The organism is Aurantimicrobium photophilum, assembly GCF_003194085.1.
GTDB lineage: Bacteria > Actinomycetota > Actinomycetes > Actinomycetales > Microbacteriaceae > Aurantimicrobium > Aurantimicrobium photophilum.
The window spans coordinates 112,990-226,031 of sequence record NZ_CP023994.1 but is presented as its reverse complement, the minus strand read 5'-3'; the positions used below and the strand labels follow the sequence as shown (position 1 = coordinate 226,031).

121 protein-coding genes, 1 tRNA gene and 1 pseudogene (2 of these 123 only partly in view) are annotated in these 113,042 nt (G+C 55.3%); 28 read left to right on the top strand and 95 right to left on the bottom strand.

Features of this window, described 5'->3' with window-relative positions; genetic code table 11:
* The 6 genes in view from guaB to guaA are tightly spaced (at most 26 nt apart) and all read left to right on the top strand, a layout consistent with a single transcriptional unit that may run on beyond the window.
* Positions 1–377 carry the end of an IMP dehydrogenase gene (gene guaB / locus AURMO_RS01200; protein ID WP_110232772.1) on the top strand. The gene continues 1,126 nt to the left of window position 1, outside the view, so 377 of the gene's 1,503 nt are visible here — the last part of the coding sequence; the start codon falls outside the window, past its left edge; it ends in the stop codon at positions 375–377.
* A 26-nt stretch (positions 378–403) separates the two neighbouring features.
* Positions 404–1,567 carry a GuaB3 family IMP dehydrogenase-related protein gene (locus AURMO_RS01195; RefSeq protein WP_110232771.1) on the top strand — a complete coding sequence of 388 codons (1,164 nt, stop codon included), beginning with the start codon at positions 404–406 and terminating at the stop codon, positions 1,565–1,567.
* Between the two features lie 2 nt (positions 1,568–1,569).
* On the top strand, positions 1,570–3,324 hold the full coding sequence (locus AURMO_RS01190; RefSeq protein ID WP_110232770.1) for a glycerol-3-phosphate dehydrogenase/oxidase: 1,755 nt from the start codon (positions 1,570–1,572) through the stop codon (positions 3,322–3,324).
* On the top strand, positions 3,324–4,082 hold the full coding sequence (locus tag AURMO_RS01185; protein ID WP_110232769.1) for an SURF1 family protein: 759 nt from the start codon (positions 3,324–3,326) through the stop codon (positions 4,080–4,082). Before AURMO_RS01190 ends, AURMO_RS01185 begins: the two co-directional genes overlap by 1 nt.
* Positions 4,083–4,091: 9 nt before the next feature.
* Entirely contained in the window at positions 4,092–4,622 is a 531-nt protein-coding gene (locus AURMO_RS01180) for a DUF3817 domain-containing protein (RefSeq protein ID WP_110232768.1), read from the top strand.
* Entirely contained in the window at positions 4,619–6,184 is a 1,566-nt protein-coding gene (gene guaA, locus AURMO_RS01175) for a glutamine-hydrolyzing GMP synthase (protein WP_110232767.1), read from the top strand. Before AURMO_RS01180 ends, guaA begins: the two co-directional genes overlap by 4 nt.
* 8 nt (positions 6,185–6,192) lie before the next feature.
* Here guaA and AURMO_RS01170 read toward each other — a convergent pair whose 3' ends face one another.
* From AURMO_RS01170 to groES, 7 genes are all read right to left on the bottom strand, one after another.
* A complete protein-coding gene (locus tag AURMO_RS01170; protein WP_110232766.1) occupies positions 6,193–6,561 on the bottom strand; it encodes a helix-turn-helix domain-containing protein in 369 nt (122 codons plus the stop codon).
* Positions 6,545–7,045 (bottom strand): hypothetical protein, encoded by a 501-nt coding sequence (locus AURMO_RS01165; protein ID WP_162532627.1) that lies wholly within the window; start codon positions 7,043–7,045, stop codon positions 6,545–6,547. Before AURMO_RS01165 ends, AURMO_RS01170 begins: the two co-directional genes overlap by 17 nt.
* A gap of 162 nt (positions 7,046–7,207) precedes the next feature.
* Entirely contained in the window at positions 7,208–8,518 is a 1,311-nt protein-coding gene (locus tag AURMO_RS01160) for an ABC transporter substrate-binding protein (protein ID WP_110232764.1), read from the bottom strand.
* A gap of 197 nt (positions 8,519–8,715) precedes the next feature.
* Positions 8,716–9,519 (bottom strand): ABC transporter substrate-binding protein, encoded by an 804-nt coding sequence (locus AURMO_RS01155; protein ID WP_162532626.1) that lies wholly within the window; start codon positions 9,517–9,519, stop codon positions 8,716–8,718.
* A 78-nt stretch (positions 9,520–9,597) separates the two neighbouring features.
* Positions 9,598–10,548 (bottom strand): EamA family transporter RarD, encoded by a 951-nt coding sequence (gene rarD, locus AURMO_RS01150; protein WP_110232762.1) that lies wholly within the window; start codon positions 10,546–10,548, stop codon positions 9,598–9,600.
* Positions 10,549–10,715: 167 nt separating this feature from the next.
* Complete coding sequence (locus AURMO_RS08870; RefSeq protein ID WP_162532625.1) at positions 10,716–10,961, bottom strand: hypothetical protein; 246 nt, start codon at positions 10,959–10,961, stop codon at positions 10,716–10,718.
* Between the two features lie 414 nt (positions 10,962–11,375).
* Complete coding sequence (gene groES, locus AURMO_RS01140) at positions 11,376–11,672, bottom strand: co-chaperone GroES (RefSeq protein WP_110232760.1); 297 nt, start codon at positions 11,670–11,672, stop codon at positions 11,376–11,378.
* Positions 11,673–11,802: 130 nt separating this feature from the next.
* Between groES and AURMO_RS01135 the strand changes: the two genes are divergently transcribed.
* A complete protein-coding gene (locus tag AURMO_RS01135; protein ID WP_110232759.1) occupies positions 11,803–12,990 on the top strand; it encodes a class I SAM-dependent methyltransferase in 1,188 nt (395 codons plus the stop codon).
* Here AURMO_RS01135 and AURMO_RS01130 read toward each other — a convergent pair.
* The 10 genes from AURMO_RS01130 to glmS all read right to left on the bottom strand — a co-directional run bounded on the left by AURMO_RS01130 (position 12,987) and on the right by glmS (position 22,543).
* A complete protein-coding gene (locus tag AURMO_RS01130) occupies positions 12,987–13,229 on the bottom strand; it encodes a DUF4190 domain-containing protein (protein ID WP_110232758.1) in 243 nt (80 codons plus the stop codon). The two genes, AURMO_RS01135 and AURMO_RS01130, sit on opposite strands and share 4 nt — an antisense overlap.
* Positions 13,230–13,238: 9 nt before the next feature.
* On the bottom strand, positions 13,239–16,091 hold the full coding sequence (locus AURMO_RS01125; protein WP_110232757.1) for an aminotransferase: 2,853 nt from the start codon (positions 16,089–16,091) through the stop codon (positions 13,239–13,241).
* Between the two features lie 100 nt (positions 16,092–16,191).
* On the bottom strand, positions 16,192–16,542 hold the full coding sequence (locus AURMO_RS01120) for a DUF4190 domain-containing protein (protein WP_110232756.1): 351 nt from the start codon (positions 16,540–16,542) through the stop codon (positions 16,192–16,194).
* 9 nt (positions 16,543–16,551) lie between these two features.
* Positions 16,552–17,607, bottom strand: coding sequence for a tRNA (adenosine(37)-N6)-threonylcarbamoyltransferase complex transferase subunit TsaD (gene tsaD, locus AURMO_RS01115; RefSeq protein ID WP_110232755.1), 1,056 nt, complete (start codon positions 17,605–17,607; stop codon positions 16,552–16,554).
* Positions 17,604–18,089 carry a ribosomal protein S18-alanine N-acetyltransferase gene (gene rimI, locus AURMO_RS01110; RefSeq protein ID WP_110232754.1) on the bottom strand — a complete coding sequence of 162 codons (486 nt, stop codon included), beginning with the start codon at positions 18,087–18,089 and terminating at the stop codon, positions 17,604–17,606. Before rimI ends, tsaD begins: the two co-directional genes overlap by 4 nt.
* The gene (gene tsaB, locus AURMO_RS01105; protein ID WP_110232753.1) at positions 18,086–18,733 is read right to left on the bottom strand and encodes a tRNA (adenosine(37)-N6)-threonylcarbamoyltransferase complex dimerization subunit type 1 TsaB; all 648 of its coding nucleotides are present in this window, start codon (positions 18,731–18,733) and stop codon (positions 18,086–18,088) included. The genes rimI and tsaB overlap by 4 nt, the downstream gene beginning before the upstream one ends.
* The gene (gene tsaE, locus AURMO_RS01100; RefSeq protein WP_204163628.1) at positions 18,733–19,203 is read right to left on the bottom strand and encodes a tRNA (adenosine(37)-N6)-threonylcarbamoyltransferase complex ATPase subunit type 1 TsaE; all 471 of its coding nucleotides are present in this window, start codon (positions 19,201–19,203) and stop codon (positions 18,733–18,735) included. The genes tsaB and tsaE overlap by 1 nt, the downstream gene beginning before the upstream one ends.
* Positions 19,203–20,330: an alanine racemase gene (alr, locus tag AURMO_RS01095; RefSeq protein ID WP_110232752.1), complete on the bottom strand. Its 1,128-nt coding sequence runs from the start codon at positions 20,328–20,330 to the stop codon at positions 19,203–19,205. The genes tsaE and alr overlap by 1 nt, the downstream gene beginning before the upstream one ends.
* Positions 20,327–20,686, bottom strand: a complete 360-nt coding sequence (locus AURMO_RS01090; RefSeq protein WP_110232751.1) for a holo-ACP synthase — start codon at positions 20,684–20,686, stop codon at positions 20,327–20,329. Before AURMO_RS01090 ends, alr begins: the two co-directional genes overlap by 4 nt.
* A gap of 6 nt (positions 20,687–20,692) precedes the next feature.
* Positions 20,693–22,543 (bottom strand): glutamine--fructose-6-phosphate transaminase (isomerizing), encoded by a 1,851-nt coding sequence (glmS, locus tag AURMO_RS01085; protein WP_110232750.1) that lies wholly within the window; start codon positions 22,541–22,543, stop codon positions 20,693–20,695.
* Between the two features lie 57 nt (positions 22,544–22,600).
* On the opposite strand from glmS, the gene coaA reads away from it, so the two are divergent.
* On the top strand, positions 22,601–23,554 hold the full coding sequence (gene coaA, locus AURMO_RS01080) for a type I pantothenate kinase (RefSeq protein WP_110232749.1): 954 nt from the start codon (positions 22,601–22,603) through the stop codon (positions 23,552–23,554).
* A gap of 12 nt (positions 23,555–23,566) precedes the next feature.
* On the opposite strand, the gene glmM is transcribed toward coaA, so the two are convergent.
* From glmM to rplM, 3 genes are read right to left on the bottom strand one after another with little or no spacing between them, the layout of a single operon-like run.
* Positions 23,567–24,928 carry a phosphoglucosamine mutase gene (glmM, locus tag AURMO_RS01075; protein ID WP_110232748.1) on the bottom strand — a complete coding sequence of 454 codons (1,362 nt, stop codon included), beginning with the start codon at positions 24,926–24,928 and terminating at the stop codon, positions 23,567–23,569.
* Between the two features lie 31 nt (positions 24,929–24,959).
* Positions 24,960–25,451, bottom strand: a complete 492-nt coding sequence (gene rpsI, locus AURMO_RS01070) for a 30S ribosomal protein S9 (RefSeq protein WP_110232747.1) — start codon at positions 25,449–25,451, stop codon at positions 24,960–24,962.
* 34 nt (positions 25,452–25,485) lie between these two features.
* A complete protein-coding gene (gene rplM / locus AURMO_RS01065; RefSeq protein WP_110232746.1) occupies positions 25,486–25,932 on the bottom strand; it encodes a 50S ribosomal protein L13 in 447 nt (148 codons plus the stop codon).
* A 327-nt stretch (positions 25,933–26,259) separates the two neighbouring features.
* Between rplM and AURMO_RS09085 the strand changes: the two genes are divergently transcribed.
* Positions 26,260–26,493: a helix-turn-helix domain-containing protein gene (locus AURMO_RS09085; protein WP_110232745.1), complete on the top strand. Its 234-nt coding sequence runs from the start codon at positions 26,260–26,262 to the stop codon at positions 26,491–26,493.
* The gene (locus tag AURMO_RS01055; RefSeq protein WP_110232744.1) at positions 26,490–27,662 is read left to right on the top strand and encodes a type II toxin-antitoxin system HipA family toxin; all 1,173 of its coding nucleotides are present in this window, start codon (positions 26,490–26,492) and stop codon (positions 27,660–27,662) included. The genes AURMO_RS09085 and AURMO_RS01055 overlap by 4 nt, the downstream gene beginning before the upstream one ends.
* On the opposite strand, the gene AURMO_RS01050 is transcribed toward AURMO_RS01055, so the two are convergent.
* The 41 genes from AURMO_RS01050 to rpoB all read right to left on the bottom strand — a co-directional run bounded on the left by AURMO_RS01050 (position 27,659) and on the right by rpoB (position 62,205).
* Positions 27,659–28,648, bottom strand: a complete 990-nt coding sequence (locus AURMO_RS01050) for a tRNA pseudouridine synthase A (protein WP_338021093.1) — start codon at positions 28,646–28,648, stop codon at positions 27,659–27,661. The two genes, AURMO_RS01055 and AURMO_RS01050, sit on opposite strands and share 4 nt — an antisense overlap.
* 99 nt (positions 28,649–28,747) lie before the next feature.
* Positions 28,748–29,332, bottom strand: a complete 585-nt coding sequence (gene rplQ, locus AURMO_RS01045; RefSeq protein WP_110232743.1) for a 50S ribosomal protein L17 — start codon at positions 29,330–29,332, stop codon at positions 28,748–28,750.
* A 46-nt stretch (positions 29,333–29,378) separates the two neighbouring features.
* Positions 29,379–30,371: a DNA-directed RNA polymerase subunit alpha gene (locus AURMO_RS01040; protein WP_110232742.1), complete on the bottom strand. Its 993-nt coding sequence runs from the start codon at positions 30,369–30,371 to the stop codon at positions 29,379–29,381.
* 80 nt (positions 30,372–30,451) lie between these two features.
* Positions 30,452–30,850, bottom strand: a complete 399-nt coding sequence (gene rpsK, locus AURMO_RS01035; protein WP_110232741.1) for a 30S ribosomal protein S11 — start codon at positions 30,848–30,850, stop codon at positions 30,452–30,454.
* 45 nt (positions 30,851–30,895) lie between these two features.
* Positions 30,896–31,270 carry a 30S ribosomal protein S13 gene (gene rpsM, locus AURMO_RS01030; RefSeq protein WP_110232740.1) on the bottom strand — a complete coding sequence of 125 codons (375 nt, stop codon included), beginning with the start codon at positions 31,268–31,270 and terminating at the stop codon, positions 30,896–30,898.
* 165 nt (positions 31,271–31,435) lie between these two features.
* On the bottom strand, positions 31,436–31,549 hold the full coding sequence (gene rpmJ, locus AURMO_RS01025; RefSeq protein WP_047561540.1) for a 50S ribosomal protein L36: 114 nt from the start codon (positions 31,547–31,549) through the stop codon (positions 31,436–31,438).
* A 71-nt stretch (positions 31,550–31,620) separates the two neighbouring features.
* Positions 31,621–31,842 carry a translation initiation factor IF-1 gene (gene infA, locus AURMO_RS01020; RefSeq protein ID WP_110232739.1) on the bottom strand — a complete coding sequence of 74 codons (222 nt, stop codon included), beginning with the start codon at positions 31,840–31,842 and terminating at the stop codon, positions 31,621–31,623.
* Positions 31,843–32,002: 160 nt separating this feature from the next.
* Positions 32,003–33,523, bottom strand: coding sequence for an RCC1 domain-containing protein (locus AURMO_RS01015; RefSeq protein WP_476692372.1), 1,521 nt, complete (start codon positions 33,521–33,523; stop codon positions 32,003–32,005).
* A gap of 210 nt (positions 33,524–33,733) precedes the next feature.
* Entirely contained in the window at positions 33,734–34,579 is an 846-nt protein-coding gene (gene map, locus AURMO_RS01010; RefSeq protein ID WP_110232737.1) for a type I methionyl aminopeptidase, read from the bottom strand.
* A gap of 11 nt (positions 34,580–34,590) precedes the next feature.
* Positions 34,591–35,178, bottom strand: a complete 588-nt coding sequence (locus AURMO_RS01005) for an adenylate kinase (protein WP_204163627.1) — start codon at positions 35,176–35,178, stop codon at positions 34,591–34,593.
* Complete coding sequence (secY, locus tag AURMO_RS01000) at positions 35,178–36,500, bottom strand: preprotein translocase subunit SecY (RefSeq protein WP_110232736.1); 1,323 nt, start codon at positions 36,498–36,500, stop codon at positions 35,178–35,180. The genes AURMO_RS01005 and secY overlap by 1 nt, the downstream gene beginning before the upstream one ends.
* A gap of 87 nt (positions 36,501–36,587) precedes the next feature.
* Positions 36,588–37,307 (bottom strand): 50S ribosomal protein L15, encoded by a 720-nt coding sequence (gene rplO, locus AURMO_RS00995; protein ID WP_110232735.1) that lies wholly within the window; start codon positions 37,305–37,307, stop codon positions 36,588–36,590.
* Positions 37,307–37,492 (bottom strand): 50S ribosomal protein L30, encoded by a 186-nt coding sequence (gene rpmD, locus AURMO_RS00990; protein WP_096382516.1) that lies wholly within the window; start codon positions 37,490–37,492, stop codon positions 37,307–37,309. Before rpmD ends, rplO begins: the two co-directional genes overlap by 1 nt.
* A complete protein-coding gene (rpsE, locus tag AURMO_RS00985) occupies positions 37,492–38,172 on the bottom strand; it encodes a 30S ribosomal protein S5 (RefSeq protein WP_420807773.1) in 681 nt (226 codons plus the stop codon). Before rpsE ends, rpmD begins: the two co-directional genes overlap by 1 nt.
* Positions 38,169–38,540 (bottom strand): 50S ribosomal protein L18, encoded by a 372-nt coding sequence (gene rplR / locus AURMO_RS00980; protein ID WP_110232734.1) that lies wholly within the window; start codon positions 38,538–38,540, stop codon positions 38,169–38,171. The genes rpsE and rplR overlap by 4 nt, the downstream gene beginning before the upstream one ends.
* Before the next feature lie 2 nt (positions 38,541–38,542).
* Positions 38,543–39,079 (bottom strand): 50S ribosomal protein L6, encoded by a 537-nt coding sequence (rplF, locus tag AURMO_RS00975; protein WP_110232733.1) that lies wholly within the window; start codon positions 39,077–39,079, stop codon positions 38,543–38,545.
* A 6-nt stretch (positions 39,080–39,085) separates the two neighbouring features.
* Positions 39,086–39,484: a 30S ribosomal protein S8 gene (rpsH, locus tag AURMO_RS00970; protein ID WP_110232732.1), complete on the bottom strand. Its 399-nt coding sequence runs from the start codon at positions 39,482–39,484 to the stop codon at positions 39,086–39,088.
* A 61-nt stretch (positions 39,485–39,545) separates the two neighbouring features.
* Positions 39,546–40,133 (bottom strand): 50S ribosomal protein L5, encoded by a 588-nt coding sequence (gene rplE / locus AURMO_RS00965; RefSeq protein ID WP_110232731.1) that lies wholly within the window; start codon positions 40,131–40,133, stop codon positions 39,546–39,548.
* Positions 40,133–40,492, bottom strand: a complete 360-nt coding sequence (gene rplX, locus AURMO_RS00960) for a 50S ribosomal protein L24 (protein ID WP_110232730.1) — start codon at positions 40,490–40,492, stop codon at positions 40,133–40,135. Before rplX ends, rplE begins: the two co-directional genes overlap by 1 nt.
* A 2-nt stretch (positions 40,493–40,494) precedes the next feature.
* Positions 40,495–40,863 (bottom strand): 50S ribosomal protein L14, encoded by a 369-nt coding sequence (gene rplN, locus AURMO_RS00955; protein ID WP_110232729.1) that lies wholly within the window; start codon positions 40,861–40,863, stop codon positions 40,495–40,497.
* A 31-nt stretch (positions 40,864–40,894) separates the two neighbouring features.
* On the bottom strand, positions 40,895–41,191 hold the full coding sequence (gene rpsQ / locus AURMO_RS00950; RefSeq protein WP_096382535.1) for a 30S ribosomal protein S17: 297 nt from the start codon (positions 41,189–41,191) through the stop codon (positions 40,895–40,897).
* The gene (rpmC, locus tag AURMO_RS00945) at positions 41,191–41,493 is read right to left on the bottom strand and encodes a 50S ribosomal protein L29 (protein ID WP_110232728.1); all 303 of its coding nucleotides are present in this window, start codon (positions 41,491–41,493) and stop codon (positions 41,191–41,193) included. Before rpmC ends, rpsQ begins: the two co-directional genes overlap by 1 nt.
* A complete protein-coding gene (rplP, locus tag AURMO_RS00940; protein WP_096382539.1) occupies positions 41,493–41,912 on the bottom strand; it encodes a 50S ribosomal protein L16 in 420 nt (139 codons plus the stop codon). Before rplP ends, rpmC begins: the two co-directional genes overlap by 1 nt.
* Positions 41,913–41,914: 2 nt before the next feature.
* Positions 41,915–42,670, bottom strand: a complete 756-nt coding sequence (gene rpsC / locus AURMO_RS00935) for a 30S ribosomal protein S3 (protein WP_110232727.1) — start codon at positions 42,668–42,670, stop codon at positions 41,915–41,917.
* Positions 42,670–43,065: a 50S ribosomal protein L22 gene (gene rplV, locus AURMO_RS00930; protein WP_110232726.1), complete on the bottom strand. Its 396-nt coding sequence runs from the start codon at positions 43,063–43,065 to the stop codon at positions 42,670–42,672. Before rplV ends, rpsC begins: the two co-directional genes overlap by 1 nt.
* 26 nt (positions 43,066–43,091) lie before the next feature.
* Positions 43,092–43,373, bottom strand: coding sequence for a 30S ribosomal protein S19 (gene rpsS / locus AURMO_RS00925; RefSeq protein ID WP_096382546.1), 282 nt, complete (start codon positions 43,371–43,373; stop codon positions 43,092–43,094).
* A 15-nt stretch (positions 43,374–43,388) separates the two neighbouring features.
* Positions 43,389–44,225 carry a 50S ribosomal protein L2 gene (gene rplB / locus AURMO_RS00920; RefSeq protein WP_110232725.1) on the bottom strand — a complete coding sequence of 279 codons (837 nt, stop codon included), beginning with the start codon at positions 44,223–44,225 and terminating at the stop codon, positions 43,389–43,391.
* A gap of 25 nt (positions 44,226–44,250) precedes the next feature.
* On the bottom strand, positions 44,251–44,556 hold the full coding sequence (rplW, locus tag AURMO_RS00915) for a 50S ribosomal protein L23 (RefSeq protein WP_110232724.1): 306 nt from the start codon (positions 44,554–44,556) through the stop codon (positions 44,251–44,253).
* Positions 44,556–45,203 carry a 50S ribosomal protein L4 gene (rplD, locus tag AURMO_RS00910; RefSeq protein WP_110232723.1) on the bottom strand — a complete coding sequence of 216 codons (648 nt, stop codon included), beginning with the start codon at positions 45,201–45,203 and terminating at the stop codon, positions 44,556–44,558. Before rplD ends, rplW begins: the two co-directional genes overlap by 1 nt.
* Before the next feature lie 3 nt (positions 45,204–45,206).
* Entirely contained in the window at positions 45,207–45,863 is a 657-nt protein-coding gene (gene rplC / locus AURMO_RS00905; protein WP_110232722.1) for a 50S ribosomal protein L3, read from the bottom strand.
* A gap of 8 nt (positions 45,864–45,871) precedes the next feature.
* On the bottom strand, positions 45,872–46,180 hold the full coding sequence (gene rpsJ / locus AURMO_RS00900; RefSeq protein ID WP_030147986.1) for a 30S ribosomal protein S10: 309 nt from the start codon (positions 46,178–46,180) through the stop codon (positions 45,872–45,874).
* Between the two features lie 362 nt (positions 46,181–46,542).
* Positions 46,543–48,210, bottom strand: coding sequence for a SulP family inorganic anion transporter (locus tag AURMO_RS00895; RefSeq protein ID WP_110232721.1), 1,668 nt, complete (start codon positions 48,208–48,210; stop codon positions 46,543–46,545).
* 65 nt (positions 48,211–48,275) lie between these two features.
* The gene (locus AURMO_RS00890) at positions 48,276–49,181 is read right to left on the bottom strand and encodes a cytochrome b/b6 domain-containing protein (protein WP_204163626.1); all 906 of its coding nucleotides are present in this window, start codon (positions 49,179–49,181) and stop codon (positions 48,276–48,278) included.
* A gap of 24 nt (positions 49,182–49,205) precedes the next feature.
* Positions 49,206–49,487 (bottom strand): hypothetical protein, encoded by a 282-nt coding sequence (locus AURMO_RS00885; protein WP_162532623.1) that lies wholly within the window; start codon positions 49,485–49,487, stop codon positions 49,206–49,208.
* A gap of 84 nt (positions 49,488–49,571) precedes the next feature.
* Positions 49,572–50,765 carry an elongation factor Tu gene (tuf, locus tag AURMO_RS00880; protein ID WP_110232718.1) on the bottom strand — a complete coding sequence of 398 codons (1,194 nt, stop codon included), beginning with the start codon at positions 50,763–50,765 and terminating at the stop codon, positions 49,572–49,574.
* A gap of 83 nt (positions 50,766–50,848) precedes the next feature.
* The gene (gene fusA, locus AURMO_RS00875; RefSeq protein ID WP_110232717.1) at positions 50,849–52,966 is read right to left on the bottom strand and encodes an elongation factor G; all 2,118 of its coding nucleotides are present in this window, start codon (positions 52,964–52,966) and stop codon (positions 50,849–50,851) included.
* Positions 52,967–53,009: 43 nt separating this feature from the next.
* The gene (gene rpsG, locus AURMO_RS00870; protein WP_096382567.1) at positions 53,010–53,480 is read right to left on the bottom strand and encodes a 30S ribosomal protein S7; all 471 of its coding nucleotides are present in this window, start codon (positions 53,478–53,480) and stop codon (positions 53,010–53,012) included.
* Positions 53,480–53,854, bottom strand: a complete 375-nt coding sequence (gene rpsL / locus AURMO_RS00865; protein WP_110232716.1) for a 30S ribosomal protein S12 — start codon at positions 53,852–53,854, stop codon at positions 53,480–53,482. The genes rpsG and rpsL overlap by 1 nt, the downstream gene beginning before the upstream one ends.
* A 216-nt stretch (positions 53,855–54,070) precedes the next feature.
* The gene (locus AURMO_RS00860; protein WP_110232715.1) at positions 54,071–54,709 is read right to left on the bottom strand and encodes a hypothetical protein; all 639 of its coding nucleotides are present in this window, start codon (positions 54,707–54,709) and stop codon (positions 54,071–54,073) included.
* 86 nt (positions 54,710–54,795) lie between these two features.
* A complete protein-coding gene (gene rpoC, locus AURMO_RS00855) occupies positions 54,796–58,671 on the bottom strand; it encodes a DNA-directed RNA polymerase subunit beta' (RefSeq protein WP_110232714.1) in 3,876 nt (1,291 codons plus the stop codon).
* Positions 58,672–58,710: 39 nt separating this feature from the next.
* On the bottom strand, positions 58,711–62,205 hold the full coding sequence (gene rpoB / locus AURMO_RS00850; RefSeq protein WP_110232713.1) for a DNA-directed RNA polymerase subunit beta: 3,495 nt from the start codon (positions 62,203–62,205) through the stop codon (positions 58,711–58,713).
* A 232-nt stretch (positions 62,206–62,437) separates the two neighbouring features.
* On the opposite strand from rpoB, the gene AURMO_RS00845 reads away from it, so the two are divergent.
* From AURMO_RS00845 to AURMO_RS00835, 3 genes are read left to right on the top strand one after another with little or no spacing between them, the layout of a single operon-like run.
* Positions 62,438–63,298: a spermidine synthase gene (locus AURMO_RS00845; RefSeq protein ID WP_110232712.1), complete on the top strand. Its 861-nt coding sequence runs from the start codon at positions 62,438–62,440 to the stop codon at positions 63,296–63,298.
* A gap of 3 nt (positions 63,299–63,301) precedes the next feature.
* Positions 63,302–63,760 carry a SprT-like domain-containing protein gene (locus AURMO_RS00840; protein ID WP_110232711.1) on the top strand — a complete coding sequence of 153 codons (459 nt, stop codon included), beginning with the start codon at positions 63,302–63,304 and terminating at the stop codon, positions 63,758–63,760.
* A 46-nt stretch (positions 63,761–63,806) separates the two neighbouring features.
* Complete coding sequence (locus AURMO_RS00835; RefSeq protein WP_110232710.1) at positions 63,807–64,277, top strand: hypothetical protein; 471 nt, start codon at positions 63,807–63,809, stop codon at positions 64,275–64,277.
* 6 nt (positions 64,278–64,283) lie between these two features.
* Here AURMO_RS00835 and AURMO_RS00830 read toward each other — a convergent pair whose 3' ends face one another.
* The 5 genes from AURMO_RS00830 to AURMO_RS00810 form a co-directional block, all read right to left on the bottom strand.
* On the bottom strand, positions 64,284–65,342 hold the full coding sequence (locus AURMO_RS00830; RefSeq protein WP_110232709.1) for a coiled-coil domain-containing protein: 1,059 nt from the start codon (positions 65,340–65,342) through the stop codon (positions 64,284–64,286).
* 9 nt (positions 65,343–65,351) lie between these two features.
* Positions 65,352–66,497 (bottom strand): coiled-coil domain-containing protein, encoded by a 1,146-nt coding sequence (locus tag AURMO_RS00825; protein WP_110232708.1) that lies wholly within the window; start codon positions 66,495–66,497, stop codon positions 65,352–65,354.
* A 119-nt stretch (positions 66,498–66,616) separates the two neighbouring features.
* Positions 66,617–67,156, bottom strand: a complete 540-nt coding sequence (locus AURMO_RS00820) for an NUDIX hydrolase family protein (protein WP_110232707.1) — start codon at positions 67,154–67,156, stop codon at positions 66,617–66,619.
* Positions 67,157–67,226: 70 nt separating this feature from the next.
* The gene (locus AURMO_RS00815) at positions 67,227–67,457 is read right to left on the bottom strand and encodes a hypothetical protein (RefSeq protein ID WP_110232706.1); all 231 of its coding nucleotides are present in this window, start codon (positions 67,455–67,457) and stop codon (positions 67,227–67,229) included.
* Positions 67,458–67,466: 9 nt separating this feature from the next.
* Entirely contained in the window at positions 67,467–67,802 is a 336-nt protein-coding gene (locus AURMO_RS00810; RefSeq protein WP_204163625.1) for a DUF2834 domain-containing protein, read from the bottom strand.
* 126 nt (positions 67,803–67,928) lie between these two features.
* Here AURMO_RS00810 and AURMO_RS00805 point away from each other — a divergent pair, with 126 nt between their 5' ends.
* Both AURMO_RS00805 and AURMO_RS00800 read left to right on the top strand, forming a co-directional pair.
* Complete coding sequence (locus AURMO_RS00805; protein WP_162532622.1) at positions 67,929–68,507, top strand: ArsR family transcriptional regulator; 579 nt, start codon at positions 67,929–67,931, stop codon at positions 68,505–68,507.
* A gap of 9 nt (positions 68,508–68,516) precedes the next feature.
* Positions 68,517–68,990, top strand: a complete 474-nt coding sequence (locus AURMO_RS00800) for a hypothetical protein (RefSeq protein ID WP_110232704.1) — start codon at positions 68,517–68,519, stop codon at positions 68,988–68,990.
* Between the two features lie 16 nt (positions 68,991–69,006).
* Here the strand turns inward: AURMO_RS00800 and AURMO_RS00795 are convergent, their stop codons facing one another.
* A complete protein-coding gene (locus tag AURMO_RS00795) occupies positions 69,007–70,908 on the bottom strand; it encodes a DEAD/DEAH box helicase (protein WP_110232703.1) in 1,902 nt (633 codons plus the stop codon).
* Positions 70,909–71,072: 164 nt separating this feature from the next.
* Between AURMO_RS00795 and AURMO_RS00790 the strand changes: the two genes are divergently transcribed.
* On the top strand, positions 71,073–71,348 hold the full coding sequence (locus AURMO_RS00790) for an AbrB/MazE/SpoVT family DNA-binding domain-containing protein (protein ID WP_110232702.1): 276 nt from the start codon (positions 71,073–71,075) through the stop codon (positions 71,346–71,348).
* A 590-nt stretch (positions 71,349–71,938) separates the two neighbouring features.
* Here the strand turns inward: AURMO_RS00790 and AURMO_RS00780 are convergent.
* The 3 genes from AURMO_RS00780 to AURMO_RS00770 all read right to left on the bottom strand — a co-directional run bounded on the left by AURMO_RS00780 (position 71,939) and on the right by AURMO_RS00770 (position 77,407).
* Entirely contained in the window at positions 71,939–74,935 is a 2,997-nt protein-coding gene (locus tag AURMO_RS00780) for a BspA family leucine-rich repeat surface protein (RefSeq protein WP_110232700.1), read from the bottom strand.
* Between the two features lie 64 nt (positions 74,936–74,999).
* Positions 75,000–76,760, bottom strand: coding sequence for a sensor histidine kinase (locus AURMO_RS00775; RefSeq protein WP_110232699.1), 1,761 nt, complete (start codon positions 76,758–76,760; stop codon positions 75,000–75,002).
* A complete protein-coding gene (locus tag AURMO_RS00770) occupies positions 76,757–77,407 on the bottom strand; it encodes a response regulator transcription factor (RefSeq protein ID WP_110232698.1) in 651 nt (216 codons plus the stop codon). Before AURMO_RS00770 ends, AURMO_RS00775 begins: the two co-directional genes overlap by 4 nt.
* Positions 77,408–78,690: 1,283 nt before the next feature.
* Between AURMO_RS00770 and AURMO_RS00765 the strand changes: the two genes are divergently transcribed.
* Positions 78,691–79,341, top strand: a complete 651-nt coding sequence (locus tag AURMO_RS00765) for a response regulator transcription factor (protein ID WP_162532621.1) — start codon at positions 78,691–78,693, stop codon at positions 79,339–79,341.
* The gene (locus AURMO_RS00760; protein ID WP_110232696.1) at positions 79,338–81,053 is read left to right on the top strand and encodes an ATP-binding protein; all 1,716 of its coding nucleotides are present in this window, start codon (positions 79,338–79,340) and stop codon (positions 81,051–81,053) included. The genes AURMO_RS00765 and AURMO_RS00760 overlap by 4 nt, the downstream gene beginning before the upstream one ends.
* A gap of 70 nt (positions 81,054–81,123) precedes the next feature.
* Here the strand turns inward: AURMO_RS00760 and AURMO_RS08865 are convergent, their stop codons facing one another.
* From AURMO_RS08865 to AURMO_RS00740, 3 genes are all read right to left on the bottom strand, one after another.
* Positions 81,124–82,167 carry an InlB B-repeat-containing protein gene (locus AURMO_RS08865; protein ID WP_162532620.1) on the bottom strand — a complete coding sequence of 348 codons (1,044 nt, stop codon included), beginning with the start codon at positions 82,165–82,167 and terminating at the stop codon, positions 81,124–81,126.
* A 1,387-nt stretch (positions 82,168–83,554) separates the two neighbouring features.
* Positions 83,555–84,868, bottom strand: coding sequence for an ABC transporter permease (locus AURMO_RS00745; protein WP_110232695.1), 1,314 nt, complete (start codon positions 84,866–84,868; stop codon positions 83,555–83,557).
* Complete coding sequence (locus tag AURMO_RS00740) at positions 84,865–85,560, bottom strand: ABC transporter ATP-binding protein (protein ID WP_110232694.1); 696 nt, start codon at positions 85,558–85,560, stop codon at positions 84,865–84,867. The genes AURMO_RS00745 and AURMO_RS00740 overlap by 4 nt, the downstream gene beginning before the upstream one ends.
* Positions 85,561–85,729: 169 nt before the next feature.
* Here AURMO_RS00740 and AURMO_RS00735 point away from each other — a divergent pair, with 169 nt between their 5' ends.
* A complete protein-coding gene (locus AURMO_RS00735; protein ID WP_110232693.1) occupies positions 85,730–86,878 on the top strand; it encodes a sensor histidine kinase in 1,149 nt (382 codons plus the stop codon).
* Entirely contained in the window at positions 86,875–87,558 is a 684-nt protein-coding gene (locus AURMO_RS00730; protein ID WP_110232692.1) for a response regulator transcription factor, read from the top strand. Before AURMO_RS00735 ends, AURMO_RS00730 begins: the two co-directional genes overlap by 4 nt.
* 33 nt (positions 87,559–87,591) lie before the next feature.
* On the opposite strand, the gene AURMO_RS00725 is transcribed toward AURMO_RS00730, so the two are convergent.
* A tRNA-Ser gene (locus tag AURMO_RS00725) sits at positions 87,592–87,681 on the bottom strand.
* 73 nt (positions 87,682–87,754) lie between these two features.
* Here AURMO_RS00725 and radA point away from each other — a divergent pair.
* From radA to AURMO_RS09075, 3 genes are all read left to right on the top strand, one after another.
* Positions 87,755–89,119 carry a DNA repair protein RadA gene (gene radA, locus AURMO_RS00720; protein ID WP_110232691.1) on the top strand — a complete coding sequence of 455 codons (1,365 nt, stop codon included), beginning with the start codon at positions 87,755–87,757 and terminating at the stop codon, positions 89,117–89,119.
* A 61-nt stretch (positions 89,120–89,180) separates the two neighbouring features.
* Entirely contained in the window at positions 89,181–89,369 is a 189-nt protein-coding gene (locus tag AURMO_RS00715; protein WP_110232690.1) for an antitoxin VbhA family protein, read from the top strand.
* Positions 89,360–89,998, top strand: a complete 639-nt coding sequence (locus tag AURMO_RS09075; RefSeq protein WP_204163642.1) for a Fic/DOC family protein — start codon at positions 89,360–89,362, stop codon at positions 89,996–89,998. The genes AURMO_RS00715 and AURMO_RS09075 overlap by 10 nt, the downstream gene beginning before the upstream one ends.
* A gap of 4 nt (positions 89,999–90,002) precedes the next feature.
* On the opposite strand, the gene AURMO_RS00705 is transcribed toward AURMO_RS09075, so the two are convergent.
* The 6 genes from AURMO_RS00705 to AURMO_RS00680 all read right to left on the bottom strand — a co-directional run bounded on the left by AURMO_RS00705 (position 90,003) and on the right by AURMO_RS00680 (position 97,088).
* Complete coding sequence (locus tag AURMO_RS00705; protein WP_110232688.1) at positions 90,003–90,395, bottom strand: DUF779 domain-containing protein; 393 nt, start codon at positions 90,393–90,395, stop codon at positions 90,003–90,005.
* A 44-nt stretch (positions 90,396–90,439) separates the two neighbouring features.
* Positions 90,440–91,963: an acetaldehyde dehydrogenase ExaC gene (gene exaC, locus AURMO_RS00700; RefSeq protein WP_110232687.1), complete on the bottom strand. Its 1,524-nt coding sequence runs from the start codon at positions 91,961–91,963 to the stop codon at positions 90,440–90,442.
* Between the two features lie 95 nt (positions 91,964–92,058).
* Entirely contained in the window at positions 92,059–93,339 is a 1,281-nt protein-coding gene (locus AURMO_RS00695; protein WP_110234818.1) for a helix-turn-helix domain-containing protein, read from the bottom strand.
* A gap of 39 nt (positions 93,340–93,378) precedes the next feature.
* Positions 93,379–94,020 carry a hypothetical protein gene (locus tag AURMO_RS00690; protein ID WP_162532619.1) on the bottom strand — a complete coding sequence of 214 codons (642 nt, stop codon included), beginning with the start codon at positions 94,018–94,020 and terminating at the stop codon, positions 93,379–93,381.
* A gap of 13 nt (positions 94,021–94,033) precedes the next feature.
* Positions 94,034–94,543, bottom strand: a complete 510-nt coding sequence (locus AURMO_RS00685) for an amino-acid N-acetyltransferase (RefSeq protein WP_110232685.1) — start codon at positions 94,541–94,543, stop codon at positions 94,034–94,036.
* A 25-nt stretch (positions 94,544–94,568) separates the two neighbouring features.
* Complete coding sequence (locus AURMO_RS00680) at positions 94,569–97,088, bottom strand: ATP-dependent Clp protease ATP-binding subunit (RefSeq protein WP_110232684.1); 2,520 nt, start codon at positions 97,086–97,088, stop codon at positions 94,569–94,571.
* A 176-nt stretch (positions 97,089–97,264) separates the two neighbouring features.
* Here AURMO_RS00680 and AURMO_RS00675 point away from each other — a divergent pair, with 176 nt between their 5' ends.
* Genes AURMO_RS00675 through AURMO_RS00660 form a run of 4 tightly spaced genes read left to right on the top strand, consistent with a single transcriptional unit; the run spans position 97,265 to position 99,364 of the window.
* Positions 97,265–98,197: a pirin family protein gene (locus AURMO_RS00675; RefSeq protein ID WP_110232683.1), complete on the top strand. Its 933-nt coding sequence runs from the start codon at positions 97,265–97,267 to the stop codon at positions 98,195–98,197.
* Positions 98,194–98,541 (top strand): carboxymuconolactone decarboxylase family protein, encoded by a 348-nt coding sequence (locus tag AURMO_RS00670; RefSeq protein WP_110232682.1) that lies wholly within the window; start codon positions 98,194–98,196, stop codon positions 98,539–98,541. Before AURMO_RS00675 ends, AURMO_RS00670 begins: the two co-directional genes overlap by 4 nt.
* 1 nt (position 98,542) lies before the next feature.
* Complete coding sequence (locus AURMO_RS00665; RefSeq protein WP_110232681.1) at positions 98,543–98,866, top strand: TfoX/Sxy family protein; 324 nt, start codon at positions 98,543–98,545, stop codon at positions 98,864–98,866.
* Positions 98,867–98,881: 15 nt separating this feature from the next.
* Positions 98,882–99,364, top strand: a complete 483-nt coding sequence (locus AURMO_RS00660; protein WP_110232680.1) for a YbaK/EbsC family protein — start codon at positions 98,882–98,884, stop codon at positions 99,362–99,364.
* Here the strand turns inward: AURMO_RS00660 and AURMO_RS00655 are convergent, their stop codons facing one another.
* From AURMO_RS00655 to tilS, 14 genes are all read right to left on the bottom strand, one after another.
* The gene (locus AURMO_RS00655) at positions 99,365–100,387 is read right to left on the bottom strand and encodes an aldo/keto reductase (RefSeq protein ID WP_110232679.1); all 1,023 of its coding nucleotides are present in this window, start codon (positions 100,385–100,387) and stop codon (positions 99,365–99,367) included.
* A gap of 13 nt (positions 100,388–100,400) precedes the next feature.
* Complete coding sequence (cls, locus tag AURMO_RS00650; protein ID WP_110232678.1) at positions 100,401–101,864, bottom strand: cardiolipin synthase; 1,464 nt, start codon at positions 101,862–101,864, stop codon at positions 100,401–100,403.
* Positions 101,861–102,040 carry a hypothetical protein gene (locus AURMO_RS00645; RefSeq protein ID WP_110232677.1) on the bottom strand — a complete coding sequence of 60 codons (180 nt, stop codon included), beginning with the start codon at positions 102,038–102,040 and terminating at the stop codon, positions 101,861–101,863. Before AURMO_RS00645 ends, cls begins: the two co-directional genes overlap by 4 nt.
* A 27-nt stretch (positions 102,041–102,067) precedes the next feature.
* Positions 102,068–103,570 carry a lysine--tRNA ligase gene (gene lysS / locus AURMO_RS00640; RefSeq protein WP_110232676.1) on the bottom strand — a complete coding sequence of 501 codons (1,503 nt, stop codon included), beginning with the start codon at positions 103,568–103,570 and terminating at the stop codon, positions 102,068–102,070.
* Positions 103,567–104,436, bottom strand: coding sequence for a pantoate--beta-alanine ligase (gene panC / locus AURMO_RS00635; protein ID WP_110232675.1), 870 nt, complete (start codon positions 104,434–104,436; stop codon positions 103,567–103,569). Before panC ends, lysS begins: the two co-directional genes overlap by 4 nt.
* Positions 104,437–104,438: 2 nt before the next feature.
* Positions 104,439–105,161 carry a Rossmann-like and DUF2520 domain-containing protein gene (locus AURMO_RS00630; protein WP_239406843.1) on the bottom strand — a complete coding sequence of 241 codons (723 nt, stop codon included), beginning with the start codon at positions 105,159–105,161 and terminating at the stop codon, positions 104,439–104,441.
* Positions 105,145–105,627: a DUF3180 domain-containing protein gene (locus AURMO_RS00625; protein WP_110232673.1), complete on the bottom strand. Its 483-nt coding sequence runs from the start codon at positions 105,625–105,627 to the stop codon at positions 105,145–105,147. Before AURMO_RS00625 ends, AURMO_RS00630 begins: the two co-directional genes overlap by 17 nt.
* A complete protein-coding gene (gene folK, locus AURMO_RS00620; protein WP_110232672.1) occupies positions 105,624–106,133 on the bottom strand; it encodes a 2-amino-4-hydroxy-6-hydroxymethyldihydropteridine diphosphokinase in 510 nt (169 codons plus the stop codon). The genes AURMO_RS00625 and folK overlap by 4 nt, the downstream gene beginning before the upstream one ends.
* Positions 106,133–106,495, bottom strand: a complete 363-nt coding sequence (folB, locus tag AURMO_RS00615; RefSeq protein WP_420807772.1) for a dihydroneopterin aldolase — start codon at positions 106,493–106,495, stop codon at positions 106,133–106,135. The genes folK and folB overlap by 1 nt, the downstream gene beginning before the upstream one ends.
* On the bottom strand, positions 106,488–107,303 hold the full coding sequence (folP, locus tag AURMO_RS00610) for a dihydropteroate synthase (RefSeq protein WP_239406841.1): 816 nt from the start codon (positions 107,301–107,303) through the stop codon (positions 106,488–106,490). The genes folB and folP overlap by 8 nt, the downstream gene beginning before the upstream one ends.
* Positions 107,296–107,880, bottom strand: a complete 585-nt coding sequence (gene folE, locus AURMO_RS00605; protein ID WP_110232670.1) for a GTP cyclohydrolase I FolE — start codon at positions 107,878–107,880, stop codon at positions 107,296–107,298. Before folE ends, folP begins: the two co-directional genes overlap by 8 nt.
* Before the next feature lie 2 nt (positions 107,881–107,882).
* Complete coding sequence (gene ftsH / locus AURMO_RS00600) at positions 107,883–109,901, bottom strand: ATP-dependent zinc metalloprotease FtsH (protein ID WP_110232669.1); 2,019 nt, start codon at positions 109,899–109,901, stop codon at positions 107,883–107,885.
* Positions 109,902–109,979: 78 nt separating this feature from the next.
* Positions 109,980–110,549 carry a hypoxanthine phosphoribosyltransferase gene (gene hpt / locus AURMO_RS00595; RefSeq protein WP_110232668.1) on the bottom strand — a complete coding sequence of 190 codons (570 nt, stop codon included), beginning with the start codon at positions 110,547–110,549 and terminating at the stop codon, positions 109,980–109,982.
* 27 nt (positions 110,550–110,576) lie between these two features.
* The gene (gene tilS, locus AURMO_RS00590) at positions 110,577–111,602 is read right to left on the bottom strand and encodes a tRNA lysidine(34) synthetase TilS (protein ID WP_110232667.1); all 1,026 of its coding nucleotides are present in this window, start codon (positions 111,600–111,602) and stop codon (positions 110,577–110,579) included.
* Positions 111,603–111,648: 46 nt separating this feature from the next.
* Between tilS and AURMO_RS00585 the strand changes: the two genes are divergently transcribed.
* Positions 111,649–112,140, top strand: a complete 492-nt coding sequence (locus AURMO_RS00585) for an inorganic diphosphatase (RefSeq protein ID WP_110232666.1) — start codon at positions 111,649–111,651, stop codon at positions 112,138–112,140.
* A 69-nt stretch (positions 112,141–112,209) separates the two neighbouring features.
* Here the strand turns inward: AURMO_RS00585 and AURMO_RS08960 are convergent.
* Positions 112,210–113,042: pseudogene (locus AURMO_RS08960) on the bottom strand (IS3 family transposase); its annotated part runs 361 nt beyond the window's last position; the annotation flags it as partial.

The window sequence follows — 113,042 nt, the reverse complement described above, 5'->3', positions numbered from 1 at the left end:
AAAGCCCCGGCGACCTCGTCTTCGACAACGGCAAGCAGTACAAGAGCTACCGCGGTATGGGTTCCTTGGGTGCCCTGCAGACCCGCGGCGAGCGCACCTCCTATTCAAAGGACCGCTACTTCCAGTCTGACGTTCCTAGCGATGACAAGCTCATTGCTGAAGGTATTGAAGGCCGCGTGGCCTACCGTGGACCTCTCTCTGCCGTGGCACACCAACTGGTGGGTGGTTTGCGCCAGTCCATGTTCTATGTGGGTGCCCGCACTATTGCGGAGCTACGCTCGAACGGCAAGTTCGTGCGCATTACCGCTGCTGGTTTGAAAGAGTCCCACCCACACGACATCCAGATGGTTGTCGAAGCACCGAACTACCGTAAGTAACGAACAAACGAGTCTGGGGAACTACCGTGACTGAAATTGAGATCGGGCGCTCAAAGCGTGCTCGCCGCGCTTTTGCCTTCGATGACATCGCTGTTGTCCCGAGTCGTCGCACCCGTGACCCTCAGGATGTCTCGGTCAGCTGGGGTATTGATGCCTACCAGTTCGAGATTCCAATCCTCGCTGCCCCCATGGACTCGGTGGTCTCCCCCGAGACCGCTATTGCCATGGGCAAGCTCGGTGGTGTGGGTGTTCTGAACCTCGAGGGTTTGTGGACTCGCTATGAGAACCCGCTTCCTGTTCTTTCTGAGATTCGTTCTCTCCCTGCAGCAACCGCAACCAAGCGCATGCAGGAGCTCTATGCCGAGCCCATCAAGGCTGAGCTCATCACAGCGCGTCTGGCCGAGGTTCGCGCCTCTGGCGTGACCGTGGCCGCTGCGCTGTCTCCACAGCGCACCCAGGAGTTCTACCAGACCGTAGTCAGCGCTGGTGTTGACCTCTTTGTGATCCGTGGCACCACGGTTTCAGCTGAGCACGTCTCCAAGGAGACCGAAGCTCTGAACCTCAAGAAGTTCATTTATGAACTCGACGTTCCTGTCATTGTTGGTGGCGCAGCCACCTACACCGCAGCCCTGCACTTGATGCGCACCGGTGCTGCCGGTGTTCTGGTCGGCTTCGGTGGCGGTGCTGCCTCGACCACACGTGCTTCTTTGGGTATTCACGCACCGATGGCAACCGCAATTGCGGATATTGCCGGTGCACGTCGCGACTACATGGACGAGTCCGGTGGACGCTATGTCCACGTCATCGCAGATGGTGGCCTCGGCACCTCTGGTGACGTGGTGAAAGCCATTGCCTGTGGTGCTGACGCCGTCATGCTCGGTTCTGCGCTTGCTCGTGCCACCGATGCTCCTGGTGGTGGCTGGCACTGGGGCCACGAAGCACACCACGGTGAGCTTCCTCGCGGTAACCGCGTGCACGTGGGCCAGGTTGCCCCGCTCGAACAGCTTCTCTACGGTCCTGCTGCTGTGGCAGATGGCACCGCCAACATTGTCGGCGCCCTGCGCCGCTCGATGGCGACTACCGGTTACTCCGACCTCAAGGAGTTCCAGCGCGTGGAGGTTGTTGTTGCCCCTTACAGCGCAGCAGGCAGTGCTGCTACCACTGCTCCTTCTGCTGACGTGTCACTCTAGTCATGACGGACACCGCTTCATCTCAGGCCTCAGGCCAAGGAGTGCTCAATGCGCAGTCCCGTGCTGAAGCGCTGGCTGCCATGGCAGCAGAAGAGCTCGACATTCTCATCATTGGTGGCGGCATTGTGGGCGCTGGCTGTGCTCTGGATGCGGCTACCCGTGGACTGAACGTCGGTGTGGTCGAAGCACAGGACTGGGCTGCCGGAACCTCGAGCCGTTCCTCCAAGCTGGTTCACGGCGGTATTCGCTACCTCGAGCAGCTCGACTTCCACTTGGTGCAGGAAGCGCTCACCGAGCGTGGGTTGCTGCTGCAGCAGTTGGCTCCCCACTTGGTCAAGCCAATTCGTTTTCTCTACCCCGTGGAGCACCCCATCTGGGAACGTGCCTATGTGGGTGCAGGCATGCTGCTCTATGACATCTTTTCTTATGCCGGTGGCCGTCGCCCCGGCGTCGGACACCACCGTCACCTGAGTAAGCGCCAGATTGGTCTGGCAGCCCCCAGCCTCAAGTCCTCCGGGATCATCGGTGGCATGAGCTACTACGACGGTCGCGTCGATGATGCCCGCTATGTCGTGAATCTGGTTCGCACGGCGGTCGCCAACGGCGCTCACGCGGCGAACCGCACCGAGGTCATTGGCTTCCTGCAGAAGAAGGGTCAGGTCGTCGGGGTTACCGTGCGCGATCTGGAGACTGGCGCCGAATTCCCTATCCGCGCCAAACAGGTCATTAACTCCACCGGCGTGTGGACCGGAACCACCCAAGAGCTTGTCCACGATGGCGGCACGCTGCGCGTGCGGGCATCGAAGGGAATCCACATTGTGGTTCCGCGTGATCGCTTCAAGTCGGTCATGGGACTCCTGCTGCGCACCGAGAAGTCTGTGCTGTTTGTTATTCCCTGGGGCCGCCACTGGATCATTGGCACTACCGACACGGACTGGCACTACGACAAGGCACATCCTTCTGCCACCGCCACAGATATTCAATACGTGCTCGATCACGTGAACGCAGTACTCGATGACCCCATTACGCACGACGATATCGAGGGCGTGTATGTGGGTCTGCGTCCCTTGCTGGCCGGTGACTCTGAATCCACCACGAAGCTCAGCCGTGAACACGTCGTGGTTAAGCCCAAGCCTGGGCTGGTACTCATTGCCGGCGGTAAGTGGACCACCTACCGCGTGATGGCCAACGACGCCGTGGATGCGGCCGTGGAAGAACTCAACACCCTGGCTGGTGAAGGTTCTATCCCTGCCAGTGTGACCGCATCGGTTCCCCTGCTGGGTGCTGCGGGTTACAAGGCCTCCTGGAATCGTCGCACGCGCACCGCTGCGCGTGCGGGTCTGCCGAAGTCTGTGGTGGAGCACCTGCTCAACCGCTACGGCTCTATGGCAGAAGATCTGCTCGCTATCATTGCGTCTGATCCCACGCAGGCTGAGTCACTGCCTGGCAACCCTGACTACCTTTTGGCTGAGGTCACCTATGCCGTGACTCACGAGGGTGCTCTGCACATCGAAGACGTGCTGTCCCGTCGCACGCGTTTCACCATTGAAACGCGGGATCGGGGCATTGAAGCTGCTGTCGTGGTGGGCAAGATCATGGGCACACTGCTCGGGTGGAGCGCAGCTCACGAAAAGAAGGAAGTAAAGAACTTCCGTCTCGGCATCGAAGCAGAGTTTGCTGCCGAGCAGCAAACTACTGATGAAGCAGCCAACGCTATTCGCACGGCCGTGCCCTCGATTACCGAGATGCCTGCCTGATGCTGCGTACTGCTCTGAAAGTTCGCTGGATTGCGTTCCTGCTCCTGGTGATGGGAGCTGCTGCCGCTTTTGCGTGGCTGGGTCAATGGCAGCTCGAACGAGCCATCATTGCCTCGCAGCCCATTGATGCTGAATCCGAGACCATCATTCCCTTGGTGGAGTTACAGGTGCCCGGAATCGCACCCTCCGAGGTTGCCAGTGGTCATATGACTGAAGTCACCGGTGTGCTCGTTCCTGATTCCTACACCGTGCTCACTGGCCGACTCAACTACGGTGAGGCAGGGTATTGGCTCGTGGGTCGCTTCCTCGCTGAAGAAGGCTCGCTGCCCATTGCTCTGGGCTGGGCTGCGGACGAAGTTACGGTGCTGGCCGTGGAAGACGAGCTCAATGCCGCTGCTGAGGTTGAACCTGCCGTGGTGACGGGACGTTTCATGCCCACCGAGGCACCAGTGGTCCCCGAAGGTGACCAAGGGCCTTTTGTGGAGAGCACGCTCTCCGTGGCGTCGCTGGTGAACCTCTGGCCCGACTTCACCGGCCCGGTCTATGAGGGTTATCTCGTGGCCGATGTTGCCCCTTCGGGTTTGGACGTTATTGAATCCATTCCGCCCATGAATGAGGGCTCCGTGAACTGGCTGAACATCTTCTATGCCGTGGAGTGGATTGTTTTCGCTGGCTTCGCATTCTTCATCTGGTGGCGCCTGGTCAAGGACGCCTATGAGCGTGAACTCGAAGAAAAAGCTCAGCTCGAGGCGAAGTAAACTAGAGCCATGCCTTTAGCCCCGCGCACCGTTGATATCCCTCGGATTCCGAAGGCACTGAAGTTCTACAAGGTGATGTCTTACATCACCGGTACGTTCCTTCTTCTTCTCGTTGCCGAGATGATTCTGAAGTACTGCATCGACTACCGCACGAATGCTTTCGTTGCCCCCAACGGCATGGTTGATCCTGCTACTGGTGACTTCATCTTCCTTGAGCCTGGCTATGAGATTGAACTCTTTGGCCCTCAGGGTTTCCTGGCTCTTGTTCCCAACGACACCGTTGAAGCTATCAACCTCTCTATTGGCATCTTGGTCATCCACGGCTGGCTCTATGTGGTTTATCTCTTTGCCGGTTTCCGTATCTGGTCCATGATGCGCTGGAGCTTTGGCAAGCTGCTCATCATTGCCCTCGGTGGCATCATCCCTGGTTTGTCCTTCGTTGTTGAGCACTTCTATGCCAAGAAGGTTGTGGCATTCCTGGCAACCCAAGACCCCTCTGTTCTCCAATCCCCCACCCCAGCAAAAGGAGAGGCCGCGTGACGCAGCCCCAGCCCGTACTCGTCGTTGACTTCGGCGCCCAGTACGCACAACTCATTGCCCGTCGCGTTCGCGAAGCGGGCGTGTATTCCGAGATTGTTCCCCACTCGATTACCGCTGCTGAGGTCTCAGCCAAGAACCCCGTGGGTATTGTGCTCTCCGGTGGCCCCTCCAGCGTCTATGAGCCAGGCTCTCCTTCACTCGACCCTGCCATCCTCGAACTCGGCATTCCCGTCTTTGGTATTTGCTACGGCTTCCAGGTGATGGCTCAGGCCCTTGGCGGAGCCGTTGCCCAGACGGGGGGACGCGAATACGGCGCAACCGACATGGCTGTTAAGGCAGACCACGCTCTCGTGGGCGGACAGCCCACGACTCAGACAGTGTGGATGAGCCACGGTGACCAGGTCGCCACCGCACCGGCAGGATTCACCGTCGTTGCCTCGACGGACGCAACTCCTGTTGCGGCCTTCGCCAACGACGAACGCCGTCTCTACGGCGTTCAGTGGCACCCTGAGGTCAAGCACTCTGAGTGTGGTCAGGATCTACTGGAGAACTTCCTGCACAAGTGTGCTGGGCTTCCTGCGGACTGGAACAGCGAGAACGTCATTGAGACGCAGGTTGCTGCTATCCGCGCTCAGGTGGGCACCAGCCGCGTGATCTGCGGTCTATCTGGCGGTGTTGACTCCGCTGTGGCAGCGGCCATTGTTCACAAGGCTGTGGGCGACCAGCTGGTCTGTGTCTTTGTGGACCACGGTCTGCTCCGTCAGGACGAGCGCCGCCAGGTTGAAGAAGACTACGTCAAGGCCACCGGCATTCGCCTGGTGACTGTGGACGTGCGCGAGCAGTTCTTGAACGCCCTCGCAGGTGTCAGCGACCCTGAGACTAAGCGCAAGATTATTGGCCGCGAATTCATTCGCACCTTCGAGCAGGCAGAACGCGACCTCATGGCCGAAGCTGCTGCCGATGGCGAACCCATCAAGTTCTTGGTTCAAGGAACCCTCTACCCCGACGTGGTGGAATCTGGTGGTGGCAGTGGAACTGCCAACATCAAGAGCCACCACAACGTGGGTGGTCTTCCTGATGACCTGCAGTTCGAGCTGGTGGAGCCACTTCGTGCCCTGTTCAAGGACGAAGTCCGCGCCATTGGTCGCGAACTCGGTCTTCCCCACGAAATCGTGGGGCGCCAGCCTTTCCCTGGTCCCGGCCTCGGTATTCGCATCGTCGGTGAGATCACTCAGGAGCGTCTGGACCTACTCCGCGAAGCAGACGCCATCGTGCGTCACGAGCTGACCGCTGCAGGTCTCGACGACCAGATCTGGCAGTGCCCTGTTGTTCTTCTGGCTGATGTGCGTTCCGTGGGCGTCATGGGAGATGGCCGCACCTATGGTCACCCCATCGTCTTGCGTCCCGTGTCTTCAGAAGACGCGATGACTGCAGACTGGACTCGTCTTCCCTACGACCTCCTGGCCAAGATCTCGAACCGCATTACCAACGAGGTTGCTGGCGTGAACCGCGTCGTGCTGGATGTCACCAGCAAGCCACCAGGAACTATTGAGTGGGAGTAATTCAACCCCTAAGGGTTGATGACTTTCCTCTGGCTTGAGGTGATCGCTGGTTTTCTGCGTTCACGGGTTAGTTCAGGACTAGTGCGTTCCACAGGTGTGACGTTGAACGTGACGGCGTAACCCAAAGCTCTCATGTATCTGGCAAAGGTAGTGAGTTTGAGATTGCCATCACCATTCACAACTTGGGAAACACGACTTTCGCCAATGCCCAATATTTCTGCCAGTTGTTTCTGAGTGACACCTGTACTCGACAACGCTGTCTGAAGAAGAACAAGCGCATCATTTGTAAGTTGAGACGCGGCAAGTTCACGAGCACCCAGAGGAGAGGTGCCAAGGTCATCAAACACCGTAAGTGCTGCCTTAGCTTGCTTTGTCATAATCAATGTCCTCTTTTCTAGTAAGGAGTGCCAGATTAATATCTTCCTGAGACGTTTTCGCTGATTGTTTGACGAAACTGTGCCCTAATCTCAAAATCGGATAGAACTGATCTTCAAGGAAACTCTTGCGTTGGTGACCGTGGAAATTCCCCGCTCCATCAGTGTCATAAAAGGTGATGCGAATCGTTTCTCTTTTTAGTTCCCATACGCCCTCTGTGAGGTAATTCAGAGCACCTGACCGAGGCAGGTACCCATCTGCGATTTCCTTGATGAAAATCATCAGATCGGTTAGAAACAATGGTTGAGCAGTATCCGGTGGTGGAAAATCTGGAATCTCCACCCGGGCCTGCGCAAGCTGATTCAGCATCCTCATGGCAGGCGAAGTGCCATCCTTTCGAATGGCACATTCAATTGCAAAATGTGTTCCCACATAAATCAGCGTACGGGAAACTTTACTTAAATGTAAAGTTGTTTTTTCACTCATCTGCGCAGATTAACTGTCAGCAGGATCTGTAAATGCTGCGCCGATCTAGATGTGGACAAATTCAGAGATGGCAAGATCTGGTGGAACAAGTACAAACCGAGTTAAAAGAGGTCACCCCCTGGGCCAAGGCCCAGGGGGTGACAACTTCAGTGCATTTACTGTTTAGGACTTACCCTCAACAGCGGATGCCCATACTGGAACGTTTACATCGTTGTACTTGTAGATACCGATGAACGCGGAGGATGGGTCATTCTTAGCGTTGAAAGGACCAACCGAAGATGGACCCTGGTACTGAATGTCCTTACCATCCTTGATGAGAGCTACACAGTCAGCGTAAGTAGTGCACTTTTCGCCACCGTTAGCACCCGATACAGCAGCCAGGTTTTCCTGGATTGCTGCAGGAGTGGTTGCGCCACCCTTGGTTGCAGCAAGTGCTGCAAGAACGGTTGCGTCGTAGAACTCGGCAGCGTAGCTGAAGTCAGTGAGCTCTTCGCCCTGAACGTCAGACCAGTACTTGCCGAGGAGTGCCTTCAGCTCGTCCGAAGGAGCTGCACCAGGAATGGTTCCCTGAGCACCTTCGAGGGTACCTGCTTCAAAGTCCTTCTCGAAGGATCCGGTGTTTCCATCGGTGAAGTAGGTGTTAGCCATGTCCCAACCCTGAGCTACGAGCTCGGGGATGATTGCCTTGGTCTCGTCGAATGCGATAACTACGAGTGCGTCAGGCTGAGTAGCCAGAGCAGCAGTTACCTCAGAAGAGAAGGTGGTCTGAGCAGGAGGGAACTCCTGGCCAGCGCCCTTGGCACCGTATACAACGGAGCCACCAGCTTCAACGATGGAAGCCTCGGTCGAGTCACGAAGACCGGTTCCGTAGGAGTCGTTGAATACGAGGAATGCAATCTTCGAGTTTCCGTCACCGGTGATCAGCTGACCGAGAGCAGAGCCCTGTACGGTGTCTGGTGGTGCGGTGCGGAAGTAGAAGGGGCTGTAGCCGGAAAGGGCTGCAGAGGTGTCAGCAGAGATCTCCACGATGCCAGCCTCGGTGAACGAGTCAACAACGTTGAGAGATACGGAGGAAGAAGCTGCACCAAGTACAACCGATACCTTCTGCTTGATGAGGTCTTCTGCCGAAGCGGTAGAAACAGACATATCGCTCGAGTCACCGGAGTCGGTGCTGTAGAGGCAAGCGTCGGTTCCGTTAACGCCACCAGCTGCGTTGATGTCTGCTACTGCAAGACCAACACCAGCGATTTCGGGTGGGCCGAGGAAGGCAAGGTTACCGGTGATGGGCAGGAGGGTTCCTACCTTGAAGGTGTTGTCGCTAGTGCTGTCAGCTGCACAGTCAGCTGCCTTGTAGGCAGAGTCTGATGAGCCACCGTCGGTTGATCCGCTTGCACAGCTAGCCAGCACGAGTGCTGAGGTTACTGCGAGAGCAAGACCACCGAGTGCACGAGTGCGGAGAGAAATTTCTCGCATGGTACTCCTTGGTGATTTATGTAATCAGAGCGCAACGATGCGCACTGTTGTATTACCAAAATAGGCGAGAGATGTTTCCCCAGACAACATTTGCGGGTTACAACTAGGTAACAAACTGTTTGATACCGAAAGAAAGCGTCACAAAAGCAGGCGAAAACGCCTATCTGGTGCTTAAAACGGAGAAATTGTGCGTGTGACTACTTCTTGGCCACGTCGATGGTCTTGCCGAAGTAGGCAACACCGGTGGTGGGGTCGTAGTTGATCTGGCCTGCAGGGCCGGTGTAGTTGATGGCTTGCTTGTCGCCGACAGCCGAGACACACATGCCGTAGCTGGTGCAGGGGAAGCCGGTCTGCAGGGTAACGGCGATCAGGCCCTGAGTAATGGATGCGCCGCCGTCATCCTTGCTGACGGTGGCAGCCAGGATGGATGCAATGGCAAGGTCATACGCTTCAGCGCCGTAACCGAGCTCCGACAGGCTGGGGTCTGACGCCTTGAGGCGCTTGCTCAGTGTCTCATCTGGAGTGATCGCGGCAACGGTTGCTCCCTTAGGAGCAGTCTTTTTGTTGGCAATGGAGACGATGGCCACATTGCTGTCGTTCTTCGCTACGAGTTCTTCCAGAGTGGCAACCACTGTTGCCGAAGCAGGAGCAATAATGACGTCCACGCCACGCGAGACGAGATCGTTGAAGCTAGCTTCGGTAGCAGCAGGGTCACCATCGCCTGCGTTGCGGTGGAGCACCTCAACGGGAACCTTGTTGTAACCACCCTGCTCATTGACTTCCTGAGCAGCGAGGTCAACACCGGCAGCCTGTGCTGCCGAATACGCAGCAAGGTCACCCGAGACCGGGGTCATGTCACCGATGCGCAAGATGCCATCACCGGAAGGCTTTACAGCAGTCGGGGTCACGGTGGGAGTAACGGCGGAACCGCCCGAGCAGGCAGCCATTCCGAGAACTACTGCACCAGCAACGAACACGGTGGCAATTTTGTTGAAACCCACGGTAACCCTTTTCATCAAAGCGAACTTACCGCTCAACAGTACCGACCAGATTCCCAGTTCGTGCTGATGGCACGCGCTCTATTCGATAGTGAGCTCTTCTGCTGCGCGAGCGAGTCTGTTTGCTTTGCCATTGCGCAGCATGTCTGTGGTGAGCACGATCAGTGCCACCCAAATGATGAAGAAGCCCACCCAGCGAACCGGTGGCATGGGTTCGTGCAAGACGAAGACAGCCATACAGAACGAGAAGACGGGTGTGGAGTACTGGATCAAACCGATGGCGGTCAACGGTAGACGCCTGGCTCCAGCACCAAACATGATTAAGGGCACTGCCGTGGCAACACCGGCAGAAGCTAAAAGCAAGGTGTGGGGAATGCCATAGCCAAAGAAGGTCAGGCCCACCAGGTTGGACACAATGATCAACTGGATGATCGCCACCGGCGTCATCCAGATGGTCTCAATGGTGAGGCCGCTAATGGCGTCGACGACGCCACCGGTGCGCTTCTTGATTAAGCCATAGAGACCAAAGGACGCCGCCAAGGTCAGCGAGATCCAGGGGATGGTGCCATAGCTCACAGTGAGAACAATGACGGCGACAAAGCTGATACCGACGGCAACCCACTGCAGGGGACGAAGCTTCTCGCGCAGCACCAACACACCCAACACCACCGTGACGATGGGGTTGATGAAGTAGCCCAGTGAGGACTCCACAATATGGTTACTCAACACCGCGATGATGAAGACCTGCCAGTTGATATAGATCAGAACCGCTGCAACACCGAGAGTAAGCATGAGCTTGCGCTGCGCCATGATGGCGAACAGCTTCTTCCAGTTCCTGGTGACCGCAATCAAGAAGGCACAGAAGATCAGAGAGAACAGGATGCGGTAGCCAACAACTTCAAAGGGGGTAGCCGGCTCCAACATGAGGAAGTACAGCGGGAACAATCCCCATAGGCCATAAGCGCCAAAAGCGTAGAGCAAGCCGGAACGAGAGAGCTTCTCGGGCACAGCAGATGCACCGGGAGAAGACATGGTTCGAGCCTACTCCTGAGCAACCTCTGACTATCCTTTGCAACCAATGAAGTGCTAACAGTGACTAGAAATTTTCATCCAGCTCGCGTATCATTAGAGCAGTGGCGGGCAGTAGCCCTTAGAGCTTGGCAGTGTTCCGGACGGTTCGCGAGCCAGGCTCACACTTTTTAAGTGAGATAAATTACTTCGTCCACAATGGGGCTACTCCTTCTGAGCCAGTCACCACCGCTGTTGAATGACCACGCAACAGCATCGCTCACCCACAGCAGTGGATGTTCGTGAGGACCAACAAGCGAATATTGCAGTGAGGTTTCCTGCGCTAGGAGTATTCCGGCAATCACTCGCCGATCAGCTTGCACGATGGACTCATCACGCTCAATGACTAACGAGAAGATTTCCGAATCTACCGCCATACCAATTAGAGCCTTAAGGCATAAGGCTCGAGCCTCTTTTTCAGAAAGCCCCTGGCAAACAAATACGGTCACACTCAAATCCAATCTGGACATTACAGACAGAATTTCGCGTCTACGGCTGTCGCTCTCACTTTTGAAGTGAAGGCGTCGTTGGCCAGTTTTTAGCAGTTTCCTCAGAGCCTTATCTGAATCTCGGAGTGTGTTGATTTCTGAACTTGTAGCTACCAGAAAATAGCCACGTTCTTTCGATTCATCTACAAAAACTTTGTCTGCCCGCTTGAATGCCATGGCCAGAATTTAGCTCCAACCACTGACACCCATAAGAGTCGTTAAGGGCCTTGTGGATAGTTCAGAAGGTCGCTTAAACAACTGTGGCTCCGGATAAACCGGAGCCACAGTGAGTGCTAAACGAATTTAGCGAACAACAATTGCGAGAACGTCGCGAGCCGAGAGAACGAGGAATTCCTCGCCTGCGTACTTCACTTCGGTTCCGCCGTACTTGGAGTAGATAACCTTGTCACCTTCGGCGATGTCCAGAGGAACACGGTTACCGTTGTCGTCAATGCGGCCGGGGCCTACTGCAACGACAACGCCCTCCTGGGGCTTTTCCTTGGCAGTGTCAGGAATAACGAGACCGGAAGCAGTGGTCTGCTCGGCTTCTACCTGCTTGATAACAATGCGATCTTCGAGCGGCTTGATGGCGACCGACACGGTTGACCTCTTTCTTGAACTAAGTATGGGATTAGCACCCGAACGTATCGAGTGCTAACTACGAGTGTACGGCGTGAACTAGCACTCGCGCAATGTGAGTGCCAGCTCAAGGATTGGTAGGTTTACAACCATGGAGAGCGCTGAACTACGCGAATTACTCACCCCCGAAGGGGTAGCGTTGCTGGACTCTCTGCCTCCCTACACTTCCAGCACAGACGTGCTGAAGATTGTTGCCGGCTTACGCAAAGACGGATATTCCGCGTCATTAGTGGCCACTGTGCTCACCCAAGCCAAGCTGCGCGGCAAAGCTGTGGCCAAGTTCGGGGACTTTGCCCAGCGCATGCTCTTTACCGAAGCAGGGCTCGAGCAGGCCACACGCTTGCCCGTTGCTGCCCTGCATGCCGGCCGTTATGTTCGCGCAGGGCTCACAAGCGTGGCCGACCTTGGCTGTGGAATTGGGGCAGATGCCCTGGCCTTCGCCGGGGCAGGTCTGCAGGTTCATGCCGTGGATGCAGACGAGGTCACCGCCGCCATCACCACCTACAACCTCTCCCCCTTTCCCGAAGCCAGGGTTAGTCATGGCAAAGCAGAAGACACAGATCTCTCTGACGTGAAGTCGGTCTATCTCGACCCCGCCCGTCGTACCTCCGGCCACACCAACACCAACCGCCTAGCCAACGCAGAGGATTACTCCCCCTCGCTCGACTTCGCATTCGGCCTGGCAGAGAAACTCCCCACCGGCATCAAGCTCGGCCCCGGCTTTGACCGCGACCTTATTCCTGACACCTGCGAAGCGCAGTGGATCTCAGTTAACGGTGACGTGGTTGAGGTGGGCCTCTGGTTTGGCCCGTTGAAGCGCGACGGCATTACCCGAGCTGCCCTGGTGATGAATGCGGAGGGACTCCACGAACTCACCGCTGCTACCGACTCGACAGATGCCGAAGTGGGCGAACTGGGACTGTTTCTTTATGAGCCAGACGGTGCTGTTATTCGTGCACGTCTCATTGGCGACCTCGCCAGAAGTATTGGTGCTCACATGCTGGACGAGCACATCGCCTATATGAGCAGTGACGTGGCTGTGAGCACACCCTTTGCTTCCACCTTTGAAGTGGTGCACGAGTTTGCACTGGATGTAAAGGTGCTGGCTAAGGAACTCAAGTCACGAGGCATTGGCACACTCGAGATCAAGAAGCGCGGTGTGGATATCGACCCTGCCGAGTTCCGCAAACGCCTGAGCCTCTCAGGTAAGAACAGCGCAACGCTGTTCTTGACCCGCCTTGGCGAGCGCCGCGTGGCAATTCTTGCTCAGCGCCTCTAATACGTAATTGCCAAGATGGCGGTGAGCACAATCACGCCCGAGACAATCTCGACATAGCCCAGCACAACCGCCCACTGAGCGAGCTTCAATCCCCGCTGGTTGCTCTTCTTGATTTCATTGAGTGCCTTGTTTCCGAAGAACACGGCAAGCACTCCCACAAGAAGCAGCAGCACGCAGGCCATTGCGACTATGGCCCAGGGATTCCAGCTGGCTAAACGTTCCTGGCGTGGTGTGGTCATAGTTCTAATTTAGTAGCCGGTCTTCAGGACATGCTCCAGCATGTCCACGAAGTAGTCGGCAGACTCTTGAGTAATCACCAGTGGCGGTTTGATCTTGAGCACGTTTTGGTAATCCCCCGTGGGTTGCATGATCACACCGAGCTCAAGCAGGCGATTACAAATAGCTTCCGTTTCTTCGGTTGCTGGCTCGAGGGTCTCCGTGTCCCTAATGAACTCCAGACCGAGGTAGAGACCAGAGCCGTGAACCCTGCCCACGATGGGGTAGTTCTCCGACAGTGCCTGCAGGCGCTGCTTGAGATGGCTGCCCACCTTCAATGCGTTTTCTTGGAGGCCTTCATCTTTGATGATGCCCAAGATGGCTTTGCCAATCTCGCTGGAGACGGGTGATCCGCCCGTAGAAGAGAAGAAGTAGCCCTGAGTGCGATAGCGGTTCGCAATCTCACGGCTGGTGATCACGGCCCCAATGGGGTGACCGCCACCAATGGACTTTGCCACGGCCACGATGTCAGGGATCACACCTTGCTGGTGGAATCCCCAGAACCATTCACCCAGGCGGCCGAAGCCAACCTGGACTTCGTCCGCAATGGCGAGGCCGCCCTGGGCACGCACAGCGGCATAGACCTGCTTGAGATACCCATCGGGGAGAGCAACACCGCCAGCGTTGCCGAAGTAGGACTCACTGATGAAACCGGCAAGGGGCTTGCCAATACCCTCAATCACCTTGACGGCCTCGGGGCCATACTTCACTGCATCCACGCCGCGGTGAATACCGCGGTAGGAGTTGGCCGCATCCACGGTGTGGATCCAGTCAGGGCGAGTACTCAACGCATTGGGATTATCTGCAATCGAGGTGGACACCGCATCGCTGGCATAGGTCCAGCCGTGATACGACTCCCGCATGCAGACAATGTCGGGTCGGCTTGTGTAGGCCATGGCCAGGCGCAGGGCGAGGTCTACTGCTTCCGAACCCGAGTTCACGAAGAAGACGGTGTCCAGCTCAGGTGGCAGGGTCTCTGTAATCATCTCGGCGTATTCGGTAATCGCGTGGTAGTTGAAACGTGAGTTTGTGTTGAGCAGGCGCATTTGGTTCGCCGCTGCCTTCACCACGCGAGGGTGAGCGTGACCCACTGAAGAGACGTTGTTCACCATGTCGAGATAAACCCGACCGTTGGTGTCCATGAGGTACTCGCGCCAACCGCGTTCCATCTGTGGTGGGTGCTGGTAGTAGTGCTCCTGCACTTCAGCCAGAACATGTTCGCGGCGCTCGAGAAGTAGCTCAGGGTCTGCCACATGACCCATCTCGATACCGAGTGCCTCGGTGGGATCTCCCAGCAGGCTGCGCCAACCAATAGCCAGTTCTGCCGTAACCCTGTCTGGAACGTCGAGGCTCTCGTGGACAGTCGAAACGGTAATCGCTTGACGAGCAGGAAGAGTGGATCCGCTGATTCCCTCAGCGGAGAAAGAAACACTGTGGCCATCCACCGTCACGGTGAGAACACCAGGCTGTGATTCAACTGCACCCGGTGAAGAAACCTCTGTGGCCTGTGCCAGCCAGATCGTGGCGTGGGTGGGGATGACATCGGGTGAGCTCTGTGTGCGAGAAGGTGCACCGGTGAGAACCGGTAACCACGCAGGCAGCACAGCAAGCTCTGATCCGTTGTCGAGAGCAGCAAGTGCTGCCTTCTCCAGAGTGTCTGCAGAAAGCCAGGCACCTTCATCGTTGAGTGTGGAAGTGGTGCTCGCATCCAGGATCTCGGCCTTGGTCACCGAAGAAAGCACATTGCCTCCGGTCCACTGAGCTGAGGAAATGCTGAGCCCCAGGCTGTGGCGAATGGTGGCGGCCATGACGGCAGGTGGAACAGAGAGTGCCTGCACCAGAATGCGCATCTCCCGATCGAGCGCACTCGTGGCGTAGTCATTGTGTTCGTCGATGCGACTTTGTTGACGTCCACTCAAGACCAAGACAGCACCACGTTGAATGACCAATGGCCACAACGCCTCAATCTCGTCCACGCTCAAGGGACGAAGTGAATGGAACGCTTTGATCGCCGGAAGAACACTGACCGGTGAAACACCGTCATGGTGAAGCATGCAGGACACCGTGGTGGCAATCTCGCCCACAGCCCATGACTTCGCCACGTCACCGAAGTCGAGCACTGCGTCAGGAACCGAGTGCTTATCTGGACACATGATGTTGTCATCGGTGATGTCGAAGTGACCCATCTGCTGAGGCAGGCTGGGACCAACAGTTGCCATGATCGGCGCTGTGACATCTACCGCGCGCTGAACGAGAGAGACCACGTCGGCATCAGGCTCTTCGGAGAGGAGTTGATCAATCACTTTTTCCGCATAGCGGAGGTCCCACTGCAGCACACGACCGCTGGCGGGGTGAGAGAAATCTGCCAGGCCCGTGCTGACCAGTCCTGCAATCTCACCCATGCGCGCGATGGCATGTGGGGAGAGGTAATCCGAGCCCATGAAGTTGGTGCCGGGGATGAACTTGATCACGCGTGCGTGAATATGTCCCTGCGATGTTTCCCACATCGCCGACATCGCACCCTGTTCACCTTCCACAATCGAGGGAATGCGCAGGTCAATCTTGCCTGCCAGATGGGCAGCTGCCTCGTCTTGCATCTGGATTTCAGCCTCCGAGAAGGCAGGGTTACTCAGCTTGAGAACTCCCAGGACATCCCCTGAGTGAGCCAGGCGCAGAACGAAGTTCTGATCCTGCTGGCTGCCGAGGGAGGAAGCAGTGGTGGCAACACCGAAATACTTGTGAACCAGCTCCACTACTTCCGAATCGGGAAGGGTTGGTGAGGGGAGCTCAGTCTGAGTGAAGTAGTTGAAGATCTCGGTAGCCATAGCTTTTCTATTCTTGTGCTCAATGCCCGTTGTTACTAGTTGCGCTTAACCACTCACGCCACCAACCGCGAACGGTTGGTGGCGTGAAAGGAAATAGTTGTTAGTAGTCGTAGTAGCCGTTCATGCCAGAAGCAATCACGATGCCGAAGAAGGCAATGAGGAGAACAGCGACGAGAACACCAAGGCCTAGGCCGATGTAACCGGTGATGAGACCGGCGAGTGCCAGGCCTTCACCCTGCTCGCCGGTGCGACGAACTTCCTTGCGTGCCATGTGTCCGGTCACCACAGCAACAATGCTGGAAACAAAGGGGATCACGGTCAGACCCGCGATACCGGCAACGAGGGCAACAATGGCCAACACGTTGGTCTTGGCAACGGGAACTGCCTCAGGGGTCACCACAGTGACAGGCTTTGTTGCTTTGGGGGTCTTGGGTGCAGCTTTTTCAGTCATAGTTCAATTTTAGTGAACATGGATGTCTGTAACTGGGAGAGTGCTGTCAGCTCCAAAGTTCAGCGAGGAAGGTTCTGCGCCTTCCATAATCAGCTCTGAAGCCAGTGCGGCAATCATGGCGCCGTTGTCTGTGCACAGGGAGAAGGCAGGAATACGAAGTTCCACACCGGCCGACGTAGCACGCTGCTGCGCGACTTCGCGCAGGCGTGCATTGGCCACCACACCACCGCCGAGCAACAGCCTAGGAACGCCATAGTCTTTGCAGGCGGCAATAGCTTTGCTGGTGAGAACATCAATGACAGCTTCACGGAAGCTGGCGGCCACATCGGCGATGGGGATTTCTTCGCCGGCATCCCTGCGCACCTCAACCCAGCGGGCAACCGCTGTCTTGAGTCCCGAGAAGGAAAAGTCGTAGCGGTGCTTCTCCATGTCTTTAGGCAGGGTCAGTCCGCGAGGAAAACGAATAGCTTTGGGGTCACCATCTGCGGCAACGCGGTCGATGTGGGGACCACCGGGATAGGGCAGACCAAGTATTCTGGCCACCTTGTCAAAGGCTTCACCGGCAGCGTCGTCGATGGTCTCCCCCAGCAACTCCACGTCACTGGTGAGATCACGAACCAGGAGCAGTGAGGTGTGACCACCAGAAACCAACAGCGCAATGGTGGGGTATTCGAGGGGGCCTTCGTCGCCGAGCACATCTGCACCGACGTGACCAACCAGGTGGTTCACGGCATAGAGCGGCTTATTCAGTGACAGTGCCAATGCTTTCGCTGCACCCACGCCGACCATCAGTGCGCCGGACAACCCAGGCCCGCTGGTCACAGCGACAGCATCAAGCTCATCGAGCGTGATGCCCGCTGTGGCAACAGCTTCGGTCAAGGCTGGGCGCAGTGCTTCGAGGTGTGCACGGGCAGCAACCTCAGGAACCACACCGCCATAGCGTGCGTGTTCATCCATCGAGGAAGCAATGACGTTCGCAAGGAGTTCGCGTCCGCGAACAATACCGATGCCGGTCTCATCACAGCTGGTTTCAATACCCAGAACTAAGGGGGCGTCACGGTTCATGACAGATCCGCTCCCTTCTTCATGATGACGGCGTCCACACCTTCGGGCTGGTAATACCCGGGGCGCACGGCGATCTCCTCAAAGCCGAGGGAGGCATAGAGGGCAATGGCATGTGGGTTATCGGCACGGACTTCTAGGAAAACCCGAGTGGCATTACGTGCTTCTGCTTCATCCAGCAGCGCCGTCATGAGACGGCGTCCGAGACCGGAGCTGCGGAACTCGGGCAGCACGGCAATGGTTTGAATATCGCCATCACCTGAGCCTCGGGGAGCCAACAGTCCGGCATAACCAACCACAGTGGGCTCACCGCCCAAGGCATCCGTGTGTGCTTCGGCGACAAGATAGAAACAGTTCCTATCTCCCACGTCACGGGCCATGGCTTCGAAAGACCATGCTTCACCGGCAAAGACAGGAGTCTCAATGTCCATGATGGCGGGCACGTCATCAGTGGTGGCCTGGCGCAAGACGATGCTGTCGATCATTTCTTGTCACCTCGCATCTCCTGCACAACCCTCTTGGGTCCGTTGCTCATGGTGACGTCCGGCGAGCGCAGATACAGCGCCTCGAAGGGAAGGAATGATCTACCAGAATCCAGCATGCGCTCAGCGAGGACACCCAACCAGGTTGCCGGCACTTCGGTGGCCTGAACGTAGGCGCTCTCGGTCGCATCGAACTCGCCGGGCTTCTGGATGGCTGGGCCGTGAGCACGAATAGGGCATCCCTGCTCATCGAGTCCGTTATAGAAACTCACATACTCTTCCTTGCGGCGAGCATCGGTGGTGACCACCAGGTTGTTGGTGGGATCTGAATCCAAGGATTCCACGGCAATGGCATCGTGGCTGTTCATGGGCAGCAGGATTGCCCCGCTGCCGAATGCGAACGCATCGGCAGCAGCAATCCCGACCCGCAGACCCGTGAAGGGTCCAGGCCCCATGCCCGCAGCAACGTGGGTCACGTCGCTGGAGGAGAGTCCCGCCTCCGTGAGCACCTCATTGATAAAGCTGCCGATGATTTCGGCGTGACGCATGGTGTCCGGGGTGGAGCGAGAAGAAAGAACTGTACCGTCCTTCACTAGCGCGATGCTGGTGCCGGCAGAGGTGTCGATGGCGAGGATGACATTACTCATCAGGAGTTCCACCTCTCGCCATGGCCGGTGAGGGTGACGGTGCGGGGCTCGATGAGTTCCTCACCGAGCTCGCCCGCATTGGCGCCCTCAGGACGTTCAATGACGACGTCAAGCCACGAGTCCACGATGCCATCGAGCATCCCTGCACCCCACTCGACCACCACAACGGAGTGAGCAAAGTCGATATCGAGATCATCGAGTTCGACGGCACTGTTCAGGCGATAGGCATCCACGTGAACCAGGGGTGGACCGTCGACCAAGCTGGGGTGAGTTCTGGCTAGGACGAAGGTGGGGCTCGTCACCGGGCCACGAACACCCAAGCCTTCACCGATGCCACGGGTCAACGTGGTCTTTCCAGCACCGAGTGGACCGGTGAGGACGAGGACATCACCAGCACGCAGTGCCTTGCCCAGCTCGAGGCCAAGTTCGTGCATCTGGTCCGGATTCTCAATACTTCGAGTTCCGAGCATTACGCGTTACCTACGTACTCATATTCGAGTCGGGTGCCAATTAGGCGCGTGACGATTTCATAGGCAATCGAGTTCGCAGCTGCTGCCCAGTCATGTACGGACGGGTGGCCCTGAGCGGGATCACCGAAGAGCACCACGTGGTCACCCACAGCAACGGGGTCATCGCCCACGTTGACCAAGAACTGATCCATCGCGATACGCCCGGCAACGGGATAGGTTTCTCCGTTGATTAAGACGGGACCATTCATGGATGCGTCACGGTTGATGCCATCGCCATAACCCAAGGGGATCAGTGCCAGTGTTGATTCGTGTGGTGTGCGGTGAAGGTAGCCATAGCTCACACCCGTGTTCTCGGGAACCTTGCGAACAGCCACCACGCGAGTTTCCAGCGTCATGGCAGGAGTGAGTCCGAACTGTTCTGGACGCAGTTCTTCCGTGGGAGCAATGCCATAGGCAGCTATGCCGGAACGAACCATGTTGAAGCGGGTCTCGGGAAGAGTCAGCGCAGCCAGTGAAGCAGCGAGGTGAACAAACTTGGGCTCTAGGCCGGCGTCCTTCAATTCTGAAAGTCCCACCTTAAAGACCTTGAGCTGTTCGAGGTCGTCAGCATCGGAGGTGTTGGAGAGGTGACTCATCACACCCTCCACATCCAGGTCTCCGGATGCGTGGAGTTCAGCTGCCGTGCGCATGAAGTCTGCCCACTGCTCAGGGCTAGCGCCATTACGGCTCAGGCCCGTGTCGAGCTTGAGATGAACACGTGGTGTCGCCTTATTGCGGTGACCAGCAGCTGCAATCGCGTTCAGCTGCGCAACTGAGACAGCACCCAAGGTGATGTCGGCAGCAACCGCTTCGTCGAAGGTTTCATCGGGTGCATGGATCCAACACAGCACGGGAGCAGTGATGCCAGCCTTACGTAGAGTGAGAGCCTCGGCAATATCTGCCGTCCCCAGCCAGGTTGCTCCGCCGGCAAGGGCAGCCTTTGCGGCCGGAACCATGCCGTGGCCATAGGCATTGGCCTTGACCACGATGAGGACGTCGTCCACGCCGGTGATCTCACGAATACGCTTCACGTTGCCGGCGATGGCATCCGTGTTGACCTTGGCAATGCGGAAAGGGGTGTGGCTCATGCGGCACTTCCTTCCGCAACGACGAACGCCACAGCGGCGTTGGCATCGTGAGAAATAGAGAGGTGCACGCTGTCGATGCCCTTGCTGCTGGCCATCTCGGCAGCAGCACCGCTCAGATCAAAAGAGGGTTTACCCAGTTCATCCTTGACCACGACCATGTCGTGGAAGGTCATCGAACCCGAACCCCCGAAAGCCTTGATCAATGCTTCTTTCGCAGCGAAGCGACCAGCCAGAGAGTTCGCAGGGAGCTCACGCTCAGCATCCGTGAAGAGACGCTCCCCCAGCTTGGGCGTGCGTTCTAACGCCCGCGTGAAGCGAGCGATGTCGACAATGTCGACCCCCACTCCCAGAATCATGAGTGGCTATTCGACCGTGACCGACTTGGCCAGGTTACGTGGCTGGTCAACATCCAAGCCCTTGGCGTCTGCGAGCTCCATGGCGAAGATCTGCAGAGGAACCACAGCGAGGATGGGCTCGAACATGGGGTCTGCCAGAGGAATCTGGATGACCTCATCTGCATAAGGAAGAACAGCTGCATCGCCCTGCTCGGCAATGGCAATCACGCGAGCACCACGGGCACGGATCTCTTGGATGTTAGAGACAACCTTGGAGTGGATCAGTGCAGAACCACGGGGGCTAGGAACAATGACGAACACGGGCTGACCGTGATCAATCAGAGCAATAGGACCGTGCTTGAGCTCGCCTGCGGCGAAGCCTTCAGCGTGGATGTAAGCAAGCTCCTTGAGCTTGAGGGCGCCCTCAAGAGCGATGGGGTATCCCACGTGGCGACCCAGGAACAAGACGGATGGAGTGTCACTCATCCACTTGGCCAGCTGCGCAATCTTTTCGCCAGTCTCCAAAACCTTGGTGACCTTGGCAGGCAACGCCTGGAGGTCAGTAGCGAGACGGCGGAGTTCCTTCTCGTCCACCGTCTTCTTGGAGTGGGCGATGTGTAGACCGATCAAGTAGAGCGCGGTAATCTGTGCAACGAAAGCTTTGGTGGAGGCAACAGCAACCTCAGGACCTGCGTGGGTGTAGACCACAGCGTCAGATTCACGAGGGATGGTTGCACCCTGGGTGTTACACACCGAGATGGTGCGTGCACCCTGCTCTCGGGCATACTTAACCGCCATCAGAGTGTCCATGGTTTCACCGGACTGGCTGATCGAGATGACCAGGGTCTCAGGGGTGATCACGGGGTCGCGGTAACGGAACTCGTGGGAGAGCTGGACCTCAACCGGAATGCGGGCCCACTGCTCAATGGCGTAGGCGCCGACCATGCCGGCATAGGACGCGGTGCCACAGGCAACCAAGATGATGCGGTTGATGCCGTTCAAGACATCGTCACCGAGTTCGGTCAGTTCAGGAACCTGAACGAGCCCATCCACGACGCGTCCGCGAACAGTGTTCGCCACAGCGTCGGGGTTCTCAGTGATTTCCTTCGCCATGAAGGAAGACCAGCCACCCTTGTCGGAGGCGGAGGCATCCCAGGCGATTTCATACTCTTCAATGGAGACAGGTGTTCCATCGAAGCCAATGACCTCGACCGAGTTAGGAGTGATAGCCACAACCTGGTTCTGACCCACAGCAGCAGCGCGCTTGGTGTATTCGACGAAGGCAGCAACGTCCGAGCCAAGGAAGTTTTCGCCGTCGCCCAAACCAATCACCAACGGTGAGTTGTGGCGAGCAGCAACGATGAGGTGAGGGGCATCGGTGTGCACCGCGAGCAAGGTGAATGCACCCTCGAGGCGGTTGACCACCAGGCGCATTGCTTCGCGCAGGTCACCGACTTCGCGGTAAACATCACCGAGTAGAACTGCAGCCACAGCAGTGTCTGTCTCCGACTCGAACTCGTAGCCTTTGGCTAGGAGCTCGACCTTGATCTCAGCAAAGTTTTCAATAATGCCGTTGTGAATGAGAGCGAGCTTGCCCTCATCACCCAAGTGAGGGTGTGCGTTCACGTCGGTGGGGCCACCGTGGGTGGCCCAGCGAGTGTGGCCAATACCGGTGTGACCGGGAACGAGTGGCTGTGCCTGAAGCAGGTCTACCAAAGCCTGGAGCTTGCCGGCCTTCTTTGCTGTTTCGAGCATTCCACCATCGGTCAGGATTGCAACACCCGCCGAATCATATCCGCGGTACTCCTGACGCTTCAGACCGCCCAAAAGAACGGCAAGAGTGTCTTGCTGACCGACGTAACCCACGATTCCACACATAAGGGTTCCAGTTTAGTTCACGAGCGGCATATCGCCTGCGTAGGGCAGAATAGGCAGGTGAGGCTTGAGCAGACCGGTGCCATCAACGTGCACACCACCCCCTTCGTGGAAATCTCCCGCGATGAGTGGGCTGAGCTGGCACCCACTACCAAATCTCCTCTCACTGAGGCAGATATTGAGAGCCTGCGGGGCCTTGGGGACCGACTTAACCTGCAAGAAGTAGAAGATGTCTATCTCCCGTTGAGCAGGTTGCTTTCGATTTACGCCTCGGGAGCACGCAAACTTCACCGCGACACCTCGAACTTCCTCGGCGAGCGCGCCACCACAACGCCGTTTGTGATTGGTGTGGCGGGATCGGTAGCGGTGGGGAAGTCCACCGTGGCCCGTTTGCTCCAGATGCTCATGGCACGCTGGGAGGACACTCCCCGCGTTGAGCTGGTCACCACTGACGGCTTTCTCTATCCCAACGCTGAGTTGGAGCGCCGAGGCATTTTGGATCGCAAGGGATTCCCGGAATCCTATGACCGTCGAGCTTTGCTGCGCTTTGTTAGTGAAGTAAAGAGCGGCTCGGCAGAAGTCTCTGCCCCGGTCTATTCCCACTTGAGCTATGACATCTTGCCCGGTGAGAAAATTGTGGTGCGCCAGCCTGATGTTCTCATTGTCGAAGGCCTTAATGTTCTTCAGCCCCCCACCGCAGGTGGTGGTTTAGCAGTCAGTGACCTGTTCGACTTCACCGTCTATGTCGATGCCAGAACCCATGACATTGCCTCCTGGTATCAGGACCGCTTCTTGTCTCTCCAGCGCGGAGCCTTCTCTGACCCTGATTCCTACTTCCACCGCTATGCCTCCCTCACCGAGGATGAAGCACGGGAGAAGGCGAAAGACTTCTGGGAGCGCATCAATTTGCCCAACCTGGAGCAGAACATTCGTCCCACGCGTTCACGTGCAACCCTGGTGCTGCGCAAGGCAGCAAACCATGCGGTGTCCACCGTCTTGCTGCGCAAGATCTAGCGAAGAGATGTGTTAGAGTGCGAGCTCTGACTTGACCACATCAGCGAGCTGGTGGGCCAGGCGGTCAGCAGTTGCCTGATCGGCTGCTTCGACCATGACACGAACCATGGGTTCGGTGCCCGAAGGGCGCAAGAGAACGCGACCGGTGTCAGCCAGTTCCACTTCTGCCGCAGCTACAGCTGCGTCAATCACAGCGTTGCCACCCAGGGCACGGTGATCAACACCGCGCACGTTCACCAGAATCTGTGGGTAAACGGTCATCACCGAGGCCAGTTCAGCAATGGTCTTGCCGGTGCGAGCCATTTCGGCAACCAAGTGCAGACCGGTCAAAATGCCGTCACCGGTGGTGGCGTATTCGGTCATGATGACGTGACCGGACTGTTCCCCACCGAGCGCAGCGTCGTGCTCAGCGAGGCCTTCGAGAACGTAGCGGTCGCCGACGGCAGTCTGAATGACGGTGATGCCGTGCTTCTCCATGGCCTTGTGGAGACCAAGGTTGCTCATCACGGTGGCAACAAGAGTGTCGTTCTTGAGGTGGCCACGTTCCTTCATAGACACCGCAAGAATGGCCATGATCTGGTCACCGTCAATAACATTGCCCTGAGCGTCCACAGCCAAGCAGCGGTCTGCATCACCATCGTGAGCGATACCAATATCGGCACCGTGTGCCAAAACAGCAGCAGCGACCACATCGAGGTGGGTGGAACCCACACCATCGTTGATGTTGAGGCCATCAGGGTCTGCGGCAATAACCGTGACCTTGGCACCTGCATCGGTGAAGACTTCAGGCGAGATGGCGGAGGCAGCACCATGGGCGCAGTCCAGGACCACGTGCAAGCCGTTGAGCTTGTTAGGCAAGGTTCCCAGCAGGTGAATGACGTAGCGGTCTTCCGCATCAGCGAAGCGACGAATACGACCAACCTCACCGCCTGTGGGCAGCAGGTGATCGGCGTCCAACGCAGCTTCGATGCGGTCTTCGACCTCATCAGGAAGCTTCGTCCCGCCGAAGGCAAAGAACTTGATGCCGTTATCTGGAGCAGGGTTGTGCGAAGCCGAAACCATCACACCAAAGTCTGCGCCGATCGAGCTAACCAAGAAGGCAGCTGCGGGCGTGGGAATCACGCCGGCATCCAACACATCAATGCCCGAGCTGGCGAGACCAGCAGAAAGGGCAGCAGTGAGGAACTCACCGGAGATGCGAGGGTCGCGAGCAATGACCGCAGTAGCACGACGTCCCTCAGCTCGTCTGGCTTCGGCTCTGCGACCGCTGGTGAGAACCACCGCGGCCGACTGGGCCAGTGCCAAGGTTAGGTCTGCCGTGAGTTCACGGTTTGCTAAGCCTCGGACACCGTCCGTGCCGAATAGACGTGCCAAGGGACAGTCGACTTCTGCTAAAGAAGCGAGATTAACGCTTCGAGAACTGAGAAGCCTTACGAGCCTTCTTGAGACCAGCCTTCTTGCGCTCGATGACGCGAGCGTCACGAGTCAAGAAGCCAGACTTCTTCAGGGTCGCGCGGTTGTTGTCGCGGTCAATCTCGTTGAGTGCACGAGCAATAGCAAGACGCAGTGCGCCAGCCTGACCGGAAGGGCCACCGCCGCTGATGCGTGCAACAACGTCGTATGCGCCACCGAGCTCAAGTACGGTGAAGGGGTCGTTGATGAGCTGCTGGTGCAGCTTGTTGGGGAAGTAGTTAGCGAGCTCGCGGCCGTTGACCGTGATCTTGCCGGAACCGGGTACGAGGCGTGCGCGAGCAATAGCCTGCTTGCGACGACCTACAGCTGCACCTGGAACGTTGAGGATTGCGCGAGGAGCCTTAGGAGCTGCTGCGACAGGAGTTTCGGTTGAGTACTCGGTGACCTCTACGGCCTCGGTCTCGATTTCTGCGTTATCCGCCATGATTACTTAATCCTTTATCTAAATCTTCGAGGCTCTACTGAGCTACCTGAGTGAGGGTGTATACCTTGGGCTGCTGTGCAGCGTGAGGGTGCTCAGCGCCGCGGTAAACCTTGAGCTTGCGGAACTGGTCGCGACCGAGTGAGGTCTTGGGGAGCATGCCACGAATAGCCTTCTCCACAGCGCGCTCAGGGTTCTTCTCAAGAAGATCGGTGTAGGTAGTAGCACGAAGACCACCTGGGTAACCAGAGTGGCGGTATGCCTTCTTCTGTGCAGCCTTGTTGCCGGTGAGGACAACCTTGTCTGCGTTCACGATGATGACGAAGTCACCCATGTCCATGTGAGGAGTGTAAGTGGCCTTGTTCTTGCCACGCAGGATGGTTGCTGCGTGAGATGCGAGGCGTCCGAGAACAACGTCGGTTGCGTCAATGATGACCCAGCCGCGCGTAACTTCTGCTGCCTTAGGCGTAAAGGTACGAGTCACAGTAATACTGCTTTCTTGTCGAAATGAGTGGTCCGTGTATCCCGCTCAGTCGTTGCGTTCTCAGCCAGAATCTGGCTAGAACCCATCAGTCGAGGGCTCAACTTCGGCGGCTTATCCATAGAGAACAAGCACCAAGGGTCTAATTTACGCCACTTGAGTCTTGTTGGTCAATTTGGGCCGGTGGCTCAGTTCGTGCAGGGGATTAGTGTTTCATCAATTTCTCCACGTACGTGCGGATTCAGACTCACAGAGATACAGATGTATAGTCTTAAAGCTAAATTCGGTACGTACGTATCTATTTTTGCGTAATCGTGCCATAATTGAAGCATGGAAACCCCAAATCAGTACGCACGTTCGGAATTCTTGACAGTCTCCGCCCCCAAGCTGAAGGAGCGGAGAAAACTACTTCGATTGACACAAGAAGAACTCGCGGCTGCGGCGCGCGTGTCCCCAAAGTTAGTGGGAATGGTTGAGGCGGGCAAGCCCACCGTTCAACTCGACGGTCTCGAGAGAATTCTCTCAGTGCTGGGATATTCCCTTTCGCTTGGTGATCTCACATGATTGGTAACGTCTTCGTCGGCAATCGCCGAGCGGCAACATTGCGCAGAGAAGGCGCCCACACTGTTTTCACATACGAGACCGATTACCTTGATGGCAACAACGACTCAGTTGCAACAACACTTCCACTGAGCCCAGAGCCAGTCCACACCCCCGGTGCTTCTGTTCCTGCCTTCTTTGCCGGGCTTCTTCCTGAAGGTCGCCGGTTGAACGCGTTGGTCAGAAACGCGAAGACCTCAGCCGATGACGAGCTAGGTCTTCTACTTGCCGTGGGGCCTGCCACAGTCGGTGATGTTTACGTGATTGAGGGCAGTTTGCCCGTTCAGGAAAAACCTACGGTCCAGATTCCGCGAAACCCAGAACAGCTTGATTTCTCAGAAGTCTTTGCGTCACAGGGAATTGCTCTGAGCCCCCGCATCGCTGGGGTTCAAGATAAAGCCTCAGCACAGATGATCTCTTTCCATGCGTCAAAGGCTGACGTGGAACACCTCATCAAGTTTGATCCTCCTGAATTTCGCCACCTCTGCCGCAACGAACAGTTTTTTCTCGAGCGCGCGAAAAAGCTCAAAATAGATGTGGGGCAATCACGGCTCATCACTGACAGCACTGGCGTAGAAGCATTGCTGGTCAAAAGATTTGATCGAAACAAGAAAGAACTTATCCACGTAGAAGACGGAACCCAGGTTCTCGGACACTATCCTGCCGACAAATACAACCTCAGCTTTGAAGAAGTAGCCCAAGGCCTCAGTCGAGCCACCATCTCACCACTTGCCTCCAGTATTAATTTGCTCACGCAACTCGCTTTCGCTTGGCTCACCGGAAACGGCGACATGCACGCCAAGAACTTGTCCATCGCGGGGAGGAAACAAGCCAGCTTGGTGGCACCAATGTATGACTTACCTAGTTCACTTTTCTATCCGGATCTGAATCCCGAGCTTGCTTTGAAAGTTGGCGATCACTCAACTCTCACTGTGAAGAGATTCATCGAGGTAGGTCAATTTCTTGGATTACCTCTGGCATCTGTTGAGAATATTCGTCGACGCGTGCTGGCTGTCACCGAAGAGATTGCTGACGAGGTAGACAACGGGGTGCTCCCCTTTGACCCCAAAATCACATCCAAAGCAGCACGGCAGCTTCGCCGGAGATATCAAGAGTTCAGTAAATACTTCTAAAGGAAATCTTCTTCAAGCACGCGGCGACTGCGAGTAAGTTCCGCTCGCGCCCCCACCTCTGAATCTGGAGGGTAAATGATCTGGGTCAGGGTCAACCCGTGTGCAGGCATCACCTTGAACACACTCGTGCGCTCCCCCTTGGTGCGCAGGTCTTCAATGGCATCCAGAGAATGCGTTCCTGACCCAGCAGCAACGCACGCCCCCACAAGTGATCTCACCATGGAGTGGCAGAACGCATCAGCCTGCAACTGAGCCACGATCACACCGGAAGCATCCCGCTCCCAGTGGAACTCTTGAAGTTCCCGAATCGTGGTCGCACCAGGTCGTGGTCTACAGAATGCACCAAAGTCTCGAAGACCGAGCATCATCTCTGCTGCCTCATTCATGGCGTCCACGTTCAGAGGGTAGAAGTGAAAAGCGGTACGGCGACGCTCAATGGGATTGAGTCGCTCGAGACCATCTGCCAGTCGGTATTCATAGCGTCTGGCTAAAGGGGAGAATCGGGCATCAAACCCCAACGGGGCAACGGTGATCTTATTGATCACCACATCAGCATTACGTCCCACTGAGCCATCCACGCGCCGCATGAGGGCATGCAGCATGGTGTGTGGGACCTGGGGCAACCCACCAACAACGGGAATACCACCCTGCTCTTGTAGTGCACGACGTTCTTCGCGGGAGAAGGAGACCCGGATGAGCTGTTCTAACGGAACATCGATGTGAGCCACTTGGTCAGCGGCATGAACACCGGCATCCGTTCTTCCCGCAACGACAATGCGGGGGGAGACCTCCATGCGCAACACTTGCGCGAAGGCCTGCTCGAGAGTTCCCTCCACAGTGCGCTTGCCGGGCTGTTTCGCCCAGCCAGCGAAGTCTGTGCCGTCATAGCCAAAGTCCAGACGGAGACGAACATCGCCTTCCACGTCAATGAGGTCAGAAAAGTCATCCTCGACGATCTCGCCTGGGGTTATGGCTTCCTCATTCACGTCTCAAAGTCTAAAGCTTCAACAGTGCGCAGTTTCCTACATGACTTAACCACAGAAGCCCCGGTGTAACACCGGGGCTTCCAACGTGTGTGATGAAGACTACTTAGCTTCTTCTTCAGTAGCTTCTGCAGCGGGAGCTTCTTCAGCAACCTCTACAACAGTCTCTTCAACAACGGTTTCAACTTCAGCTTCGCCAGCTGCGTCAACGACGACCTCTTCGGTCACCTCGTCAACAACAACTTCCTCAACAACCTCAGCAGCTACAGGAGCAGCAGCCTTGGGAGCCTCTGCCTTAGCAGGCTTAGCCTTGGCAGGCTTCTTGTTGACAGGCTCGAGCACGAGCTCGATCTGTGCGAGAGGAGCGTTGTCACCCTTGCGGTAACCGAGCTTGGTGATGCGGGTGTAGCCGCCCTCACGCTCAGCAACCAGAGGAGCAATTTCAGCGAAAAGGATGTGAACAGCTTCCTTGTTACGCAGGATCGACAGCGCACGGCGACGTGCGTGAAGGTCTCCACGCTTTGCAAACGTGATGAGACGCTCAGCCACGGGACGCAGGCGCTTTGCCTTGGTCTCGGTGGTCTTGATCGACTTGTGAGTGAACAAAGAAACGGACATGTTCGCGAGCATCAAGCGCTCGTGTGCAGGACCGCCTCCGAGGCGAGGACCCTTAGTTGGGGTAGGCATTTTCTATATCTCCGTAAATCAATGACGTGTCTAGAAAGACAGTCGCTTAGATGTTCTCGTCTTCGTCGAAGCCACCGTAGAAGTGTGCTCCGTCAAATCCGGGGACAGAATCCTTGAGAGACAGGCCCATTTCGATGAGCTTGTCGCGAACCTCGTCGACCGACTTCTGACCGAAGTTGCGGATGTTCATCAACTGAGTTTCGGACAGAGCTACGAGCTCAGAAACAGTGTTGATGCCTTCACGCTTGAGGCAGTTGTAGGAACGAACAGAGAGGTCGAGGTCTTCAACAGGAATCGACAGCTCAGAGCTGAGGACTGCGTCAACTGGTGCAGGACCGATTTCGATACCTTCAGCAGCAGTGTTGAGCTCGCGTGCCAGACCGAAGAGCTCGGTCAGGGTGCGTCCAGCAGAAGCCATTGCGTCACGAGGAGTGATGGCCTGCTTGGTCTCAACGTCAACGACCAGACGGTCGAAGTCAGTGCGCTCACCGGCACGAGTTGCCTCGACGCGGTAGGTCACCTTGAGTACTGGAGAGTAGATCGAGTCAACAGGAATCTGACCTGCTTCGGAGAACTCGGAACGGTTCTGGCTACCGGAGACGTAACCGCGGCCACGCTCGATGGTCAGTTCGAGTTCGAACTTTGCCTTGTCGTTCAGGGTTGCGATAACGAGCTCAGGGTTGTGGATCTCAACACCAGCAGGTGCGGAGATGTCTGCAGCGGTAACTACGCCGGAACCCTGCTTACGAAGGTAAGCGGTGATGGGCTCGTCGTGTTCGCTGGAAACAACCAGAGACTTGATGTTCAGGATGATTTCAGTTGCATCTTCCTTGACACCGGGGATGGTGGAGAACTCGTGGAGAACGCCGTCCAGACGGATGCTGGTTACTGCTGCACCAGGAATGCTGGAGAGCAGGGTACGACGGAGCGAGTTACCAAGGGTGTAACCGAAACCTGGTTCCAGCGGTTCAATGATGAAACGTGAACGGTATTCGGAGATGTTCTCTTCGGAAAGCGTGGGGCGCTGTGCAATGAGCACTATGTATTCCTTTCGGCTGAGTGTCCGATATATGACACTCGCGTGAGCGGGGTTATTGAGTTGTTAAAACGGGGGAAAGACTAAACGCGACGACGCTTAGGTGGACGGCAACCGTTGTGAGCCTGTGGGGTCACATCGGAAATCGAACCCACCTCGAGGCCAGCGGCCTGAAGCGAACGGATAGCGGTTTCACGACCAGAGCCGGGGCCCTTGACGAAAACGTCTACCTTCTTCATGCCGTGCTCTTGTGCCTGGCGTGCTGCCGACTCTGCTGCAAGCTGAGCTGCGAAGGGAGTCGACTTACGTGAACCCTTGAAGCCAACCTGACCAGATGAAGACCAGCTGATTACGGCACCAGTGGTGTCAGTGATTGACACGATGGTGTTGTTGAACGTGCTCTTGATGTGGGCCTGGCCCACAGCAACGTTCTTCTTGTCCTTTTTGCGCGGCTTGCGAACTGCCGACTTAGGTGCTGCCATGATTTCTCCTAAAAACCTATTGGGGGCTAGTACCCGCTATGCGGATTACTTAGCCTTCTTCTTGCCGGCGACGGTACGCTTGGGGCCCTTGCGGGTACGAGCGTTGGTCTTGGTGCGCTGACCGCGAACCGGCAGACCCTTACGGTGGCGAAGACCTTCGTAGCTACCGATCTCAACCTTGCGGCGAATGTCGGCCTGTACTTCACGGCGGAGGTCACCCTCGACGCGGAAGGTACCTTCGATGTAGTCACGCAGAGCGACCAGCTGGTCGTCGGTGAGGTCCTTGACGCGGATGTCTCCGCTGATGTTGGTGTCAGCGAGAGTCTTAAGTGCTCGCGTACGGCCAACACCGTAGATGTATGTCAGTGCAACTTCCACGCGCTTTTCGCGGGGAATGTCTACTCCGGCAAGACGTGCCATGGTGGCATCTCCTTGTGTGTAGTGGAGGTGTGGAGCATTCCCGGTGCCACGGCCTCCAACCGTAGGTGTCCCCTACTTGCGTAGGTTCTTGGGAGTGCTTTTTTCAGTTGTTGCGGCGAACCGCGAGATCACTCGTGAGAGTGAAAATCTGTGGGAGTCTTTCGACTAGCCCTGGCGCTGCTTGTGACGAGGGTTCTCGCAGATCACCATGACGTTTCCGTGGCGGCGAATAACCTTGCACTTGTCGCAGATGGGCTTAACGCTGGGGTTAACCTTCATTGTTCTTTTCCTTTTATCGCTGTCTTCGTACCGAAGCCTTGTGGGCTGTGGCCGTTACTTCTCAGTAACCCTTATTTGTAGCGGTAGACGATACGTCCGCGAGTGAGGTCGTAAGGGCTCAGCTCTACGATGACCTTGTCCTCAGGGAGGATTCGGATGTAGTGCTGGCGCATCTTGCCCGAGATGTGGGCAAGAACCTTGTGGCCATTAGTCAGCTCAACGCGGAACATTGCGTTGGGCAACGCTTCGGTGATCGAACCTTCGATCTCGATGACGCCGTCTTTTTTGGCCATAACTCACTTATCGCTTTATTGGGGATTACTGGTCTTGCGGATGCAAAATGATTTCTGACGACACGCCAAAGGCATGGCAACAGACACCAAAGTCCAAGCTTATGTGATATTCCCGCAGAAATCCAACTGAGATTGTGACTCGCGAGCCCTTCGGCAGGAATCACCTGTTCTGTTGGCGACGAAGAGCCAGCAGAAGTCCCGCACCGAGGAGAATTGCCCCAGCAGACGCTAGACCAAAGGGAAATAGATCAGCTGAACCCGTGTTGGCCAGCGCAGCTTCATAGGTGAAGGTTCCTGCATTCCAGGAGACAGTGGCTGGTGTGGCCGCGGTTGTTCCGCCGAAGACGTTGGCAGTTCCCGTAATATTGACGACACCCGCAGCTGATGGCGCTGTTGTACCGGTCAGAATATCTCCGGAAATGAGAAGATTTTCCGCCAAATTTTGGCCAATTGTGAACCCGGTCTGTACGAAGTGGGGGCCCTGTACCACGCGAGTGGAGTTCACCACGTTCCCATTCCCAAATTGTCCATTGTGATTATCACCGCAGGTCATAATTCCAGACGGAGTCAGCACAGACGTGACCCTATTGCCCGCTGAATAATCAAGGACATTTTCGAGTGGGCTCGAACCAGATTCGCCCAACACCCATACCGGAAGTGTGGCAAATGGAACCTGATTTGCAGACGAGCCAATACACAGTGTGCCGTCGGTGTTAGATCCCCAAACGTAGAGCTTTCCAGCAATGGCTGCGTAAGAGTTATAGCTACCTGTCCCAATTGATTCGACACCGGCGAGCGGTGCGGTACCAGATTCGTTCAGCACAAGTGTGGGGACTGAACTGTCCGTTGTTGATCCAGTGCCCAACATCCCCTCGACGTTCCAACCCCAGGAATAGACGTTTCCTGAAACAAGCGCAAGTGAATGTGTGTTCCCCGTTGATATTTGTTCTATCCCCGTGAGGAAACCGTTGCCATTTGGTCCCAATACCCTTAGGGGGACTGAAGATGAAGTAGTCGTGCCGACTCCGAGCTGACCGAATGCATTTGCGCCCCATGCATATAGAGCTGTACCACTGCTGGCAAGGCTGTGAGCGCCCCTCGAGGCAATGCTAGTAATTCCAGTCAAATACCCGGTACCTGATTCTCCGAGTACACGTGTGGGGACGTTCTTATCAATGACCGTGTTGTCACCAAGCTGACCCCAACTATTCGAGCCCCAGGAATAGACGCTTCCATCGACTATTGCCATTGAATGAAACCCACTTGCCACAATCTGGGTTACTCCTGAGAGGTAACCATTTCCGTTAAGACCAACAACTTTGGAGGGGAAGGGGTTTGCTTGGTTAGAAGTTGTGCCGATGCCGAGTTGTCCGAATTGATTATCTCCCCACGCAAAAACCCCCTCCGGGGTGACAGCTATCACATGGTAGGTACCTGCTGAGACTTGGGTGACACCCCTGAGAATTCCCACCCCGCCCTCACCCAATACAGGTTGTGGTGTAGTTGAGGTTGTGGTGGTGCCGTTACCCAATTGTCCCGACTGATTGGCGCCCCAGGTATACAAGGTTCCCTCGCTTGTGAGCCCTAATGCATAGTTCTCACCCGTATGCACTGATACGAAAGATATCCCTTGAACAGTTATCGTTGTTCCACCACTGGTCGGCCCTGAACTGGGAGTCACCGTTGCGTGAGCTCCAGAGCTTGAAAAAAGCACAGACGCAACAATGACGAGAGCTGACAACCCATAAATAAGGGCGCGGGAGAGCAACTTCACCTCAAGACCTCACAATGTGGACACAACGTGCCATTTGAGGTCTGAGGTTATCGAGTCACACTACTCCCAACCCACTCTGGGCGAGATGTGTAGGGATAACCCTAACTCTGAAGTTGTTTAAGCGATGGGGGTGGGAACGACACCAAAGGGTGCCAAACCTGCTGCTCCACCGTCATGTGCGGTGAGTACCCAGATGCCATCTTTGTGCACAGCAACCGAGTGTTCCCAGTGTGAAGCCATGCCACCGTCTTCGGTAATGACGGTCCAGTCATCTTCTCCCACATAGGTGTCGATCTTGCCGGTAACCACCATGGGCTCAATGGCCACAACCAGTCCAGGCTTCACCTCAGGGCCCTTTTGCTTCACGCGGTAGTTGAATACCGGGGGTGCTTCGTGCATGTCTCTGCCAATACCGTGACCGATGTAATCGGTGAGGATGCCATAGCGGTGGCCGACCTTCATGCCTTCGAGTTCGATGTAGCCCTGGATGGCGTCGCCGACCTCGTTGAGGTGCTTAGCCTTGGCCAGTCGAGCAATACCTGCCCAGAGAGAACCTTCGGTGATCTTGGAGAGCTGTTCACGCTCGGCCACAACCTCGGGACGACTGGGGTCCGGAACAACCACGGTAATGGCGGAGTCGCCGTTCCATTCCTTGTATTGAGCACCCGCATCAATGGAAACAATGTCACCGGGCTCGAGAATGCGACCACCTGGAATACCGTGAACGACTTCGTCGTTCACCGATGCACACACGGTGTGACGGTAACCGGGCACCAGCATGAAGTTGGGTTCGCCACCACGATCACGAATTGCCTTCTCAGCAGCGGCATCAATTTCGAGGGTGGAGACACCTGCACGAATCAAGGGACGTGCTGCATCCAGTGCAGCCGCGGTGATGAGTCCGGGTTCCACCATGAGCCTCAGCTGAGCTGGGGACTTATAGATGTTGGTGCGGAAACCCATCAGAAACAGGCTTAGGCCTGAATGCCCTTGTCTGCCAAAGCAGCAACGATACGAGCTGTAACTTCCTCCACAGCACCAAGACCATCCACGGTGACCACAAGGTCACGAGCAGAGTAGGTGTTGATGAGTGGAGCAGTCTGCTCTTCATAGACAGACATGCGGTGACGGATGACCTCTTCGGTGTCGTCAGCGCGGCCTTCGATCTCAGCACGCTTGAGCAGTCGACCCACGACAACGTCGGTGTCTGCCGTGATCAAGACAACAGCGTCGAGAGCCTTGCCATCTGCGGAGAGCATGCGGTCAAGTTCGTTCACCTGGTCGATGGTGCGAGGGTAGCCATCGAGCAAGAATCCGGAGACAGCATCTGCTTCGTGCAGACGATCTTCGACAATGGCGTTAGTGAGCGAGTCAGGAACATACTCACCGCGAGCCAAGATCGACTTCACTTCGAGCCCCAGAGGAGTTTCGTTCTTCACGTTTGCACGGAAGATGTCTCCGGTGGAGATGGCGGGGATGGAGTACGTGTCAGCCAGAATGGCGGCTTGCGTACCCTTGCCTGCGCCGGGAGGACCGATAAGAAGCAGGCGAGTTCCCGTCATTAGCGTAAGAGCCCTTCGTAGTGCCGCTGCTGCAGCTGAGAATCAATCTGCTTAACAGTCTCTAGCCCCACACCCACAACAATCAAAATTGAGGTTCCGCCAAACGGGAAGTGGGTGTTGGCGCCAGCGAGGGCAAGAACGATCAGAGGCAGGATTGCAATGATTCCCAAGTAGATCGAACCTGGCAGGGTGATACGAGTGAGGACGTAGTCCAAGTACTCCGCAGTGGGGCGACCGGCACGAATACCGGGGATAAATCCGCCGTACTTCTTCATGTTGTCAGCTACCTCTTCAGGGTTGAAGGTAATAGCGACGTAGAAGTAGGTGAAGCCCACGATCAGCAGGAAGAACAAGATCATGTACGAAGGCTGGTCGCTCTTGACCAGGTAGGTCGAAACCCAGGTAACCCACTCAGCAGGCTGCTGGCCAGCAGCAGGCTGGTTGAACTGCGCAATTAATGCGGGGAGGTACAAAAGCGAGGACGCGAATATCACGGGGACCACACCGGCCATGTTGACCTTGATGGGGATGTAGGTGTTGTTACCACCGTAGGTACGACGACCCACCACGCGCTTGGCGTACTGAACCGGAATACGACGCTGGGACTGTTCCACGAACACAACTGCGACGATGACCAGAAGGCCCATGGCAAGAACGATGAGCAGGGTGTTGAGGCCACGTGCTGCGTAAACGTTTCCGAGAGAGCGAGGGAAGCCAGCTGCAATCGAGGTGAAGATCAGCAACGACATTCCGTTACCGATTCCCTTCTCGGTGATGAGCTCTGCCATCCACATGATCAGACCAGTACCTGCGGTCATGGTGATAACCATGAGCAAGATGGCGTACCAAGCGTCGTTGGTGAGCAGCTGAGTACATTCAGGAGTGGAGTTCGTTCCGAAGAGTGCACCCGAGCGAGCAACAGTAATCAGAGTGGTGGACTGCAGAACACCGAGTGCAATAGTGAGGTAGCGGGTGTACTGGGTCAGCTTGGACTGGCCAGCCTGACCTTCCTTGTGCAGAGTCTCAAAGTGAGGGATGACCACGCGCAGCAGCTGCACGATGATCGAAGCGGTGATGTAGGGCATGATGCCGAGAGCAAAGATGCTCAGCTGGAGCAGTGCGCCACCGGAGAACAGGTTGACGAGCTCATACAGACCAGAGGTGTTCTGGTTCGCGTTCAAACATGCCTGCACGTTACCGAAGTCAACGTAGGGGCTGGGGATGAACGATCCCAAGCGGAAGAGGGCGATGATGCCCAGCGCGAAGCCAATCTTGCGGCGCAAATCTGGAGTACGGAAAATACGTACTACTGCACTAATCACACATGACTCCTGTAAATCTTGGTGTAACGCGCACTGGCTCCCCCGAAGGGGAGCCAGCAACGCTACGTTTGCGCAACCAGCGAGTGGTTACTTGATTGAACCACCTGCGGCGACGATCTTCTGCTCTGCTGAGCTCGAGACCTTGTCTACTGCAATGTTCAGCTTAACAGCGATGTCGCCGTTACCGAGAACCTTGACCTTCTCGTTCTTGCGAACAGCACCCTTGGCGACGAGGTCAGCAATAGTGACATCTCCACCGTTGGGGTACAGCTCAGCGAGAGCATCGAGGTTAACAACCTGGTACTCAACGCGGAAGGGGTTCTTGAAGCCGCGCAGCTTGGGGGTACGCATGTGCAGAGGCATCTGCCCACCCTCGAAGCCGATCTTGACCTGGTAACGAGCCTTTGTACCCTTGGTACCACGACCCGCAGTCTTACCCTTAGAACCTTCACCACGGCCTACGCGGGTCTTTGCCTTCTTCGCACCAGGTGCGGGACGAAGGTGGTGGACCTTGAGGACCTGTTCGCGAGATTCAACTTCAGTCTTCTTAGCAACAGACTTTGCAGCCTTTGCCTTGGGAGCTTCGGTCTTTTCAGCAGCAGGCTTAGCTGCAGCCTTGGGAGCAGCAGCCTTCTCAGTAGCGGGCTTTGCAGCAGCGGCCTTGGGTGCTGCAGCCTTTGCTGCAGGAGCCTTAGCGGCAGCGGCCTTAGGAGCAGCAGCCTTGGCAGCAGGTGCCTTAGCAGCGGCAGCCTTGGGGGCAGCAGCCTTCGCAGGAGCCTTAGCGGCGTCCTTCTTCTCTTCAGCCATTAGTCAATCTCCTCGACCTTGACGAGGTGAGCCACGGTGCGAACGTATCCGCGAGTTACGGGGCTGTCCTCTTTGACGACGATGTCGCCAATGCGCTTCAGACCCAGGCTGCGAAGTGTGTCGCGCTGGTTCTGCTTTTCGCTAATTACGGACTTGATCTGGGTAACCTTCAGACGAGCGGCCATTAGGCACCTGCCTTTGCAGCCTCAGCTTCTGCGCGCACGAGGCGAGCAGGAGCAACCTGGTCAAAGTCCAGGCCACGACGTGCGGCAACTGCGCGAGGCTCTTCGAGCTGCTTCAGTGCTTCCACGGTGGCGTGAACGATGTTGATGGTGTTCGACGAACCGAGAGACTTGCTCAGAACGTCGTGGATGCCTGCGCACTCGAGTACGGCACGCACTGGACCACCGGCGATAACACCGGTACCAGCAGCAGCGGGACGGAGAAGTACGACACCGGCAGCAGCCTCGCCCTGGACGGGGTGAGGAATGGTGCTACCCGAGCGAGGAACGCGGAAGAAAGCCTTCTTAGCTTCTTCAACACCCTTCGAAATCGCGAGAGGTACTTCCTTAGCCTTGCCGTAACCGACGCCGACCATACCGTTACCGTCACCAACGACGACGAGTGCGGTGAAGCTAAAGCGACGACCACCCTTGACGACCTTGGATACACGGTTGATGGTGACGACGCGCTCGAGGAACTGGCTCTTCTCAGCGTCGCGGTCGCGGTTGCGATCCTTGTTGGGGTTGCGCTCACGGCCACCACGGCGAGCCTCACGAGGCTCGTTAGCGGTGTCTGCGACTACAGACTCCACAGCTGCTGCATCTGCAACAACTTCAGTTTCGTTAACAGTGTTCTCGCTCACAGGCTCAATCCACCCTCTCGGGCTCCATCGGCGATCGCGGCAACGCGACCGGCGTACTTGTTTCCACCGCGGTCGAAGACCACAGCTTCAATTCCGACCTTCTTTGCGCGCTCAGCGACGAGTTCGCCAACCTTGCGTGCCTTAGCGGTCTTGTCGCCAGCGAACGTGCGCATGTCGGACTCGAGGGTCGATGCCGAAGCAACGGTGACACCCTGTGAGTCGTCTACGAGCTGAACGAATACGTGACGAGCGGAACGGGTAACGACCAAACGTGGGCGTACAGCAGTTCCTTCGATCTTCTTGCGAAGACGTGCGTGACGGCGGTCGCGTGCGGCCGACTTGGACTTTCCTCGGGTTCCGAGTGCCATGGCTACTTACCAGCCTTTCCAGCCTTGCGGCGAACGATCTCGCCTGCGTAACGCACACCCTTGCCCTTGTAAGGCTCTGGCTTGCGCAGCTTACGAATGTTGGCAGCAACTTCACCGACAGCTTGCTTGTCGATTCCGCTCACAACGAGCTTGTTGTTGCCCTCAACGGTGAAGGTGATGCCTGCAGGAGGCTCCACGGTGATGGGGTGCGAGTAGCCGAGTGCGAACTCAACGCCTGCGCCCTTCGAAGCAACACGGTAACCGGTACCGACAACTTCGAGACCCTTTTCGTAGCCCTGGGTTACGCCAACAATCTGGTTAGCGATGAGGGTACGGGTCAGACCGTGCAGCGAACGCGAGTTGCGCTCGTCATCGGGGCGGCTAACTACTACCTGGTTCTCCTCAATCACAGCGGTGATTGGAGCAGAAATGGTGAGCTTCAGTTCGCCCTTAGGACCCTTAGTGGTAACGTCCTGACCTTCAATGGTCACGGTTACACCACCAGGGATGTCAATAGGAAGACGACCAATACGTGACATTCTCGGTTACCACACGTAGGCGAGGACTTCCCCACCTACGCCCTTCTTCTCAGCCTGACGGTCAGTAAGAAGACCGCTAGAGGTGGACAGAATGGCGATACCGAGGCCACCGAGGACCTTGGGGATTTCAGTCGACTTTGCGTATACGCGAAGACCAGGCTTCGATACGCGCTTGATGCCGACGATAGAAGCGTGACGGTCTGCGCTGTACTTGAGGTTCAGCGTCAGGGTCTTGCCGACGCGTGCGTCTGCAACTTCCCAGCTCGCGATGTAACCCTCAGACTTGAGGATTTCAGCAATACCCGTCTTGAGCTTGCTGTTCGGCATGGACACGGTGTCGTGGTGTGCCGAGTTCGCGTTGCGCAGTCTGGTCAGCATATCTGCGACCGGATCTGTCATTGTCATGTGTTTATCCTTTTTTCACCAGGTTTCGCAGCCCGTTACACGGGCGTGCGACCTGTGGTGCTTAGTTGGTAGAGGTCTCTACCGACTTGAAGGGGAAGCCCAATGCCTTCAGCAATGCGCGACCCTGGTCGTCGTTCTTGGCAGTAGTCACAACAGTGATGTCCATACCGCGAGGACGGTCGATCTTGTCCTGGTTGATCTCGTGGAACATTGTCTGCTCGGTGAGACCAAAGGTGTAGTTACCGTTTCCGTCGAACTGGCGGTCAGAAAGACCACGGAAGTCGCGGATACGAGGTAGGGCCAGTGCCAAGAGGCGGTCCAGGAACTCCCACATGCGGTCGCCACGAAGAGTGACGTGTGCGCCAATGGGCTGTCCTTCACGCAGCTTGAACTGTGCAATCGACTTGCGAGCCTTCGTAACAGAAGGCTTCTGGCCAGTGATAGCGGTGAGGTCAGCGACAGCGAAGTCGATGAGCTTGCCATCCTTGGCTGCTTCACCAACACCCATGTTCACCACGATCTTGGTGAGGGTTGGGATCTCGTGAACGTTCTTCAGGCCGAGTTCAGTGGCGAGAGCCTTCTGAATTTCGTCCTTGTACTTTCCCTTGAGACGTGGCTGGATTTTGCCAGCAACTGCGGTGTTCGTCATTACAGGTCCTTACCTGACTTCTTGGCGTAACGAACGCGAACAGTCTTGCTCACGCCGTTCTTGGTGACAGTCTCAACGCGGTAACCAACGCGAGTTGGCTTCTTGGTCGAGGGGTCAACAATGGCCACGTTGGAAATGTGGATCGGAGCCTCAACGGTCTCGATACCACCGGTCTTTGCACCACGGTCGGTCTGGCCGACGCGAGTGTGCTTGGTGATGTAGTTGACACCCTCAACGATGACGCGGTTGCGCTCGGTGAGAACCTCAATTACCTTGCCCTGCTTGCCACGGTCTCCGCCGCGAGCCTGGGTGCGACCAGTGATGACCTGAACCAGGTCACCCTTCTTGATGTTCGCCATGACTAGATAACCTCCGGTGCCAATGAAACGATCTTCATGAACTTCTTGTCGCGGAGTTCGCGACCGACAGGACCGAAGATACGAGTACCGCGTGGCTCGCCATCCGTCTTGAGGATGACAGCTGCGTTCTCGTCGAACTTGATGTAGGAACCGTCGGGACGACGGGTCGACTTAACGGTACGAACGATGACTGCCTTGACGACGTCACCCTTCTTTACGTTTCCGCCGGGGATTGCGTCCTTGACGGTTGCAACGATGACGTCACCGAGACCGGCGTAACGACGACCGGAACCACCGAGAACGCGAATCGTGAGCAGCTCCTTGGCGCCGGTGTTGTCGGCAACCTTGACGCGTGATTCTTGCTGAAGCACTTCTAACTCCTTTTACGAAGTAGGCGAGGGCCTACTTAGCCTTCTCGACGATTTCGACCAGGCGCCAGCGCTTGGAAGCGCTGAGCGGACGGGTCTCGCTGATAACAACCAGGTCACCGATGCCGGCGGTGTTCAGCTCATCGTGAGCCTTAACCTTCGAGCTGCGGCGAATAACCTTGCCGTAGAGAGGGTGCTTAACGCGGTCCTCAACCTCGACAACGATGGTCTTGTCCATCTTGTCGCTGGTTACGTAACCACGACGAACCTTGCGGTAACCGCGAACGATTGCCTCAGTCTCTTCGGCCTTCTTAGCCTTTGCGGTAGCCATTATTCGGTCTCCTCCGCGGTCTCGGCCTTGACGGCCTTGGTCTTCTTCTCAGCCTTTGCTGGAGCAGCTGCTGCAGCAGGCGTTGCACGAATACCGAGCTCGCGCTCACGGAGAACCGTGTAGATGCGTGCGATATCGCGCTTGACAGCACGGAGACGTCCGTGGCTCTCGAGCTGGCCGGTAGCCGACTGGAAGCGCAGGTTGAACAGCTCTTCCTTCGCCTTACGGAGCTCTTCTACGAGACGCTCGTTGTCAAAGGTGTCTAGGTCGTTGGAACCGAGTTCCTTGGATCCGATAGCCATTATGCGTCACCCTCCTCGCGCTTGATGATGCGTGCCTTGAGGGGCAGCTTGTGGATTGCACGAGTCATTGCTTCACGAGCAATGGTCTCGTTGACACCGCTGAGCTCGAAGAGCACGCGGCCTGGCTTGACGTTAGCTACCCACCACTCTGGTGAACCCTTACCGGAACCCATGCGGGTTTCAGCTGGCTTCTTGGTCAGAGGACGGTCAGGGTAGATGTTGATCCAAACCTTTCCACCACGCTTGATGTGACGGGTCATCGCGATACGAGCGGACTCGATCTGACGGTTCGTCACATATGCGGGGGTCAGAGCCTGGATACCGAACTCACCGAACGACACCTTGGTACCACCAGTTGCCTGGCCGGAACGGCCGGGGTGGTGCTGCTTACGGTGCTTTACTCGACGTGGAATCAACATGGTTATGCCTCAACTCCTGCTGCAACCGGAGCCTTCTCGCCCTGTGGGGCGCGACGGGGACGGTCGCTACGCTCGGGACGGACACTCTTCTGGTTAGCCTGCTCGCGAGCAAGTTCCTTGTTAGTGATGTCGCCCTTGTAAATCCATACCTTCACACCAATGCGGCCGAAGGTGGTCTTGGCCTCGTAGAAGCCGTAGTCGATGTTCGCGCGGAGGGTGTGCAGTGGCACACGACCTTCACGGTAGAACTCGGAGCGGCTCATTTCAGCGCCACCCAGACGACCGGACACCTGGATACGAATACCCTTGGCGCCAGCGCGCTGAGCGCCCTGAAGGCCCTTACGCATTGCGCGACGGAAAGCCACACGACCTGCAAGCTGCTCAGCAATACCCTGAGCTACCAGCTGAGCCTCAGCCTCGGGGTTCTTCACCTCGAGGATGTTGAGCTGGATCTGCTTACCAGTGAGCTTTTCGAGGTCAGCGCGGATGCGCTCAGCCTCGGCGCCACGGCGACCGATCACAATGCCGGGGCGGGCAGTGTGAATGTCTACGCGGACGCGGTCACGGGTGCGCTCGATCTCGATGCGTGCAACACCTGCACGGTCGAGGGTCTCGCTCAGCATGCGACGGATCTTGACATCCTCAGTCACGAAGTCGGCGTAACGCTGACCCTTCTTCGTGCTGTCGGAGAACCAACGTGACACGTGGTCAGTGGTGATTCCCAGACGGAAGCCGTAGGGGTTTACTTTCTGGCCCATTACTTGGCCTCCTTCTTCGCAGCCTTGCCAGCAACCACGAGTTCATCGGGGGTAGCAAGTACGACAGTGATGTGGCTGGTGCGCTTCAAGATCTTGAATGCGCGACCCTGTGCACGGGGACGGAAACGCTTCAGGGTTGCTCCCTCGTCGACAAAAGCCTCTGAGACGAACAGGTCCTGCTCGTCAAGGAATGCGTTTGCAGCATCTGCCTTGACACGAGCGTTAGCGATTGCCGAAGCAACAAGCTTGTATACGGGCTCGGAAGCGGTCTGAGGTGCGAACTTCAGAATCGCGAGAGCTTCGTGAGCCTGCTTTCCACGGATCAGGTTAACAACGCGTCGAGCCTTCATAGGGGTAACGCGGATGTGACGCACGCGTGCGACTGACTCCACCATTTCTATTCCTCCTATCGTCACCGCGGTTAGCGGCGACGGCCCTTCTTGTCGTCCTTCACGTGACCGCGGAAGGTACGAGTCGGTGCAAATTCACCGAGCTTGTGACCGACCATGGTTTCGGTAACGAACACAGGAATGTGCTTGCGACCGTCGTGAACTGCAATCGTGTGACCGAGCATCGCGGGGATGATCATCGATCGACGCGACCAGGTCTTGATTACGTTCTTTGTGTTGGCCTCGTTCTGGCGAACAACCTTGCGGAGCAGGTGTTCGTCAACGAAGGGGCCCTTCTTAAGACTGCGTGGCATCTTCTGTAACTCCTACTAGCGCTTCTTGCCGACGGTACGACGGCGAACGATGAGCTTGTCGCTTTCCTGGTTAGGACGGCGTGTACGGCCTTCCTTCTGACCCCAGGGGCTGACAGGGTGACGACCACCGGAGGTCTTACCCTCACCACCACCGTGTGGGTGGTCGACTGGGTTCATAGCAACACCACGAACGGTTGGGCGGACGCCCTTCCAACGCATGCGGCCAGCCTTACCCCAGTTGATGTTCGACTGCTCGGCGTTACCGACTTCACCAATGGTGGCGCGGCAACGAGCATCAACGTTGCGAATTTCACCCGAAGGCAGGCGAAGCTGCGCGTAGGGGCCGTCCTTAGCAACGAGACGAACAGATGCACCAGCGGAACGTGCCATCTTTGCTCCGCCACCGGGCTTGAGCTCGATCGCGTGGATGACGGTACCGGTGGGGATGTTCTTCAAAGGCAGGTTGTTACCTGGCTTGATGTCAGCGCTTGCGCCCGACTCAACGAAGTCACCCTGGTTCAGCTTGTTGGGAGCCAAGATGTAGCGCTTGGTGCCATCAACGAAGTGAAGCAGTGCAATACGTGCGGTGCGGTTGGGGTCGTACTCAATGTGAGCGACCTTGGCCAATACGCCGTCCTTGTCGTTACGACGGAAGTCGATAACGCGGTACTGGCGCTTGTGGCCACCACCGATGTGACGGGTAGTGATACGACCCTGGTTGTTACGGCCACCAGTCTTGGACAGGGGGCGCAGCAACGACTTTTCAGGAGTCGAACGAGTGATTTCAGCGAAGTCCGCAACGCTCGAGCCACGACGGCCCGGGGTTGTGGGCTTGTACTTACGAATAGCCATGATTAATCCTCTTTATCCGTTCCGCTTAGCCAACGGCCGTAAAGATGTCGATGGAACCGGACTTCAGAGTGACAATGGCGCGCTTGGTGTCCTTGCGCTTGCCCTGGCCAAACTTGGTACGGCGGGTCTTGCCCTGACGGTTCAGGGTGTTGATCGAAGCAACCTCAACCGAGAAGATCTTCTCGATAGCGAGCTTGATTTCGGTCTTGTTCGAGCGAGGGTCTACGAGGAAGGTGTACTTACCTTCGTCGATCAGGCCGTAGCTCTTTTCCGAAACGACCGGAGCGATGATGACATCGCGAGGGTCCTTGTTCCACACGTCGAGAGTCATTACTTGACCTCATCCTTCTTCTTGCTGTTCACGAAGGAGGTGATTGCTTCCTGAGTGAACACGATGTCGTCAGAGACGAGCACGTCGTAAGCGTTCAGCTGGTCTGAGTTCAGAACGTGAACGTTAGGCAGGTTGCGAACGCTCTTGAGCGAAAGCTCATCGTTGCGCTCAAGAACGATGAGTACGTTCTTGCTCTTCGCGATGGTGTTCAAGAAGTCAGATGCAACCTTGGTCGAAGGTGCGTTCTCACCGAATGCGGTCACGGCGTGGAGACGTCCACCACGTGCGCGGTCAGAGAGAGCACCGAGCAGAGCTGCAGCAATCATCTTCTTGGGGGTGCGCTGTGCATAGCTGCGTGGGGTTGGTCCGTGGACGATTCCACCACCAGTCATGTGAGGAGCACGGATCGAACCCTGACGAGCGCGACCGGTTCCCTTCTGCTTGAAAGGCTTGCGACCTGCACCAGAAACTTCGCCGCGGCTCTTGACCTTGTGCGTACCCTGACGGGCAGCAGCAAGCTGAGCTACAACAACCTGGTGGATCAGTGGGACGTTAACGGTGACGTCAAAGAGTTCAGCAGGAAGCTCTACAGAGCCAGCCTTCTTGCCCTTGAGGTCAACGACGTCGAGAGTGGTAACGGTAGCCATGGACTACGCCCCCTTCACTGCGTTGCGAACGAATACGAGGCGGCCACGTGCACCGGGAACAGCGCCCTTGACGAGCAAGAGGCCCTTCTCTGCGTCTACTGCGTGAACCTTGAGGTTGAGCACGGTAACGCGCTCTCCACCCATACGACCGGCCATGCGCATGCCCTTGAAGACGCGGCTGGGGGTCGAAGAAGCACCGATAGAACCGGGCTTACGGTGGTTACGGTGTGCACCGTGAGATGCGGAAACACCCTTGAAGTTGTGACGCTTCATAACACCGGCGAAGCCCTTACCCTTGCTCGTACCCATGACGTCGACCTTCTGGCCGGCTTCGAAGGTGGAGTCAACGGTGAGCTCCTGGCCAACGCTGTATGAACCAGCGTCAGGGGTGCGAACCTCAGTGACGTGACGGCGAGGCGTGACGCCTGCCTTGTCAAAGTGACCGGTCGCAGGCTTGTTTACCTTGCGAGGGTCAATAGCGCCGCCAGCGATCTGGATAGCTTCGTAGCCGTCCTTCTCAACGGTGCGCAGCTGAGTAACCACGTTGGGGGTGATTTCGATAACGGTAACGGGAACAAGCTTGTTGTTCTCGTCCCATACCTGAGTCATGCCCAGCTTCTTGCCGAGCAGACCCTTAACAGTCTTAGTTGGATTTGCCATGGTGACCTCTACAGCTTGATCTCGATGTTGACATCAGCAGGAAGGTCAAGACGCATGAGCGAGTCAACAGCCTTGGGCGTGGGGTCGACGATGTCGATCAAACGCTTGTGGGTGCGCATCTCAAAGTGCTCGCGGCTGTCCTTGTACTTGTGAGGAGAACGGATTACACAAACCACGTTCTTCTCGGTAGGAAGGGGCACAGGGCCGACAACAGTTGCACCCGCACGGGTTACAGTGTCAACAATCTTGCGCGCCGAGGAGTCAATGACCTCGTGGTCATATGACTTAAGTCGAATGCGGATCTTTTGTCCCGCCATGTGACTCTCTCTTTCATTCAGAGCGTCTTACAGCCTCGGAGCTGCATTGGACGCTTCGCGTTAAAACGCTGGCACTCTACTTTTAGGTGTCGCACCACTGTTTACATGTCAATGTGCTTAGGCTCTCGTCCCGCGCGAACGCGGCACAGTCTGGGTTACCCCAGGCTCAACGGAGAGCTTTGGCGATGTCCTCTACCTGCGGCCTAACGTGATCGGAATGATTCCGTCGTTATGCACTGCCAGGGTAGTGATTTCTGCACAAAGGCAGAAAATGTCGAACTTGAAGAGTCTGCCACACAATACAACCGGAGTGCAACCCGGGCGTGTCGAGGAGTTTGCCCAGCAAACACGCCACAGTTGCCTCAGCTAAAGAAGGGTCTGGGCAGACCTTCCGCCGTTGCAGCATCTTCGCGTGTTATATGCGAGCGTGCGTGGGCTACCGCGAGCTCTAAATTATCAAACAAGTGGTTGGGGTGGCGCAGCTCTCCCAATACGCCCGCACGGGTAATGAGCTCCCGGTGTTGCTCGGGAATCCCCTTGATAATGGCAGTTTTGCCGTCACGCTCCAGCTGCATCACGATCTCCGCCAGAATCTGCGCGCCAGTGGCATCCAGGAATTGCACGCCCGAGAGCTGAATAATCACCACGGTGACATCTGGATGGGTGGTGACTTCTTCATGAATCTTGTCGGCCACCCCAAAGTAGAGCGCACCCTCAATGCGGAACAGTGCAATACGCTCATCCCCCGAAGCCGCAGGACCTGGTAATTCAACCTGGTGAACCTTGCCGCGCATGATCAGTGCACGGATAGAGAAGAGCACCGTCACCACAATGCCAACTACGACTGCCTCAATCAGATCGAGAGCAACGGTAATCACCGCGGTGGCAATAAATATCGTGGCGTCATGCTTGGTGCTGCGCAGAATCTTCCACGCTGCCTTGCTCGGAACCATCCGCACGGCCGTCACCATGAGCACTCCGGCGAGCGCAGCGAGAGGAATCCGGGAGACGGGACCTGTAGCCAAATAGACCACACCCAACAAGACTGCGGCGTGAACTATCGAGGCCACCCTGGTCTTTCCCCCCGAGCGCACGTTCACTGCAGTGCGAGCAATAGCACCGGTGGCAGGCATGCCACCAAACAGAGCGGACCCGACGGAAGCCAGTCCTTGACCGAGCAGTTCACGATCAGGGTTGAACACTCCTGTGTTGGCCATGCTGGCCGCCACGCGTGCTGAAAGCAAAGACTCAATAGCTGCGAGAGCGGCAACAGCGAATGCGGGAACAACCAACTCCCCTAGGTTGACGCCGGCAAAGTCTGGAAGCGATGGCAGTCCCAGTGAGCTGGGCAGTTCCCCAATGCGAACCAGAGGAGATCCGGTCAGCTCAGCAACCAGAGTGATCACGATGATGCCAATGATGGAACCGGGAACAACGGGGATGAACTTCGGTGTGACCACCATGATCAGCGCAACAATGAGCACCGCACCCAGAGACCACAGTGCCAAGTCCACATTCGCGGCCACGATGGCACTGATTCCAGAGAGCACCGCATTGGTCGACTCCACGAACTCAGGAGAACCGACAGATGCCGGTATCTGCTGAACGAAGATGATGACGGCAATACCCAGAGTGAAGCCTTCAATAACTGGCCAGGGAATAAAGGACACCGAGCGCCCCAGCCGGAACAAACCCAACAGCAACACAATGACCCCTGCCATCAGGCCAACAATCACGACCGAGGCAACACCATGAGTTGCCACAATCGGGGCCAGCACGACAACCATCGCACCTGTGGGACCGGAGACCTGCACATTAGATCCACCAAAGACGGCGGCAATAAACCCGGCAACCACAGCGGTAATGAGGCCAGCCTCAGCACCCACACCTGAGCTCACACCAAAAGCAAGGGCAAGGGGTAATGCCACGATGCCGACGGTGAGGCCGGCGAGAAGGTCAGACTTCCAAGTTCTAGGTAGGGCGGAATAGTCTGCTCGGCTTGGGAGCAGTGACTTCAGCGTCGCCCACATGAAACCAAGGCTATTCCTGCCTGTCACAATTCCCTGCACATGAGCTTCCGCTCACGGGGAAGGGTTTAACCCTGGACTTTTCCAGACAAGCGAGCAATCGGCTTCAAGATGCTGGGCTTAGCCAGTAACCAGCCCACCACCATGACAACAACAGCCAAGCCAAAGATCCCGGCGCCCAACCAGGACGTTCCGTCATTGGCCGCAAACATCATGTTGAGGTTCCGCAGAGCACCGGTGGTGAAGACCAAGGTGACGTGGGCCACGATGAAGATGAAGAAGTAGAACAAAACCAACACATGCAGCTTGCGGGCAAGGTCTTCAGGAAAGACACGGTGCAACCAGCCCTGCTTGGGCCAGATGGGTGACAATCGAAGACCGGTCTTGATAGCAATTGGTGCCGCGATGAACACCGTGACGAAGTAGGCGAGAACCTGCAGGCTGTTGTAGTTCACCCAGGCGTTCTCCATGGGCCACCTCAGCGACGCATACTGCAGAGCTGCCGAGGCGGCGTTGGGGAAGATGTCCCAGGAGGTAGGAACGATACGCATCCACTGACCCGTGGCAAACAACAACACCATGAACACGATGCCGTTGAGCACCCACAGGAAATCTAGGCACAGGTGGAACCAGTGATAGATGCCCATGCGCTGAGCAGGGCCGGTGTATTTCAAAAAGCCTTCATCGTTTCGAGTCCAGAAAGCGGGGGGACGCTCCTTAGAGCGAATAATCCAACCGGTGCGAATGATGAGCAGCAGGAAGAACATGTTGAGGAAGTGTTGCCAGCCAAGCCATGCAGGCAAGCCAACAGGAGCTCCCTCTGGGAGCGCGGTGGTTCCTCGATAGTACGAAATGAAGACGGCAACCTCAGGAATAGTCCTGGACCACTGAGCAATCAAGATGATCACGGTAAGCGAGATAAGGGCCACGGCACTCCAGCCGGCAACCTGTTTCCGCTTCACACTCACACTCACAAATCTACCGGGCAGAGCCAGGAGTTATTTCGACTCTGGCGGGAGGGTGATGACAATGCGGTTCTCATCGAATGGTTTGTCATCAGCTGACGGCATGGGAGCTCTCGCCTCTGCCTGTTCTTCAGCAACGATTCGAGACTCACGAGCGCTGGGGTGAAAGAGCTCGTCCATGACAGCGAAGGCACCTGCTGCTCCGCCAGAAGGGCGCCTACCTGTCTTCTTGAAGCGGCGCTGGGCGGGATAGGAGACCACGAAGATCACCAGGACAATGGCCCCGACCCACATCAACAGCTCCGACAAACTCATGATGCAACGCTACCAAGTCGCGAGTTTTTGGGCATAAGAAAAGGGGCCGAGCTTTCGCTCGGCCCCTCTATCGAGTAATCGAAATTACTTGATGATCTTGGTTACGGTACCAGCACCTACGGTACGACCACCCTCACGGATAGCGAAGCCGAGGCCCTCTTCCATGGCGATGGGCTGAATCAGCTCAACGGTCATGTCAGTGGTGTCACCAGGCATAACCATTTCCTTGCCCTCAGGCAAGGTGATAACGCCGGTCACGTCAGTGGTACGGAAGTAGAACTGAGGGCGGTAGTTTCCGAAGAATGGGTTGTGACGTCCACCCTCATCCTTGGAAAGGATGTAGGCAGTTCCTTCGAAGTTGGTGTGAGGAGTAACGGAACCAGGCTTTACAACAACCTGTCCACGCTCAACCTCTTCACGCTTGGTACCGCGAAGAAGAAGACCACAGTTCTCGCCAGCCCATGCTTCGTCGAGCTGCTTGTGGAACATCTCGATACCGGTAACGGTGGTCTTCTGAGTGGGACGGATACCAACGATCTCAACTTCAGAGTTGATGAGGAGGGTACCGCGCTCGGCGCGACCAGTTACAACGGTTCCACGACCGGTGATGGTGAAGACGTCCTCAACGGGCATGAGGAATGGCTTGTCCTTGTCGCGTACTGGGTCTGGTACGGAGCTGTCAACAGCTTCCATCAGGTCCAGGATCGACTGGGTCCACTTTGCGTCACCCTCGAGAGCCTTGAGGCCGGATACGCGAACAACAGGAGCGTTGTCGCCATCGAAGCCCTGGCTGGAGAGGAGTTCACGAACCTCGAGCTCAACGAGCTCAAGGATTTCTTCGTCGTCAACCATGTCGGACTTGTTCAGAGCAACGAGGAGGTAAGGAACACCAACCTGCTTTGCGAGCAGAACGTGCTCGCGAGTCTGAGCCATAGGACCGTCGGTAGCAGCAACCACGAGGATTGCGCCATCCATCTGAGCAGCACCGGTAATCATGTTCTTGATGTAGTCGGCGTGGCCAGGTGCGTCAACGTGTGCGTAGTGACGCTTGGGGGTCTCGTACTCAACGTGCGAGATGTTGATGGTAATACCGCGCTGACGCTCTTCAGGAGCAGAGTCGATCGACGCGAAGTCGCGCTGAACGTTGGTTGCGGATGGGTAGGTGTCAGCGAGAACCTTGGAGATTGCTGCGGTAAGAGTGGTCTTACCGTGGTCAACGTGACCAATGGTTCCGATGTTTACGTGAGGCTTGTTGCGCTCGAATTTGGCCTTAGCCACGGGGTCCTCCTAGGACATTCGAGTAGCTTCCGGTTGGAAACTACAGGGTTTGGATTATTTTACTGAACTCACAAGGAGCGAGATTACTCGCCCTTGTTTTTCTGGACGATCTCGTCGGCGACAGCCTTCGGGACCTCGGCGTAGCTGTCGAAAGTCATCGAGTACACAGCGCGACCTGAGGTCTTAGACCGCAGATCACCGACGTATCCGAACATCTCCGACAGGGGAACAAGGGCGCTAACGACCTTGACACCCGTTGCATCTTCCATGGACTGGATTTGTCCACGGCGAGAGTTGAGGTCACCGATAACATCACCCATGTACTCCTCGGGAGTACGAACTTCAACAGCCATAAGTGGCTCGAGAAGAACGGGGTCAGCCTTTCGGGCCGCCTCCTTGAAGGCCATTGAGCCTGCAAGCTTGAAGGCCATTTCCGATGAGTCAACGTCGTGGTAGGCACCATCGAGGAGGATGCCCTTGACGCCGACCATGGGGTAGCCAGCGAGAACGCCGACTGCCATGGAGGCCTGGAAACCAGCATCAACGGATGGAATGTATTCACGAGGAACACGTCCACCAGTTACCTGGTTATCGAATTCGTAGATCTTGTCGCCCTGAACCTCAAGAGGCTCGAGTGAGATCTGAACCTTAGCGAACTGACCTGAACCACCGGTCTGCTTCTTGTGGGTGTAGTCGTGCTTGTCTACCTTGCGACGAATGGTCTCGCGGTAGGCAACCTGAGGCTTACCCACGTTGGCCTCAACATTGAACTCGCGACGCATACGGTCAACGAGGATGTCGAGGTGAAGCTCACCCATACCGGAGATCACAGTCTGACCAGTTTCCTGGTCCTGCTCTACGCGGAAGGTGGGGTCTTCTTCAGCAAGCTTCTGGATAGCAGTACCCAGCTTCTCCTGGTCAGCCTTGGTCTTGGGCTCAATAGCAACCGAGATAACTGGCTCGGGGAAGCTCATGGACTCAAGAACAATGGGGTTTGCAGGATCGCAGAGGGTGTCACCAGTGGTGGTGTCCTTCAGACCGATCACGGCGTAGATGTGACCAGCAGACATCAAGTCAACAGGGATTTCCTTGTTGGCGTGCATCTGGAAGATCTTGCCGATACGTTCCTTCTTGTCCTTCGTTGCGTTGAGCACCTGAGCACCGGACTCTGCCTTACCCGAGTAAACGCGGGTGTAGGTGAGACGACCGAAGAAGGGGTGAACGGCAACCTTGAACGCAAGTGCTGCGAAAGGCTCGGAAGCATCAGGCTTACGCTCGATGACCTTTTCCTCATCACGCACGTCGTGGCCCTGAGTTGCGGCAACGTCGAGTGGGCTGGGGAGGTAGTCAACAACAGCGTCAAGCATGGGCTGAACACCACGGTTCTTGAAAGCAGAACCACAGAGAACGGGGTAAATCTCCGAAGCGATAACCATCTTGCGGATGGTCTTCTTGATCTCAGCAACAGTGAACTGGTCGTCACCGTTGAGGTAACGCTCGAGGAGCTCGTCGTCACCTTCAGCAACAGCTTCGATCAGTGCAGCGCGGTATTCGTTTGCCTTGTCGACGAGGTCCGCAGGGATCTCTTCGATGTCGTACTTGGCACCCATTTCCACGTCACCCTTAGCGTCTCCACGCCAGGTGAGTGCACGCATCTCTACCAGGTCAACAACACCTTCGAAGGTGTTCTCGAAACCGATAGGAAGCTGGATAACAAGTGGCTTAGCGCCCAGACGCTTGACGATGGTGTCTACGGTGAAGTAGAAGTCAGCGCCGAGCTTGTCCATCTTGTTGACGAAGCAGATACGAGGAACGTCGTACTTGTCAGCCTGACGCCATACGGTCTCAGACTGAGGCTCAACACCTTCCTTACCATCGAACACTGCAACAGCACCGTCGAGAACGCGGAGCGAACGCTCCACCTCCACGGTGAAGTCAACGTGACCGGGGGTGTCAATGATGTTGATCTGGTTCTTGTTCCAGAAACAGGTGGTTGCAGCAGAAGTAATCGTGATACCACGCTCCTGCTCCTGAGCCATCCAGTCCATGGTTGACGCACCATCGTGAGTTTCACCGATCTTGTGGTTTACACCGGTGTAGAACAGGATTCGCTCAGTGGTGGTGGTCTTTCCAGCATCGATGTGCGCCATGATGCCGATGTTGCGGACCTTACTTAGGTCAGTGAGGGCTTCTTGAGCCACAGGATTCCTCCGAAATTGTTAGTTGAACAGGGTTTGGCTCGGTCTACCAGCGGTAGTGAGCGAAGGCCTTGTTCGACTCGGCCATCTTGTGGGTGTCTTCACGACGCTTGACTGCAGCGCCAAGACCGTTCGATGCATCGAGAATCTCGTTCATGAGACGCTCGGTCATGGTCTTTTCGCGACGAGCCTTTGCGTAGCTGGTCAACCAACGCAGTGCGAGGGTGTTTGCACGGTGAGGCTTAACCTCAACGGGGACCTGGTAGGTCGAACCACCAACACGGCGAGAGCGAACCTCAAGGGTGGGGCGCACGTTGTCGAGTGCCTTCTTGAGAGTTACTACTGCATCTGCACCGGTCTTCGCGGTTACACCTTCGAGTGCACCGTAAACGATGCGCTCTGCGAGACCCTTCTTGCCATCAAGAAGGATCTTGTTGACGAGCTGGGTGACAATGGGGGCGCCGTATACGGGATCGGCTACAACGGGACGCTTAGGAGCGGGACCTTTACGAGGCATTACTTCTTCTCCATCTTCGCTCCGTAGCGGCTACGAGCCTGCTTGCGGTTCTTAACGGCCTGGGTGTCGAGTGCACCACGGATGATCTTGTAACGAACACCAGGAAGGTCCTTTACACGACCACCACGAACGAGCACCATCGAGTGCTCCTGGAGGTTGTGACCTTCACCGGGAATGTAGGCGGTTACTTCAGTACCGTTGCTGAGCTTGACACGAGCAACCTTACGAAGAGCCGAGTTGGGCTTCTTTGGGGTGGTGGTGTACACACGGGTGCATACTCCACGCTGCTGGGGGTTCGACTTCAGGGCTGGAGCCTTGGTCTTGGTGACCTTAGGCGTACGTCCCTTACGAACCAACTGGTTAATAGTTGGCACTATGTACTCCTTGTTAAAACTGCACGGTGACAGTCGCTAAACGATTTAGCTAAACATCTGCCGCGACGCCACGAATGTGGAGCCATTTCTGACAGATATGCCGTGGGGGTTCGCCACTGTTTAAAGTGGGTAGACCCTTAAGGTGTTTCTGGTACGCAAAACGCACCAAGGCAAAAGCTTATCTCAGCTACCCTGCGGGGTCAAACGGCAGTTTCGCTACTCGGCTACTTCAGGAGCATCGCGCAGCTTGCGACCCTTGACCGCAATCCAGCCACCAAACCAGATGGGGATCTCGCGGGAGAGCACAACCGCGACCAACACCAGTGGGTTGAAGGCGATTCCGTGCCACATAAACTCAATGGCTTCACTGAAGGTGAGCGTCCATGCGCGCACGGTCAACAGGCCTGCACCAATAGCGGTGGCATAGGTGAGGATGGCCACAACCAGACCCCAGAGCACGAAAGTGCGCCAGTGACCCTTGTTGATGAGCACAGCAAGAATCACGAAGTAGAGCGTGAACGCAATTGAGGTGAGCCAGAAAACCGGGGTAATCAAGAAAGCGAGGGTGCGGTCTTGGATAAAGATGGCAGCTTCGGTTCCTTCTGCCGAGTCACCATAGAGCCATGCAGCTGCGCTGTAACCCCAGGCAGCCAAGGCATAGAGCACGGTGAACACAACGCCGCCCAGCAGAGCGACAAGAGCCCCAGTTGTGCGGTTACTGGGCGCAGCCTCAACCGCCGGAGCATCCTCTGTAGTGACCGAACCGGTGACACCGGCGAAGCCCACACCAGCAGGGGGTTCTTCCTCCGGTGCAGGTTTGAAGAACTCGGGGTGCTCAGTTGTGGGATCACTCATGATGCGCCCAGCGTATAACGACGAAAGCCCCGCCGAGTGGCGGGGCTTTCGCGAGTCACAAACTCCGAAAAGGAGTGAGTTTCTAATTAGTTGTAGTTACCCGAGAAGTCATCCGACGAGAAAGACTCGAAATCGACAAAGCTCAGGTCAGCGTCGGTGAAGTCACCTTCAGCCGCGAAGATGCGGTTGGGGTAGCGTTCAGCCTTAGCTTCTTCCGTCGCCTCAACCGAGATGTTGCGGTACTTCGCAAGACCGGTTCCGGCGGGGATGAGCTTACCGATGATGACGTTCTCCTTGAGGCCGACGAGAGGATCGGACTTGCCGTCCATCGCAGCCTGGGTGAGAACACGCGTGGTCTCCTGGAAGGAGGCAGCCGACAGCCATGACTCGGTAGCCAGCGAAGCCTTGGTAATACCAAGAACTTCCTGACGAGCCGAAGCAGTCTTCTTACCTTCTGTGAGAGCAGCGCGGTTCATCTCGGTGTAACGAGAACGATCAACGAGCTCACCTGGGAGGAGTTCGGTGTCACCGTGCTCAACAACAGTTACCTTGCGGAGCATCTGACGAACGATGACCTCAATGTGCTTGTCGTGGATAGGTACACCCTGCGAGCGGTAAACGCCCTGCACGCCACCAACGAGGTGCTGCTGTACGGCGCGAACGCCCTGTACTCGCAGAACTTCCTTGGGGTCAACGGTTCCAACCTGGAGCTGCTGACCGAGTTCAACGTGGTCTCCATCAGATACGAGGAGAGTCGAACGCTTGAGCACGGGGTAGATAACTGCCTCGTCACCGTTGTCGGGGGTGAGGATTACCTTACGGCTCTTGTCGGTTTCTTCGATGGTGATGCGACCAGCAGTCTCAGCGATAGGCGATGCACCCTTAGGGGTACGTGCTTCGAAGAGCTCCTGAACACGGGGCAGACCCTGGGTGATGTCATCAGCAGATGCGGAACCACCAGTGTGGAAGGTACGCATGGTGAGCTGAGTACCAGGTTCACCAATCGACTGTGCAGCGATGATACCGACGGCTTCACCGATGTCGACGAGCTTGCCGGTAGCAAGTGAACGGCCGTAGCAGGCAGCACATACACCGGTTGCAGACTCACAGGTCAGGACCGAACGGACCTTGACCTCGTGGATGCCCGCAGCGATGAGAGTGTCGATCAGAACGTCACCTGCGTCGTCGCCAGCCTTGGCGATGACGTTGCCCTTAGCGTCGACTGCGTCAGCAGCGAGGCTACGTGCGTAGATGGAGTTCTCCACGTTGGCGTCACGGACGAGCTCACCTGCTGCGTTAGCTGCAGCGATAGGCAGGTCGAGACCCTTAGTGGTGCCACAGTCCTCTTCGCGGATGATGACATCCTGCGATACGTCGACGAGACGACGAGTGAGGTAACCGGAGTCTGCAGTACGCAGAGCGGTGTCAGCCAGACCCTTACGAGCACCGTGGGTCGCGATGAAGTACTCCACAACGGAGAGACCTTCACGGTACGACGAGATGATCGGACGAGGGATAATTTCACCCTTCGGGTTGTTCACCAGACCACGCATACCCGCAATGTTGCGGACCTGCAGCCAGTTACCACGAGCACCAGAGGTGACCATGCGGTTAATGGTGTTGTTTGCAGGGAAGTTCTTCTGCATAGCTTCAGCAACTTCAGCAGTGGCGTCGGTCCAGATCTTGATCAGTTCCTGACGACGTTCGTTGTCAGTGATCATGCCCTTCTCGAACTCAGACTGAACCTTCGCAGCCAACTTCTCGTAACCAGCAACGATTTCGCGCTTGTTTGGAGGAGTCAGAACGTCGGAGAGTGCAACGGTCACACCCGAGCGAGTAGCCCAGTGGAAACCTGCATCCTTGATGTTGTCAAGGGTGGCAGCAACCACAGTCTTGGGGTAACGCTCAGCAAGGTCGTTGACGATGCCGGAGATGGTGCCCTTGTCAGCAACCTTCTGGATGTAGGGGTAGTCAGCGGGCAGAGCCTCGTTGAACAGTGCCTGACCCAGAGTGGTGGTGACGAGAACTGGTCCACCGGTGTAACCCTCAGGTGCTTCACCCTCAGCGAAGACAACATCGTTGAGACGAATGCGTGCCATGGCGTTGAGGTCCAGCGTGTGCTGGTCGTGAGCGAGGATTGCCTCAGAAACGGAAGAGAATGCGCGACCTTCACCGGTAGCACCTTCCTTCACGGTGGTGAGGTGGTGCAGACCAATGATCATGTCCTGCGTAGGCAGGGTCACGGGGCGACCATCCGAAGGCTTGAGGATGTTGTTCGAAGCAAGCATCAGGATGCGAGCTTCGGCCTGAGCCTCAACCGAGAGCGGAAGGTGAACAGCCATCTGGTCACCGTCGAAGTCAGCGTTGAACGCAGCACATACGAGAGGGTGAAGCTGAATAGCCTTACCTTCAATGAGCTGAGGTTCGAATGCCTGAATACCGAGGCGGTGAAGAGTTGGTGCGCGGTTCAGCAGAACTGGACGCTCGCGGATGATCTCTTCGAGAACATCCCACACCTGGGGACGGCTACGCTCAACCATGCGCTTCGCGCTCTTGATGTTCTGAGCGTGGCTCAGGTCGATCAGACGCTTGATAACGAATGGCTTGAACAGCTCGAGTGCCATCTGCTTAGGCAGACCACACTGGTGCAGCTTGAGCTGAGGACCCACGATGATGACGGAACGACCGGAGTAGTCCACGCGCTTACCGAGCAGGTTCTGACGGAAACGACCCTGCTTACCCTTGAGCATGTCGGACAGCGACTTGAGCGCACGGTTACCGGTACCGGTAACGGGGCGACCACGACGACCGTTGTCGAACAGTGCGTCAACAGCTTCCTGAAGCATGCGCTTCTCGTTGTTCACGATGATCTCGGGAGCACCGAGGTCAAGGAGGCGACGGAGACGGTTGTTGCGGTTGATCACACGACGGTAAAGGTCGTTGAGGTCAGAGGTCGCAAAGCGTCCACCGTCGAGCTGAACCATGGGGCGAAGCTCTGGTGGGATAACGGGAACAACATCGAGAACCATCGCTGCAGGCGAGGTGCCGGTGTTGAGGAAGGAGGAAACAACCTTGAGGCGCTTGATGGCACGAATCTTCTTCGCACCCTTGCCCTCGGTGATCTCGAGACGAAGCGATTCAGCTTCACCTGCGAGGTCGAAGGTTTCCAGACGCTTCTTGATTGCTTCAGCACCCATGAAAGCGTCGAAGTACAGGCCATAGCGGTCTACCAGCTCGTTGAAGACAGCGTCTTCAGGCTTGAGGTCGCCAACCTTGAGGTTGCGGAAGTCATCCCAGACGCGCTCGAGGCGAGCGATTTCTTCGTCGATGGACTTACGAATCTGAGACATTTCCTTCTCAGCTACGTCCTTCGCACGACGCTTCTGGTCTGCCTTAGCGCCTTCAGCTTCGAGAGCTGCAAGGTCGTTCTCGAGACGCTGCATGCGGTCAGCAATGCGAGAGTCGCGCTGGTCACCCAGGGTCTTGAGCTCGAGGCGAAGCTCGTTCTCCAGACCAGGCATGTCAGCGTGACGACCCTCTTCGTCTACGTCGATGACCATGTAGGCAGCGAAGTAGATGACCTTCTCGAGGTCCTTGGGAGCCATGTCCAGCAGGTAACCCAAGCGGCTAGGAACGCCCTTGAAGTACCAGATGTGGGTAACGGGAGCGGCCAGCTCAATGTGACCCATGCGCTCACGGCGCACGGACGACTTGGTGACCTCTACGCCACAGCGCTCACAAACGATGCCCTTGAAGCGGACACGCTTGTACTTGCCACAGGAGCATTCCCAGTCGCGAGAAGGTCCGAAGATCTGCTCACCAAAGAGGCCGTCCTTCTCAGGCTTGAGGGTGCGGTAGTTGATGGTTTCGGGCTTCTTGACCTCACCGAACGACCAACGACGGATGTCGTCAGCAGTGGCCAGACCGATACGAAGCTTGTCAAAAGCGGTTGCGTCGAGCAATTTAACTCTTTCCTTAGATTCTTAAGTGTCTGACTCGGTTTAGATCTCGTCGATTGACGAAGACTCGAAACGAGTGGAGATGTTGATACCGAGCTCTTCAGCGGCGCGGTATGCCTCATCGTCGGAGTCGCGGAGGCTGACGACATCGCCAGCTTCGTTGAGAACCTCAACGTTGAGACCGAGGGACTGCATTTCCTTCATGAGAACGCGGAACGACTCGGGGATACCGGGCTCCTGGATGTTCTCGCCCTTGACGATGGCTTCGTAAACCTTGACACGGCCCACGATGTCGTCGGACTTGATGGTGAGGAGTTCCTGGAGTGCGTAAGCGGCACCATAAGCTTCCAGTGCCCACACCTCCATCTCACCGAATCGCTGTCCACCGAACTGTGCCTTACCACCAAGAGGCTGCTGCGTGATCATCGAGTAAGGACCCGTTGAACGTGCGTGAATCTTGTCATCGACAAGGTGGTGCAGCTTCAGGATGTACATGTAACCAACCGAGATGGGCTCGGGGAATGGCTCGCCGGAACGACCGTCGAACAGACGTGCCTTACCGGAAGAACCGATGAGGCGGTCGCCGTCACGAGTAGGAGTCGTGGAGTCAAGCAGACCCGCGATTTCTTCCTCGAGAGCACCGTCGAATACAGGGGTAGCAACCTTGGTGCCAGGGGCAGCCTCGAATGCTTCTGCAGGAAGGTTGGCAGCCCACTCAGGTGAACCATCTACCTTCCAACCCTGCTTCGCAATCCAACCCAGGTGGGTCTCGAGGACCTGACCGAAGTTCATGCGACCGGGGATACCGAGCGGGTTGAGAACCACGTCAACGGGGGTACCGTCTTCGAGGAATGGCATGTCTTCAACAGGGAGAATCTTGGCGATAACACCCTTGTTTCCGTGACGACCAGCGAGCTTGTCACCTTCGGTGATCTTGCGCTTCTGGGCGATGTAGACAACAACGCGCTGGTTGACGCCCGAGCCGAGCTCGTCTTCGTCGTTCACTGCGTCGAAGACCTTCACACCAATGATGGTTCCGGACTCACCGTGAGGAACCTTCAGCGAGGTGTCGCGAACTTCGCGGCTCTTCTCGTTGAAGATGGCGCGCAGCAGTCGCTCTTCGGCGGAAAGCTCGGTCTCACCCTTAGGAGTGACCTTACCGACGAGGATGTCGCCGGGGCGAACCTCTGCACCGATACGGATGATGCCGCGCTCATCGAGGTTAGCGATGAGTTCAGGGGACACGTTGGGGAGGTCGCGAGTGATCTCTTCCTTACCCAGCTTGGTGTCACGTGCATCAACGTCATATTCCTCGATGTGAATCGATGAAAGGACGTCGTCCTGCACGAGACGCTGCGACAGGATGATCGCGTCCTCGAAGTTGTGACCTTCCCAGGGCATGAATGCCACGAGCAGGTTCTTACCCAGAGCCAGTTCACCGTTCTCGGTGGCAGGACCATCAGCGATGACCTGACCAACCTCTACACGCTCACCAGCGGTCACGATGACGCGGTGGTTGTAGCTGGTGCCCTGGTTCGAGCGGTCGAACTTACGGAGGAAGTAATCCTCGGTTCCACCCTCATCGAGCTGAACGGTGACGACATCAGCCGACACCTCAGAAACGACACCGGCCTTGTTGGTGAGGATAACGTCACCAGCATCGATAGCGGCGAAGTTTTCCATACCGGTACCAACCAGTGGGCTTTCGCTGCGCAGCAGTGGCACAGCCTGACGCTGCATGTTGGCACCCATGAGTGCGCGGTTAGCATCGTCGTGCTCGAGGAATGGAATCAGCGACGTACCAACAGAAACCATCTGGCGGGGCGAAACGTCCATGTAGTCCACCTCAGCGGCAGGAACGAGTTCAACCTCGCCACCCTTACGACGGACGAGCACGCGCTCTTCAGCGAAGTGGCTGTCCTTGGTAAGAGGTGCGTTGGCCTGTGCAACAACGAAGTCATCTTCTTCCGAAGCGGTGAGGTAATCGATGTTCTCGGTTACCTTGCCCTTGACGACGCGGCGGTAAGGGGTCTCAATGAAACCAAAGGCATTGATACGCGCGAACGAGGCGAGCGAACCAATCAGACCAATGTTGGGACCTTCAGGAGTTTCAATGGGGCACATACGTCCGTAGTGGGACGAGTGAACGTCACGAACCTCAACACCTGCACGCTCACGCGAGAGACCACCGGGGCCCAGCGCCGAAAGACGACGCTTGTGGGTCAGACCGGCGAGAGGGTTGTTCTGGTCCATGAACTGTGACAGCTGAGAAGTACCGAAGAACTCCTTGATTGCTGCCACAACGGGACGTACGTTGATCAGGGTCTGAGGGGTAATTGCCTCAATGTCCTGAGTGGTCATGCGCTCGCGAACGACGCGCTCCATACGGGACAGACCGGTACGAACCTGGTTCTGGATGAGTTCACCAACGGCACGGATACGACGGTTACCGAAGTGGTCGATGTCGTCTACGTCGAGACGGATGTCAACCTTCTTGCCGTCACGAAGACCAGAGAAGGTCTTCTCGTCGTTGTGCAGTGCGACCAAGTACTTAATGGTTGCGATGATGTCTGCAACAGAAAGTACGGAGTCAGTCAGCGGAGCTTCAAGACCGAGCTTGCGGTTGATCTTGTAACGACCAACCTTCGCCAGGTCGTAACGCTTGTGGCTGAAGAAGAAGTTGTCGAGAAGTGCACGTGCAGCTTCAGCCGCAACCTGCTCTCCTGGACGGAGCTTGCGGTAGATGTCGCGCAGTGCGTCTTCCTTGGTGAGGATGGTGTCCTTTTCCAGGGTCTGCAGGATGGAGTCGTAACCAGCGAACTCGGTTGCGATCTCTTCGCTGGTCATACCCAGCGCCTTGAGGAAGATGGTGACGGACTGCTTGCGCTTACGGTCGATACGAACACCAACAGCGTCACGCTTGTCGATTTCGAACTCGAGCCATGCACCACGGCTTGGGATGATGCGTGCGGAGTAGACGTCCTTGTCAGAGGTCTTTTCCTGTGCACGCTCGAAGTACACACCGGGTGAGCGAACCAGCTGGGACACAACAACACGCTCGGTGCCGTTGATGATGAAGGTTCCCTTTTCGGTCATGAGAGGGAAGTCACCCATGAACACGGTCTGGGTCTTGATTTCACCCGTGACGTGGTTCATGAACTCTGCCTCGACGTAGAGAGGGGCAGCGTAGGTCTTGCCACGCTCCTTGCACTCGAAGATCGAGTACTTCTCTGGCTCGAGGTAAGGGTTCGTGAAGGACAGCTGCATGGTCTCATCGAGGTTCTCGATGGGAGAGATCTCCTCAAAGATCTCTTCTAGACCAGTACGCGAAGGGAGGTCCTGACGGCCTTCCTTCTTCGCCTCTTCCACGCGCTTCTGCCAGTGCTCGTTACCGACGAGCCAGTCAAAGCTCTCGGTTTGAAGTGCCAGCAGATCGGGGACAGTCAGCGTGTCTGTGATCTTCGCGAACGACAGGCGCGATGCGGTACGGCCGTTCTTAATGGACTTGGTGTCTTTTGCGTTGCGCGCAGCAGCCAAGGAAATAACCTCCGTGGGTCCCGTCGGACCATCATGGTTTTGGTAGGTGTGGGATGTTTTGCGAACTCGAAAATCCCGCTAAAGTGGGGCAACCCGCAGAGTTATCTGTGAGTCTTAGAAACTGTCACCCCGACCGCAATATGAGGGCATGACAAAACTTCGAGCGCAAATAACAACTCTATAACGACGTGCGGGTCTGTGTCTAGTTGATATTTGTAGGTGGTGTGAGGCTATGGCGGAAAAACCAGCCATCACGCTCAAATCTTCTGGCCTACGTGCCACCATCGAACCTGACCCCTTTCAAGATGGCGCATTCATCCTTGAAGTGGATGGGACTCCGCAGTCTCACGTCTTTGCCGATGACCCTGGTGAATTGTTCTTTGAATACATCCGCCGCATAGGCCATGTGCTGGACCAGGTTGGCGAACCTGGCCAGCCCATCACTGCTGTCCACTTAGGCGGCGGAGCACTCACACTCCCCCGCTATATCGAGGCAACTCGTCCAGGCTCCCGGCAGCAAGTGATTGAACTCGAGCAAGACCTCATCGACTTTGTGAGAGAGCACCTCCCCCTGCAACGCAATGCCAACATCCGTATCCGTTACGGCGACGCCCGTGAAGTCATGGGCAAATTGCCCACCGGACTTCACGGCAACGTCAACGTGGTGATCGTGGATGTCTTTAGTGGTGCCCGCACTCCTGCCCACGTCACCTCGGTTGAGTTCTACACCGAGGCCGCCAAGCTGCTTTCTCCGCAGGGCGTGCTCATTGTGAATGTGGCAGATGGTCCAGGTCTTGCCTTTGCTCGTGGTCAGGCAGCAACCCTGCAGGCCGTTCTTCCCAACGTCATTGCCCTGGCTGAGACGCAAGTGCTCAAGGGGCGCCGCTTTGGCAACGTTGTCTTGGTGGGAAGCAGTGACGACTCGATCGGACACTGGTTGCCAAGACTTCTGGCCGGTGGCCCTCACCCTGCCAAGGCGGTGGAAGGTGCGGAGATGAAACAGTTCATTGCCAACGCACCGATTGTTCTTGACTCCACCGCAATTCCGAGTCCCACACCCAACAAGACGCTGTTCCAGATTTCCAAGAAGTAAGTCGTGGCGGATTTAGAACGTGTGACCACGTGGGCGGATGCCCTCATCCGCTTGCACTTGGATCCAGCCATCTGGAGCTTTGGCTTTGACCATGCCCGCACGCGTGCAGGTTTGTGTAATTTCACCGACAAACGCATCTCTGTCTCCCGGCATCTGGCTGCAAAGTATGAGGACGACGAAGTGCATCAGATCTTGTTGCACGAAGTCGCTCACGCTATCGCCGGCCCCCGTGCCGGGCACGGCCCCACCTGGAAAAAGATTGCCTACGACCTGGGCTATGACGGCAAGCGCACCCATGACGGCAGTGCTGCTAACGAACTTGCTCCGTGGCTCGGCACCTGTCCCAGGGGACACCACCACTATCGATTCCGTCAGCCCAAAAAAGTTCTCAGCTGCGGAGAATGTGGTCGCGGATTTAATCGCGCGAATTTAATCACCTGGGAACACCGAGAAATCGGCTAGCGTGTGAAGAAGGGGGAATTCCCCCTGTCACACCCAAGGGAACCTCGTGAACGTCTTTCTTCGCCTCACGCTCGATTGCGAGCCTGACGCTGCCTGGCGTGCCATTGCGAACCCTGCCGTATTCAAAGCCGTCTCTTCTCCTCTGATGAAGATCAGTTCCAAAGAAAAGGACGGATTCCCCGAGGCCTGGCTCGGTGATGGCCCCCACGAAGTGTCCATGCGACTGCTCGGCATCATCCCGTTGGGGCGCCAGACCATCGATATCTCTTTCACCCAACGCCCCGGTGGCGTTCGGATGATGGTGGACTCAGGGAAGCCACTTTCTGGACCACTCTCCGTGGTGAAGTCCTGGGATCACCGCATGGCAGTCTCCGAAACTGGCAACCACCAAACGCTTTATCGCGACCGCCTGGTGGTGAAGGCAGGACTGCTCACCCCATTCATCTTCATCGGGATGTGGACGTTCTGGCAGATCCGCGGAGCAAAGCTGAAGAAGCTCGCTCCAACCTGGAAATAGAACTTCTTAGTCGAGCGAAGTCTCAGACTCGTCGATCGACACCATCGCGTCGGCCGAAGCAAGAGCCTTGAGCTCGAGAGAGAATTCGCGCATCGCTTCGCGCTGACGCTCGAGAGCATCGCGGCGACGCTCTGCCTTCTCCATCATTTCTGAAGCGTGCTCATCGAAGAGAATGGCCAGAGTCTCAGCACGTGAACGAGCACGGCTAATCAAGTTCGTTGCAGACTCACGAGCAGCATCAAGGAGAGCGTCAGCATCTTCACGAGTTTTGAGCTTGAAATCTTCTGCCTGTTCGCTCAAGCTGTCGACTTCATCAGAAGCTGCCTTGCGCAACGCTGATGCTTCATCGGTTTGCGACTGTACAAAAGCGACGGCTTCTTCGTGGCGAGTGAGACGCTCACGCTCTGCTTCTTCCAAAGCGAGTTTGATCTCACGTTCAATACGAAGCTGTTCACGCTCAGCAATCTGGCGCAGGGTTTCGAGTTCAGTCTTAACGTCTTCGATTTCCTGGTGGAGACGTGAGCGAACTTCAGCGGCATCACGTTCTGCTTCAGCCACGAGTGCTGCTTCGCGGCGTTGTGCTGTTTCCTTGAGGGTTTGTCCCTGAAGGGTCAGTGACTCTGCACGCAGGTTAAGTTCTGAAACCTGACGTTCAACTTCGAGACGCTTGTCTTCGATCTTGGATTCAGCTTCAACGAGCAGTGCAGCTGCTTCGGTGCGAGCTTGACGAGTAACTGCTTCTGCCGTTGCGCGAGCGGAATCACGAACAACCTTGGCATCTGCTTCCGCATCAGCAACAAGCTTGTCAGCCTGTTCTTCAGCAACACGAAGAGTTTGTTCGAAGGCAGCACCGAGGTCAGCAAAGGTGGGCTTGGCATTAGAGCGACGCAGTGCGTCACGCATGTCTGCAAGTTCACGTTCAAGCTTGTCCACAGTGGCAAGACCAGAACGAGTGGTCTGAGCGAGCTCCTCAAGACGTGATTCGGCGTCACGGAATACACGCTTGACCTCGTTGGGGTCATAGCCGTTCTTGCGAACTGTGCGGAAGTTGCGAGTGATGTCCATGTCTTATCCCTAGCCTTCCGACTTCTCAGGGGACACGGAATCATCGTTCATGTTCAACGACTCTGGAGTTAATTCCTCAACAAGGTCTTCGTCTGCGAGGGCATCGAAGTCGAATGAATCATCGGAGGTACTGTCTGCAGGCTCGCTCATCGAAATCACTCGAAGTTCAGAGTTGAATGCCTGAACGGCATCCGTCTCAGCCGAGAGATCCTCTACGAGTTGCTCACCGTTTGCCAGCAAGATCGCGTTGCGCTCTTCCAAACGCTGCGTAAGAGTTTCAGCGCGAACGCGTGCACGTCGAACAATACGTGCAGCAGTTTCACGAGCTTCACGCAACATCGCAATGGCTTCCTGGCGCGCCAAACCAAAGTTGGTTTGAGCTTCAACAACCATCTCGCGAGCACGCTCGCTTGCCTCATCGAACTGAACCTGTGAGCTTTCAAGCAAATGGCGAATGTAGGCTTCATTCTCTGAAGCCAAACGTGAGCTTTCGCGTTCTGCCTTGGCTCGGGCTGCGTCAACCTCATCACTGATGCGGCGGTGGTCGCGTTCGTGGAGCTGGCGAAGGGTTGCGATTTCTGCGCGTGACTGTTCGACTTCTCGAGCAAGTTCGGTCTCCAGGGCCAGGCGGCGCTGTTCGCCTTCTCGAGAAATAGAAGAAGCAATCTTTTGAGCTTCGGCGAACTGTGGTTCAGCCTGAGCTAATGCGGTTTGTGCAACCTTGAGAGTGGCCGCAAGCTTCTTCTCAGATTCTGCGAGCAGACGTGTAACGCGCTCCTGAGAATCCTTGAGCAGAGTAGCTGCCTGCTTCTCTGCTGATTCGGTAATTGCGGAGGCTTCTGCTTCAGCTGCTCGTCGAGTTTCACTACTAGAAACCTGAGCATCGGAGATCAGTTTGCCGGCTTGTTCTTCCGCAACTCGAAGAGTCTGTTCGAAAGCAGCACCCAAGTCAGAAAAAGATGGCTTGGCACTGGCCCGCTTAAGGGCGCTGCGAACTTCAGCGATTTCACGCGTGAGTTTGTCAATTTGCTTATCGATTTGGGCGCGCTCGGCCTCAAGTCGGGATGCTTCAGCGTGAATATCACCCAGCGCGATATCAACTTGCGCGGGGTCTAGACCCCTCTTGGCAAGCACAACGGGAAGATCGTTATCCACGGTGTCCTTTCGCCAAACAAGCCAGAATAAACAGTCTTCACAAGTATATGGGCAGTTATTGGCGAAAATTTAGGGCAGGAGTTCAAACAGGGGGTTTATCCCCCTATTAACAGTTAGTGCTAGTTCAGCGCACCCACGGAGGCTAAGGCTGCCCGGAGAAGTGCCCCGCGACCACCCTCCATCTCGGCAGAGACGGCATCGCTGGCTGCTTCACGAGGAGTGAGCCAGGTGATTTCGAGCGCATCTTGGCGAGGATCACACGTTCCCGTGACAGGAACCACATAAGCCAAAGACACAGCATGCTGACGCTCATCAGTGAACTGGGAGATGCCGGGCAGGGGGAAATACTCGGCAACATGGAAAGGATTGGGGTTAGCCGGCAGGAGGGGGAAAGCCATCGGACCCAGGTCCTTCTCCAAGTGACGGAAGAGGGCCTCACGGAGCGTCTCGCCATACATCACGCGGCCAGAGACGATCGTGCGGGTCATTTCACCAGTGGCGTTTGCTCGCAACAACAGTCCCACCTCGGTGACAACGCCGAGACCGTCAACGCGGACTGGAACAGCCTCAACATAAAGGAGGGGAAGTCGGCGGCGGATGGAGGAGAGTTCGTCATCACTTAGCCAGCCGCCGTTGGGATCAGGAGTTCGCACGCTCATGACCTATTTCTACCGGAGAAAACCTGAGAAAGGGGCTATTCCCCCGAAAGGTGAGGAAAAACGAAGAGAACTACTTCTTTCGACGGTTCCGAGAAGCCATCAATCCCAGGAATGCGATGCTCGACATGATGCTCAGCACGCTGAGGAACGAACCCACAGACAAGATGCTGCCGAAGGACCCGATCGACCCAATTGAGAAGGCAGAACCTCTCGAGCCAATCGACATAAACGAATTGGTCGACCACAAACTCAGCACGGAGTTAGTGGAGCCAATGCTCTTGATGGAGTTGTTGTTCGCCATGACTTCAGCCTAGACAGCAATCTGTGTTGAAGAAATCTTTGCCAGCTGACGTTCACGCATGGCCATAAACAGCGGGAAGGTGAATGCCATTGCGGTGACACCGGAAAGCAGGATGTAGAGCCAAACGCGCTTCATCTTGAGTCGACGAGCTTCAGTGATCATGAACACCACAACGGCAATTGCCACGACGGTGAAGTCTGCCGAAAGCACCCAGTCCGCTGCAGTGCCAAACCAGGCGTTCATGTAGTCCTGGTTATTCATCACAGCAAGACCGTTGAAGATCCAGGCAGTGACAAGGCCGACGATCGACAAAACCACATAAATCCAGAACAGTGACTTGTTCATGTTCTTACTCCCTCGAATTGTCATCACCATATCGCCGGGCGCGGCAGGAAGGGCGACACCAGATGAATGGAGAGACATCCACATCATTATTTTGTTTTGTATAAAATAAAGATATATTTAGTTTTTATGAAAGCAAAAGTACCTGCGCTATCACCGCTTTTTCGTTCAGACTCGCAAGCGGAAATTCTTACCCTGATTCTGCTGCACCCAGAAACCGAATACAGCCTCACTGATATCTCCACTCTGACCGAGGTCAATGTGGCTACGGTGCATAAGGAAATTGAACGACTGGCGCTGTTAGGAATAACGAGTGAACGCAGAGTAGGAAAATCCAGACTCGTTCACGCCACTGTCACGCATCCCCTTTACCAACCACTACTTGCTCTGGTTGAACATTCCTACGGACCGCTGATTGTCCTGTCGGATCTTATTGAGGGAATACCCGGAATTGAAGAGGCATATATTTTTGGTTCCTGGGCAGCACGCCGCGCAGGGCGGCAAGGAAAACCACCAGCCGATATTGACGTGCTTCTCGTTGGCGCCCTCGACTATGAAGCTGCCGATTCAATCGCCGAGAAAGCCTCTGCTGCGTTGAGGATGGACGTCAACATTCAACGGTGCTCATCTGAGCTGTGGAAAAAAGCAGAGGACCCCTTCATCACCACAGTAAAGTCACAACCTCTAATCGAAATTCCTCTGATGTAGGAGATCACCATGGTTGAAAAGATGCCAGACAAAGGTCGAGTTACCGTCGAGAAACTCCTTCGCGATGGAAGACTGCAACTGGTTGATGCTCAACCTCAGCGCGCCATCGAATTAGTCGTGCAGGCACAAAAACACGTTGCTTCAGCCACAACACTTGCATCCCAAGATGGCACAGGTGCTTTCCAGTTGCTTTATGACGGGGCTCGTAAAACCATGACGGCACCCTTACTGGCTCAGGGTCTACGCCCCACAGGTGAAGGCGCACATGCTGTGCTCAGTGAGGTGCTGCTGGCCCAGTTTGCACCACCTCACGGAGAAGTGCTGAGAAAGTTCGACCTCATGCGAAGGCTCAGAAATAACGCAGAGTACCCATCAGGGCCTTTGGTTGAACTTTCATCACATGAAGTTCTCTCCTATGTCCCTCATGTGAAACAGATCATTACTCTCGTTGAGAAGTTACTTCCTCAACTGAAAGAGTTTTGATTTCTGGTCAGGCTCCTTAGTGACGTGGCTTGCGTGCTGGGCGCTCGTCGCGATCGTCACGACGAGCAGAGGAAGAGCTGTCAGCACGAAGCTCGATGAGCTTTCCGCTGATGCGGGTTCCCTCGAGCCTGCCGAAAACATCATTTCCGAGGTTTGCGGGAAGTTCAACAATGGAGTGATCGGGAAGAATCTTGATCGCGCCAAAGTCATCGCGGCTGAGGCCACCCTCGTTAGCAAGAGCACCCACAATTTGGCGAGGCTCAACCTTGTGTCGCTTGCCCACTTCAATTCTGTAAGAGGACATGGGCTGGTTGCTCTCGCGTGGACGACGCTCTGGGCGATCCTCACGGTTGAAACGCTCACGGGGTGGGCGGTCGTCACGAGAGTAGCGATCATCCCGAGAAGGACGTCCCCCGCGGTCTCCGCGATCGCCCCGGTCACCGCGGTCATTACGACCACCTCGGTCATTACGACCACCTCGGTCTCCGCGGTCACCACGTTCAGCACGTTCCTTGCGGGTCTGCTCTTCACGTGCGTAACGCTGTGCGCGCTCGTCCTCTGCAGAGAGCAGAAGAGGAGTGTCACCCTGAGCAACAACAGCAAGAGCGGCGGCAACATCAGCTTCTGGAACATCGTGGTGTTCGATGTAGTGGCCAACAATCTCACGGAACTGGAGAATGAGGTTTGGCTGAGCGAGCGCTTCAGTAATGGCATCGTCGAAGCGAGCCAGACGTGTGACGTTGACGTCTTCCACGCTCGGCAGCTGCATCTGGGTCAGTGGCTGACGCGTTGCGCGCTCGATGGCGTTGAGGAGTCTGCTCTCTCGGGGAGTAACGAAGCTGATTGCAGCTCCGCTGCGTCCCGCACGGCCGGTGCGGCCAATGCGGTGAACATAAGACTCGGTATCAATCGGAATATCAAAGTTGACCACGTGGCTAATGCGTTCGACGTCCAAACCACGTGCTGCAACATCGGTGGCAACCAAGATGTCGAGCTTGCCGGACTTGAGCTGTTCAACCGTGCGCTCTCGCGTGGCCTGAGGAACGTCACCATTAATTGCCATGGCGGAGTATCCGCGAGCGCGGAGTTTCTCTGCCAACGTCTCGGTTTCGTTCTTGGTGCGGGTGAAGATGATCATGCCTTCGAAGTTTTCAACTTCGAGGATGCGGGTGAGCGCATCCACCTTTTGGGGATAGGAGACCATGAGGTATCGCTGCGTGATGGTCGAAGAGGTTGTGGTCTTGTTCTTGATCGTGATCTCTTCGGGATCGTTGAGGTACTGCTTCGAAATCCGGCGAATCTGGGCAGGCATGGTTGCCGAGAACAGTGCCACCTGCTTGTCCGAAGGTGTGTCAGCGAGGATCGTCTCAACGTCCTCAGCAAAGCCCATCTTGAGCATTTCATCTGCCTCATCGAGGACTAAGTACTTCAGCGCGGTGAGATCAAGAGTTCCCTTTTGAAGGTGGTCCATGATGCGACCGGGAGTTCCCACCACAATGTGGACTCCACGACGCAGTGCAGAAAGCTGGGTGCCATAACCCTGGCCACCATAAACAGGAAGAACGTGCACGCCCTTCATGTGGGAGGCATACTTCTCGAAAGCTTCACAGACCTGGAGTGCGAGTTCACGGGTAGGAGCTAGTACAAGGGCCTGTGGGCTCTTCTGAGAGAGGTCCAGGCGAGAAAGAATGGGCAGTGCAAAAGCTGCGGTCTTACCGGTACCAGTCTGGGCAAGACCAACAACATCCTTTCCCTCAAGGAGGATGGGGATCGTGGCTGCCTGAATAGCGGAAGGAATTTCGTAACCGACATCCTTCAGAGACTTGAGGACTGCGTCGGACAACCCCAGTTCGCTGAACGGGATGGTTGCGGGAGCAGTTGCTTCCTCGGTCTTATCGGATGTTTCGGATGACGTCATAGTTCAACGCTAGTGCGTCGAGCATGAAGGGTCGTCCGCACCAATCCTTTACAGCGCCACAGAAACAAGGCGTGAGTAGCTGCGTTCGTCACTTTCGCGGGAAGTAATCCACAATAAACAGATCCGTATTTCAGAAATTCTGAAATTCTGTCATACTTCTTCTTATGAGCACCTACATCAATGTCCGGGACCGTGGCCAAATCTCACTGCCCGCTGCGATCCGCAAAAAGTTTCATCTCGATGAACCTGGTGCGCAGGTGGAACTCATTGAACGCAATGGTGAAATCGTGCTTCGCCCCATGCTTCCCATTCCGGCAGACCAAGCTTGGTTCTGGACCAAAGAATGGCAAGAAGGCGAGCGGATTGCTGGCGAAGAAGCCGCGGCAGGTCTAGGGACTGTGTATAACTCCGGTGAGGAATTTCTCGACTCCCTAAAGTAAGCGCTTGTGAAGTACCGGACTACGCCCCAGTTTGAACGCGACTATAAAAAGCTCAGTACTTCAGACAAAGCCACCTTCCACAAAGCACTCAAAGTATTCATAGAATCCTGCAAAGCACTTGAACACGACCCAGTAGCCCACTCATGGCCGGGTTCATTGAGATTCGAAAAGCTCAAGGGTGCGCAGGGAGTATGTGCCATCACCTGGTCGTTTTCGGGGCCTGACGGCCGTGCCACTTTTCATTTTGAAACAGAACATCACGAAACCGTCGTGATATGGCGCAGGGTCGGTTTACACGCTATTTACAATAACCCCTAGACCTGAAACCACGAAGCTCCTGAATCCAGAGGATTCAGGAGCTTCTGTTGTCATAAGACATGGCGGTCCCGGTGGGATTTGAATTCTCTTCGTATCCCCCAGCGTTACCGGAGTTTTTGAGAATTCCCCGGAAATAAGCTGTTGTTTGGAGCGTCCCGTTAGTTCCGTTTAAGGCAGAGTCTCCCTGAATCGTGTCCACGTTGTGTCCATGAAAAGGCTTGCCATTATCAACGAAGAAATTCCTTAATTAATGCACCAACGGCTAAGTGCAACTAATCTCCAGAAAGCACCTGAGGTTGGGTAGGTTGCCGGCGCACGTTCAACACGCGTCGCATCGCAATTGCCACTAAACCGACAACAAAGAGACCCAGAGCAAATCCCAAATACCCCATGGTATTCGAACCGGTAAAAGCCAAATCTGCTGGCATTGTCGTGCTTGTCTCAAGCAAAAGACCTGAATCTGAGAGCCGGAAATACAACACCTGCGTAAAGGCAGATCCATCGCTAGCTGTTGAGCTAAATGTGAGTGAGTGCCATCCAGCGTCCAGTCCACCTGGCATAGTGACGGTTGTGTTCACCGAACCAGCAACTGCATTTCCCGTTGCAAGGGTTTGAGGAGTTGAGCGAACAACGATATCGAACGGAGCAGACTGTTGCAGTCCATTCGCAACAAAGGTTGTCGTTGTGCCAGCGATTGGTTGGCCAATGCCGGCACTCATCCGGATGTTGGCACTCACCCCTACTCCAGATCCGGAATTAGAATCTGTCCCGGAACCGCTATTCCCATTGGAACCACCAGAACCCCCATTCCCACTGGAGCCATCTGAACTGCCAAAGTCACCTGGATTAGCTGCAGCGTTGAAAGCGGAGTCGCCTTCCCATGAAAGAACTGGGTATGAGCCCTGGGGGGCAAACCAGGCCTTGGAGGCATCCCAGGTACGCGAGATATCCCATGATGCAGAAGTAAAAGTAGCCAGAGTTGAAAGATCAGTCGAGTTGAGCCCTACTAATTCTCCGTCTGCGACGAGTGTGTCTGTTGCGAGACCGGTAATTCCAGTGTCCCAGAAGTTGCCGGAGAGAGTAAAGAGAGTGTCGTCTGCTTCTGCGTACCCAACGAACCCGTTCACTACGTTGTTCTGCGCTGCAGAGATGTTACCTAACGCAAGTGAATTATTCACTGTGCCGGCACTCAAGTTGCCGATCAATCCACCGAGTGTGGTGATTGATCCGTTGAGTGAGGAGTTGATGTCCGTGGTTGTATAACAGTTGACGATACTGCTACCAAGACTGGTCGCGTTCATACCGCCAACAAGTCCACCGAACGCAGCCCATTCCGGTGTTCCCACACCAACGTAGTCGATGCTGCCTCCGGAGTATGATTTTTCTACAAAATTAGACGAACCGTCGAGTTGTCCCACTAAGCCCCCGGCCCAGGCATTCAACGCATCTATATGAATTGCCGCAGTAGCTGAGCTATTACTTATGGTGGCGCCGGTGACAAAAGCAGCAAGCCCGCCATAGACGCCAGAACGAGTGCCTGTGAGTGTTCCACCTACCACGTGTACGTTCTCAATGACAGTGCCACCATCGACGTAGGACGAAAGTACACCACCATCATTCTCAGAGGTTACGTTTGCATTTGTAAAGGTGAGGTTTTTGATAATGGCGCTCTTGGGCCACGGCATGAAGCCTGCCCATAAGCCAGAGGTCGTCATATTCGTCACTGTGTGCCCGTTGCCATCAAAAATTCCTGAGAATTCATGATTCCAAGTGCCAAGTGGATTGAATGCGACATCGTCTGATCCAAGGTTGAGATCTGAGACGAGTTGGTAGGCCGCTCCAAGGTGTGTGGATGTACCGGCGGAGTCGACTGCAGTGATGCAGTTCAATTGATCAAGCGTTGAAATCAAATAAGGATCGTTCTGTACTCCAGAACCTTGCGTGAATTGTGACTCACAGTCGCCTTCTGCAATTTCGTCTACCGTAGCTTGACTGAATAACGATTGTGGGTTTCCTTGTTCGTGTAAGTGCAAATGTGCCTCGCGGTGTCCTTCAAAACTGGGTGTGAAGATCAGCCCAATTTGGCAACTTGCACCGGGGTTGATTGTTGCCAAACATGTCGTTGCTGACAAATCGATTTGGAAATCTTGGCTACTGTCGCCATCCAATGTGATCGAATCAAAGGTCTGCGTCACAGCTGGGTTCGTTCCGTTTGTATACGTCGCGGTGACGACATGAGATTGCCCAACGCGAATCAGCGCAGGGCCACCATCGGTGATATTCCATCCGTTTGAGACCAGCGCTTCGCGTGCCGCTAGTACCGGCGCATCGCTGGAATACCTTGCGTTCGTTGCAAAGCTGTTAGGGGCAATGTCACCTGCGCCATTGAGATGCATCGAGTTGATGTTTGGCAGTTGGCTCCACCCTAGAAGAGTGAGTCCGTAATTTTCGCTGCTTAGAGCTGTGTCAAGAAGCATTTCATCGAGCTGGGTTTCACGGTTTGCGGCAATACCACCGGATGCAATATCCCATGACCCTAAACTCTGGTTGAATGCCGAGGCGCCACTGAACATGATGCCGAAATGCCATACCTTTGAGACGTTCCAGTTGCTTAGCGACTGGTTAAATGCCGAGGCTCCATAAAATACTGATCTCATCTCTGTGACGTTGCTCACGTCCCAACTGTTCAGGGGCTTGTTGAACGAAGTTGCATTGTCAAATGCTGACTCTAAGTTTGTGACGCCAGATACGTTCCAGTTGTCGATAGCACCGTTGAATGATGTGGCACCTTGGAAGGCATTCTTAAGTGTCGTAGTAGCTGTGAGGTCCGGCGCATCAGTTGCGGACGAGTTGAAGTTCGCGGCACCTTGAAAGTAGCCCTCGCTATTGCCAAGTTTTAGTGAGCCCCACTGGGAGATATCGGTGAGTTTGAGCTTGTCCCCCCCGTCTTGGAATGCGAAGCCAGTGATTTGGCCAGTTATCGTGATTACGTATGTGCCGGGCGTAGCATAGGCGTGCGTAACTGCGGGGTCGTTGTAAGCGGTAATGGTGCTGCTTGAATTGTCGCCCCAGTTGACGGTGAAGTTATATGATCCGTCGCTTCGCAGTGGCAGAGCAACACTGTTCGCATCTGAGCTTCCGCTTGATGTGTTTCTTGTGTCCCAGGTGCTGATGAAGTCAGTCGTAGCTGCTTGTGCTGCACTGGCCGTCACCAAGCCCGCAGCACAAACGAGAAAAAGAACAACAATCGAGGAAACAAACTTCTTCATAACACTATGAAAGGTCTTTGAGGGCCAGTGGCTCTTAAAATACTTGGTTTACCAAGTGCCGCAGCTACGTATGATCACCGATCGGAACGTATGCAACCAATCGTGAAGAATCACCATCAAGATGTAGTTTCCATTTTTTACTGAGTTGATCAAAGAGTGCTGTGCCCTGTCCTGGTTTTCCGCCGAAATCGCTCAAAGCGGTTGATGCACTTTTGACGTCACTGACTACCTGAATATGTAGCAGCGAAAAAGGAAACGAATTCTCTTTAGCAGTGGGGTTCTGAATTTCGATAGAAATAGTGATTGAGGTGGAGTGAGAGTATTTGACCGCATTATTCAGGGCCTCTCGAATGATTTCAATGACAGCTTCTTGAGCAACGGGATCCGCCTCGATTTGAGCCTTTACTTTTTTAGAAATATCTGTCGAGATAACTACGCTTGCAGACCATAGTTTCGCCAAAGAGTGAAGAAAGGCAGTGAGTGAGATCCTTTTCTCGGGATGGTCAAGTGCGGCCTCGCACTTGACCTGTAACTGAGTAATTTGATCTTGTGAAAGCTGGCCATTTTTCACGTTGAGCGACAGGTCTAAAATCGTCGCCAGGATTTTTGCCTGGATGTCCCCGTGGACGAGACGAGCAAATCTTTGTTGTTCTACCCAAATTAATTGCCCTCGTCGAGTATTCATCCACTCCACATGAGAGAGAGCAGCATCGAGCTCTTTGAGTAGTCGTTGTCGTTCTCGAGGAATGGCCCTCAGTAACGCCAACAACATCAGGGCTCCAAACTCAGTAAAAGCTATTAATAAGCCCACAGAAGATGGATCCAGACCCACGATAATTCCTGCAATGAGGGTATCTAGCAGCCCAATTGCGAAGAACGTTGTAACCATGATCAACAACGAAAGTCGTCTTGTTGATTTGTTGAGGTACCTAGCGAAAAAATAATGAGAAACATAGAGTGCGACGAATAGAAAAGCCACGCTGCAGAAAAATGAAAGCAGAGCAATAGGAAATGGCACCACCCATGTCTTCATAGAAAGAGTGGGAAGCGCTACGAGAACTGGTGCCCATTTATATTCGAACGGATTGGTATCCGTAAGTCGGTTGGCAACTTCCTTAACGCTGACCCGGAGCTTATTCACATCAGGCCCTTGGGCATCACTGAACTCAACATCTCGGCTACTCAAAGTTGAAGCCAAAGGCCTGACAACATCGTCCAGAAGTTCCTGCAGTTGTGCTGATGCATCGCGTTGAGACATTTTGGGAACCAGTTTTTCAAAGGCTTTCTTCAGGGTTGTTTTCACATTGGAAAGTAGCTCCAACCGGAGTTCTTCCAGAGTGCTCTGTTCCACTTTTTGAAAACGATGCGCTGTGGCAAGTTGAGATCTCAAATTGCCAAGTTCTTTTCTAAATTCCCTAGTTTCATTGACGACTACGGCAAAGATAAGCGTTCCTAAAAGCCAAATCATGCCTATTGTGAAATACCGAAAAAAACCCGGCTGAAAATCAACTAGATGAAAAATTCCATTAGCAACATTTCTGATGATGATCGGAAACAAAATGGATAGACCGATAAGAAGGCTCCACGCCACTAAAGGTTTCTCTCCGACCGTTCGATTGTTCAACAACAACGATTTAAGCGTGACAGTTACGAGTGCCAAAAGTACGAGGGAAACAAGCAGTAAAGCGCGCCAGATTTCAGGTGGATAGCCCTGACTCTTAACTAAAATGCTGGGGCTGAAAGCTAAAAGGCCCAGACCCATCCCGACAAACGCTTGCCAAGTAAAAGGTTTCGCTGCATAAATTCGGGTGAATAGAGCATTCATGAATTTACAATGGCGCCAGTGATGGAGTTGTAGATGCTGGTCGCTTGGACTCTCATACTTTTCGCGCTGTCACGTTCAAGTCCCAGAGATCTGTAAATTCGTCCAATTAACTGCTCAGTTGATTGGATAGTGGTTCCCCTGCGAAGAGCAATCTCATGATTGCTCAGTCCTTGGGAAATCAAGGCCAGGACCTGAAGTTGCTGCGCTGTCAAAGTGCTTAAAACGTTGTGCTGTTCGATAGGGAATGTGCCGCTTGGATCAAAATCGTGAAGAACTTCTTCGAGTGCTTGAATAAGCATTTGAGGGTCTGCGACATCACGCTTCCGCAAATAAGCAACCTTCTTGAAGTCCTTAATAGCCACAGGGAGTGCCGCATAGTTAGAAAGCACCACAAATGCCATATGTGGGTATGCATTCCTCATGGCCTGGATGAGATCAATGCCCGTTGGTCCCTCTCCTAAGGAGATGTCGACAACCATGACGTCGGGGTCAAACCTCTGGGCCAAGTCAGCCCCCTCGGCTGCAGTACCACAGGATTCAACCTCAAAACCAGCTTGGCTAAACAAGCTAGAAATAAGACCTCGCGTGAGCTGATCATCTTCCACGAGCAGTAACCGACGTGTGAAATTGTCCTGTGCGGCAACCATGTTTGACAGCCTATGTGATGACAACGCTAACCGAAATAAAGAATTCAGGAGAAGCACTTCAGAGGAATAAGGGCCCCCTTTAGTCAAGGGGGTCCTTCTGGCGGTCCCGGTGGTGTGTGGTTGCAGGACATAGGAAACACATGTCTCAAGACATAAGAAACAAACACTGCTCAACTTGAGCAATGAACAAAGCCCGGCTCATCATCACCGCCATCAACGTTGAAAAGATTTCACAAGCCGAAGCAGCCCGCCGCTACGGCGATACAGACGCGAGTGATCACGCTCGTAGACGACCTAGAAATCCGAGCTGTTGACCAACAAACAGGCGAACTACTCAGAGAACTCACCCTCGACACAAGCCGCGATTATCAACCCCAGAAATGAAAGAAACACCTGAACCCGTGGGTTCAGGTGTTTCCGATGTCTTGCGACATCACATGGCGGTCCCGGTGGGATTTGAATTCTCTTCCTATTCCCCGTCGTTACTGGGGCTATATAAGAAGTGCCCGGAATTACTGTGTTTTTGGGGGTATTTCGCTAGTACAGATTAATGCAGACTCTTACTGAATTGTGTCCACAGCGTGTCCACGAGCCAGTTTTGACGTGAGCTACTGCTCGGAAGTCATGTCGACATCAAAATTCAACGCTAGTGCGTCAGCAAGAACTAGGGGTTCTGACAGTTGATGATGAAGCACTTTTGAGCTACAAAATCAACGTGAACTTTGACGCCTCGGTTTTAAGCCACAGAAAAAGACTCCTTATTCAAGGTCAAAGGCTTGCACTTGAGCTCCTGCTTTGGATTCCATCCCGATGAAGAAAGCAAGCTAACTGGACAATCACATTATGGGATAACGACTTGAAAATTAATTTCAGCCTTTAACGGGGCGTGGCTGTAACGTTTCTCTGAGTGTGTTAGCTGTTCCAGATAGGTAAGAGCTCTGAACAAACGGGGCATCGTAGTAGACAGTCAAAGTGTCGTTATTAACAGCTTGAGCCGTTGCTCCGTTCAGTGAAGTGCCAAGCAATGCAAACACTCTGGATAGCACTGCAAAAATTGATAAGCGATGCACGAACCAGCCAGTGGGACTCATATTTCTCCCAACAAAATAGCCTGAGAAACAAAATAATCAAGACAAATTTTCATGCCTGATTTCTCTAGGGCACACCCCAGCAAAATACGTTTCAGGTCATTAAATGTTTTTCTGGGGTGTACCCCAGAAAAATAGGCAGCGCCACTGGTGAAAGTGAGAAAATGCTACACAACCTCAATCAAAGGTGGCCTTGTGATTAAGCCCAGAATTCTGGTCGTAGAAGACGACGAATTTACTGGCTCGCTGATCACCAGTGCGCTAGCTAACGAAGGATTCGAGACGCGTCTTGCAACATCAGCGCTCAGCGCTAAAGAAGCACTTAAAGATTTTGATCCCGATGCTGTTCTCGTAGACATTGATTTAGGTGAGGGCCCCAACGGCATTGAATTTGTGCAGTTTGTGCACAAAAGCAGGCCTGGAATAGCCCCCATTCTGCTTAGTCGTTACGGCGATACAGTCAGTGCAGGCGCCAAAGATTCTCGGATTCCCGACGGGGTTGCCTACCTTCGCAAAAGCGTGATCCAATCCACTCAAGGATTGGTTGAGGCTATCCGCGAAGCCATGCGCGGTCGCACCACAAACTTACGTCACGATAAACGTGAACAAGGAATGCTTCACAAACTCACCAAGAGCCAGCGGGAAATCCTTCACATGATGGCACAGGGGCTCAGTAATAAGGAGATAGCGGCTCAAAGAAAAGTGAGTCTGTCTTCTGTCGAGCAACTTGTCTCAGGAGTATTCAAGACTTTTGGTCTCACCAGCGAAGACAAGGTCGTTCCGAGGGTGGAGGCAATACGGATTTTCGTTGTTGAAAGTGGTCTTCCGAAAAGACCAGGCGAATGAGAGAAGTATGGCGAAGACTCGGACGAACTGACTCCATTAACTGGATAGTTATTACCGTTGTCGCAACATTGCAGTTCGTGGGAAGTTTTGTCATCACGAACTCCAACGCAGCTGGGAGAGAACTTCTGTTCGTTGGATGTGTTGTTCTCTCCGTCCTTGTCGTAATTGTGATGCTGCTGTTTACGCGATATGTGATCATTCCTCGAGTCACAGAAAAAGCAAGACCTTTCGTGATCATTGTTATGCTTCAGCTCACAGCATTCACAAGATCTATTGTTTTTGACCAGCTCTTGGTCAGTCTGGATATGTCAACGCCTGATATGTTGCTCAGCCGAATTTATGGTTCTCAATTCAACATTTTTGTTGCCGGAATTGTGGTGTCCAGTTTGGTGTCCATGGCACGAGACTTCAGTGAAAACAACAGCAAGCTCGTTCACACCCTGAGCGAACTACGAATCGCTCAAGAAGATATCGAACTTCTGCTGGAGGAACGTCGCACTGCACTGGTTTCCTCCATTAGAGCCCAACTAGAATCTGCGTTGTCTTCTGTCACAGGCAAAAACGTGAACGCAGATGCTCAGCATCTCAAGTCGCTCATCGATGATGTGGTCAGACCCATTAGTCACCGGCTCGGCCGAGAGTTCAGCTCTGTGTCAGAGAATGAGCCAAGTGCTGTCCCTAGTCGTATTCGATGGTCAAGTGTGACAAAACATGCGCTGGAAACCAACCCCATTCACCCTCTGTGGTTGACAGTGTGGACTGCGTTTGTTTCGTTTCAGGTTATTGCGACAGCAGCAGGTTCTAATTTCTTACTTCCCTACTTGTCGGGAGTTGTTGTTTTTGCTCTGTGGTTTATGTTGTCTCGGTTTGTGTGGAAAAAAACTACACAGAAACTGGGGCTCTTTCCCCGTGCGATTGTGTTCTCAATGCTGATGTTGGTAACCCCTCTTGTTGTGAATTCCCTTCTTGAACTTGAGTTTGGGCTGGAATTTTTCAACAGCCGAGTAGTGATTTCAGCGGCCCTCTACTTCGTTGTTATGTCGTGGTCTCTCGCCCTGATTATTTCTGTCTCAAATTTATTGAAGGCGACTAACCGTGAACTTGTTGAGGCAACGACCCAACTTCGAAGGCGCGTCATCACAGACAACGTCAGTGCACGCCATTTCGAACAAGCTGTGTCACACGTGCTCCACGGCCCTATCCAAGATGCCATTGCTGCCTCGCTCAAGCGCATTCAATCTTTGCTTCCAGATGCCCTCCCGGGAGCAGCAGAAGGAGACTTGATTCGCCAACACATTGAACATGCCCTTGAGCTCCTGAATGATTCTCCCGTTCGGGACTACTCAGTTAAGCGTGGTGTGAGCGATCTTGCCTCGTTGTGGGCAGGAGTAGTTGAGATTGATGTGGAGTGTGAAAAGACAACCATAGAACTGCTTGATGCCTCCTCAACAACCTCCAGCATTGTCATTGAAGTGATCCGCGAAGCAGTTTCCAATGCCATACGCCATGGCGATGCTTCAGAGATTGAGATCAGCATCGCACTCAGCGAAGACGAATCAGATGTAATCATTTCCGTGTCAGATAACGGTACTGGTTTGACCACAAACCCAGAACCAGGAATTGGGACCCGGCTTCTAGATGATATGACTCTTGAATGGTCACGGGTGGCTGTTCCCAGAGGAGTTCTCTTGACGGCTTCGGTTCCGCTGTAAAAGACCTGGAACAATCAAGGAATCAAAACCTGGAGTTTTCAGCTCCGCACCATCGAGTGTGACCGTTTCGTTAGAGCTGTGTTCCCCTGCGACGAAGACGAATTGACTGAGCCAACAGCAACAACCCTGCAACCGTGGTTATCCCAAAGACCCCAATCAGTTCTGCCATCTGGGAACCCGTTCGAGCTAGGGCAACAGTTGTCGCTGCAGGCTGGATAGCTACGCTGGTATTTGAGGTCCATTGTGCATGAAGCGTGATATTTCCTGTTCCTAAGGGGCTATAGGTACTGCCCAATGGAGAACCACCAGTACTAGAGGTAAACCATCCGGCGAATGTGAAACCCGACCGAGTTGGAGCTGCGGGAAGAGAGATCGTGTTACCAGTTGCGTAGGTACCATTAGCAACGCTTGAACCGCCATGGGTGTTATATGTGACGGTGTACGAAAGTGGTTGCCATCTCGCAAACAGCGATACAGGTGCGGTGACTCCAGGTGAGTAGCTTGGGCCTTGCACCAAGTTGCCACCTGACGCCGCGGTGTACCACCCATTGAAAGTAAAGCCAGTGCGGGTCGGTGCGGAAGGTAGTGTCACAGAACCACCTGCTGTGAATGAGTCATCAGCCACAGCCGAACCACCCTGCTCGTCATATGTCACTGAATAAGTTCCTGCTGCTGCGTTGACTGAAAAAGGAAGGCTCAGCACTGCCTGAAAGAAATTGTCGTCACCAGAATTGTTTCTGGTTTCCAAGGTTACTTTCTCGGTGCCTGCTGTCAGTTGAGCGTCTAGGTTATAAAGCTCATCATCTGGTGAGCCTGTGTTCAGAGTGCTATCCCCTACACCTCCGAAGGTGAGGTAGCCCCCAGAGTTTCCAGCCGAATCGTTAGTTCCACCAGCAGTTGATGAAACTTGCGTGAAGTTGGTGGGAACGCTTTCATTCGAAACACGGACTTCTGAAACCTCGGAGCCAGAACCAGTGCTCCACGCAATTGCCAAAGAGAGATAAGACCCTATTGCATTAGAAGCAATGGCCGGAAAAGTGAATTGTGTTTGCTGGTAGGTCTGGCTTGCACCTGCTTGACCAAACAAGACAAGGGAAGTTGATTCATTCGCCAAGGTTGGATTCTCAAAAATGACGGTGAGGGTCACTCCTGATGAATAAATTGGATCACCAGTATTGGTCCCGCTTGAAATTCTGCTCGCGTCATACGTAACGGGAATTTCGAATCGAGTTCCCGCAAATGGGGCACTCGCTCCAGACCCACTAGGGTTCGAATCCATGTACGACTGGACGATACTCGTGACATCGGACAGGTAATTTGCGAATCGGTTTGTAACTATAGAGCTGTATCCATAAACAACATTTTGCGAGTTCAGATTAGTCGTAGGCGGTGTTGGTGCCCCAAGCCCATTTCGCATTGGGCTCCCTGATGAAAGGAATGCGGCAACAACATTTGTAGCACCGGATGGTTTCAGTATAGAAAGGGTCCCGTTTGCTGTAAAAGTTGTGTTTGTTGATGGGCCATTCTGGTACCCGTCAGTAGAGACTTGAAATTTTCCGACGTAGCGGGCAACTTCATTCAGGCCGGAAGAAGTCCAACTTTGCGGTGCCACAACACCTGCTTGAGCAGGAGAAATGCCTGTGAGCAATAACGAGGCAGCGGTCATCGCTGGAATCAAGAAGACAACTATTGCGCGATTCGACTTCTTTTTTCGCGCCTTTATTGCCTGAGAAGAATTGGGATCACTGGGCGTTGATTTATGCAGCATGAATGGCAACGATGTAATCGCAGACAGCAGTTTTTTCATGATTCCTCTATGCAGTATTGGCCTAAGCCAAAGATGGCATCCTGAGGAAAATATTATGTGAGCTTCTTTTTTGATCACCGTTTTTCTGTGGCACACCCCAGCAAATTGACAGAGGTTTTCAGCTGATTTTCTGCTGTGACAGCGGCCTAGTTTGGTCGGGATGTGTGTCACCAGCTGTACAAAGAATGCTTGGCCATGCCTCAGCAGAGATCGCTCTGGACACATACGCTGATCTATTTGATGATGAACTGGATGCAGTTGCAGTGGGCCTCGATGAGGCTCGTTCTGCGCGAACAGAGTCCAAAACGATATCCAAAAATAAGTCGAAATAAAAAGTTAGCCCCTACTCCCTTGATTTATAAGGAATGTAGGGGCGTACTCTATGGCGGTCCCGGTGGGATTTGAATTCTCTTCATACCCCAAACCACTGTTGGGTAAGTATGAGAATTTCGCTTTATGCCAAATGCTTTTGTTGCGCTTAGAAGATTCTGATTAATGAGAGACGACGTTGAATTGTGTCCACGGTGTGTCCACGGCCCTTAAAGTGCTCTGGTTAGTACTTCCAATTTGGAACACGTCTTCCCCAGGCTTTTCGCATCAATACGTCCTCATAGCCTAAAAAGATCCCCTCTGCGCCACGCATATTTACACGTGACACAAAGGGAATCTTCTAGTGCTTTACCCGTTTGATTCGTTATTCGTATCTCAACGACTCGATGGGATCTTTTCTCGCAGCTTTGATGGCAGGGAATGCTCCCGCCACAAAGGCGATAGAAACCACGATGACGATGACCGTGAGAACTGATGTGAGATCGAAGGCCACGAGCTGGAGACCGGCAAGATCACTAAAAACAGTGCGACTGAGCACATTGCTCACCACTGAACCAATCCCCATACCGACACCGACGCCAATGAGGCTGCCGAGCAAACCAATCACTACGGCTTCCATACTGAAGAGCAAAAAGACCCGACCGCTGGCTAAGCCCATAGCTTTCATCAAGCCAATCTCGCGAGTTCGTTCCTGCACAGACATGAAGAGTGTGTTGACGATTCCAAAGCCCGCCGCAATCAACGCGATGATGGCAAAAGCATTGAGAACCATGACGATGGCGTCAATGACAGCCGTAAACGTGCCCAGCTGATCCGCTGTTGACGTGGAGTTGTATCCTGCAGCTTCAATCTCAGCTTGGAGTTCATCAATTTGTTCAGTAGTCATATTCTCGACATCGAACCACAGGGTCGCAGTCGAGAATTCTTGCTCACCAGGAGACAACGTCGACGGAGATTCTGCAGCGAACAAGGCATCTTTCAGAGCTGCGTTCGGAACAGCATTATCCGCTCCGGGGCCAAAACCTGGCTTAGTGACCGCGACAACTTGTGCACTGACGATCTGCGCATTTCCTTCAGCATCATCAAATCCAAAATCAACCGATTTTCCAATCGCTTCTGCGGCACTGGAGAACCCCAAAGCATCAAGGTAGGACTCAGCTATAGCGACCTCGTAGGTGGACGAAGCATCGTTGAGCTGCTCGCCTTCGGCCAGCGTCAACTGCATACCCTCCACGAAGGCGCCCAGCTGAACAATGTAAGGAACCTCAGAGGGTCCCTCGATAAAGTTCACTGTCACAGCCTTGACAGGCTCAACCATCAGCACGTGATCGAGGGATTGCAAGATGTCAAAATCAGCCTGTGTCATAGACTCAACCGTCACGGAGCCTTGGCCAGGACCAGGCCTCATCGTCTCAGCCTGCAGTTGATCCGGGCTATATTCTTGCGGGCCGTCAGCGACCTCAACATCCGTTGTGGAAATCTTTGTCACGGTTAAGACATCTTCCGCCCCGATCGAGGCGATGGTGCTGTCGATGTAGCGGTTAATGCCTGTCCCAATACCACTGGTGATGGTCAGCGTGAAGGCACCAATGAATATTGCGATAACCGTGAGCGTAGTTCGCGACTTGCTGCGGAAGGCGTTCTTGGCACTTTGTCCGGCGATACTGGAGAATCTCATGCTGCAACCTCCTCAGTACGAACTATTTCCCCATCGGAAATATAAATTCGCCGACTACACCGGGCAGCTAGCTCCTCATCATGGGTAACAACGACGAGAGTGATCCCCTGTCTCTTGTTCAAATCGAAAAGGATGTCCTCGACCTTAGCTCCGGTAGCAGAGTCCAAGTTGCCTGTTGGCTCATCCGCAAAAATGACGCTCGGGTTATTAATAAGTGCACGTGCGATGACGCTGCGCTGCTTTTGACCACCCGAAAGATTAGTGGCCTTATTTTTTGCTTTATCTGCAAGCTCCAGTTGCTCCAGGACGTTCATCCCTCGAACTTTTTGTTCGCGAGATGAAACTCCAGCAATTTTTAATGGCAACACAACATTTTCCAGCACAGATTCTCGGGGGGAGAGAAAAAACTGTTGAAACACAAAACCGAAAGTGCTGTTTCGAATGGCGTTGAGTTGACGGCCCTTCAACGTAGAGGTTTCTTTTCCTTGCAGTTGGATTTCACCCTCAGACGGCCGGTCCAACAAGGCGAGAAGATGCATCAAAGTTGATTTCCCTGAACCGCTCTTTCCGACGATAGCGAGAGAATCACCTTCGAAAATATCGAGATCCACACCCTTCAACGCATCGAATCGGGTTTCTCCCGTTCCGTAGCTTTTGTGCAGATTTCGCACGGAAAATAGCGGATTTTTCATAACCTTGGGCTCCCAATCATTGAAATTTTGTTGACGTAACCACAGCTTGCACCCTCAAGACATTGCTGACATCAACCCCAGGGATGAACCTGTGTACACCTCTCGGAGTATTGTTCAGATACATCCCTGGGTGGATGAATCACCCAGCCACCTACGCAAGACTGTCGCTATGAGCACTCGCACTCCCCGCTTTAGTTGGCATATCTTGGGGGATTTTGCCGCGATGTTTTTCATCACCGGGGCTGTGACGACTCCTTTTCAAGGCAAAGGGGACTGGGACGTCAGTATTCCCGTTGTGGTAACGGCATTTGTTATTGGTATGGCGTTGTTCTTGAGGAGAAAAGCCCCCGTCACGATCTTGGCCGTGACGGTGACGCTCACGCTTGTGCTCATGTTCTTGGGAGTATCCGGTCCTGTGATTGGACTTCCACTTGCCATTGCGGTCTATTCGGTCGCCCTTCGACTCCCTCGCCGGCAGGCTTGGCTGCTCTCAGCCCTTTCTGCACTGGTCCTCATGGCAACATTTATTTTCGCCACCGATTTCCAGTTCTTTGACCCAGCGTGGATTGCATTGCTTGCCATACCTGCCTTTGCAACAGCCGCTGGCTCCTACTCTCGCTCACGCCGTGAGCTGCTGATTTCGACTGAGGCACGTGCACGGGCCGCTGAAGAAAACAGAGAAGCCGAAGCACGGCAACGCGTTGCTGAAGAACGCCTCCGCATCGCTCGCGACCTTCATGACGTTGTTGGTCACCACATTGCCGCTATCGGTCTACACGCAGATTTGGCAGACAGAGCACTGATCGACCACCCTGAAATAGCTCGGGAATCTCTGGACGTGGTGCGAACCTCTGCACACGAAGCCCTGAGTGAGATTTCAGACATGATGAAAGTGTTGCGTGAAAATACTGAGTTGGCGCCGAGTCCTTCCCTCAAGAACATGTCAGACCTGCTAACTCGTTTTCGCCGGAGTGGCCACAGTGTCACGGTAAATGCGCAAGGAAATTTGGAAAATTTACCGGCCTTTAGTGATTCCGTTGCCTACCGAGTCATTCAGGAAGGTCTGACCAACGCCTCGAAATACTCAGCAGACGCGACGTCCCGTGTGGACGTTACCCGCCGCGAGGATTCCATTCACATCACCATCCTTAACCCAATAGATTCAGCTCAGCCCACAACAAACAAGCAGGGTTTTGGTCTGATGGGAATGCGGGAACGACTGGCGGCTGTGGGCGGAACGATGGAGATTTCTACTGATGACAACTCCGGTTTTCAACTTATGGTCCGCATTCCTTTGAGTCGAGAGCAACAGCTGTGATTAACGTTCTCATTGCTGACGATCAGCCCCTCATTCGCAGTGCTGTGAAAGCGCTGATTGATTTGGAAGCGGATATGCACGTTATTGCCGAAGCGGCATCGGGCGAAGAAGCGCTTGCGCTGTGTCAACAGCATCATCCGGATCTCGTCCTGATGGACATCCGGATGCCTCATGGAGACGGGATTTGGGCTACGCGAGAAATAGTCAACGACCAGACATGTGCCGCAACCAAAGTGCTCATTTTGACCACGTTTGAGGAAGAAGAATACATTTTTGAGGCACTCAGAGCCGGGGCGAGTGGCTTCTTAGGGAAAGGAACGGACGGCCGTCAGCTCACCCAATCGATTAGATCCGTCCACACCGGCGACTCTTTGTTGTCCCCCCTGGCCACGAGGAAAATTATTGAGCGCTTCATGACTGCGGAGTCTTTCGAGAAATCTACGGCAGAGTTTTCGTTGAGACACCCTGTGTTGACCGACCGTGAAACTGAAATTCTCACCCTGGTCGGTCTTGGATTGAATAACCATGCAATTGCTGAACGGCTGTTTATTTCACCCCTGACCGTCAAAACCCATATCAATCGTTTGATGACAAAGTGTGAAGTTCACGATCGATCACAACTCGTCATCGAAGCCTATGAATCTGGTTTGGTTTCACCAGGACAAAATCCTCGGGCTTAACCCAGAATGACCCCCATATGGAGGTCATTCACGTGGCGGTCCCGGTGGGATTTGAACCCACGGTGCGCTTTCACGCACACAACTTTTCGAGAGTTGCACCTTCGGCCGCTCGGACACGGAACCAATAGCTAAGAGTTTACGCACAGCTCGCGCCAGCCACCAATCCACTGTCGGCGGTGAAAGCTAGGCTGTCCGCATGGCCAAAGCTTCTCCTGGATACACCTGCACCGAATGCGGTTGGAACACCGTCAAATGGGTGGGGCGTTGTGGCGAATGCCAAGCCTGGGGAACCGTCGTTGAGGAAGCCACCAAGACGGGCATCCAGGTCAAGATGAAGCCTGTTGTTGTGAGTGAAGCGAATGCTGCACGCCCCATCACAGAAGTCCCTGCCGACGGAGAACTCAAGCACTGGGCCAGTGGCATCAATGAGTTTGATCGTGTCCTTGGCGGTGGCATTGTTCCGGGGGCTGCCATCCTGCTTTCCGGTGAACCGGGTGTGGGAAAGTCCACGCTCCTTCTCGAGGTTGCTTCACGCGCAGCGAAGACTGGCGCCAAAGTTCTCTATGTCAGCGCGGAAGAATCCGTCAGTCAGGTGCGCTTGCGTGCGTCTCGCACGGGCGCACTGACCGACAATCTTTACCTCGCAGCTGAGACCGATCTCTCCACCATCATTGGTCAGATCGATGCTGTCTCCCCTGCACTTCTGATTGTGGACTCTGTCCAGACAGTCGCCAGCTCAGCAGTCGAAGGCCTCGCTGGTGGTCCCAGCCAGGTTCGCGAAGTGGCCAGCGTTCTCATTCGTGTTGCGAAGGAACGCAACCTGCCGATTCTTCTGGTTGGTCACGTCACCAAGGACGGCAGCATTGCCGGTCCTCGTTTGCTCGAACACCTGGTGGACGTTGTTTGCCAGTTCGAAGGTGACCGTCAAACCGCGCTGCGGTTTGTCCGCGCACTGAAGAACCGCTTCGGCCCCACCGATGAAGTCGGCTGTTTCGAGATGACCGGGGATGGCATCGCTGAGGTGCCCGATCCCAGTGGGTTGTTCTTGAGCCGTTCTGCTGTTGCAGTTTCGGGAACATGTGCAACCGTTGCCCTGGAGGGTCGCCGTCCGCTTCCGGTTGAGATTCAAGCACTCGTTGTTCCCACCAGTGCACCCAACCCCCGCCGCGTAACCAACGGCGTTGATAGCTCACGTGTGGCCATGCTACTTGCTGTGCTGGAGCGCCGTGCTGGACTCAAGCTCAGTGACAAGGACGTCTACGTCTCCACCGTGGGTGGAGTCCGCTTGAACGAACCTGGCGCTGACTTAGGTATTGCCATTGCGGTGGCCAGTGCGTTCCATGACAAACCCATTGCCCACACCGTTGCCGCCTTCGGCGAGATCTCATTGGCTGGGGAGATCCGGCCAGTGAACGGCGGCAAGCAGCGTGATGCTGAAGCAACTCGTTTGGGCTTCACCACCCGTATTGATGACAAGGTGGGAACACTGCGCTCGGCGTTGAAGGCAGCGTTCGACACTGCCAAAGATGCGCGTGAACGCGAGATTGACGCTGCGTTCTAGTGCAGGAATCGAATCAATCACGCGTTCCAAGCGATAAAATGAAATAGGTCAGGAGTTGAGCATGAAAAACAAACGCGATGATGAACTTTTTCTTCGAGAACGAGCTATTTCTGATGCGCGGATCAGCTCTGAATTAGAAGGTTCGCAGAGCACTGTCGCTACACGTGGTGACCAAGATGCTTACGTTCGTGGTGAAATCAGCCTGACACAACTCAGTGAACGAGTTCGTAGCCGTTATGGATTGGCCTGAGGAACATTCAACCTTGGTCTAGTAGTAGCGATGAAGAGCGCTGGAACGGCTACCTTCTGTCTCCAGATTCGGCGGTCCTACGCAACAAGCTAAACATCAGAGATTTATCTGACCTCCGCGAAGCAGAAAATGATCTTCTCGAACTCCGGGTCGCTGAGCTCAGGGCAAACCCGAAAATCATTGCCAAAACCTTCGATCTTCCACACCTCCAATCAATACATCATTACCTGTTTCAAGATGTCTATGACTGGGCTGGTGAATTAAGGACAGTTGGACTCGCACGTGATGGTGGGGATTCATTTGCCCCGCCACAAAGCATCTCCTTGCCGATGGAGCATGTGCACCAACGGATTTATGTAAGCGCCTTCCTCGCGAACATTCCGAGGACAGAACTTCCTTTTGAAATTGCTTATTTGTATGACTACATCAATTTCGCTCATCCCTTTAGGGAGGGTAATGGAAGGAGTCAGCGAGAGTTTTTTCAGCAGCTAATTGAGAAAATCGGGCTGCGAATGAACTGGTCACTTATTGATTCGACAACTCTTCATTCCGCCTGCCACATAGCCCGGAACGAAGGCAACCTCAAGCCGCTTGAAGAGGTTATTAAGCTAACTCTCCAGGAGAGTTAGCTATTTATACAGCTTCCTTCTTGAGCAAACCGAAGTGCTCAATCTCGGCATCGTCGAGCATGCGTGAGCGAATCATGAAGCGCACACCCTCAGGGGATTCAACGGAGAAACCGCTGCCTCGACCCTTCACCACATCAACGGTGAGGTGAGTGAACTTCCAGTACTCATACTGTGAGGCGGACATATAGAACTCGATGGAGGGGATTCCCTCCACGTGAAGAGTTTCGAGCAGGACGTCAGACCCCCCAGTCTTGAACATCCCTACGGGGTAACACATCGGGGAGCTGCCATCACAGCAGCCCCCCGACTGGTGAAACATGAGTGGACCGTGCTTGAGTGTCATCTTGCGCATGAGCTCTTCAGCTTCAGGCGTGCATTCAACTCGGGTGTAGTCCATACTCTTGATTCTCCTGTGTATTTCCTGTTTCAGATAGTGCCGATTTAGAAGAAGCCCATGGGGCCTTCTGCGTAGGAGACCAGGAGGTTCTTGGTCTGCTGGTAGTGATCGAGCATCATCTTGTGGTTCTCACGACCAATACCAGACTGCTTGTAACCACCGAAGGCGGCGTGAGCGGGGTACTGGTGGTAGGTGTTCGTCCATACGCGACCGGCCTGGATGGCACGACCTGCGCGGTAGGAGGTGTCTGCCTCGCGGCTCCACACACCTGCACCGAGACCGTAGAGGGTGTCGTTCGCGATCGAGATGGCCTCGTCGTAGTCCTTGAAGGAGGTAACCGACAGCACAGGGCCGAAGATTTCTTCCTGGAAGATACGCATCGAGTTCTTGCCCTCGAAGACGGTTGGCTGGACGTAGTAACCACCGGAGAGATCTCCACCAAGGTCAGCACGCTCACCACCACAGAGGAGCTTGGCGCCTTCTTGCTTTCCGATGTCGATGTAGCTGAGGATCTTCTCCAGCTGATCGTTGGAAGCCTGAGCACCCATCATGGTGTTGGTGTCGAGAGGGTTGCCCTGGATGATCTTGCCCACGCGAGCAATACCGTCCGACATGAAGCCGTCATAGATGGGCTTGGCAACCAGTGCACGTGAAGGACAGGTGCAGACTTCACCCTGGTTCAGGGCGAACATGGTGAAACCTTCCTGAGCCTTCTCGTAGTAAGCGTCCTTGGAGGAAGCAACGTCTTCGAAGAAGATGTTGGGGCTCTTGCCACCGAGTTCGAGGGTGACAGGGATGAGGTTCTCACTTGCGTACTGCATGATGAGGCGACCGGTGGTGGTTTCACCCGTGAACGCAATCTTGCGAATGTTGTTGTGGGAGGCAAGTGGCGCACCGGCTTCAATACCGAAACCGTTGACGATGTTAAGAACACCGGCAGGGATCAGGTCTTCGATGAGTTCCATCAGAACGTGAATAGATGCTGGAGTCTGTTCAGCTGGCTTGAGCACGATGCAGTTACCGGCAGCGAGTGCGGGAGCGAGCTTCCAGACAGCCATCAAGATGGGGAAGTTCCAGGGGATGATCTGACCGACCACACCGAGTGGCTCGTGGAAGTGGTAGGCCACTGTGTTGTGGTCGAGCTCACCGATGGATCCTTCTTGGGCGCGGATAGCACCAGCGAAGTAACGGAAGTGGTCAATGGCCAGAGGAATATCTGCGGCCATGGTCTCGCGAACAGCCTTACCGTTGTCCCAGGTCTCAGCAACTGCGAGAAGCTCGAGGTTTGCTTCCATGCGGTCAGCGATTTTGTTCAAGATGATGGCGCGTTCGGTCACGCTGGTCTTGCCCCAGCTCTCGAAGGCTTTCCAACCGGCTGCCACAGCCATGTCGACATCCTTCGCGTTACCGCGAGCTACCTCACAGAAGACCTGTCCGGTGACGGGGGTGATGTTTTCGAAATACTCACCTGAGGAAGGAGCGACATACTTGCCGCCGATGTAGTTGTCGTACCTACCCTTGTAGGACATGACGGCACCGGGTGTGCCGGGGTTTGCATAGACAGTCATTTCTTTTGTACCTTTCGACGTCTTTGTCGTGTGTGCCGGATATGGCAGTTCACACGTTACGACGGCGAAGGTTGCAGAAAGTTGCGAAGAAGAGGTTAGGAACCCTGAACGAAGACGAGGTTCTCCACGTGGGCAACTACGTGTGACCTCTTAGGAGATTTAGCAGGCAACATCTTGAGCACCTGGTGCCACACATCAAGATCATCCAAGCCCTGCTCAGTGTTGGCGTAGTCCATGAGCACTTCGACCGACGCATCATTCAAGAGGGACTCACGCAAGTGCAGTCGAACTTCTTCACGGATCTCTTCGATGCCGGGAGAAACAGAATCCGGTAGCAGCGCCCCGCGGAACGCGGACAGCGCTGCCCGGTGGGCTCCTCGATCGAGCAGAGCCACAACCTGTTGGGCATCAATCTCCACCTGCTCGGGGAGGCGGTAGGGCTTGGACTCAGGAGCAATTCCGGGGTGGAACTTATCCAAGAGCTTCCGCAAGCGCACCATCTCCGCCCGCAGGCGTGAGGTGAAAGACGAATCTCCCCAGAGCAGTTCTGACAAGCGTTCGGCAGAAAGTCCTGATCGGTTCCAGGCCAGTAGCGTCATGATCTCGGCGTGACGCTGAGTCAGTTCAATGGAGCGATCCTCGATGGTGACCAGTGCGGTGTCTCTGCCCAGGATATGCATCGTGGCACGAGCTGCCTTGTTCTTGGCTGAAGAAGGCAAGTTGTTAAACAGGACAAATTTTGACGAAGTAGATGGCTTCGAATCCCGATTACGCAGCCTGGACACCATGAGTTCGGTTTCAACTGCGTGCGCAGTTGCCTCCACCAAAGGCATGGTGTGACGGTCCACAGCCTGGTCGCCACCAGTGATGTCGATGACACCGATGATGGCTTTAGTTTCTGGGTCGTGCACGGGGACCGCGGTGCAACTCCAGGCATGAACCAGGCGGTTGAAGTGTTCGTCGCGACGAATCTGAATGGCGTGATCCAGTGCCAGTGCTGTTCCCGGTGCCGATGTGCCGGCAACGGATTCACTCCAGTCCGAGCCTTCGACAAACATCATCGACTCTGCCTTGGACTTCAGTCCCTGATCGCCTTCGACCCAAAGCAGTCTGCCCATGGCATCTCCGACAGCAACGAGCATGCCGGAGTCATTGTCCGCATCGCGGACAAGAAGCTTGCGAATAACCGGCATCATCTGGGCCAGCGGGTGTGCCTGGCGATACTCATTGAGTTCGGAACTCTCAAACAGCAGAGGCGAGAGCATCCGGTCTGGATCAAGTTGGCTTTGTTCCGCGCGCGACCACGAGTCGCGCACGACTGCGCGAACAGTGCCGGGAGCCACAACATCGGGGTCGGCAAGCCAAGGACTTGTCACGAGCTCGAGCATACGCCCGTCAGTTGGGAAAAATAAACCCTAGTAGAGCAGGAACTGTGCTGAGCTCTTTGAGCTCACGCCGCCGACCTTAGTGGTGAGGTAGTAGGAAGCACCGCCCGCAGGAACGACTTCACGCTCTCCACCACAGGTGTCAGGTGAGCTGCGCTGGCGTTCCCACACGATGGGTGCCGAGGGGTAAACCACACCAGGTTCGAGGATGGCAACGGTGTCAGACTTTTCGCTCTGGCAGTCAGTGGAGACCCAGTAGGTTTCAGCACCCGAAGTAACCGTGAGTTCCTGAGCAGAGGTTCCCACGTTGTAGTAGCAAGCGGTCTTGCCGGTGTTCTGAATAGTCAGAGACAGGTTGGGAAGAACACCAGCCTGGTAGTCGACCGAGTCCAGAACAGGAAGAACTTCGAGGTTCTTTGTTGAACATTCTTTATAAGAAGAGACATCCACGGTGGGAGTGGGTGTGGGGGTGGCAGACTCAGTGGCCACCGGTGCCACGGTTGGTTTGGCAACAGCAGTCTCGGTTGGCGTAGGTGTGGCCTGGCCGGGACGCACAATAATGAGCACGACGGCGGTCACCACGGCAATCAAAGCCAGCAGTGCAACAAGCCTGCGGCGGCGATACACAGCAGGAGAAACTCGACGTGGTTGTCCAGGTGCTGGAGTGCTCATGTGCCTAAGTTACCTAGAGCTGGCGCAACATCCTTGTATTTCCCAGAGTGTTGGGTTTTACACGGGCAAGATCCAGGAATTCGGCAACACCCTCATCGTGCGAGAGCACAAGCTGAGCGTATGTTTCAGGGTCAATGATGGAGTCAGAAACTTCAACAAAACCGTGACGGGTGAAGAAGTCCACCTCGAAGGTCAAGCAGAACAGGCGACCCAGACCCAGCTCAGTTGCATCAGCAACGAGGCGTTCCATCAGCGCTGCACCGACACCCTTACCCAGCCAAGCTTCATCCACTGCGAGGGTACGAATCTCACCTAGGTCCTGCCACATCACGTGCAGAGCACCACAGCCAATGGGGTTGCCATCAGCATCCTCTGCAATGCGGAATTCCTGCACTGCTTCATAGATGGACACAGCATCTTTACCCAAGAGCACGCGCGACTGAACCAGAGGCTTGGTTACCTCAAGAATCCACGGAACATCTGCCGTGCGCGCACGACGAACGTTATAGGTGGTTTCAGTCATTCCTCAAGAATAGTCTCGAGAAGAATTACTCGCCTTCGGCGACGATGTCCGGCGTAGCCGAAATACCGTTTGCCTGAGAAGCGGCAGTCACACCAACAGCTTCACGAGAAGTGGTGGTGAAGACGAACTCGCCGCCAATGAAGTCCACGTGAACGTGATCTCCAGCTGCGAGCTGGCCTTCCAAGATCTTCTCGGAGAGCTTGTCTTCTACTTCTGCTTGCATCGCACGACGCAGCGGACGAGCGCCGAGTGCGGGGTCGAAGCCGACCTCGATCAGACGGTCCTTGGCAGAACGAGTGAGCTCGATGGTCATGTCGCGGTCCATCATGCGGTCGCTCAGACGCTTGGAGAACAGGTCCACAATCTGAACCAGCTCGTCCTTGCTCAGCTGAGGGAACACGATGATGTCATCTACACGGTTGAGGAACTCTGGCTTGAAGTGCTTCTTGAGTTCTTCGTTGACCTTGCCGCGCATGCGGTCGTAGTCGTTGCCGGCGTCACCCTCGAGCTGGAAGCCCACGGGACCACCCGAGATTTCCTTGGTGCCGAGGTTGGTGGTCATGATGATGACGGTGTTCTTAAAGTCAACAACGCGACCCTGACCGTCAGTCAAACGACCCTCTTCCAGAATCTGGAGGAGTGAGTTGAAGATGTCGGGGTGAGCCTTCTCGATTTCATCGAAGAGCACAACGCTAAATGGCTTGCGGCGCACCTTCTCGGTGAGCTGGCCGCCCTCTTCGAATCCAACGAATCCGGGAGGAGCACCGAACAGACGTGACACGGTGTGCTTCTCGCCGTATTCACTCATGTCGAGGGAGATCATGGCGTTCTCATCGTCGAAGAGGAACTCAGCAAGAGCCTTGGCCAGCTCCGTCTTTCCCACACCGGTAGGACCAGCAAAGATGAACGATCCAGAGGGGCGCTTGGGGTCCTTCAGACCTGCACGAGTACGTCGAATGGTCTTAGACAGGGCGGCAATAGCCTTTTCCTGACCAATCACACGCTGGTGAAGTGCCTTCTCCATGAAGACCAGACGAGCTGACTCTTCTTCGGTGAGCTTGAAGACAGGAATACCGGTTGCTTGTGCGAGGACCTCGGCGATGACGCCTTCGTCCACGATGCCCTGGCCGCCGGCTTCGCCCTTGCGCCATTCCTTCTCGCGGCGCACGCGCTCACCCTGGAGTTGCTTCTCTTCATCGCGAAGAGCTGCAGCACGCTCGAAGTCTTGATCTTCGATCGCGGTTTCCTTCTTGGTGCGCGTCAGAGCAATCTGGTCGTCCAGGTCACGCAACTCGGGTGGGTTGGAAAGAATCGAGAGGCGCAGACGTGCACCGGCTTCATCGATGAGGTCAATGGCCTTATCTGGCAGGAAGCGGTCAGAGATGTAACGGTCAGCAAGGTTTGCGGCAGCCACGATCGCGCCATCGGTGATCTGAACCTTGTGGTGGGCTTCGTAACGGTCACGAAGACCCTTCAGGATGTTGATGGCGTGAGGCAAGGAAGGCTCAGCAACCTGAATGGGCTGGAAGCGACGCTCGAGAGCCGCATCCTTCTCAAAGTGCTTGCGGTATTCATCCAGAGTGGTCGCACCAATGGTCTGGAGCTCACCACGAGCAAGCAGTGGCTTGAGGATGGAGGCAGCGTCGATAGCACCTTCAGCAGCACCGGCACCCACCAACGAGTGGATCTCGTCGATGAAGGTGATGATGTCGCCGCGGGTGCGGATCTCCTTGGTGACCTTCTTCAGGCGTTCTTCGAAGTCACCGCGGTAACGAGAACCAGCAATGAGCGAACCGAGGTCGAGGGTGTAGAGCTGCTTATCCTTGAGAGTCTCAGGAACGTTGCCGGAGACAATCGCCTGAGCGAGGCCTTCCACAACAGCGGTCTTACCCACACCGGGTTCACCAATGAGGACAGGGTTGTTCTTGGAACGGCGCGAGAGAATCTGCATCACGCGCTCGATTTCCTTCTCGCGACCAATAACAGGGTCAAGCTTTCCTTCGCGAGCTGCCTGAGTCAGGTTGCGACCGAACTGGTCGAGCACCTGAGAACCACCCTGAGCAGAAGCTGCTTCGTCCTTATTGCCGGCAGCAACAGGCTCCTTGCCCTGGAAGCCAGAGAGAAGCTGAATAACCTGCTGACGAACACGGTTGAGGTCAGCACCGAGCTTGACCAGAACCTGAGCAGCAACACCTTCACCCTCCCGGATGAGGCCCAGCAGGATGTGCTCGGTGCCAATGTAGTTGTGGCCCAGCTGAAGTGCCTCACGGAGAGACAGCTCAAGAACCTTCTTCGCACGAGGCGTGAAGGGGATGTGGCCGGTGGGCTGCTGCTGTCCCTGACCAATGATGTCCTGGACCTGCTCGCGCACAGCGTCGAGAGAGATGTTCAGCGACTCGAGAGCCTTAGCGGCAACGCCTTCACCTTCGTGGATCAGACCGAGCAGGATGTGCTCAGTGCCGATGTAGTTGTGGTTGAGCATCTTGGCTTCTTCTTGCGCCAAGACAACGACGCGGCGAGCGCGGTCGGTAAATCTCTCAAACATTTCTAACTCCCATCAGCACACATGGTCTGTGCAGGTCTTGATTTGAGAGTAACGACAAGAAGGCACAAAAACTGCCCCTGTTCGCCCACGGCGTGAGTAGAACGGGCCATGTTCGCTGGAGGAAGAACGAGCAGTTGAAAGGAATAAATCCTCCCCGAGATACGTAGTCTGTAAACATGAGCATCCTCACTCCCCGCGACGTCCCTTTGGGTGGCCTCCGCGCGATGACCGTGAGGCGCACCTTGCCCAATCGCCAGCGCAGCACGATTGGGGCATGGTGCTTTGTGGATCACTACGGTCCCGACGAGGTTGAGCTCAGCGGTGGCATGAACTTAGGCCCCCACCCCCACACCGGGCTGCAGACCGTGACCTGGCTTTTCCAGGGTGAAGTCGAACACCGTGACAGCGTGGGAAGTGTCCAGCTCATTGAACCTGGCCAGGTGAATCTGATGACCGCGGGCACCGGTATTGCCCATGCCGAGCACTCCACCGGCAGGGTCCCCGTGATGCACGGTGTTCAGCTCTGGGTTGCTTTGGCGGACAAGGATCGTCACATCCCTCCTTTCTTTGAACACCACATTGCACCGCGCACCACCATTGGTGATGCACAGCTCATTGTGTTTGTGGGTTCTCTCACAGGAGACACCGGAACGGTCACGGCAGCAACGACTACTTTCACGCCCCTGCTCGGTGCTGAGATAACAGCACCTGCCGGAAGCACCTTCACTATTCCCGTGAACACCACCTTCGAACACGGCATCTTGGTGGACTCGGGATCAGTTGAGGTCAATGGCGAGCTCGCTGAGAAAGACCAGCTTGCCTATGTTGAGCCCGGCATCGACTCACTCACCCTCACTATCGGCGATGAGCCAGCACGTCTCCTTCTCCTCGGGGGCACCCCGTTCGAAGAAGAGCTCGTGATGTGGTGGAACTTCATTGGTCGTAGCCACGACGAAATAGTGGAATTCCGAAACCAATGGCAAGAAGATGTTGTACTCGAAGGCAATCCTGAGGGTATTTTTGGGTCTGTAGAGCACGGTGGAACTGTCATCCCTGCTCCTGAAATGCCCCATGTTCAACTCCGACCACGAAAGTTGCCCAGGCCATGAGTGATCTCTATAACGGAACCGAGAACCGCAAGTTCGGCCGGATTTATAAGAAGGAAACTCCAGACATTCTGGAAGCCTTCGTGGCTTTTGACAACGCGGTCTTCGCTGAAGAAGGCCGCGCTATCCCGCTCAAGTTCCGTGAGTTGATGGCACTGAGCGTGGCATTCACCACGCAGTGTTCTTTCTGCATCGATGCTCACACCAAGGGTGCCGTGAAGGCAGGCGCCACCGATGCTGAGATTGCCGAAGCTGCCTGGATAGCTGCCGCCCTCCGTGCCGGTGGTGCCTTCACCCACGGCCGTATGGCACTGCAGGTGAGCAGCACCCTCGACCACGAGCACTAACGTGGCAACGTCGAAAGAATTCACCGAGGACGTCCTCGATGCATTTGGTGCGCGCAATGTGCGCGTGCGCCCCATGTTTGGTGAATACGGAATTTACTGCGAGGACAAGTTTGTCGGAGTGATTTGCGACAACACCCTGTTTCTCAAAGCGACGGAACCGGGTGAGAGCTTTGTTCCCTCCCTCGATAAAGCATCTCCCTACCCCGGAGCTAAAGAACACTTAGTGATTCCGGTGGAGAAGTTTTCTGATGCAGAGTGGATGCATGAATTACTCGATCTGACTTGGGCTGCCCTGCCTGTTCCCAAACCCAAGAAGAAGCCCTAACTGGAGAAAATCCTGATGACCGAGATTGCACACCCCGACTCCGTTGAACGTTTCCGCGCAGCTCTGAAAGAGCACGGCGCGGAAGGAGATGTTGTTCGCCTCGACGACAATGCTCACACCGCCCAAGCAGCTGCCGAAGGCCTGGGCATCACCCGTGGCCAGATTGCCAACTCGTTAGTGTTCCTCGCCGATGGTGAACCCGTGCTCGTGATGAGCTCCGGCGGTCACCGCGTGGACACCGAGAAGGTCTCAGCAGCATTCGGCGGTAAGAAGATCACCAAAGCCAATGCAGATGACGTTCGTGCTGCCACCGGTTATGTCATTGGCGGGGTCTCACCCGTGGGGCTCGCCACCGAGCTTCCCACCCTGGTTGATAACGACCTGGCTCAATACGACACCATCTGGTCCGCGGGTGGTCACCCTGCGTATGTCTACCAAACCACTTTCAGCGAACTGGTTCGTATGACCGGTGGAACTCCCGCCGATATCGGCGAGTAACTAACTCTTTCTGTGGGAACCGCTGTCTGTTCCGTGCACGGCAAAGACGTCGATGGCCTCAAGCTCTTCAGGTTCAAAGTCGGGGCCGTGAATAGCAGCGATATTGTCTTCAAGCTGCTTCACCGAGGAGGCGCCAATGAGTGCTGAGGTGACTCCGGGGTTGCGCAGTGTCCACAGCAGTGCCATCTGAGCGAGCGTCTGGCCGCGCGCCTCGGCGATTGCCGAGAGGCCGCGGACGCGCTCAAGATAAACCTCGTTGATGCGCTCCTCGCCGAGGTGAACGCCGAGGGCAGCACGCGAATCTTTTGGGATTCCCTTGAGATAGCGATCGGTGAGCATGCCTTGCGAGAGTGGCGAAAAGACAATGCAGCCCGCACCAATCTCGTCGAGGGTGTAGAGCAAACCGGAGCGTTCGATGGTGCGATCAAACATGGAATAGCGAGGCTGGTGGATCAGCAGAGGAACACCGAGGCGATCGAGTTCCTTCTTCGCCGCGAGGGTCTGTTCTGGTGTGTAGGACGAGATTCCAACATAGAGCGCCTTGCCCTGTTGCACGACCGAAGCCAGTGCTCCCATGGTCTCCTCAATAGGAGTGTTGGGGTCGGGTCGGTGCGAGTAGAAGATGTCGACGTAGTCGAGACCCATGCGCTTCAGGCTCTGATCCAGTGACGAGATGAGATACTTGCGCGATCCCCACTCGCCATAGGGGCCGTCCCACATGAAATACCCCGCCTTGGAGGAGATAACCATCTCGTCGCGGTAGGGCTTGAAGTCGGACGCGAGCACGTCGCCGAAGTGGGACTCAGCAGAACCGGCTGGGACGCCGTAGTTGTTCGCTAGGTCGAAGTGGGTCACGCCCATGTCGAATGCGCGTCGAAGAATGGCGCGCTGGTTTTTGAGAGAGCCTTCGTCACCGAAGTTGTGCCAGAGGCCCAAAGAAATCTCAGGAAGCTTCAGTCCAGACTTCCCGCTGCGGCGGAAGTTCATGATGTCGTAGCGAGTAGATGCTGCGTCGTATGCCATGGATCGAGCCTAACTACTGGAGTGAGGAGGTGAGTCGAGCAAGACCGTCAAGAACGGTTGAGCGCAGGGGCTGCTTCTTCCACTCTTCCAGAGTGAGTGCACGAGACATCTCGCGATAGGCGTCCTCCACGTCACGCATCTGCTTGACGAAGCTGGCGCCTCGAACCATGAGGGAAACCTCCAGGTTCAGCGAGAAGGAACGCATGTCCATGTTGGACGAACCAATGACGGCAACTTCGTCATCGATCGACATGTGCTTGGAGTGCAAGATAGTGGGTGCTTTGTAGAGCCAGATGACCACACCGGCACGCAGCAGTGCTTCATAGTAGGAACGCTGTGCGTGATAAACCAGTGCTTGGTCCCCGATTTCTGAGACGAAGAGTTCGACTCGAACACCGCGCTGGCAGGCCGAGGTGATGGCATACATCAACGACTCGTCGGGCACGAAGTAGGGGGAGGTGATGATGATCTTCTCTTGCGCTGAATACATCAACGTGAGGAATAAACGTAGGTTGTTCTCCGAGGCAAAGCCAGGACCAGACGGAACAATCTGGCAGTCCAGAGTTTGATCTTCGTGGAAGGCAACAATGGGTTCTGATTCACGAGTGAGCAGAACATCTGTTTCGGAATACCAGTCGGTAATGAAGATGGCGTTCAGACCAGCAACGATAGGTCCGCGCAGGCGAACCATTGCGTCTTTCCAGTGCAGTCCACGCTTGAGGTTGGACTTCTTGAGATAGCTGGAATCAATGAGGTTCTGTGAACCCATCCAGCCGATGCTGCCGTCGATGATGACGAGCTTGCGGTGGTTGCGCAGGTCAGGGCGCTCATACTTGCCTTGGAAAGGCAGGAAAGGAAGCATGAGGTGCCAGTCGACTCCAATGGCGGTAAGGCGCTTCTTGGTCTTGCGATAACCGACGGTGCGCATTGCTGCCACGTGGTCAAAGAGCACGCGCACTTCAACACCTCGCTGCACAGCGCGTTCCATGGCTTGGAAGACAGGCTCAGTGACGGGGTCAGAAGAGAGAATGTAAAACTCAACGTGAACAAAGTTCTGTGCCTTATCGATATCCGCTGCGATATCGATAATGTTCTTCTCGTAGTCGATCTGCATCTGGGCTGAGTTGCCACCAACTAAGGGGATGGCCCCCAAGTTGCGGTTGAGCTCAACCACTCGGTCAAGCCACACGGGCCACGACTTGTCATGAGCAACCTTGTCGAATCCTTCAGTGGAATCCAAGATGAACTGGTTGATTTCACGCTGGCGGCGGCGACGCTTACGGCCCAGCCGTGGACTACCGATGAGCAAGAACAAAATCACACCGATATAGGGAATGAAGAAAATAGCGAGCAGCCAGCCCAGGGCAGAGGATGGTCGACGGTTGCGAGGAACAATGATGATGGCGACGACACGAATAACAAAGTCAACCGCTAATGCAACAACGGTGAGCCAGAAGGAGAATTCTGCTTGATTCATTTCTTTTCTGCCTCAGGAAGTCCGCGCTTTGCTCGTTCTTCGGCTTCAATCTGGGCATAGGTCTCACGTTCGGTGCGGTCTGAGCGCAGAATCGAACGAATAATGAGCCAGAACAGCAGGCCAAGGAGCACGGTCGGCGTGACCGACCAGAGTGCGTTGAGCCAGAAGTTGTCCATAAGGGTCAGACTACCGAAGGAAGCTGATTACTTAACCAGCGGGAACAGGATGGTCTCGCGGATGCCGAGGCCAGTAATGGCCATGAGCAAGCGGTCCATACCCATACCCATGCCGCCCGCAGGTGGCATGGCGTGCTCGAGTGCCTTGAGGAAGTCTTCGTCCAAACGCATTGCTTCGACGTCACCCTTAGCGCTGAGGGCAGCCTGCTGCACAAAGCGTTCGCGCTGAATGACGGGGTCGTTGAGTTCGGAGTAGCCAGTGGCAAGTTCGAAGCCGCGGACGTAGAGGTCCCACTTCTCCACCACACCAGGAATGGAACGGTGTTCCTTCACGAGTGGGCTGGTCTCAACCGGGAAGTCCATCACGAAGGTGGGACGAGTGAGCCCGTCCTTGACGAAGTGCTCCCACAGTTCTTCCACCAGCTTGCCGTGGTTGGCGAGGTGAACTTCCACGCCTTCCTTGTTGGCTAGGGCCTGCAGGTCTGCAACGGAAGTTGCAGGAGTGATCTCCACACCCGCTGCTTCGCTCAGCGAGTGATACATGCTGATGCGATCCCATTCACCGCCCAAATCAAACTCTGTGCCATCTGCCCAGGTCACGACATGGCTGCCAGCAACGGCAAGAGCGGCGTCCTGAATGAGCTTCTGGGTCAGGTCAGCGATGGAGTTGTAGTCGCCATATGCTTCATAGGCTTCGAGCATGGCGAACTCAGGAGAGTGCGTGCTGTCAGCACCTTCATTGCGGAAGTTGCGGTTGATTTCGAACACTCGCTCGATGCCACCGACCAGTGCACGCTTCAAGTAAAGCTCAGGTGCAATGCGCAGGAAGAGCTCCATGTCGAAGGCGTTGGAGTGGGTCACGAAGGGGCGTGCAGAAGCACCACCGTGCATGACCTGAAGCATGGGGGTCTCAACCTCAATGAAGTCGAGCTGCGTGAAGGTGTTTCGCAATGACGCCATGGTCTTCGCACGAGCAAAGACGTTCTTCCGAGCCTGTTCGCGAACGATGAGGTCGAGGTAGCGGGAACGAACACGGGTTTCTTCGTTGAGCTCGTTGTGCATGTTGGGAAGAGGAAGCACAGCCTTGGCTGCCATCTTCCATTCCTTCACCATGACGGAGAGCTCACCGCGGCGGCTAGAAATCACTTCACCAGAAACGTACAGGTGGTCACCGAGGTCAACCAGGTCTTTCCAGAGTTCAAGGTTCTCTTCGCCCACCTCGGCCAGAGAGACCATGGCCTGGATGCGGGAACCATCACCTGACTGCAAACTGGCAAAGCACAGCTTGCCAGTGTTGCGCAGGTGAACAATACGACCAGCAAGTCCCACGGTCACACCGGTGGTGGCATCTGCTTCCAGGTCACCGAAGCGTGCACGAACGGCAGGAATGGTGTCGGTGATGGGAAGGGCAACGGGGTATGCCTCAAGACCAAGTTCGTTGAGTCGATCACGCTTAGCCAGGCGAACGGCTTTCTGCTCACTGACTTCAGCTTCGGTCAGTTCGGGCTCTGGTGCGGTGTTCTCACTCATGCGTGGAGTCTCTCAAGGTTTTCGGTATCGATAAGTCGTGTGGTTCCCACTACCGCGGCCACCACAACTGTGGCAGGTCCCTGGTAGTCGTCACTCACGCGCTGAAAGTTTGTGGGATCGACAAGGTCGAGATAATCAAGTCTAACCAGCGGATACTTCTCAAAAACGCTCCTGCCAACCTCACGGACCGACGCAGCATTTCCATGCTGTGCTTCATGAGCCACGGCAAGCAGAGCATGGGGCAATGCCAATGCCGCCTGGCGCTCTTCTTCGCTGAGATAGCGGTTTCTACTGGAGAGTGCCAAACCATCTGCTTCGCGAATGGTGTGCAAGACATCCAGTTGGATGGGCAAGCCCAGCTTCTGAATGAGCTCGCGCACCAAGAACACCTGTTGCGCATCCTTTTGACCAAAGACAGCAACATCGGGCTTCACAATGTCGAACAGTCGTGCCACGACCGTGAGCACACCGTCAAAGTGGCCAGGTCTGCTTGCGCCTTCGAAGGTGTCCCCCACCGAACCAGCTTTTTGTGCAGGAACTGCAGGTCCACCCACACGTTCGGGATAAACCTCTTCTGCCGCTGGAGCAAACACATAATCTGCATGCCCAGCAAGTGCAGCAACATCAACGTCGAGCGTGCGGGGATAGCGGTCGAAGTCTTCCCCGGCCCCGAACTGCAACGGGTTCACAAAGATCGACACCACGACAACATCTGCCAACTCTCGGGCCCGTGCAACCAGAGCTAAGTGCCCGGCGTGCAGCGCACCCATGGTGGGGACGAGTGCCAGCGTCTTGCCTTCGGCGCTTAACTGCTCACGAAGGGCCGTCATCTCGGCGACGGTGTGGCAAACCTGCGGTGCACTCATGATTAGTCGTCGAGTCCTGTGAAGCCCAGACGCGACGCGTCACCTGCTTGGCCAAGAGCGTTGTCGACAGCAGAACGAATCAACGGAGCAACAATACGGCCCGGGTTCTCAATCCCGATCTCACCAAGCAGGTTGGTTGCCTGGTCCACAATTGCTGCTGAGAACTGTGACGCTGTGGCAATTGCCTCGGCATATTGCGGGCGCTGTGCTTCGGAGATGACTACAGGCTCTCCGCCCATTTCCACCGCGAGTGCTTGCCCAATCGGTAGGACAGGGGCCGGTGCGGTAACCGCGATATAGCAATCGGCAAGACGAGCAATGTCCATACTGGTTCCCGTGAACGCCATGGCGGGGTGAAGAGCCAGAGGAATCACTCCTGCCAACACGGCAGGGTGCAGCACCTCAACTCCATAGGCGGCAGAGGTGTGCAGCACGATCTGTCCTGGTTGCCACACTCCGGCAACAGCAAGACCGTTGACCAAGTCAGGCAGCTCCTCATCGGGAACGGCAATAAGAACAAGTTCACTCAGTTCCACAATGCGGGGAACTTCGAGCACAGGGACATCAGGAAGGATGGCCTGGGCTCGTTCTTTGCTTTCTTCTGAGATGGCAGAGATGCCGACCAGCGCGTGCCCTGCACCGGCAAGAGCAGCGCCCAAGATGGGGCCCACCTTGCCTGCGCCAATAATGCCGATGCCGAGGCGACCGTCACGCTGCTGGTTCACCGGCCACCTCCTTGTCGTTCTTGTCCAGATCATCTGGAGGCAGAACACACAACCATTCGGCAATCAGTCCGGCAACAATGAGCAATGCTGCAGCACCAAGCTGAGCGATGACGTTCGTCAAGATTGCGCCACTAGGAGCAATGGGGCGACCGAAAAGATAGACAATCACACCAGCACCCAGACCCAGCAAGAGAGAGCCTGAGTAGCTGCTGGCCTTGGCCAATGCCACAACCCGCGAGGCATACAACCCATCAATGGGTTCTTTGCGCTTGCCGGTAACCCAGCGACGAATGGGAATTGCCATGAGAACGACGGCAATGGCCACGACGAACAAGGTGAATGCCAAAGACAGCGGCGGAACATAAATAAATCCGCCGCGTGACTGCACAATGAGTTCCAGCAAATAGGCAGCAACGCCGCCAATGAGAAAGAGGCCAATCAGCGGTGCGGGGGTAGTGCGCTTCATGCGCTCACCTCGAAGCGGTGCAGTTCATTGCTGAACTTCTCTGCAAGTGCAGCAATCTCCCCGTGGGGTAGAACAACCGCATTCGGTTGAACATCGTTCCAGGGCACCACCACGAAAGAGCGCTCGAAAGCTCGGGGGTGAGGAATGGTGAGACGTTCGGTTTCCATCTCAACACCATCCATCCAGATGATGTCGAGGTCAAGGGTGCGATCGCCCCAGCGTTCGTGGCGTTCACGGCCGTGGTCTTGTTCGATGCCGTTGAGCTCAGTAAGCAAAGCCTCTGGGGGGAGGTCTGTACTAATCAGTGCCACCGCATTGAGATATTCGGGAGCATCCAGATCCACACCCTCTGGCTTCACGGCAGCTGATTCATAAAGTGGGGACAGTTTGAGCAGAACAGTGCCACCAAGATCTGCCACTTCGTTGGCAGCCTGCTTGATGGTTGCCACACGGTCACCGAGGTTCGATCCGAACGCGATAATGGCGTTTCTGCGTGGAGCATCCATTAGCGGCTGCGTTCAATCGTGACAGCAACATCAGCGAACTCCACGCTGATCGGAGCCTGGGGTTTGTGAACAGTCACTTCAACCTTCTGAACGGGTGCGTGCGCCAAGACAACCTGTGCCACACGTTCAGCAACGGTCTCGATGAGATCCACAGGATCATTCGCCACCGCCGCGACGACTTCTTCAGCCAGCTCGCCGTAGTGAACGGTGTTGGCCAGGTCATCACTGAGTGCGGCAGGTGAAAGATCCAGCCATGCTGTGACATCAATGACAAAGAGCTGCCCGTTAGCGCGCTCGAAATCAAACACCCCATGGTTGGCCTGAACACGCAGACCCGTCAGAGTGATGCGGTCCTTACTCACGGGCACCCTTGTTCCACGACTCCAGCACGCGCAAAGCACCTGCCGTACGCGCAACATCATGCACGCGAACTGCCCAGACCCCAGCTTGAGCAGCGAGAACGCTGACCGCAACGCTGGCAGAGTCACGGTCTTCGACCGTGGCATCTTCGGGCAGTAACGAGGCAAGGAATCGCTTACGCGATGCCCCAATCAGAAGCGGATAACCCAGTGCCTGCAGTTCGTCGAGGCGGCCGAGCATCTGCCAGTTGTGTTCTGAGTTCTTCGCAAAGCCCAGGCCTGGATCCAGGATGAGCTTCTCTGGCCTCATGCCTTCGGCAAGGAGTGCTTCCACGCGTTCACTGAGCTCTCGCGTGATGTCAGTAGGGGCATCTTTATAGAGCGCCTTGTTGTCCATATCGACCGAGTGTCCACGCCAATGGCTGGCAATGAAGGTGGCATCAGACTGGGCCACAACCTTCGGCATGAAGAAATCTGCGAGACCACCAGAAACGTCGTTGACATATTGCGCCCCGCGCTCGATGGCAAGGATGGCAGTAGCCGCATTCATAGTGTCGATACTCACGACAGCACCAGCACGAACGAGGGAACCAATCACGGGAAGAACTCGAAGTTGTTCCTCTTCGACCGAGACACGTTGTGCACCGGGACGGGTGGATTCACCACCAATGTCGATAATGTCGGCACCCTGCTCCATCATGGCAATGCCGTGCTTCACAGCGGAGTCAGTGTCGAGGTATTTTCCACCGTCACTGAACGAGTCAACCGTGACGTTGAGGATGCCCATGATTTTGGTGCGGTGCTCAGTCATGACTTTCCTCACCACGTGACGCACCAATAAGAGTCATGATTTCTGCACGTGCCGCAGGCTCAGTGAGTTCACCACGTGACGCGATGGTGATGGTGCGACTATTTGTCTGCTCCACACCACGAGCGGCCACGCACTGGTGCCGAGCTTCGACAACCACCAGCACACCGCGGGGGTCGAGACCCTCCACGAGCGCGTCAGCGATTTGCTCGGTCAAGCTCTCTTGCATCTGGGGGCGAGCAGCCAAGGTGTTCACCACACGAGGCAATTTACCCAGGCCAACTACGCGGTCGCCAGGGAGGTAAGCGACGTGGGCAACACCCAAGAAGGGAAGCAGGTGGTGTTCACACATCGACCGAACGGTGATGTCGGTGACCACAACCGCATCGGAGAGTTGGTCGATGGGAACACTCTCACGCAAATGCTCGAGTGGGTCCTGACCAACACCGGCAAAGAACTCGGCATAGGCTTCGGCGACACGTACCGGGGTCGATGAGAAGTTGGCCTTCGTCGGATCTTCACCAATCGCGTGAAGGAGTTCGACGACGGCCGCCTCAATTCGAGCCCGGTCGATAGCCATGTTTATGCCTTGGGAGCTGGCTTCTGTGTAGCAGGCTCTGCCGCTGCCTTAGCTGGAGCTTTCTTGGCGACGGGCTTCTTCGCAACAGGCTTCTTTACTTCAGTCTTGGCTGCTGCCTTCTTGGCAGGAACCTTGACGGGTGGAAGCTTCGAAACGGGACGCTCGTTGCTGGAGAGCCACTGCTTACGAAGAGGAAGCTTCTTCACGTCCTTGAAGATTTCAGCCAGCTGGTTGTGATCGAGAGTTTCCTTCTCGAGCAGTTCTGTAGCCAGGCGGTCGAGCACCTTGCGGTTGGAGTTGAGAACCTTCCATGCTTCGGTGTGAGCGTTCTCGATGAGTGCGCGGATTTCCTTATCCACGTGCTCTGCCATCTGCTCGGAGTAGTCACGCTGGTGACCCATGTCGCGGCCCAAGAACATTTCGCCGGATGCGCCGCCGAGTTTGACCGAACCCACAGTGGAGCTCATGCCGTATTCGGTGACCATCTTGCGAGCAATGCTGGTTGCCTTCTCGATGTCGTTCGATGCGCCGGTGGTGGGGTCGTGGAACACGATCTCCTCAGCAACGCGACCACCCATGGCATAGGTGAGCTGGTCGAGGAGTTCATTACGGGTGACCGAGTACTTATCTTCCAGTGGAAGCACCATGGTGTATCCGAGGGCACGACCACGAGGAAGAATGGTGACCTTGGTCACAGGGTCAGAGAAGTTCATTGCCGCTGCAGCGAGCGCGTGACCACCTTCGTGATACGCGGTGATGAGCTTTTCCTGATCCTTCATCACACGGCTGCGACGCTGAGGTCCAGCGATAACGCGGTCAATGGACTCATCCAGTGCACGGTTGTCGATCAGTTGTGCGTTCGAACGCGCAGTCAGCAATGCTGCTTCATTGAGAACGTTGGCCAGATCAGCACCGGTGAAACCGGGAGTCTTGCGTGCGACAACTTCGAGGTCCACGTTCTTTGCCATGGGCTTGCCCTTGGCGTGAACTTCAAGAATCTTCTTGCGGCCTTCCATGTCTGGAGCGTCCACACCAATCTGGCGGTCAAAACGACCAGGGCGCAGAAGGGCAGGGTCCAGAATGTCGGGACGGTTGGTTGCAGCGATAAGGATCACGTTGGTCTTAACGTCGAAGCCGTCCATCTCCACCAGCATCTGGTTGAGGGTCTGCTCACGTTCATCGTGGCCACCACCCATACCGGCACCACGGTGACGGCCGACAGCATCGATTTCATCGATGAAGATGATCGCAGGAGCGTTCTGCTTTGCTTGTTCGAAGAGGTCACGCACACGGCTTGCACCGACACCGACAAACATCTCTACGAAGTCAGAACCAGAAATCGAGTAGAAGGGAACGCCAGCTTCACCTGCAACGGCACGGGCGAGCAGAGTCTTACCTGTTCCGGGAGGGCCATAGAGCAGCACACCGCGAGGAATACGTGCACCTACCGCGAGGAAGCGAGCGGGCTCCTTGAGGAAGTCGACGATTTCAGAAAGTTCTTCAACAGCTTCGTTTGCACCAGCAACGTCAGCAAAGGTGACGGTGGGAGTTTCCTTGGTGACAAGCTTGGCCTTGGACTTACCAAACTGCATCACACCACGGCCACCTCCCTGCATGGAAGAAAGCATGAACCAGAAGAACGCACCGATCAGAAGCACGGGCAAGAAGATTCCCAGCATGCTAAGGAACCAGTTCTCCTTGGGCACCTCATCGTTGAAGCCGTCGGTCAAAGATGAGGCGTTGACTGCATCCACAACCTGAACACCACGAGGGGCGACATAGAAGAACTGCACGTCGGTGCCGTACTTGTCGTCGGCCTTCTTGAGCTTGAGGTCAACGCGCTGCTCAATGTCGACAATGGTTGCGCTCGCAACCTTGTTCTCTTTGAGGAAGGTCAGACCATCGTCAGTGCTGATGGCTTGGTAGCCGGTCATGGAGATGAGGGATGAGCCCACCCAGACAGCAATCACCGCAACGATGATGTAGAGCAGGGGACCGCGCAGAAGGTTCTTCAATTTCATGGTCTTCTCAGGGTATCGGTCTAGACGCTATGCCCGCTTGGTGTTTGCCGAGGGCGGAATGGGAGTTAACCCAGAACTTTAGGCGTGAGGGTCTTCCCCGCCATAGACGTGAGGGGACAGCACTGCAAGACCGCGAACGTTGCGGTAGTCCTCGTTGTAGTCGAGGCCGTAACCCACCACGAATGCGTTGGGAATGTCATAACCGACATATTTGACGTCTACTGGCTCTTTGATTGCTTCGGGCTTGCGGAACATGGCCACCACCTCGATCGATGCGGGGCCGCGCGATTCCAGGTTTCCAATGAGCCAGTTCAGGGTCAAACCAGAGTCGATGATGTCTTCCACAATGAGCACGTGGCGGCCTGCAATTTCTGCGTCCAAGTCCTTCACGATGCGCACAACACCGGAGGACTTGGTGCTGGAACCGTAGGAAGACACAGCCATGAAGTCGATGTGAGCGTGGAACTTCAGTTCACGCACGAGGTCACTGAGAACCATGACAGCACCCTTGAGCACGGCAATGATGAGAACATCTTTACCTTCGTAGTCGCGCTCAATCTCGCGAGCGAGTTCTGCCAGGCGACCCTGGATCTGCTCTTCTGAGAAAAGAATTTCGGTGATGTCTGATTCGACGTCGCGCAACTCCATGCGTGCGATCCTTTTGTGCTGGTGAGACTAGGCCTCGGTGGGTGTGGACGATGATGCAGTCAGAACAAGCTGAGCACCTTGTCGCTCAACTCTAATACCGGGAACGTGAACTTCTCCCTGTCCATGCCAATCGGTAATCAGACGAGCAACGGCATTGGTGTGAACCGAGCTCAAACTCGACCCAAAGACGTCCAAAGCAGCCCGGCGAATGACGCGATTGAGAATAGCTAGAGGCAAGCCCGTCAACGCAGTGACATCCAGTGTTGCCTGCACCGACTGGGCAGTTTCACCCAGCACGGGTGTGAACACGGTGGGCATAATCTCGGAAGTCAGCGCGTCCAGCACGGCGGAGTCTTGCTTGAACTGCTCTGCGGTTCGGGCCAATGCTTCAGCAACTCCAGGACCGAGTTGGTTTTCCAGCACAGGCATGACCTCGTGACGAATCCGCACACGGGTGTAACTGGCGTCTTGGTTGTGGGGGTCATTCCAGGGTGTGAGTCCCTGGTCTTCACACGCCGCCACCGTCTGTGCTCGGCGAATGCCCAGCAGCGGTCTGCGATAGATACCGTTGATGTCACTCATTCCGGCCAGGCTTGTTGCCCCGGATCCTCGGGTCAACCCCAAGAGCACAGTCTCAGCCTGATCATCCAGAGTGTGACCCAACAGGATGGCAACAGCACCGAGTTCCCTGGCCACAGAATCCAAGGCCTCATAACGGGCTATGCGGGCATCTGCCTCTGGCCCCGCAGCTGGAACAACTTTCACTCTGCGGATAATCACCGGGTCTAGTCCCAGCTCACGAGCCTGGGCTGCGGCGTTCTCAGCGACAACATGTGAACCTTCTTGCAGCCCGTGATCGACAATCACGGCCCCGGCAAGAAGCCCCGCACGAGGCGCCTCAAAGGCTAAACCGGCGGCCAGTGCAAGAGAGTCAGGTCCGCCACTGAGTGCCACCAGTACGACAGCATCGGGAGTGAGGTCCGAGAGGTTCTCGCGAATGGCACGACGAACGTCAGCCATAGCTGGCGTGAGTCGGGGACGTTCGGTCATCATCAAGTAACCTTATGAGGTATTCATCTCAACCGTGAAGGAGCCCCTCGTGGCCGCTTACGACGTCGTCGTTGAAATTCCCAAGGGAAGCCGTAACAAGTATGAAGTTGACCACGAAACTGGTCGCGTCTACTTGGACCGCGTGCTGTTCACCACTTTCGTTTACCCCACCGACTATGGCTACTTCGAGAACACTCTCGGTCTCGACGGTGACCCCGTTGACGCTCTCGTTCTTCTTGAGTACCCCGTGTTCCCCGGAGTGGGCGTCAAGGTCCGCCCCGTCGGCGTTCTCAACATGAGTGACGAGGCTGGATCAGATGCCAAGGTCATCTGCGTTCCAGCTAAGGACCCTCGTTGGGCTCACATCCAGGACATCGACGATGTTCCTGAGCAGACCAAGAACGAGATCGACCACTTCTTCAAGCGTTACAAGGACCTCGAGCCTGGCAAGTTTGTCAACGTTGAGGGCTGGGGCAACGCAGCTGAAGCCGAGCAGATCGTCGTTGACGGTTTCGCTCGCCTCAAGGCTGAAGGCCACTAGGCACACAGACCACGAAAGAACCCCCGCTCTGGTGATGAACTGTCCCCCGAAAGTTGGACAGGTTAAATCCTAGGCGGCTTCTAACTGAAGGGCATGGTTCCGATATTGCATCGGGGTCATGCCCTTCAGTCGTTCTTGTAGACGATCTCTGTTATACCAATCGATGTATTCCTCAATTTCTTCGATGAGTTCGTTGACGGTGTTGAATCTTTCACCATGGAACATTTCTGTTTTGAGGTGTCCGAAGAAGTTCTCGATCAGGGCGTTGTCATAACAGTTTGCTTTGCGGGACATGGATTGGATAGCGCCATGTTCTTCCAACAGTTCACGCCACGAGTGGTGTTGGTAGTGGAATCCTTGATCTGTGTGAACGAGTAGTCCGGCAGCTGGTTGTTCACGTTCAAACGCGTCTTTCAGGCTCCGTGACGTCAATCCGGTATTCGGTGAGGTTCCTGTTTTGAAGCTCACGATTGCATGATCGAACAGGTCATAGATCGCTGAGAGATACACTTTCTGGTTTCCCACCCGGAATTCGCTCACGTCACTGACCCATTTCTGGTTTGGTGCTGTTGCGTCGAATTCTCTGTTGAGATGGTTCGCTGCGATATGAGAAATCGTGCCTTGATAGGAGTTGTATTTGCGTTTGATGCGCACTTTCGATTTCAGGCCTAACTGTTTCATGAGTTTATAAACCAGCTTCTTCCCCACTTGCCAACCATGTTGAGTTAGATGCAGCCAGATTCTGCGATGGCCATATCGTCTCTTTTTTGCGAAGAAGACTGTGACGATGACTGCTTTGAGGAAGGCATGCCGGTCAGGCGCATCAAGCCGGGCGAGGTGGTAATAATAAGGTCGACCTTGCCATCTGCGCTGCGGCGAGGAGATCGTCAAGGGCGTGATCG

What these genes read in the sequence shown, in the direction of transcription:
- rimI (WP_110232754.1), bottom strand. Translation starts at nt 18,089, where the DNA reads ATGATCGACAGCATCGTCTTGCGCCAGGCCACCACTGATGACGTGCCC.
- rpsG (WP_096382567.1), bottom strand. Translation starts at nt 53,480, where the DNA reads ATGCCTCGTAAAGGTCCCGCTCCTAAGCGTCCCGTTGTAGCCGATCCC.
- AURMO_RS00810 (WP_204163625.1), bottom strand. Translation starts at nt 67,802, where the DNA reads ATGAACAAGTCACTGTTCTGGATTTATGTGGTTTTGTCGATCGTCGGC.
- panC (WP_110232675.1), bottom strand. Translation starts at nt 104,436, where the DNA reads ATGAGTGCACCGCAGGTTTGCCACACCGTCGCCGAGATGACGGCCCTT.
- AURMO_RS08870 (WP_162532625.1), bottom strand. Translation starts at nt 10,961, where the DNA reads ATGGCGGTAGATTCGGAAATCTTCTCGTTAGTCATTGAGCGTGATGAG.
- rplD (WP_110232723.1), bottom strand. Translation starts at nt 45,203, where the DNA reads ATGGCTACCGTTACCACTCTCGACGTCGTTGACCTCAAGGGCAAGAAG.
- AURMO_RS00820 (WP_110232707.1), bottom strand. Translation starts at nt 67,156, where the DNA reads ATGAGCGTGCGAACTCCTGATCCCAACGGCGGCTGGCTAAGTGATGAC.
- AURMO_RS00655 (WP_110232679.1), bottom strand. Translation starts at nt 100,387, where the DNA reads ATGGCATACGACGCAGCATCTACTCGCTACGACATCATGAACTTCCGC.
- tilS (WP_110232667.1), bottom strand. Translation starts at nt 111,602, where the DNA reads ATGATGACCGAACGTCCCCGACTCACGCCAGCTATGGCTGACGTTCGT.
- AURMO_RS00790 (WP_110232702.1), top strand. Translation starts at nt 71,073, where the DNA reads ATGAGCACCTACATCAATGTCCGGGACCGTGGCCAAATCTCACTGCCC.
- AURMO_RS00735 (WP_110232693.1), top strand. Translation starts at nt 85,730, where the DNA reads ATGAGCACTCGCACTCCCCGCTTTAGTTGGCATATCTTGGGGGATTTT.
- rpsK (WP_110232741.1), bottom strand. Translation starts at nt 30,850, where the DNA reads ATGGCAGCACCTAAGTCGGCAGTTCGCAAGCCGCGCAAAAAGGACAAG.
- rplP (WP_096382539.1), bottom strand. Translation starts at nt 41,912, where the DNA reads ATGTTGATTCCACGTCGAGTAAAGCACCGTAAGCAGCACCACCCCGGC.
- AURMO_RS00760 (WP_110232696.1), top strand. Translation starts at nt 79,338, where the DNA reads ATGAGAGAAGTATGGCGAAGACTCGGACGAACTGACTCCATTAACTGG.
- rarD (WP_110232762.1), bottom strand. Translation starts at nt 10,548, where the DNA reads ATGTCTTCTCCCGGTGCATCTGCTGTGCCCGAGAAGCTCTCTCGTTCC.
- rpsJ (WP_030147986.1), bottom strand. Translation starts at nt 46,180, where the DNA reads ATGGCGGGACAAAAGATCCGCATTCGACTTAAGTCATATGACCACGAG.
- AURMO_RS00770 (WP_110232698.1), bottom strand. Translation starts at nt 77,407, where the DNA reads ATGGTTGCCGCACAGGACAATTTCACACGTCGGTTACTGCTCGTGGAA.
- rplF (WP_110232733.1), bottom strand. Translation starts at nt 39,079, where the DNA reads ATGTCACGTATTGGTCGTCTTCCTATTGACATCCCTGGTGGTGTAACC.
- rplC (WP_110232722.1), bottom strand. Translation starts at nt 45,863, where the DNA reads ATGGCAAATCCAACTAAGACTGTTAAGGGTCTGCTCGGCAAGAAGCTG.
- rpmD (WP_096382516.1), bottom strand. Translation starts at nt 37,492, where the DNA reads ATGGCCGCTCGTCTGAAGGTTACCCAGATCAAGTCCGTAATTAGCGAA.
- rpsS (WP_096382546.1), bottom strand. Translation starts at nt 43,373, where the DNA reads ATGCCACGCAGTCTTAAGAAGGGCCCCTTCGTTGACGAACACCTGCTC.
- infA (WP_110232739.1), bottom strand. Translation starts at nt 31,842, where the DNA reads ATGGCCAAAAAAGACGGCGTCATCGAGATCGAAGGTTCGATCACCGAA.
- rplW (WP_110232724.1), bottom strand. Translation starts at nt 44,556, where the DNA reads ATGACTCTCGACGTGTGGAACAAGGACCCTCGCGATGTCATCATCGCT.
- alr (WP_110232752.1), bottom strand. Translation starts at nt 20,330, where the DNA reads ATGAGCCACACCCCTTTCCGCATTGCCAAGGTCAACACGGATGCCATC.
- glmS (WP_110232750.1), bottom strand. Translation starts at nt 22,543, where the DNA reads ATGTGTGGAATCGTGGGTTACGTCGGTCAGCAAGACACTCTTGCCGTT.
- AURMO_RS00830 (WP_110232709.1), bottom strand. Translation starts at nt 65,342, where the DNA reads ATGGACATCACTCGCAACTTCCGCACAGTTCGCAAGAACGGCTATGAC.
- AURMO_RS01090 (WP_110232751.1), bottom strand. Translation starts at nt 20,686, where the DNA reads ATGATTCTGGGAGTGGGGGTCGACATTGTCGACATCGCTCGCTTCACG.
- hpt (WP_110232668.1), bottom strand. Translation starts at nt 110,549, where the DNA reads ATGGAGTTGCGCGACGTCGAATCAGACATCACCGAAATTCTTTTCTCA.
- rpsC (WP_110232727.1), bottom strand. Translation starts at nt 42,670, where the DNA reads ATGGGCCAGAAAGTAAACCCCTACGGCTTCCGTCTGGGAATCACCACT.
- rpmJ (WP_047561540.1), bottom strand. Translation starts at nt 31,549, where the DNA reads ATGAAGGTTAACCCCAGCGTTAAGCCCATCTGCGACAAGTGCAAGGTT.
- rpmC (WP_110232728.1), bottom strand. Translation starts at nt 41,493, where the DNA reads ATGGCTATCGGATCCAAGGAACTCGGTTCCAACGACCTAGACACCTTT.
- lysS (WP_110232676.1), bottom strand. Translation starts at nt 103,570, where the DNA reads ATGAGTGAGAACACCGCACCAGAGCCCGAACTGACCGAAGCTGAAGTC.
- AURMO_RS00805 (WP_162532622.1), top strand. Translation starts at nt 67,929, where the DNA reads ATGAAAGCAAAAGTACCTGCGCTATCACCGCTTTTTCGTTCAGACTCG.
- tsaE (WP_204163628.1), bottom strand. Translation starts at nt 19,203, where the DNA reads ATGCTCGGAACTCGAAGTATTGAGAATCCGGACCAGATGCACGAACTT.
- AURMO_RS00860 (WP_110232715.1), bottom strand. Translation starts at nt 54,709, where the DNA reads ATGAGTGATCCCACAACTGAGCACCCCGAGTTCTTCAAACCTGCACCG.
- rplB (WP_110232725.1), bottom strand. Translation starts at nt 44,225, where the DNA reads ATGGCTATTCGTAAGTACAAGCCCACAACCCCGGGCCGTCGTGGCTCG.
- AURMO_RS01185 (WP_110232769.1), top strand. Translation starts at nt 3,324, where the DNA reads ATGCTGCGTACTGCTCTGAAAGTTCGCTGGATTGCGTTCCTGCTCCTG.
- AURMO_RS00685 (WP_110232685.1), bottom strand. Translation starts at nt 94,543, where the DNA reads ATGACTGAAACCACCTATAACGTTCGTCGTGCGCGCACGGCAGATGTT.
- rplX (WP_110232730.1), bottom strand. Translation starts at nt 40,492, where the DNA reads ATGGCGAACATCAAGAAGGGTGACCTGGTTCAGGTCATCACTGGTCGC.
- AURMO_RS00645 (WP_110232677.1), bottom strand. Translation starts at nt 102,040, where the DNA reads ATGGACAACTTCTGGCTCAACGCACTCTGGTCGGTCACGCCGACCGTG.
- folK (WP_110232672.1), bottom strand. Translation starts at nt 106,133, where the DNA reads ATGGATGCTCCACGCAGAAACGCCATTATCGCGTTCGGATCGAACCTC.
- rplQ (WP_110232743.1), bottom strand. Translation starts at nt 29,332, where the DNA reads ATGCCTACCCCAACTAAGGGTCCTCGCCTCGGAGGCGGTCCTGCACAC.
- rplE (WP_110232731.1), bottom strand. Translation starts at nt 40,133, where the DNA reads ATGACGAACACCGCAGTTGCTGGCAAAATCCAGCCACGTCTCAAGGGA.
- AURMO_RS01125 (WP_110232757.1), bottom strand. Translation starts at nt 16,091, where the DNA reads ATGGCTACCGAGATCTTCAACTACTTCACTCAGACTGAGCTCCCCTCA.
- AURMO_RS00660 (WP_110232680.1), top strand. Translation starts at nt 98,882, where the DNA reads ATGACCGAGATTGCACACCCCGACTCCGTTGAACGTTTCCGCGCAGCT.
- AURMO_RS01130 (WP_110232758.1), bottom strand. Translation starts at nt 13,229, where the DNA reads ATGACCACACCACGCCAGGAACGTTTAGCCAGCTGGAATCCCTGGGCC.
- AURMO_RS00775 (WP_110232699.1), bottom strand. Translation starts at nt 76,760, where the DNA reads ATGAATGCTCTATTCACCCGAATTTATGCAGCGAAACCTTTTACTTGG.
- AURMO_RS00680 (WP_110232684.1), bottom strand. Translation starts at nt 97,088, where the DNA reads ATGTTTGAGAGATTTACCGACCGCGCTCGCCGCGTCGTTGTCTTGGCG.
- AURMO_RS01170 (WP_110232766.1), bottom strand. Translation starts at nt 6,561, where the DNA reads ATGACAAAGCAAGCTAAGGCAGCACTTACGGTGTTTGATGACCTTGGC.
- AURMO_RS00845 (WP_110232712.1), top strand. Translation starts at nt 62,438, where the DNA reads ATGGCGGAAAAACCAGCCATCACGCTCAAATCTTCTGGCCTACGTGCC.
- map (WP_110232737.1), bottom strand. Translation starts at nt 34,579, where the DNA reads ATGGGTTTCCGCACCAACATCTATAAGTCCCCAGCTCAGCTGAGGCTC.
- AURMO_RS00780 (WP_110232700.1), bottom strand. Translation starts at nt 74,935, where the DNA reads ATGAAGAAGTTTGTTTCCTCGATTGTTGTTCTTTTTCTCGTTTGTGCT.
- AURMO_RS01160 (WP_110232764.1), bottom strand. Translation starts at nt 8,518, where the DNA reads ATGCGAGAAATTTCTCTCCGCACTCGTGCACTCGGTGGTCTTGCTCTC.
- AURMO_RS00745 (WP_110232695.1), bottom strand. Translation starts at nt 84,868, where the DNA reads ATGAGATTCTCCAGTATCGCCGGACAAAGTGCCAAGAACGCCTTCCGC.
- rplV (WP_110232726.1), bottom strand. Translation starts at nt 43,065, where the DNA reads ATGGTGGAGTCAGTCGCACGCGTGCGTCACATCCGCGTTACCCCTATG.
- tsaB (WP_110232753.1), bottom strand. Translation starts at nt 18,733, where the DNA reads ATGAGTAATGTCATCCTCGCCATCGACACCTCTGCCGGCACCAGCATC.
- exaC (WP_110232687.1), bottom strand. Translation starts at nt 91,963, where the DNA reads ATGACTGTCTATGCAAACCCCGGCACACCCGGTGCCGTCATGTCCTAC.
- cls (WP_110232678.1), bottom strand. Translation starts at nt 101,864, where the DNA reads ATGAATCAAGCAGAATTCTCCTTCTGGCTCACCGTTGTTGCATTAGCG.
- AURMO_RS01190 (WP_110232770.1), top strand. Translation starts at nt 1,570, where the DNA reads ATGACGGACACCGCTTCATCTCAGGCCTCAGGCCAAGGAGTGCTCAAT.
- AURMO_RS01005 (WP_204163627.1), bottom strand. Translation starts at nt 35,178, where the DNA reads ATGACGGGAACTCGCCTGCTTCTTATCGGTCCTCCCGGCGCAGGCAAG.
- rpsI (WP_110232747.1), bottom strand. Translation starts at nt 25,451, where the DNA reads ATGGCGGATAACGCAGAAATCGAGACCGAGGCCGTAGAGGTCACCGAG.
- AURMO_RS09085 (WP_110232745.1), top strand. Translation starts at nt 26,260, where the DNA reads ATGGAAACCCCAAATCAGTACGCACGTTCGGAATTCTTGACAGTCTCC.
- tsaD (WP_110232755.1), bottom strand. Translation starts at nt 17,607, where the DNA reads ATGAACCGTGACGCCCCCTTAGTTCTGGGTATTGAAACCAGCTGTGAT.
- radA (WP_110232691.1), top strand. Translation starts at nt 87,755, where the DNA reads ATGGCCAAAGCTTCTCCTGGATACACCTGCACCGAATGCGGTTGGAAC.
- rplR (WP_110232734.1), bottom strand. Translation starts at nt 38,540, where the DNA reads ATGGCACTCGGAACCCGAGGAAAGTCCAAGTCGGCCGCACGCGACCGC.
- folP (WP_239406841.1), bottom strand. Translation starts at nt 107,303, where the DNA reads ATGACTGAGCACCGCACCAAAATCATGGGCATCCTCAACGTCACGGTT.
- AURMO_RS01120 (WP_110232756.1), bottom strand. Translation starts at nt 16,542, where the DNA reads ATGACTGAAAAAGCTGCACCCAAGACCCCCAAAGCAACAAAGCCTGTC.
- AURMO_RS01165 (WP_162532627.1), bottom strand. Translation starts at nt 7,045, where the DNA reads ATGAGTGAAAAAACAACTTTACATTTAAGTAAAGTTTCCCGTACGCTG.
- AURMO_RS00705 (WP_110232688.1), bottom strand. Translation starts at nt 90,395, where the DNA reads ATGGACTACACCCGAGTTGAATGCACGCCTGAAGCTGAAGAGCTCATG.
- AURMO_RS00740 (WP_110232694.1), bottom strand. Translation starts at nt 85,560, where the DNA reads ATGAAAAATCCGCTATTTTCCGTGCGAAATCTGCACAAAAGCTACGGA.
- AURMO_RS00885 (WP_162532623.1), bottom strand. Translation starts at nt 49,487, where the DNA reads ATGAGTTTGTCGGAGCTGTTGATGTGGGTCGGGGCCATTGTCCTGGTG.
- AURMO_RS00815 (WP_110232706.1), bottom strand. Translation starts at nt 67,457, where the DNA reads ATGGCGAACAACAACTCCATCAAGAGCATTGGCTCCACTAACTCCGTG.
- AURMO_RS00715 (WP_110232690.1), top strand. Translation starts at nt 89,181, where the DNA reads ATGAAAAACAAACGCGATGATGAACTTTTTCTTCGAGAACGAGCTATT.
- AURMO_RS00625 (WP_110232673.1), bottom strand. Translation starts at nt 105,627, where the DNA reads ATGAAGCGCACTACCCCCGCACCGCTGATTGGCCTCTTTCTCATTGGC.
- AURMO_RS00895 (WP_110232721.1), bottom strand. Translation starts at nt 48,210, where the DNA reads ATGTGGGCGACGCTGAAGTCACTGCTCCCAAGCCGAGCAGACTATTCC.
- AURMO_RS01135 (WP_110232759.1), top strand. Translation starts at nt 11,803, where the DNA reads ATGGAGAGCGCTGAACTACGCGAATTACTCACCCCCGAAGGGGTAGCG.
- AURMO_RS01180 (WP_110232768.1), top strand. Translation starts at nt 4,092, where the DNA reads ATGCCTTTAGCCCCGCGCACCGTTGATATCCCTCGGATTCCGAAGGCA.
- rplO (WP_110232735.1), bottom strand. Translation starts at nt 37,307, where the DNA reads ATGGCTGAAGAGAAGAAGGACGCCGCTAAGGCTCCTGCGAAGGCTGCT.
- rpsM (WP_110232740.1), bottom strand. Translation starts at nt 31,270, where the DNA reads ATGGCACGTCTTGCCGGAGTAGACATTCCCCGCGAAAAGCGCGTGGAA.
- AURMO_RS00675 (WP_110232683.1), top strand. Translation starts at nt 97,265, where the DNA reads ATGAGCATCCTCACTCCCCGCGACGTCCCTTTGGGTGGCCTCCGCGCG.
- rpsQ (WP_096382535.1), bottom strand. Translation starts at nt 41,191, where the DNA reads ATGGCTACCGCAAAGGCTAAGAAGGCCGAAGAGACTGAGGCAATCGTT.
- ftsH (WP_110232669.1), bottom strand. Translation starts at nt 109,901, where the DNA reads ATGAAATTGAAGAACCTTCTGCGCGGTCCCCTGCTCTACATCATCGTT.
- AURMO_RS00795 (WP_110232703.1), bottom strand. Translation starts at nt 70,908, where the DNA reads ATGACGTCATCCGAAACATCCGATAAGACCGAGGAAGCAACTGCTCCC.
- AURMO_RS01055 (WP_110232744.1), top strand. Translation starts at nt 26,490, where the DNA reads ATGATTGGTAACGTCTTCGTCGGCAATCGCCGAGCGGCAACATTGCGC.
- AURMO_RS00800 (WP_110232704.1), top strand. Translation starts at nt 68,517, where the DNA reads ATGGTTGAAAAGATGCCAGACAAAGGTCGAGTTACCGTCGAGAAACTC.
- rpsH (WP_110232732.1), bottom strand. Translation starts at nt 39,484, where the DNA reads ATGACAATGACAGATCCGGTCGCAGATATGCTGACCAGACTGCGCAAC.
- AURMO_RS00670 (WP_110232682.1), top strand. Translation starts at nt 98,194, where the DNA reads ATGAGTGATCTCTATAACGGAACCGAGAACCGCAAGTTCGGCCGGATT.
- AURMO_RS00690 (WP_162532619.1), bottom strand. Translation starts at nt 94,020, where the DNA reads ATGAGCACTCCAGCACCTGGACAACCACGTCGAGTTTCTCCTGCTGTG.
- folE (WP_110232670.1), bottom strand. Translation starts at nt 107,880, where the DNA reads ATGGCTATCGACCGGGCTCGAATTGAGGCGGCCGTCGTCGAACTCCTT.